Raw genomic sequence first — 105403 nt, 5'->3', positions numbered from 1 at the left:
AAACAGCGACATCTTTAAGAATTTCACCTGATTTATTAATCGCATGAATTCGACCCATCGCGTCTTTATAGCTAATTCCTGAATAAAGGTTTGGTTGATAATTGGGGGAATCAATATCTATAAAACTAATATTTTTATGCATATCTCTAGAGCGTAAAAATCTTACCTCTCTTAAGCAAAGAGGACAACCACCATCAAAAAGTAATGTGAGCTTCGCGTTAGTCAAAATAAAATCAGATGAGATTCTTCTATACAAGTTATCTAATTAGTGCGGTAAACGGTGGGCATGAAACTGGTGTAGAAACACTTTGGTCTTATCTATTTTATCTACTTGATTAATGGCAATAATAAGATGATTGTATTTCTCTAGAACTTATCGGTTTATTCGAAATATTAAGAGCTTATGAGTCACGGAGATCTTTGGTAAAGATCGAAAGCTCAAGTCATTAGAGGAGAGCTTGAGGTGGATTGGATCAAGTTAGTTTTACAATTGTCAACTATAAAAGTGCCATACTAGACATTCATAGGAATACAAGTTTCTGAATTATACTTTCTAGATTATCTAGTGAACGTCTATTGATATCGCATTGTGGTAAAAAATTGTTTTTTAAGATATTTATATAATATTGGCTACTAAATGATTATGGATTTAAAAAAATTTTATTCTTTGAACTTTCTTGGGCGATTGTTGATTAGTGCGATTTTTATAAATGCAATACCAGGAAAAATAACAAACTTTGCTGCTCAAGCAGACTATATAACAAACAGAGGTTTTCCCGAGCCAGTTTCACTGATAATGATGGTAGGTGCAATAGCTTTACTTCTTGGTGGTACTTTTCTTTTGATCTTCACAAAATGGATCAAACTCGCTTGTTCTCTACTTTTAATTTTCTTGGTGCCAGCCACAATAATTTTTCATTTGATACCATTTCAACTTGCAGCAGTCGCACGAAACCTATCTTTAATTGGAGGATTATTAGTTGCCATAGAAAAAAATCCAAATAACTGATATCAATTCACTATTCAAAATCTTATGGGCTGACTTGAGTCAGTGCTTTTTTTAATGAAAAAACTCCACTTAATTTTTCTATGTTTTTGGTTCTTTCAGTCCATCATCACTAAAGCTAAGCCTGTGAAAGGGATTAGCGACTTTGATGGAGGCTTCAAAAGTGTTGAGCGAATATCTTTTGAATGTCCCGTCAACAACCAAAGAAATATACAAAGAATTAATGACGAATTTGACGATCAACAACCAAAAGAAAAATGTTGGGTTGATTTTCACCCTACCTATTTGAATGTTACGAACAAGCAGGTGATAAATAAAAAAGATGTAATTAGTTTTTGGCAATCCCCGCCACAATCAGGAGAGTGTTGTGCAAGTTGGAATTTAATTTATAGGGATGTTGAAGGAAAGAATAAAATCTTATCCATGAGAAAAAAAGAATTTCCATTTCCACTCACAAAGAGAAAATTAAAAATACTTGGCACACCATCAAACATTATCAATCGTTGGCTAGCTCAATAATCTTATTCTAGAGGCAAAAATGTAAATAGGTTTATGAGGTGCATAGACACTAATCAGCCATATTCACACTTAATGTTTTATTTTTATCATTAAATATTACTTAATTTTTATTGATACAGCTTCAGATATATCATGAAAAATTCTTATGTAGAATCATACTCTTTTCCTATTAATCTGAAAATAGTGAATCAAATATTGAAATCAAACTAATTACAATAAAGAATAAAAATCCTACTAATTCATGTTTTGTTCATGGATCATCCAAAGGATATTTTTTGATGGATTGGAATCTCTTTTATTAAGATTAAAGTAAAACGTTATATATAGATTCGATCTATCGGAGACAGGTTTCCCAGCCTTCTTTTTTAATTCCAAGTTTTTGGTGTACTAAAAATGAACCCAAGTGTTACTTGGAAATACTGTAAATAAAGTGATTTAGCGGGTCTTGTCATAATGGGTTTATGAAACTTTTACTTCTAGCTCTTTCTATCTGCATATTCCCCGTAAATGCTTCGACCGAGATCAAGGAAAAATCTAGTGTTCAAAAAGCATATGAATTAGGATGGGAGATTGGTCATTCAATGGGAGCGATAAATGTCATATGTACGGATGTTCAATTTGATCGAGGCTCAACAAAAGGAAGTAAAATGTTGATAACAAGCGATTATGAGAAATTAGCTGAGTTAATAAGTCCTTCTGCACTTGAAAGATTTATAAAGCTCAAAATAAAGAATTTCCCAAAATGTGCAGAAATATTGCCTTATTATTATCAATAAATACCATTAGCTTTGACTATTATGTTAGGCCAAACTCCATCACTTGAGAGTAGTAGGACTCAATCCATAAATATCAGCGTAATAATTTTTACAGTAAGAATATGAGTTGAACTTGTTCAGCTAGCAAGATGGGAGTGAAAATAAATTAATTCGAAGATTTTTACTTTTCGTACTAACTGCTGGGATGTTATCTCCCATACATGCTTAGGCTCAACGAATCAATAAGTCAGTGAAACGAATAAGGTGCAAAATTAATTTCTAGTAAAATCTTCAAGATATATATCACTCGACAGAGATCTTATTTCGAGTGCCTCCTAGGTAAGTAAAAGGTCTATTCAGTTCTTTCTGGAATTAGATCTAGCTTTTTCCATTGCATCATAAATATTTGATCATTCAGACTATGTTCTTGGGCTACAAACAGTACATCCAAAGTCATATATTTGAACAGGATTAAAGATTTAATGAAGAAGAGAGGATATGACCCAGAGAACTTAATCTGCTAGGTATAAAAATAAGAAATCCAATTACTTAAGAATTAAATATGCGTAGACAGTAATGATCAGAAAGATTGGAATTGCTAAGTAGGTGATTACGATCCACTTAAAAGTATTGTTTTTTTCCATGCTGAATTAAATAAAGAGAATTGCAATAGATATGCCCATTACTAAGCCGATTGCCCAATTAAAGCAAAGCATTTGATAGTTGTTGAAATGTAATTTTTGCTGAATACGCTCTGTTAATGCTTATCAGCCTTAATCAATTTCATTAAGACCATTTCTCATAAAAGATTATTGCCATCATCATGCCGCTTTTACTTATTAATTACTATTGGAATGTAAAACTTCAATTACTTGTTGAGTTGATAGTTGGCAAGACCGACAACCACTTGCGCCTTCTGGTAGTTGTTCATAAAATGCATCTGCAATATCTCTAAGCACTTTAGCAATAAAAGTAGTGGGGCATTGAACTTATTCCCCGTAACTAGAGCATTGTTGAGCAATGTTTTTCATGTGGGAATAATTATGGTCTCAATTTGTTCTTCAGTTTTCCCCACCTTGCATGGCATGCTTCAGTCAACTGTTTGTTAATGCATTTACTCTTCCATCATGGCTGTCTTTGAAGGGGCTACACCCCGAGGAAATAAGGCTTGGTATGGAGTGTTTAAATAAAAGTCTCTTTGAATTGATCAGGTATAGGAAAATCTTCTCGTATTTGTTTTAAACGTTTTTTGTAAATAGTTTCGTAATTAGGATCACGGCTTTTATAGGCGTTGTAGTTTTGCCCTTCATAATCTTCTTCTTTTATTAAGTCCTCAACTTGTTTAATAAGGTCTCTATAAATATCTGCTCCAATAATCTGTTCCTGAGTAAGTTCGCTTTCATGAGAATCAGCGTATTGAATAATACCTTTGTAGGTATACAGCCATTGTCTCCTTGCTAGTGGATCTAGTGCTATAACTTCTTTAACAATAAAACTTATACAAAGTTTCAACTTTACTTGTAAATGAATAGCTTCAATCACAAAAAAAAAGAACAGGATGCTTATTTATTGATAATATTATCTAATGACTGTTAATAAAGGAAAAGTTCTGGTAACTGGTGCTTCAGGGTATATTGCTCTGCATTGCATTTTAGAATTATTAAATAATGGATATGAAGTAAAAGGATCGCTAAGAGATCTTAAGCGTGAGGATGAAGTAAGAAAATCATTAGGGACAGAATTTAGCAATAACAATCTTGAATTTTGTAAATTGAATTTACTTAATGATGAGGGCTGGGATGATGCGACCTCTGATTGTGATTATCTTTTTCATATTGCTTCTCCATGCTTTGTCGAAGAGCCAAAGGATGAAAATGAACTAATTACCCCTGCATTAGAAGGAACATTAAGGGCATTAAAAGCTGCGCATAAATCAAAAGTTAAAAAGGTAGTCTTAACTTCATCAATGGGTGCAATAGCTTACGGACATAACAAGAGCTCCTGCAATACTAATGATTGGACTGATACCTCAAAGGATGTAGGGGCATATATAAAAAGCAAAACAATAGCTGAAAAAGCAGCTTGGGATTTTGTTGACAACCAAACTGACGTGTCATTTTCAATGACTACTATTCATCCTGGAATGGTTTTTGGACCATTACTTAGCAATGATATAGAAGGTATATCAGCGAGTTTAATTACAAAAATGATTACGGGTAAATTCCCCGCTTTGCCAGATATTTATTTCACGGTGGTTGATGTAAGAGATGTCGCGAAGTTACATGTTCAGTCATTAACGAATCATCATAGTGATCATAAAAGAATAATTGCAACGTCTAAAAAAGGTATTCCATTCTTAGAAATTTCAGAAATTTTAAGAGAACTTGGATTTAATAAATCTCCAAAGAGTTTGGTCCCTACTCAAGTAATAAATTCTTTAGCAATGTTCAATAGAGATATGAAAAGCACTTCCTCTATGATTAAAAGAGGTCGATATGGAGCAGATATATCCGAAACCATTTCGATCTTCGATTGGGAGCCAACCCCTTTTAAAAAAACATTAGAAGATATGACTAGTTCTTTAAAGACAATTTTAAATCAAAACTTTTAATATTAAATTTTCTTTTAATGAATTAATTGTTTGTAAAATTTTTTTAGTCCTAACAGTTATATTCTTTATTAACTTAAGAAAATCGTCCTAATCGTCAGCCTATCTGTTATTGGTGATGTCCAAGAGGTCCAGGACCAGATCCAATCTTATAGGATTTTCTTAATGATTTTTCAATAAAGGACTTTGCTTTTTTGATTGACTCAATTAAGTTGAACCCTAAAGCAATATAACTACAAATAGCAGCACTTAATGTACATCCACTACCATGTGTATTTGAGGTATTAATAAATTTATTAATGAACCAATCTCTTTTACCTTCTCTATCAATATAAAAATCTTTACCTTTCAATGAATTTAATCCTCCTCCTTTTATTAATACAGCTTTAGGGCCAAGTTTTAAAATTTCTTGAGCAGAAAATTCTATATCTTCTTCATTTTTTATTTGAATATTTGATAGTAAATTAGCTTCATAAATATTTGGAGTTACTATTTCTGCCTGAGGTAGAAGTAATTTCTTATAGGCATTAATTGCACTATCTTCAATTAATTTTGTCCCAGTCCTTGAAACCATAACTGGATCAATGATTTTAGGGATAGCGAATCCCTTCAATTTTGTACCAGTATTTAAAATGATTCTTTCGTTTAAGAGCATTCCAGTCTTTAAACACTGTATTTCAAAATCCGAGAATAAAGCATCAATTTGATTGATTAATATATGACTTTCAACAGCTTGTACCCCAGTTACCCCTATACTATTTTGTGCCGTAATACATGTAATTGCAGTGCAACCATGGACTTTAATAGACATGAAAGTTCTTAGATCTGCTTGAATCCCTGCACCTCCACCCGAATCACTACCACCGATTGAGAGAACAATTTTAGAATACATAATTTCTTCTTATAAGGTAAATCTTTTCTAATTTAAGCGAAAGAAGAATAGGCATTGAAAAAATCTAGTTCCAACTCCATAGCTCTTTTATATAGAAAATCAACTTGATCAATATCATATGATTCATCATATTCATCTATTAGATTTTCAAGTGATTTTGCAAGATTATCAAAACTTTCATCAGAGTAAGTTAAGATCCATTTTTTATATGGATTATCGGAAATCATATTTAATAATTCTTTTCCCAGCCATGAATATAAACGCATACATGGTGTCATTGCACTCATTATTTCAATTAAACTTAGATTTAAGGAGACTTCTTCTAAAAAATCAGTATATTTTTTTGTGGCTGGTCCTATTAAATTTGTAGTTAAATCAATATCCCATTCTTTTGCATAAGTTTCATGCAGAATCAACTCCTCTGATACTCCTGATAACAGTACGCTTAAAGTTTTGATGCTTTTTTTATTTCTTGACTTGGAAACTGCTAAACCGTATGCCCGAGCGAAACTTTCTAAAAAAAAATAATCTTGAGCTAAATATTCTTGAAATTTTGTTTTAGGAAGATCTCCATTTTTTATTCCCTGGACGAATTTAGTATTAAGGCTTAGTGATGCAAGATTATAATTGCATTCCCATAATTTTTGTGTGATCAGCATTGATTAAGTAATTGTTTCGTAAACATATCATGCCTCTTTTAGTTATTGCTTCAACATTGATGTGGTTTGCTTTTTGCTACTCGATAATTCCCTTCCCTTTAAGAATTGGAGTGAAGGGGCAATTATCTCTACTTAGCAATTTAAGCGTTGATTCCATAGAGCTTCTAGATCCATCTCTTAAAACCTTCTCTAAGTAGTCACATTTTTCAAGAAGTTCAACTTCTCTAGGAGATTGTGGGTACATCTATCTGAAATCTTCAGTGAACTCAATAACATCTCAACTTATTCCTAGTCTCATCGCTTCTTCTTCCAATATTAAATGATTTTATTCGATATCTTTTCTAAATTCATAACCGCTTTACTTTCATTCCCTGAAGGAGTTATTCCATCAAGCACATCAAATAAAATACTTTTCCTTAGTTGTGAATTCATAAAAAAGAAACCTCTTTTTTATTTATGACTAAAAATTAGTTTTTGCGAAATAATTTTTCATATAATTCTATGTATCAATGGATATTCATCTCATTACTCATATACAAACCTATTCCAATTTCCATATAGGAAATATTATTAACTTCAAATTGTCTCTAATGTATTCTTAAGATACACCTATTTTTACTAAATTAGCGATTAGAATTTATCTTAAAAAATATGATTTAATGTAGATTTTAAAAGTTGTTTTTGCTTTAATATTAATGCTTTGGTCTTTAGTACGACACTCTCCAAAGTTTATTCAGAGCTACATTTAAGGCATGTAGCTTTTTTATTTTTTAAAATAGGTTTCATGTAATTGAAATAAATGTAAGGTTTAAATATATTTTCCTTATCTTTGGAAACATTTATTGATTACATTCTGACTTATGTTTAGAACTATATTAAAATTAATTATTGAAAATTTCTATGAGCTTTGCTGGAAATGAACTTCTATAGGCTGCAGAATTTTTAAACGTAAATTGCTTCACTGGACTATTTAGTCTTTTTATTTTAAGCTCTTTATTGGCTTTTTTCGTCCTTGCTTTTAGCTATGTATTTATATATACACTATTAACTTTGAAAGTTATTTCAAGAAGTTGAGTAGAACTAATAGAAGGAAACATTAATAATTAAATTTTTATTGTTTTAACCTCATTAGTTCGATCTAGGGTAATCCTTTTCATTTTATTTGTTAGTCATTCGATAAGTAACATAAAAGAATAATCCAAGTATTGCAAGATTTGCCAAAGCATAAGTGATTGCTATCTCCATGATTTATGTGTTAAGTATAGTTTAAGTGAAAGTTAAAGAAACGAATCATTTTTTATTCTTTTTAAATTTAAATATACCCATTAATTGCTTACCAAAAGAACTCCACAATATGACAACAAATGGGCTACATGCTATGACCCCAGTAATGAAACTAAAACTTTTACCAATTCCAAATACTATTACACAGAAGACCAAGCCTCCAACGATTAAGGCGCTTTTTCTTTTCTTAAATAAGTCTCGAAATCTTTTCTCTTGAGATGAATCCTTCATTTTATTAGTTCTTTCTATGATGGGTATTAGAAGATTCAGTAACCATTTTTTGAAAGCGTTTATGGGATTCATTCTTAATAGAGGGTTTCATACCTTTTCTAGCTGATTGACTTCAAATGTTTATTACAGTCCTGGCTATCAAATATCCAATAGACGCCTACCTTCTATTGCTGAGATGATAAAAGATATTAGAGAATCTCTCAATGCTCTGGAAGGAGGACGGTTTTTGACATTTAAATTGAGTAGATTGGTTAGTAAGAGAAAATGAAACGCTTATTTCTGCTTACCATAATAACCGCTGGGCTTCTTTCCCCTATCACTGCGAAGGCTGAAATAAGTGAAGAAATTCATAAATGCTGTCTCGATGCTAGAGATTATTCAGGTTGTGTAAGAACAAACCTGAGTAAAAGCATTAAGCTCAAAAAAGAAATTACTGGAATAGGCGTTACACTTTTCTTAAACACTGAAACTGCTGAAATAGCAATACAATCAATTATCAATGGAACTCCTGCCTCTAATGCAGATATTGAATCAGGTGACGCAATTCTCGCAGTAGATGGAACATCAATGAAAGGAATGGGTATAGAAGAAGCCATTGAATTAATTAAAGGACAAAAGATAAGCCAGTAAAATTAGTTCTTGGAAGAACAAACGGAAAAGGAAAAAGGAAAAAAATTAAACTTCTCTTAGTTAGAGATACTTTTGAAATTTCTAATAATGAATCTCTGAATCAAATAAAAATAAGAGAATGGTTTAATCGAGGTTGCCATCAGACTTAGACCTAATGTTGCAGCAAAATGGAAAGTCAATGAGATAACAAGCGATCATCATCTCCCTAGGTATGGGGATGAACTACAACAGTTACTTAAACAAGAACCCAAAAACGCTTAGCACCACAAGTAACGATATCTCCTTCATAAATCCTCTTGCCTTTTCCAAGTGTGCGATCATTTTTGGTCTTGCACTAAAGAGTGCTTCTTTTCCTAAGAGGTTTATTAAATTAAAATTTATATTTTTTCAATTGGTGCCATTGTTAATCCTTTGCTGAGAAGTTGCTGATGATATAGCTCTGCCTGTTCAAGGGGCCCTCTCCATACTTCCGCCGAACCTTCCTTGTCTATTTCGACGGCAAGTCCCCATGACCTTTTTTCACTCATCCCTGGGATGATTGTTACAAGACAATTTGCTACATGTTCAAACGAATTAAAATTGTCATCAAGAACTATTATCTTTGCTTCGGGATATTTTCTTTTTGTTGTTTTTGGACTTAAGACTGTAGTAATTGAATCAGTAATTTTATCCATAAGAATGTGGGGAATGCCCCAAGATTAATCCACTGTCAACCTAACTTTTACTTTAACTTTCAGACGGCGTGCAATGGCCTAGAAAGTTTATGGAGATTATTATCAGACTTTATTAAAATTTTTAGAGGCTCTTTTCTTGGAGTACATTCTTTTTGCTTGAAGTTTAAAAAGTTTCTCGTGTTGTTTCTCTAAGTTCATCCAACACTCTGATAAAAAAATAATTAGCAAACTAGCAGCTTTAATCACTAACCTAGGAAAACTGACTCGTTAGGTTAATTAATTTGTATCCTTTGTGATAAGCAACCTTTTTTAAAAAAGGAGTTATATAATTTTAATAGCTATTTGATACTCCGAATCAGAGTTTTATAGAGATTGGTAACTCTCGGCATATAGGAAATGAAGGGCTTAATCTAAGGTATTTATAAAGAAAATTGAGGACTACCTTTTATGGTTTGAGATCTAAGGGACAGGATTTACCAACTGATCATTCTTTGGGTGTAGCTCGAATGCATCGAATCGATACTCACCGCTAATATCTAAACAGAAGTTTTTTAAAACGGATGTTCGTTTAGGTAGTGCTTTCCTATTCCCGACAACTCTTTTGACTTGGGAGACCCTCAAACGAAAGAACATATAATTTCTAAAATTAAAATTAATGGAAGTAGATTTTAAACGTAGATCGTTTTAATTAAACCTTCATTTTCAGGATTTTTTCAAGCCACTCTTTTTGTTCTGTAAGAGAGACTTCTTTTTTTGTGATTTCTGTTCGCTTTGAATTAAGTTGATTATTTGAAACTTTATTTTCTTCTATATATTTTTTGGAAAACAATCTTCGAGATATCAGTATCTGATTGCCACAAAAATAAATTAGTTTGCTGAGTCCATGAAACAATTTTTCACTGATAATCAAAATCAATAAACCAACACCTGCGAATGATAAGAGAGCTCCTATCATCGCAATTGATGTAGACGTAGAAGCAAAATTAAAGGAAAATTCCATTTCTAAAACCTAGCAAAATCAATAAGACCAAAATGATTATTTTTACTTAATGATGAATCGTTTTAAACTCTAATTTGTAGACGTGCCCCTCTCTAATCATAATTGATTATTCATATGAGGTGGAATCTTTGGAACATCAAATCTGGTTAATAAGTTTGAGATTCTTTTTTTAATTACTTTAGAAATAAAAGCCATAAAAACTTTTCTGGTGTGGTTGATATGTCGCCCCAAGTACTTTGAGTTCTCAGATTTACTGTTGACTTGTATTAAGTGTGGGGGCGTGTGTCCTGTATTGACTTTTTAGCATTTGTATAAACCAATGACATCCATCAACTTCGTAAAAGCGAGGCTTTGTATCATAATATTGTTACTACTGATGTTCTTTGTCTGCGCATTAGATACAAAAAACAGGATTAACAGATAAGTGAGTTATGGCTGGAGTTTGAGATTGATGACATTGATTTGCTTTGCTCTATTGAATAATCCTTTTGTCTTATTCCATAACTATTTGGTCTAACGCTACATAAATTTTTGAGCTTTTTGGATGAACTACATGATCAGTCCCCTATAAAGAACCTATTAGTATGGATCTCTTAATATTCTTTTTTTGATCTTTTTATCTATTGCCTCCAATACTAGAAGTAAGAACTTGAATTGAATTTTTTTTAACACTTGCATAAACAATGGTAAAAAAAATGCATTGGCAAATAGGTTTTAGGGAAAAGTGGTAACAGTGGGGAAAGACCGAAATAAAAGAGAATAAAACCTTAAATAGAGAGGCTTTTGGTATCTAATAAATCCCTCATGCTTAATGCTCCAGTAAATCCAGTAAATCCAGTAACCTATTAAGCCAAAATCATTAGAGTAATAATCAGTTAATTCCAGCCAAAGCAAATCTTTTTCTTTCTTTCCATTCTCTCTTCAAGAGGTACTTCACTTCCAATACAAGTCTTAAAGCCTTTAAGTATTAATGAGTTCTTTTCTTCTTTAGTGAGTTTTCTATAACTGCATGTACTCCCAGCGGTACTTGGAAAGTATTTGTATTTTTCATTTGTAGCCTCTGGATAGATATAAATTATTGGCCATGAATATTGATCTTCGCCATGTCCTTCTAATTTCATTCCTCTACCACTCTTAGTAATTTCCACAAGGTGCTTAGGTTTTCCATCCTTGCAACGAACTTCTATCCCATCCTGATAATCGGTGTAAAAATAAATCCCTGCATTAACAGGTGAAATGGATCCAAAAATTAACGGGGCAAAAAGTAGCTGCTTCATTCTTTAGTCCTCAAGTTTCTGTTGGGGCTTTCTCTTCTGTATAGAAAGAACCTCTATCCATCTTTATTAATCAGGCATGTACTATTTGTACATGTCATAAATATTAGAATGACTATCGTAAAGCTGAAATAATTACTTTCAGGTGTCCTATCAAAAAATTTTAAACTTACTTAGAGAAAAGAATAGATTTAACGCAATAGTTCTCTTAGTATTTATTGCCTTAGTTATAGTTTTGTCTTTAAGTAATGGTTCTGTTGAATTAAGTAGTGATGAAATAATCAAAGCATTCTTGAGAGAAGGTGATTTAACTAATCAAATTATTTTTTGGCAACTTAGACTTCCTAGATTAATTGCCTCTTTACTTGTTGGATCAGCATTAGGTATGTCTGGGGCTCTCTTACAAGGAATGCTAAGGAATGGATTGGCAAGTCCTTACTTGCTAGGTATCTCTGCAGGCTCGGGCTTGGTAATTGTTTTGTTGGTAAGCATTGGTTTATGGCTCTCTTGGCTCCCGATTGCTGCATGGATAGGAGCAATTATTACGACCTTAATCGTTTATTGTTTAGCAAAATCGGGGACTTCCATATCAGTAGAAAGATTGATTCTTGCAGGGGTTGCCTTAAGTAGCCTTTTTGGGTCTATTCAGTCAATGCTTCTTCTACAAACAGAAGATGGAAGAGTTCAAGCTGCTTTGACTTGGTTGATAGGTAGTCTTAATTCTAGAGGATGGACAGAAATCAAGTTAGCTGGACCACCAATCATCTTTGCTTTAGTTGTGGGATTATTTCTCTCAAGACAATTGAATTTATTAGGTTTGGGAGATGAATTATCTGTAGGTTTAGGAAATTCTTTATTTCGTTCAAGATGCTTGATTGGTGCATCTGCAACTCTTTTGGCTGCAAGCTCAGTTAGCGTTGGTGGCTTGATAGGATTTGTAGGTTTGATTGTCCCCCATGCCGTACGATTTTTATTTGGGACAGACTATAAAGTTGTTCTTCCATTCTCTGCTTTATTAGGTGCTTTAACAGTTAGTTCAGCCGATTTGATTGCAAGATCAGGCACTATTGAATTGCCTGTTGGAATCATTACATCATTATTAGGCGCTCCAATTTTTATAGTCTTATTGTATAAAAGACAAAAAACCTTAACTAGTCTTCGATAGACGTAATGACACTAATAACAAAAGATTTCTCTACCGGTTATGAAGAAAATAAAATTATTAAATCGATAAGTCTCTCTTTGGAGAAATCTGAGTGGTTAGGAATTGTTGGAGCGAATGGATCAGGTAAATCAACTTTCTTAAAAGGTATCAGCCGCATACTTGATGCCTATACAGGTACTGCTTATTTAGATGGGTATGATATTCATCATGCATCAACAAAAGAAATCGCAAAGAAGGTTTCTATATTACCTCAACAAAATAGCTCAAATTTATCTTTAACAGTTTATGAATTGGTCTGCCTTGGACGTTCACCTCATAAACAATGGTGGGAATTAGATCTTGATGAAAAGGACCATTTTAAAGTTGAAAGATCTATTGAATTAACTGATATGACCTGTTTTAAAAATAAACCTGTATATGCCTTATCTGGTGGTCAACGTCAACGAGCTTTTCTTTCTCTTGCGCTTGCTCAAGATGCAAAAATCCTTTTATTAGATGAACCAACAACTTTTTTAGATCTTCGTTTTCAACTTCAATTTTTAGATTTACTAAAAAGACTTAATAATGAAGAGGAGCTGTCAATTATTACTGTTATTCATGACCTTAATTTGGCCGCAAGATATTGCGATCGAATAGCAGTAATAAAAGATGGTGAACTGTTAGCAATTGATAATCCTAGAGAAGTTTTTACTCATGAGCTTTTGAAAAAAGCCTTTCAAGTTGAGACATGCCAAATAGAAACACCTATTGGTCTTCAAATATGCACAATTAAATCTTCCTGAAATGGCAATATTCATTTATACATAGACATAGAGGTATAGCTTTATACCTGCAAGAGAAGCCAATAGCACATTTCGATTTATGTATTGCTTTGTCGAATCTTATGGCTTGCGAGTATGTATGGTTTGATACTTTTCGAGAAAGTCTTTAATCGCTTTTCCGTCTATAAATTGTGGGTATATATCTTGTTGTGTGAGGCAAGGGTGAAGCTTTTTTCTAAGCTGCTGGTTATTCCTGCGGCAATTTCTTTTGTAGGTTCTTCTTCAGCGTTTGAATTGCCAGTTGAATCAAATTCTTCTAAAGGATTTGGAGTTAAATCAAATAGAGATTCAACTTTAATTGCCCAAGCAGGGAATCAAGATACAGCTGGTAAAATTAAAATAACTGTTACTGGTACTAAAACACCAAGAGCAACATCTGAATACCCAGGAAGTGTAACTGTTATAGAAGGAGAGGAAATAAATTCAAATCAGTCTCCTACTCTTAGAAATTTATTAGAGGATGTACCTGGTGTTAGTACTAAGAAGTTTACCCAAAGTGGAGTAAGGGGAATCACAGGCCAAGAAGACGTCAATATAAGGGGCATGAATGGCGATAGAGTCTTAATGCAAGTAGATGGGGTAAGACTTCCTACTTATTCTTATGGTAGTTATTGGACTTTTGGTAGAGGTAGCTATACAGACTTTAATACGCTCAAATCAGTTGAAGTTCTAAAGGGTCCAGCTTCAACACTTTATGGTAGTGATGCTCTTGGTGGTGCAATTTCATTTAGACAGCTAGCACCATCCGATCTCTTAAAAGAAGACGGCACATATACTGTTGAGTTGCCAACCTATTACGATGGAGCAAATGAAGGGTTAGGAGGAGCGATAAAAATTGCGGCTCCATTGTCTGATAACCTTTCAGGACTTTTTATTGTTAGCGCGGAAAAAGGTGGTGATTTTGTAGCAAATGCTGATGATAAATACATAAACGGAGGAGAGAGTTCAGGTAAAACATTATTTTCTAATCTAGAGTTCAATATTGATGATTATTCAAAAGCAAATTTTATAGCTGAAAGTATAAATAAATCAACTGATGAAGATCCAGTCAAGCCAGACAACTTGCCAAGCGGTTATAGCTCTTTAGACTCTGAAAGTGAAACACAAACAAATAGATATTCAATATCATATGTTTATGAAAATCCATCTAACGGTAAGTCGGTACAGTACTCGAAAGTCAAAGCTTATTTTCAAGATATAGAAGCAGATCAAAAATTTAGTCGTAATGCGATTGTTTATGGCAGGCCATCAAATCAAAATAGAGATCAACCTTTTGAGCATTCATCTTATGGAGCAGAATTACTGTTGAGGAGTGATAAAAATGTGGGTAATGTTCTTCACCAGATTTCATATGGCTTTGATTTCTCAGAAAGTGAAAATGAGAGAGAAAGAAAGGAAACTAACAACTTAACTGGAGTAACAGTAAGCAAAAAAGAGACACCTGATTCAACAATCAAAAGAACTGGTGTTTACATACAAGATGAAATTGCTCTAAATGATAAGTTAGATATTATTGCTGGTATTAGATATGATAATTTTGATTTAGAGGTCGAATCTGATGCAGCATATTTAGGTAATGGTGTAGGTGTTTTAGAGCCAGTTGGCTATAATGAAAGTGCTATTAGCCCAAAATTGTCGGCAATATATAAGGTTAATCCTGAACTATCTTTGTATGGTCTATACGCAAGAGGTTTTAGAGCACCTAATTATGTTGATATGAATAGTAGTTTTACTAATGTCCAAAGGAGATATACAACTTATTCTAATCCCGATTTAAAACCTGAGACAAGTGATACATTTGAAGTTGGATTAAGAAAATTTACTGATAAATTTGATTGGAATATTTCAGGATTTTTTAGTAAATATGATGATTACATTGAACAACATAGTTATATAGGTAGATCAGCAAGTGGATTCACCGAATATAAGTCAATGAATAAAGATGAGATAGATATTTACGGAACAGAAATCGAGGCTGAATATAGATTTAATCCTGATTCAACTGGCATAAGCTTGATAGCATCCTTGGGCTACCAGCATGGAGAAAATACAAAAACAGATACAGCTCTAGAGTCAATAGAACCACTTAAAGCAATAGCTATTATTAGATATAAAACCTCTGATAATAAGATCACAGTTGATTTGAAAAACACTCATGTAGGAGGACCGAGAGTGGAAAGTGGAACGACTACATATGTACCTGATTCTTATAATAAGGTTGATTTGGTTGGTAGTCTAAAACAATCAGAAAGATTAGAAGTTGATTTAGGAGTTTATAATTTGTTTGATGAAAGATATTACTATTACTCCGATGTTAAAGGCTTGTCTAAGACAGCTGCAAATTTAGAGGGATATTCTCAACCCTCTAGGCACATTAAGGCTGGGTTTAATTTCAAATTTTAAAACAAACTATATATAAATATTAATTTAGACCGCAATGTTGACCCTTAATAAGTTTATTTTAAGCTTTTTTATTCTAATTAGTGCAAAAATATCGTTTGCAAATTCTATCTATGCTTCAGATGCTCATTCTGAAATAAAAATAGAAAAAAATATCATAAATAAAAAAATAGTTACACTAACTTCTTTGACTGCAGATATCGTATCTAAGTTAAATAATTCCTATCTTATAGGGATTCCGGGAAGTCGTTTGACACGTAAAAATAAAGATCTACTAAATAAACAAATAGTTAGTCAAGGAAGAACCCCCCCGAAATTGGAAAAAATAATTTCCTTAAACCCTGATTTAGTTATAGGTTCAGCTTCGTTTCATAAAAAACAACTTAAAAAGCTTTCATCATTTGGAATTCGATCAGAAGGAGTTGAAGTTAGAAACTGGTTTGATCTTATTGATTTAATAAATAAGCTATCTGCTCTAACCAATGGTGATAGTTCTTCCGTTTTAGGTTATCTGGATAATTGTAATTTAAAAAATAATAAAAATAATAATAAAGTATTGATATTAGCCAGTGCTAAGCCATTATTAGCACCAAATTCTGAAAGTTGGGCAGGTAGTTTATTAGATAGATTTGGTATAAACAACTCCACTAAAATGTTGGAGTCGAAAAGCCAATTTAAAGGATATGTAAATCTGTCTCCAGAATGGTTGATTTCCAACCAACCTGAAAAGATAATTGTTGTTAAAACTGGACCTAACTCTCTTCAATCGTTTATAGAATTACCATATTGGAGTAAATTAACTGCTGTAAAAGAAAACAATGTTCTTAATATGGATTATTATGGTTTGATAAATCCAGGAAGCTTAGATAGTATTAATAAAACTTGTTTGAATCTTTCAAAGATTAATAATTAAAATTTACTTGGTTTTTTATTCCATTTTAATTACTCAGTCTTCTCTCGATGAGTAACCCCGTTAATTTTCTAATTAAAGTACTAAATAGACATAATGAATTGAAAAGACGCTTTTTCCTCTTACAATTAAATTGATGTTCTACAAAGATCATAAATAATGAGTCTAGATATCACAGTGGAAGAGGCCAAGAAAGCTCAAAAAGATGCTGAATGGGCTTATAACAATGCAATGGAAAAGTTCTATTACTCAATGTTGGAAGTTGTTTTCCTAAGAATTAAAAGTCATTTAAGTGCAGAGGGTTTAAAAAAGGTTTTAGAAATGGACGAAAAAAGAAATCAAAACGAAAACTTGGGTGTTGAATTTAGTCAAAAGACTTGGCAAATATTAGCAGAATCTTGGGTAGGAGCAGAAGGCCTGGCTATGACAAAAATTGCTGATCTTTATGGACTTAGTATTTCTGACTTAGATATATCCAAGATTGAAAAATATACAAATAATCAAAGGACTCCAATATGTGACTCAACTAATTAAATATTTGGACTATGTGAATTAACGGGTGTGGAGTTTATTGGAAAAAATAATCACAAGACAAAATTGCCTACCGTTTCTATATCCTTTTTATTCGATATGTTCATAAAAGAACAATCCAAGTATTGCAGGACTTGCGAATGCATAAGTAATTGCATTTTACATTAGTTTCCACTTTTATAGTTTTTTTCATTTGGGTCTATTCCACTTTCACCGAAGCTATAAGAGGGAGAAGTATCTTGGTTCTTAATTTTTACACCAACAATTTTCTCTTTGGAGATCGATTTTAATTCATGACCGGAAAATTGATAACCAAATTCCGAGGCTATTTTTGCAATTTCATTTGCGGTAGCTGCAACACTTATGGCGTTTAGTAACTCTTGATTTTTTTGCAGCTCTGATAGAAAAGCTATTAGTTGATCTTTTGCCATGCACTCATTTTGGAAGAAGTTTGTTGGAGCCTTTAAGAAACTAGGCTGGAGTTTTTTAGCCATTTTGCAACTGATACACAAACAGAAAAATTCATAAGCATCATTCCAAGTGCTCCCAACATTTTATAGTTAGGGTTCTTATTCATCAGAGAAAAAATTTTGTATAAAAAACCTTCTTGTGTGTTTTTCGTTTCAAACCCAATGTTTTTTTCTGATTGAGTTACTACTTCAGAGTTGATTTCAGTCACGCTATAAACGAGAAATTTTGATTCGTAAAAGCATAAAGAGTAATTTGCTTTAATGGCTGATTATTTATACAAATCAGAGTAATGAGTGGATTTGCAAAAGATTATTCAAATTGTTGAAGTAAGTTCTAATACTTTTTAGTAGATAAAAAACTAAGGTTAGTGCAAATTTTTACTGGGTTGTGTGCGTTATTGGCTAACCCTTTTACATGTGCTTAGTTAGTATTTTTTTTTGATTTGTCCGGTTCTCATCGTGTTTCAACTGTCAAAACTTCAAATTATCGAGCAAATTATTGAAGAGTGGATTTATTGCTATCCAAGCAGAACCCTTTCAGAAGAAAAGATTGAAATCCTAAAAGAACAGCATTATCAAAACCTAAGAGATGATATGAGAGGCGTTGTAAGTGGAATAGTTTCTGCACCATCATGGATTTGTCGGGAGATTGACTTGGAAGAAGGGGCGAATTGGTTCTTAGTTGTAGCAACTTGCTTGGATTTAATCCACTCCAATAAAGATGGGAAAATAATCACTAAATATACTGATCATTTTTATAACAACCTTGGCTAATCAATAATTGTCTAGTTATTTAGTCCCTAACTAACTAAGGGCTGATATTAATAACAAGATTGATAGGTTTTTAACTTAACTTTTTACCTCCTATACCTATCGCTAACTTTTAGAAAACTGGGATATATGTATTTTTTGATTTTTTATACATCAACGGATCGTCCTTTTTAGCTATAAATGATTTTTATTTAAACCAATGTGGTCTAACATTCGCCTTTCTATTTATGGCATAACTGCACTAGCTGGATTGATTTGGCCTTTTTATTTCATAGCGAAATTTGTCGCTCAGGTTCAAAGTGGTTCTGTGGGAGGCTCAATTATTGAAATAGTTAATACTTTTATTGATGGAGCTTGGGCAACACCAACATCTGGTTTTGTTTCTGCAGACACAGCAGTTTTATTAATTGGAGTATTTGCTTTTTATGCAGCCGAGGGTAAAAGACTGCAAATGAAATTGTGGGGTATTTACTTCCCTCTTACTTTTCTCATTTCATTAGCTTTCTCATTTGGTGCTTTTATGTTTATGAGAGAAAGAACAATCAATGGAGAATAAAATAATAAGCAGTTAATCTTAAAAGGTTTTATATTTTAATAGTAAAATACTAATGGTTTATTCTTGTAGAAAAAAGACGTTTTGAGGCCTGAGAAGAATAGATAAAAACAATTGTCAATAATAGCCATATTCCTCCTGTTAAAAAGAAAATTGGAGCATCATTAAATATCCTTATTGAAAAAACATTTTTTGTTATTGGTATTAGACCTGTAGAGACAAAGACAAAACCTGAAAGATATGCAACTATAGATTTAGTCATGATTTAATCAGAAATATTTGTAGTAACTTCCCTTTCTTGTAGAGTAGCGTCACTTACCTTCATAATTCTTTCCGTAGATACATTATTTGATGTCGTTTCTAGATTCATAACCTCATTTTCTTTAGAAGAAGAAGTATCATTTGAATCTTTTTTTATATTTTTAATTCCAAAATCATCCTTTCCAATTGCAAAGAATGCTATACCTAAGATAAAAAATGCTGAGATAGCTATTAAAGGAAACATGTTATTTATAAGTTATAACTGTATATATATATTATTTTTTTGTTATTTTTGTTCTGAGGATTTAAATATTAATATTTATGTTCTTTTGAATAATATATTTGTTAATTTACATGCAATTTTAAGTTTAAACTATTCACAAAAAAGTATTAGATGATAAGAACTATTTGATTTTATAAGTATGTATCTTGTATAAATTTGACCTATGAGATTTTGCTGCAAATTGTTCGTCTTTTAGATTAAGGGAATGATTAGCTTTAATGTCATTACTTACGTACATGATTCTCTTCATAAGCAAGACCATTTTGTTTGGCATATCGATTTGCGAAACGCATAAATCTATTAAAATCTCTTTGTGATCTCCAGCAGTAAACAGCCTCTATAGCAGTATATTTCCCATTTTTTTTTGAAACAACGATATTTATTTCTCTAGTAGTTATTTTCCCTTCTTCGTCAATTAAATACAGTCCTTGTATTTCCTTGTAGCGATCTGATAATAATGCGTCAGGACTATTAAATCTGAAAAAAGCCTGTCCTGCTTCTCCATCTTTGCTTTTTGTAAGTCTTATCTCTGGAATAACTTTTTCGTCGACACCGTTAAAAAATTGTATTGCTACATCCTTCATCTAGTTTTTTGCATTTTTTTTACTTTAAATACCTTTTTAGAGACAACTTTCGAGTATGTCATTGCATACATCGATATGTAGTCGCTATTACTATCAGCAAATCTTCTAAGAGCTTTTATGAATTTAGTTAGTTGAATAAAATTAAGCATTTTAAAATTTCAATAAGATAATGATTACAATGTTTCTCAGGATAAATTCTATTGAGGTTCTGTACTAAATATGAATAAATATTTTGATCAGCCGGTTGTTATTCTTGGTGGTTTCTTGATTGATAGTAGTGCTTATAACGAAATGTCAGAATATATTAAAAGCAGAACAAATACCAAAGTAGTAATAGTTTCAGTAAATAAAATAGAGTGGCTTAGTACAAATTGGTCGTTTGGTTGGAAGATCATTCTTGATAAAGTTGATAAAATAGTGAATGAATTATCAGACGAATCGTCTACAAATAAAGTCACTTTGATAGGTCATAGTTCTGGAGGCATGATCCTAAGATTGTATTTATCAGATCTTATATTTAGTCGGAAGATATACAATGGTAAAGATTTTGCCAATTGCCTAATTACCCTAGGAAGTCCCAATCAAGCCAAAAGAGCCACTTATCTTCGTGATTTTGTAAGCTCCAAATTGCCAGGTAGTTTCTATAGTGCAGATGTTAGTTATATATCTGTTGCTGGTGAATTAGACTTGAACGGACCTATTGCGACAAGAACATCACTTAAATTAAGCAAGTCATCTTATAGAGCATTGAATGGGAATGGAGATGTTGTTGGAGATGGACTAGTTCCTAGAGATTCAGCATTACTAATTGGCTCAAAACAGATAGTAATGAAAGAAACAGCACATGGTAAAGCTTTTGGCAAAGATTGGTATGGATCTAAAAATAAAGTTGAAGAATGGTTGAATAAATCATCGAAATGAAATGGTAATAATTCTGAGAAATATAAATAGTTTGTTTGTAAAACTTGACTTAAGATAAATACTTGAAGATCATAAATACACTAGATGTGTAGCAATTAAGCAAACAAAGAGATAAAAGAAAAACTATATTAGTAATTTATTTTTTTGATATGGAATTAGATCCAATTACTAAATGGTTAGTAAGAATTTCTTCTTCAATCCTGATTTTTTTAGGATTAATACTTGTTGTTGTGGTACCACTTCTTGCCTTGAAGGCTAGCTCTGCAATTTCGTTAATACAAGAGACAATTCACAATGATTTTAAAGATATTCTTACTGGATTAATAGCGAAACTTTAAAATCTTAGATAAACAATGAAACAATAGATACATATCTGTACTTAATATCTTACTGTCAATACTTAAGAGAATAAGCTTATTGTTTGAACCTCTAAATTAGTTTTTGTAGTTTGTTAATAGGTGTTTTTAATTTAATGAGAAATAGAAAGAATATTGAAGATTTAATTAGCTGCTCTCTGACAGAGATTTTAACAAGATCATTAACCCTTGAGAGGAAAGACCAAATTGCAATTTCCCAAGAGTTTAAAGAATGGATTCATGGAGTAAGTAAAGAGGAAGATATTTGGGTTATAAATCATCCAATGAAATAATCCGTTGATTTAAATTTAATTATTTTATTTGATGTTTATTTGGTTGCTCTATTTTAATTGTGTATTTGATTTCTCATTATTTCCAATAAGTAAATAGATCATTGATTCCCACATAGTTTATAAGAAAATTTCAAGGAGTATATCTTATATTTCGACTTTAAATAAATTATTGGCTACAATTTATTCAGTGAAATTTTACCATAAGAGCATAAATTTATACTTTAAATTCTTTTTTTAGAATCATAAAGACCTACGACCCACCCCAGCATGTGATTTGTGGATTAATACCTGTAGTTAGTTTATCGGCCATACGTAATGCTAAAGCAATAATAGTTAGACCATGACCAATGCTTGGACAACTGGGAAAAATACTTGAATCAACAATATATAAATTTTCCATGTCATGACATTTTCCATTCAGATCTACAACTGAGGAATTTGGTGATATTCCCATTCGACAAGTACCACATGAATATCCAACAACACTAAGAGGTGCAGAACCTCTTGGATGAGTAGGAGTTCTTGTTACGACGGTTGTTCTTGAATCATTTTCGACTTTATTTAAAGTATCTAACCATCGATAAACAAGTCGATCATGTGCTTCAAGATTATTATGTATATAGTTAATTCTGATTTTATTGTCGTCAACCCAAACCCTATTCTCAGGGTCTGGCAATACTTCGGTCATCGCCCACCAAGAAATAGATCTAGAAGCTAGTCGCTTAAGGCCAAAATCTGGTATTACTTTTGTAATTAATGATAGGACCGGTGGGGATTCTGCAAACAAGGCATCTTTTAAAACTCCACCACCAGATTGAATATGACCTAGAGGAAAATTCACATTTTTATCTCCCCAATAATAGTCATTAATACCAAATGATCTATTAAAAAGGCCATCGTTTTGTTCATTAGCTCTTTGCAAAATACAAGTTAGCTGAAGATTCATCAAATTCCGGCCTACTTGACCTGAACTATTACTTAACCCATTGGGATGCTTTGCTGTTTTAGAGTTCATCATTATCACTGGTGTATTAATGGCACCAGCAGCCAAGACAACAATATCTGATGAAAACAACCAAATATCTTCTTCTAATTTTACCTCTACACCTTTTATTGCTCTACCACTTGGATTGACATGTAGTTTTAGGACATTGGCATTAGTTTTTACATCTAGTCGGTTCTTATCGGAAGCATATAAACCAAATAATTGAGCATCTCCTCTAGAGAAAAAAGAGCAATTTTCAAAATTATCATTGTCTTCTTTTATTGAGTCAGGCCAGCTTATTGGCAAGTCATAAGGTTGGCATCCATTTCTAATAAGTGACTCTCTAATTAACTCTAAAAAATTTTCTAATTTTCTTGGAGCATTGTTATATTTACTTTTACGAGGAGGGTCTGTAGGGTCTTTACCTCCTTGTCCATGAACATTAAACAGCTTCTCTGCATACTCGTAATATGGTTCAAGCTCCTCATAACGAAAAGGCCAAGAGGGAGATATTCCCTCTTGCAGAGGTGATGAAATAAAATCTTTTTCTCTCATTCGTTGCAAAACAGCACCCCAGATTTTTGTATTACCACCAAGTGCATAGGCTGTTTGAGGAGCGAAAGGATCTCCATCTGGACCAAACCACTTTTCTCCTGAAGGGTGATATTTTGTTTTTCTGAATAAATCAGTACCTTTTATATTTTGATCTTCAAGAGGTAATTGACCTCCACGTTCAAGTAGTAGTACCCATTTGCCTTGTCTACTCAACTCACTTGCAAGAGTAGAACCGCCTGCTCCACTTCCAACTATTATGCAGTCATAATGATGATCATCTATAAACATTATTTTCTATCTTTATTTGGAATGTCCATAATTAAATAAATACTATTGCCACACATAAATTAAGACAAATAAGATAATCCAAATCACATCTACAAAATGCCAAAAAAGACTTACTGATTCAACACCCATTTCACCACTGTCATAATTACCTGGTATAAATGAACGTATTAACATTAAACCCATTAGCAATATTCCACTTATTACATGTATGCCATGAAAACCAGTTAGTAAGTAAAATAAACTCCCAAAAACACCACTGCTTAAACTGAACGTTAATTGAGACCATTCAATATATTGACCATATACAAAATATGCTCCCATCAGCATTGTTAGGAGCCAAATAATTCTAAATCCCCAATAATTTTTTTTATGTAAAAATCTTTCAGCAAAATAAATAACAAAACTCGAACCAACTAAAATCACTGTGTTAATTAAAGGTTCCCTTACAGCTATACCAGTTACACCATCAGGATACCAAGTTGGAGCTGTTATTTTTAAGACACCGTATCCAACAAAAAAAGCAAAGAAAATAATACTTTCAGAACATAAAAAAATAATAAAACCTGTTAAATTGTGTCCGTCATGTTTTACATGACCAGGGGTATGAAGTAGTGCTTCCGATTCTGTTGAAGTCATTTAGTTTTCATCTGAGGCTTTTTTAACATAAAATTCTTCATCAACAACAAAGGGTTTGTTCAAGCCATAACAATAAGGCTCATTAAGAACAGTTGGAATATCTTCTTCAAAGTTTTCATGAGCAGGTGGTGATGGTAATAACCATTCGAGTCCAATGGCATTCCATGGATTTGGAGGTGATTTTTTCCCTCTAGACCATGAACTAACCATATTTAAAATAAAGGGAATAGATGCTACTCCAAGCATAAACGCTCCAATACTCGCTATGACATTCCAAATGGCAAACTCTGGATCATAAGAAGCAACCCTCCTTGGCATACCTAATAAGCCAGCCCAATGCAACGGCAACCAATTTAATGTTGCTCCTATAAAGGTTAAAGTAAAATGAACTTTACCTAATCCTTCATAAAACATACGACCGGTGAATTTTGGAAACCAATGATATATTCCCGCAAAAATCCCAAAAGCTATTGTATTGAAAATGATGTAATGAAAATGGGCAACAACAAAGTATGTGTTACCTACATGAATATCAATTGGGACTGTGGCAAGCATTACACCAGTAATGCCTCCAAAAATAAAATTAAAGAGTCCCCCGAGGCAAAACAACATAGGTGTATTCAATCTTAAATTTCCACCCCAAAGAGTTGCTATCCATGCAAAGACCTTAACTCCAGTGGGAACGGCAATTAACATTGTTGTAAACATAAAAAGATTTCTCATCCACATCGGTGTACCTGTGTAAAACATATGATGAACCCAAACGACTAGAGACAATATTGTTATGCCAAAGGAAGCAATGGCTACGAATTTATAGCCAAATAATGGTTTGCGAGAATAAACAGGGAATAATTCTGAAAATATTCCAAACACAGGCAAAACCATTACATACACTGCTGGATGTGAATAGAACCAAAAAAAGTGTTGAAATAAAACGGGATCCCCTCCTCTTTCAGGATTAAAAAAGCTTGTTCCAAAATTTAGATCAAAGAAGAGCATTATCGCTGCGCCTGTGAGTGCTGGTAGTCCGAGTAGTTGAAGAATTTGTGCAGCTAAAACAGTCCAAATAAAAATAGGCATTTTAAAAAATCCCATACCTGGAGCACGCATTTGAATTATCGTAGTTACGAAATTAATTGCCCCCATGATTGATGAGACACCTGATAGTCCAATAGCTACTATCCACAACATTTGCCCATTAAGAAAATGACCTAGTGGATTTTGAATACTTACAGGGGGATATGACCACCAACCAGAAGAAGCTGGTCCTCCTGGAACAAAAAAGCTTGCAAGTAATACAATTGAAAAGACTGGTACTAACCAAAAGGCAAGGGCATTTAATTTTGGGAATGCCATATCTGGTGCTCCAATCATTGGTGGAACAAGTAGATTAGTTAGTCCACTCAGTACTGGAAACAAGAACAGAAAGAGCATTACCGTTCCATGCATTGTGTAAAGACCGTTATAAACACTTGGATCAAAAAGATCTGATGGTGGTGTTATCAACTCACCTCTTATCAACATTCCAAGTAACCCACCCAATAACAAGAAGAAAAGAGCCGTTACTATGTATTGAATCCCTATAACCTTTGCATCAGTATTAAAACCAAAAAATCTTCTCCAATTGTTCGGAGCTCCAGGTACTGGATGGCTTGCTTTTAGAACACGTTCGTCGTAATTAGTTATTGTCATAAATCGAATCTATCCTTCATGTGGTTGCTGATAATCTCCAGGCTCATTAACCATTGGGGAGGATTTTGGAGGTACGGTTGCCCAGCCCCTATCACCTTTTTCTAATCGTTTTTTATAAAGAATGCCAGCTTGATTTAAACCGCTAACTGGTACTTTTTTTACAGTTTTGTTGATCCAATTCTGGTAAGAATCTTTTGATTCAACAATTACATTAGTTTGATTTTCAGAAAAATATGTTCCGCTGAACATCGAATCTCTAAGACGATAAACACCAGCTCTTGTTGGCGTAAGGCTATATTCGATAATACTTCCTGGAATAATATCCTGTTTTAAACGAAAAGCAGGAATATAGAAACCATGTAAGACATCCTTAGAAATCAATCTAAAGTTAATCTTATTATTGATTGGTAAATGTAACTCAGAACTAGAGAACCCTTCAGGATAGACAAACTCCCAGTTCCATTGTCTTGCTATTACATCAATTGGAGCATCAGAAATCTTTTCTCCAAGTTCGGAATTTTGAATTAAATCCTTTTGTGGATCATATTTATATTTTGATCCTAAATTCTTAAGAGTGCTATTAATATTTGTTGAATAAATCGCTATTGCAATGACAAGTAAAAGGGGGATTACAGTCCAAACAATTTCTAAATTTGTATTACCCTCTATTGGCTCTCCAAAACTTTCATCATACTTTGGTGCTCTATTAAATATTAATACCCATACAATTACACCTGAACAACCAAGAAAAATAAAAGTTCCAATGCCTGTTTCAAAAGCAAATAGATTATCAACATACGGGGCTGCTGCTGATGCCTGTACTGGAAGCCAAGAGTATGACCAACTAGCCATTAATTTACTAAGAAGTAAATCAATAAATATTGCTAACGATACACCTAATATAGAGATTAACTTTTGATTAATAATTCTTTTTAGATTTGATTTCATTATAAAATGCTTGCAAGATCACTTCCTTTAACTAAAAGTTGATCTGCTGTAATATGAACACCAAAATCACTTGCTAACCAAGCTCCTAGACTTCCATGTAATCCCATAATTAGTAGAATAATAGTACCTGAAAATAAATACGCCCATGATACTTGTCTACCAAAATCTTTTCTAAAAACAAATCTTTGATAACCTCTCCAAATTGTCATTGTAATTAAAATAAATAATATTAAAACTCCTCCTACACCATGCCAAAGCATTGTTGTTATGGCTCCTTGGCCAATAATACTTTTTACACCTCCTATTGGAACAGCTAAAAGCATTTCAAAGAAGCCTGTAGCAACTGTGAAAAATGTGATAAACGAGGCTGCAAGAATGTTATACCAACCAACATCATGAAATCCAACCCTGGTTACTGGAAAAGCTAAAAATCTAAGTATTCTCTTTTCAAAAGGATAAAGTGCTCCTGCAAAATCAAAAGCTATTGCGATAGCAAATAGTCCAATAGTCAAGTGAACGAGATTGGGGTGAATGGGTATGTTATAAGGAAGATCGTTGGGACCTAAATAGCTTTTAATTTCTGAAATCGGAGATGAGATATCAGATAAAATATAATAATAGTTATAAAGTATATTATCGAATAACATTATATTACCCCATCTCTAATTGCATTAACTACTGGAACAGTATGCAATCCATAAATCCAAACAAGTTTATCACCTAAATAAACTTGAGTAAATACAAGAAAAGCTAGCATTAAGTCAACAAATAAAAAACCTATAGATAGATTATTAGGATTATTTTGACGTGAGACATAACGCCAACCAGTTATTATTGAAAGAATCGCTGCTAATGACCAACCAATAGTACTGTGATAGTTTAAAATATCCCTTGAAGAGCCATAAGGATTAGCCAAGCCTGCTTCAATTTGACCGAAAATAATGGCAATAAAAATTGCAATAGTAGCAACTATTAAGTTAAGAAAACTAACCTCAAAAAGATTAGATCTTTTCGTGATAATACCAATAATATCAAATACTACTGCTATTAAAGTCATAGCAATGACAAAATGAACAACTATAGGATGTATAACATCGATCCAAGGAAGGTTTTTTTCATTAAGTGCTGGCAGTAGACTCATCACTACTAGACCTAGCTGTAGATACATATCATGTCAATGGATTAAAAAAGGTCAATGTCTTAAATAAGATCCGGCTGCTTTTATAGTAATAAAGATTACTTTGAATTTTCTTATTAAATTCTTAAATAAATAATTAGGATTGAGGGTAAAGTCTGGCTATTTTTTCTTTTTGCTCCTTTATCTTTTTATCTGTTGGTGCCAGAGATTTATTTGAATACATCTCTCGAATCGAGATATAGCCTACATAGAACATCATGAGGGAGAAAATGATACCTGTTAATATGATGAGGATGCCTAATACACTTTGCGGGGCTATAAATTCTAATCCCAAAGTTTCCGCTAAATACATCAAATAAATAGTAACCTATAAAAATATTATAAAAATAATCAGAAAAGAAAATAATAAAAGATTCACTTAGGTATTAAATTTAATACATAATACTTTCCTCTCCTTTGAATTAGGTGATTGCACTCTGTTAACAATTCCTTTAATGATGACAACATGAAGGATTGACTTTGTTGATTTATGAAAAAGAAAAAAATCAAAAATACCTCATCAAAGGTAAAAATAGAAGCTGATTTCCATGATATTGACAGACAGCTTCTAGTAGGGTTCGAATGCAACCAATATGATATTCATAATAAAAAATTTCTTTCAATGATAAGAGAGCAAACTACTTCAGCCTTCGATAATAAGAAATATTGGAATGCCAACTATTAAAGTAAAGAAGTTTTCAATTATTTATCAAAACATAACTATTCAGATACAAAACCTTATTGTATCGACCTTTTTTAATATTAGATGTGCTAATTAAACGAGAATAATTCTCTAGAAATATCAATACATGTATCAATTTTTGTTTGATTTTATATAAAAATATATAGACAAAAGTCTGATCAAGGTAATGATAGTAGAAATTCATCTTTAGATAAACAAGTGTATTTTGAAACTGATGATCTTGATCGCTTGCCATGTAATGGAACAGATTTTCAAACAAATCTAGAATATAGAAAATTTGTTATTAATCATTTAAATCAATCTTTTTTTATTTCTTCTCCTTTCGGCAGATTTGTTTCATATATAAAGGCATTTTTAAATAAATATGTAGAACTGAAGAATTAGAGTTTAATTTAAAGGCATGTATAAATATAACATCTTCGATGTATTAATTGTTCATGCAAGTTTTTCTAGTAAGGCATATAGTTTTATTAAAAAAAGAGCATGAATGAATTAATAGCTCCATTATTAATTGACAAATATATAAATATTGGTGAGTTTCGATTATTTTTTAAAGGTATTTGGACAGGGGTCTTGATTTCTTTGATTGTCTATTATTTGTCAAATCACTAATAATTTAAAATCAAATCTAATTTAGAATGGCTTTAGTACGCCTTTCCCTTCGTCATCTTTCTCATCTTCTCTTTTAGAATCAGTTGGTTCATATTCGAATTTCCCAAAAAAGCCTGACATAAGCCAAATAATTGAAGTTCCTACCGCAATTATTAAACTCCCAAGCCCTAATATGAATAGTCCTTTAAATAATAAAATCGTCCCTGTTGTTAAAAGTGCAAGCGTAAAATTAAATAAAATTTGTGGATTCATTAAACTTATTTTTTGGTATACACTGTAGTTTATAAACTTATTAAGCAATTCATATCTATTATTAGATTTATAGTATTTTATGTTGAATTGTTTTATTTAATTAGAATATACATATCAAATTTTACCTTTAGATTAACTAATCTAAATCTAGATTTGATAAACTAATGATTTGCCCCTTGAAGGATTAATTTATCTGAAATATATTTTTGTAATGAAGTCAAATCAAGATAGGTATTTTAATTGTTTGGAACATTGTCACAACCATGAGCAATTTGAGACTCCTAAAAGAATTTGTTTGGCAGCCTTAACAGATGATCCCTATGATAATCCAAAAGTAAGTATTGATCAGAACTGATTTTCTATGATTAATTGTATGACCTTTAATATTAAAAAATTAATAGAAGATTATTTTGGAGCAGAAAACTCTCCGAGAAAGAATTTGATTTACTTGAGAGAGAACATTTAAAACCATCACGATTATTAGCGAAACATCATTTCCGTCAATTGTATATTGGAATATATAGTGCTAGTTACTTGATAAGGGATATTTTTTTCTTGCTTTCAATGCCTCAATCCTTGATAGGATTGCACATGTTTAGACAGGTAAACCTATATCTTTCAAAATAGTTGATGCTTTCTATAAATATGTGCTTCATAGGCTAAAGCTCTAATAAGATGAATTCAATATACTTTCTTACGGTGACTATAAATACTTGAAAATCAGATAATAATTTTCAGTCATTTGGTTTTGATACCAGAAGTGTCATGTCTGATGATTTTAGCTTTGCCTTTGATTCCTCTAAAAAAAATTCATTTATTTCACTTTCTTCTTCTTTGCTGATAAGGCAGTTTTCTCTTATTTGATTGACTAATGACTTGTATATTTCATTCGAAAATAACTCTTCACTGTTAAAACCTATATATTTAAAGTATGAATATTTTAGAGTCTTCTCATTGTCTAATCCCTCAAAAAAATTATCGGCTTTAGCACTGCAAAATCTTTCCGCATATTTGTTAGCAATTTTTATTTGAGAGTCATTTAGTATGGATTCATTTTCAGAAGCATGAACTTTGAATGAATGTGCAATGAATATAAATAAAAATACTAAGGCACAACAAAACAAACTTTTCATACTTAACTTATGCCAATTTTGATGGGACATTGATTAGACTTTCATCGTTGACTAAAACCACTGTTTATTTATTTGGACGAGCTGTGATGATTTTGATTTAAGCAATAACACCTTTCTTAAAATTTTACCCAAATTTGTTGATCGTTGATTTAGCCAATTAATTAGAACTAGTTCGTTGGTTAAATACCGTACCCTATCATTTATATAAAGTTTTTTCCTCTACCTTTTATGGATAAATAAGAGAGTTGACTCAGCGGGATCTTATAAGTATTAACTTGCAGTTTTAGCTTTATTTCTTGTCAGACTCGCAGTTGTTTTTGTAGCACCTGCTCTTCTTCGTTTCTTCTTTGAGCTTCTATTTTTGCTATTTGCTTTGCTGGAGAATTATATTCAGTTACCTTAGTCATAAGATCGAGTGTGGTATGAGCGATGATCTCTGGGTAAATAGAAGGCGAATGTAGTGTACAGGTCATCCCTTCGAATGGTATTGCCCACTAAATATGGTGCTATTCATCCTTAATGGAAGCGGAATTTACACTTATTCGCAAAAGTTATAATTTAATTAAGTCATTTATCGAATATGTAGAAAATATATGGAAGATTTATTTCAGAGAAAACGGCTGATCTATGTGCCAAAAGCAATACGAATGCAGCATAAATAAAGATGAATCGATGATGAATAATGTCTATGATCTTTTTATTGATAAATTTCTAATGTCTTCTCCATTATTTGCAATCCCTCTCAATATGTCTATGGGTACATGGATTGTGACGATAATTGCGGGGGTAGGTTTTGTTTTAATGTTTGGTCTTGCCTCAGCAGGTGGAGACTATCAAGGTTTGATAAATACAACTCTAGAAAATGATGCGGTTGCCCGAGAAAAGAGAAAGAAAATAGCTGATTAAAATTTAGGGTCTGTGGATGTGAGACGATCATGAGGTGGTAATTACCCCGATTTTAACTCCCCCAAAGACAACTCTCGCAAAATTCCCGAAAGAGTTTTTCGATACTAAATTATTTAACTTGATTTAACGTATTTTGGAAAAACCAATTATGATATGACTAAAAATTTGTTCAAAGTGAAAAAGTTTGTTTCATTAGTTTTGGCTTTTTCAGTAATTGGAAGTCCATCTCTAGCTTGGGGTTGGGGAGGAGAAGGTGGTTGTTCCTATTCAAAAGATAAGGAAAAAAATGAAATTAAAACTGACCAAGTTAAAGAAACTGATGCATAAATTGGAGACAGGTAAATCAGCTATAACACAAAAGTCTAAAAAAAATAGTGAACATAATAGACATAAGTAATTAAAGAAATTTGTAAAGTTGTCCGAAATTGTTTCATTTTCATGAAATTTTTCGAAAAATTTGTGATTATGAAACTTATGAAGTAGCTACTTGGGTAGCAGCAAATTTTGCCACTAGTAATTAGAAGTATTAATGACTAATAAGAAGAAAACAAAAGAATTTTTTGCAGGTCGTGACAGACAAATAAAAAAGGATATGGGCTTTTGGATAAAGCATCGACCTTCCCGTTGGGGATATTTACTACCTGAAAGATTTGTAAAACCTTTAATGAAATTTATCAAGACAAAAGGTGCTATGAAATTTCTACTGATAGTTGCTTTTATTTTTAGCTTGATATTTGTTGGAGTTATTCCAACTTTAAGTTTTATATGGTCAAATATTTTCAGGTTATGGTTGATGTTCCTTGTTATTCCATTGTCTTATTGGATATTAGCTATTACTTCCGTCTATATTAGGGCTCTCTCTCAAGGAGTTTGTGAGCTTGTTAGGGCTGCCATGGTTTATTTGACTTGATTTGGGGTTTGTTATAAATTCAGTTCAGTAGAAAACAATGTCAAATATAGTCTTGTAAATGCATTTAAATAGTTGATCTATAAATTAATTACCTGTCTCTTTTTCTTATTTTAATAATACTGTAATGTTCGTATTTTTCCTTTGATGAGCTTGTGAAATGGGAATATAGTTGAATAAGCCCTCCTCTCTAATCCTTTTGTATAATTTACACATTTTCAAGAAGTAAGTAGTAAATGACCAATAAATCCAACTTCTGACAAAGCATTTGTATATTTACTTATCCTTTATGGTTTTAGTTTTGGCAAAATAAGTCAAATCGGGAAAGGGATAAAATTCTGTTCGATTTTTGTATTATTAATCCTATCAAGGAAAATATCACATAAAAAAGGTTTTTCTTTGATTGATTTAGTTGTTGTTATTGTTAGTATTTATTATCTCTAATTCGGAGCCTAAGCTGGCTTATTTAAACAGTCTTGCGAGACAAGCTATTGCAATTTCATAAGTTGAAGCCATATTAAAGCGGCATGATTTTTATGTAAAAATTTTAAGGCATTCAAATACTTGGGCTACAGATCGGATGTTTCTGGTTATTGAAAATTACTTTACTTAGGGTGGGTCTCCAATCAGATTTGGCTATGGGTAAAATTTGTAATTGGATGGAATTAGTTCTTGTGAATGGACAATATTTGTTAGGTTTTAACATTCATATATAAAATGAGAGCAAGTTCTTTTTGGGTTAATTATATTGGTACTACCTTTTCAATTCATTGCCTTGGGTTATGCAAAATTTCTAAGTCATACATTGACTTTGGCAGATAGTTTTTGTTAAGGTACATTTACGACTACCGACGAACAGACGTTGTCAATCCACTAACAAAATGTTTTTAGACGTAAGTATTTTCTGATGAGAGAAATGCTTGAATACTTAATTAGGATTAACTATCTTTTCGAGTTCTATTTTTAAGACCTATGAAATCCTTATTTAAAATCACTCACTTCAAAATCTTTTCGTATTTATTGTTGGTAATTTCGGACTTATTTGTTTAGGTCAAGTTTTTGTTTTCTGGAAGGATGAGGAGTGGCTTGCTGTTTTATTGAACTGCGGTTTAGCTTATTTCCTTTTTGATTCTTTTCTTAACTTCCCTCCCATAACAAACTTTTTAAATGAATCGGTTACTACTCTCCTTCCTTAGGCCATTATCTTAAATAAATCAAAATAATAATATAAGCTACTAGTCAAAATATGCGATATAGTCAGTTTGCTTGATTAATTATTTTGACTAAAAAGAATTTTTTAACTAGCGCTATTCTTACTGTTTTTCTTTCAATCTGTCCTTTAGAAAATAGATCGCAATCTGTGAAGGATGCGTTGATGAGTGAGCCAAAATTAGAACAATCTAAAATAGGTGAAGGACTTACAAAACAAACAGCACCACAAGATAAAATTATAAGTCAAGGTGATTTTCTAAAAAATAGGGGTTACATTAATTTAAAAGGACCAAAGATAACTTTAAAACTTAAAGACGCAAATTCAGTAGAAATCCTAAAAGAAATTTCCAAAATAGGTGGTTATGGTTTTGTATTTGTTGAGGATGAAGGAAAAAAAACATCAAAATCTAATAATACTAATGAAAGAAAAGTTACTTTAGATTTGGACAACGAAGATTACTCAGTTTCTATAAATAGTATTTTACTTGCTGCAAGATTACAGGCTAAAAGACAAAATAATTTACTGCTTGTTGGTCCAAGTGTTCTTGGATTAAGTTTTGATTCTAAGCTTTCTAAAGTTTATAGATTAAATCAAGCTTCAGCTGACTCTGCAGCTGATTATCTTGCGAGCTTGGGAGCTGCAATTAATAAGGTGGAAATAATAACAACAAGTACTAAGACTGGAGGTTCTTCTAATTTTAATTCCCAAACTTCAATAACACAATCATTATCAAATGTAGAAACTTATTCAGCTTCAACTGGACCCCTTAAAGGTTTAACTGGTACTACAGATTCAAGATTAAACCAAATTACTTTAATTGGAGAGCCTAGTCTAATAGAAGTAGCAGAGAAATATTTAAAACAACTAGATGTTAGGCAAAGACAAGTTGCTTTATCTGTAAAAATTATTGATGTAAAATTAAGTGAGGAGGAAGGGTTAGATAAGAGTTTTTCCCTGAGAACAGGCAATACATTTATTATTAACAATAATGGTTCACTAGCTGCTGTATTTGGTTCATTACTTCCAGCTGCAAACATTTCTTCCGCAAGCCCAATAGATAACCCTGGGAAAGAATATCCTGATGGTGGATTTTATAGTAACCTTATTTCTAATATAAAATCTAGAAGCTCAAATACTTTAGCTAGTCCAACTCTTATCCTAAACGAAAGTTCAGATACCCTCAGTGGAGTCGGACGTTCAGCTGCAAATGAATCTTTTATATCTGTTGGTAGTAATGTAATCACTAATTTTACTTATAAAAAAGGTGAAGAAGGAGAATCAGATAAATGTACAGCTGCCTTTGAAACAGCAGGTTTAGAATTAGCTGCGAAAGTACATAAAATAGATGATAATGGTTATGTTACATTTTCACTTAGCCCCAATTTAACAGCAGTTAGTGATACATATAATAACCCAATGTGTGGAAATTATTATATATTAAATAAGCGAAAATTAGATACTGGTACAGTGCGAGTGAAAGATGGTCAGACATTAATATTAACTGGTGTTTTGCAAACTTTGGCATCGGAAACAACTTCAAAGCTTCCAATCCTTGGAGACATACCTTTAATTGGAAGTGTATTTAAATCTGAAGGTAAAAGTAATGAAAATAGAGAATTGATAATTATGGTTACACCAAACATAATTAATGATTCAATAGATACTAACGATCAAGCATATAATTTATCTCCAAAAATAAAAAGACATTTACAAGGGGAATAATATAATGAATTTAGGAAATTGGAAGGAGTTAGATTTATTAGAACAAAGAAGAAAGGAAAATAACCTAATTAGATCATCAAGTGAAAATATACAATCCATAAGAAGAAAAGGAAAAACCATAGCATTTATTACAATTATAATATCCATAATTAGCTATCTTTTTATATGGAATTATTCAAGAGAAAAGCAATCTATTGAAAAATTACTATTAGCCCAATCTAGAGAATATGATGGATTAGTAGCAATTCACAGAAAACTTCTTTTAGATGTAAAAAATAAATATAATAATAATAAGAATAAAGCTAAGACTCTTTTATCAAAGAAATCAGCAACCGCTATTCTTGAAAATATTAGGTTTTTAATTCCTCAAGTAATAGAATTAGAGGGTATAAAAATTAAAGACGAAATGCTTGAGATCTCTGGATCTGCTCCAGAGGAAGAAGGACTTAGAAATATTAATTCCTTTATGCTGAAGCTAAAAAAATCATCATTCTTTGATGAAAAGAGCATTAAATTAAAAAGAATATGGATTTTCATGTCTGCAAATAGTCAATATCCTCAAACAAAATTTATAATTGAACTTAAATTTAATAATCTAAATGAGACTGAATTAGAAAAGTATTTAATTAGATACAAAGCTTATGGCTTTGCTAATAGAGTAAAATATATTAGAAGAGAAGGACTTATAAAATGAGTGATAATCTTCTAAAAAATCGGAAAGGATTTATAAATCCCGAGAATGCCTCAATATTTATTCCAATATTATCTGGATTCTCAATATCAACTCTAGTATTTATTTTGGGCATTATTCCAAGAATAGAAATAATTAAAGTATCAAATAGTAATATAGATGTATTAAAAGAAAAAGTATCGTTAATAAAACTAATTGAGTCTAGAGTTGAAAAACTAAAAAAAACAAAGAATTTAATACAAGATCAGGAAAAAAGAATAAATAAAATTATAGTTGGCAGGATCAATTCAGATACAATCTTATCTAAGATTGAAATGATTGCTAATAATTATAATATTTCAATTAAAGAAATAAAGCCAAAAGAAAAGATTATACAATCTAATGTTAAAAGCTCAAATGATTCAATAATACTTCCTGGACAATTTACACAGGAATTTGAAATATCAATGGAAGGTATTTATCCTGATCTTGCAAAATTTATAAGTGCTCTAGAAAATATAGACTCATTGATAATTATTCAAGAGATTGAGATGAAAGATAATATCAGGAGATCAGATGTATTAGACGAAAGTTCAGATAATATGTCTCCCATGAGAATAACAATAAATGTTCATGGCAATTCCAATTAACACATAAAATGATATTTATTTATTCATTACTTGGCACAGCAATGTTATCAATGTCATTTGCTATCTTCGAATTATCATTTGGCATAAGGAGAATTCAACCCTATTATTCAACAAAGATTTCAGATTCATTAAAAATTTCTATTAATAATTATAAATTAAGTGAGAGGACCTTTCTCAATATCTTAAAAAATCATTCTGATAAATTAGGGAATGCTCAAGAAGCATGTTTAAAAATTGTTAGTGGAATAACGAATGATCCTAATAACTTTCCCGGGAGCAATGCTGAACACCAGGATCTTTACAACATTTTAAAGGATTATGATGAATTAATTAATTATAGATTGCATAATACTCAACCAACTCAACAAAATACATGTGCCTTGTATTCAGGAAATCATAGATTGATATTATTAAATAATCCCAGCTCTGATACTCCAGTAACTTTTTATTCATGTATATTAAAAGGAACTGAAAAATGTTTATTCGAGTACAATCTATAATAATATGTTTCAATCATTAATTGGGAGTATAATTGCATTATTGGCTACCACCAGTTTATTACTTGCAATTCAAGTCACTGAAACCATTATTCAAGGATCTATAAGATTCCCATTAACAAAAGATGAATTGGAAGTTATAAAGGGATCTGGAAGGATACTTGAGGTTAATACTTTAAATAACAACATTAAACAACTTCCACAAAAGCTGTGAAATTAATAAATCTTAGATCAAAAATAGTATCAAATGATTCAGGAATGACAATTATCGAAATGATTGTATCTATTTATATGTTGGTGCTATTTTTTACTGTTAGCATACTAATAACTGAATTAAGTATGAGATATCTTGGAAATAATGATAGGAACAGTAGAGTAAGCGGAATACCAAGAAATGCAATTAATGACCAATATAATCTTTCATTATTTCTCGATAGATACGCGAATATTCTTTCTCAACCTGCAATAAGCTTATCAAAAATGGCAGTAATAGAGTCATATAAAGAAGCCAATTTGCCAAAGGGTTGTTCATATACTCCAAATTTGACATGGCAACTCCCAGTAAGTAGTACCATTACTTCATCTGGCAATTGGACTCCTGCAGGATCAGGATATGCAATTTGCCTTCGTTCCACACCGCTTAGAGAGAGCTCTTTGTCAGACCTGATTGAAAACAATTCAAAAGCAAAGCCAGGAATCTATTTTTTATTAGGTCTAAATGATGAAATATCAACTACTAAAATTCCAATACGAAAGCTTTTCTGCCGTCCAAGTTCATTTTGTAATCATTAACAAATCATGCAAGAAACAACAACAGAAAATTTATTTTTTGGTTTAGATATTTCTCCTATAAATCATTATTTTGAAAAAATAAGAAAACAAATCACGAGCAGCCAACTAATTTTCGAATTTAAGAAGTCCTCGCTATATTATGGATTAGCAAAATTACAATCAGAAGAAGTTAACTTTTCCTATTTAAATAATATTGATATTGATGATGATAGTGCCATTGATAGAGGTGCCCCTACAAACCCCCAATTAATGGCTGGATTGTTAAAGAATATTATTTCAAGTGAAAAGATATTTGCTCATAAGGCAAGAGTTATAATTCCTCCAGAGGCAGCCTATACTAAAACATTATTTCTTCCAGCAAGTGTTATCGAAGAAGAAGTCAGAGAATATATATTAGACCCAAAAACTGAATATAAAATACCTGTTCCAATACGCCAGACTGATTTTTCATTGATCCCGAATTATCAATTAAGGAAAATTAATGGTCAACTACATAATGGTTTTTTTCTATCAAGTATTCCCAAAAAGATAACCAATCAAATCATTAAAACATTAGAACTTGCAGACTTGGATTTATGTGATATTGAATTAGCTTTTACATGCCATTCAAGATTATATTTTTCTGAAATAAGAAATTTGTTAGAAGATGAATATCTAATTGTTTTAGATTTAAATAGCGATTGTACCCATTTAACAATATATTCAACATACACTCATATGGATATTTCAAAAATTGCAGCTATTAAAAATCAGAACGAAGAGCAAGGTTCCAAAGACGATAGTGAAATAGATGAAAATATAAGTCTTTCAAAAATAGATATTCAGGTTATGTGTAATGAATTAGAAGTTAAAATGAATGATTTTCTAAAAATAAATATCAATGGTAAATGGAAAAAAATAATTCTTTGTGGGCCAAATAGCTTACATCCTAATCTAGCTAATTTATTACAATCAGAATACAATATACCTGTTAATGTTTTAGTTTCAAATCTTGCAAATCATGTAGGTCAAGTAGCTTTGCAGTATGGTAATGATATCCATAACTATTCAAATATTATTGGCTCAGGTTTAGGTTTAATTGATATTAATATTAGAAATAAAGGTTTAGAGCGTGAAATAATTAAAAAATCATTGCCCGATACTAGTGAAAATTCTTATCTACTAGAGTATTCAGCTACAAAAAATATTAAAGAAACTGTCTTTAGTCCAGAAAAGCAAGAAACAAGAATAGAAAATAAGCCAGTATTACAATCTACAGTAATTAATTCTAAAGAAACAAATATAGAGTTTGCAATAAATGAAGAAATTAATGAATTGAAGGTAAAAGCGATAAATCCATATAATCATAAAGAAGAAGAGCTCTTTGAAAGTATTACTAATAATTCATTTTCTCAACATAAAAAAGATAAACTTAAAGTAAGAGGAACTAATATTCAATTAAGAAAGGACCAGATAAATTCTCTAGATGATGAAGATGATTGGCCAAGTATTAATCTATCAGATAAAGATGAAGATTCAAAGATCGAAGAATCTATATCGAAAAAAAAAGGAGCAGATAATAATAAATCAGAAGTTAAATCGAATAATAAGGATATAGATGAAAGCAAATCAACCAAATATGAAAATAATGATTCACCTGAATTTGAGATGCCTGATTTTTAGTTTAAGATTTACTTGACTACGGTTATTATTTCAAACATTGGTAAATAAAGTGATACAACTATTGTTCCGACTATTCCTGCTATAACTATTATTACAGCAGGTTCCATTGCTTTTGTTAAAGATGAAACTGTATTTTCAACCTCTCTTTTATAGAACTTAGATAAGTTATCCAGCATAAACCCTAACTCTCCACTTTCTTCTCCAATTCGAACCATAGAGGCTACTAATTTAGGTAAAATATTACTTTCTTTTAAAGATAAACTAAGATCATTTCCTTGAGTTACTTCTATCACTGATGTTGCAATAATATCTTTTATGGCTTGATTCCCACTTGCCAAACGACATCTTTCTAATCCTTCTACTATTGGTATTCCAGCATTCATTAATGTTGATAATGTATCACAGAATGATGCTATTTCACTTCTTAATATTAGATCTCCAAATAATGGAATCCTAAGAATAAAATTATCTACCAATCTTTTCCCTGTAGTTGATGAGTAATACTGCTTAAATATATATAGTAATATTAAAATAAAGATGGGTGCTCCTATTAAGAATAAATTTGAAACAACTATTCTGGATAAAGCAAGCATAAATTTTGTTAATCCTGGTAACTCAGCATTAAAACTTTTGAACATTAGTTCAAATTTAGGGACAATAAATATTAAAAGTCCCAAGCTGACAGATATTGCCAATACAAGAATAATTACTGGATAAATTAATGCGCCAGTAATCTGGCTTTTGATCTTTTCCTGTTCTTCTATAAGTATTGCAATCCTCTCAAGTACTTTATCGAGTATGCCTCCAGCTTCTCCTGCTTTAATAAGTCCAATTGTTATCGGGGCAAAACATTTTGGATAATCATTAAGACATAAGGATAATTCATCGCCTGATTTTAATCTATCTGAAACTTTTAAAAGAACGGCTGAGAATTTTTCTGATCTTGTGTTTTCTCCTAGTAATTCTATACCTTGAGCTAGAGGTACTCCACTTTGAAGAATTACAGCCAATTGTCTAAAAAATATAAGTAGATCAGCTTGCTTAACTTTTACTGAACTTGAATCCTTTATATTTATAATTTTTCTTGAATTGGATAAACCTTTTTCTTCAATTGATTGTGATATTAGATTTGATTTATAGGAATACTTTGCCATAATTAATTAATATTTATTGCTTTAGGGTTTGAGGCCTTTGAGATAGCCTCGGCAGGTGTAATAAGATTTTGGTCAAGCAAACTTTGCAAACATTGCTCTAAAGTATTCATCCCTTCATTATTTCCTGTTTGAAGTTGAGAGTAAATTTGACTAACTTTCTTTTCTCTAATTAAATTTGAAATCGCATTAGTATTAACTAAAATTTCATATGCTAATGATCTTTTGCCCTTAGTATTTTTACATAATGTTTGAGACATTATACCCGCCAATGAAGTCGAGACTTGCAATCTAGCTTGTTCTTGTTGATCTGCAGGGAAGACATCTACAATTCTTTCTACTGTTTTGGCAGCTGAGGAAGTGTGCAATGTTCCTAAGACCAAATGTCCAGTTTCAGCGGCAGTAATAGCTAATTGAATAGTTTCAAGATCTCGCATTTCTCCAATATAAATAACATCAGGATCTTCTCTTAATGCTGCTCTAAGAGCAGTCGCAAATGAATCGGTATCTCTTTTTACTTCCCTCTGGTGAATAATAGATTGATTTGTAGAAGAAAATTGAAACTCTATGGGATCTTCAATAGTAAGGATATGCCGTCTTTGGGTTTCTAAAATACAATTAATAAACGCTGCGAGACTGGTCGACTTTCCAGAACCAGTTGGACCTGTGCAGAGAACTAAACCTCTATGTTTTTTTGATAAGTTTATAAATGCTTCTGGCAAACCTAGGTCAGACCATTTAGGAAGATTGTTAGGAAGCAATCTTAGAGTTAAACATCTTCTCTCATTAGCAACATATGCATTTATTCTCAGTCTAGATAAACCTTCAAGTCCGATTGAGGTATCTAAATCATTATCTTTATTGAATTGAGATAATTTTTCTTCTCCTAAGATCTCGAGAAGAAGAGCATCCATATCATTTGATCCTAGGACTTTATCGATTATTTTTATATCTGAATTACTCCTAATCGCTATAGGCGAATTTTCTTCTAAATGAATATCAGAAGAATTATAATTAATTGCATATTCAACTATTTTTCTTGCTATTGTCATTAATCTGATTAATTAAAAAAATCATTCTTCACTATTACATATTTTTTTTAGTTCTGATATAGTTGTTTGTTGATCTTGAATTAAATTAACGCAATAATCTTTTAAGGTTATCATCCCTTCTTGTTCTGCTAAGTCTTGAATTTCGGCATTTGATTTACGTGCCTTAATTGCTTCAGCTATTTTGCGATTAAGAATCATTAATTCATATACTCCTATCCTTCCTTTATAACCTGTGCCAGAACATCTCGAGCATAAGGATCCTTCTGCTTTTCTTTTTTCTTTTTCCTCACTATTTAAGACCGTAGCTTGCCTAATTGTTTGTCCTCTTTTAATTCCAAAATTATTTTCATATTCGCCAGCTATCTTTTGAGTACTGCATTCAGGACAAACTCTCCTAATTAATCTTTGAGCTAATATTGCTTTCAAAGAAGAGGTTAATTTATATGGAGGCACCTCCATATCCAATAACCTTGTTAAGGATGTAGAAGCACTCCTTGCATGCAAAGTGGTAAAGACAAGATGTCCAGTCTCAGCCGCATCCATTGAAGATTCAGCAGTTTCGGGGTCTCTAGTCTCACCAATAAGAATTACATCTGGGTCCTGGCGAAGAAATGTTCTTAATAAAAAACCAAAATTTTGCCCTTTTGCTTTAATAACTGGAAACTGTTGAATATCACCACCTAAATCATATTCAATAGGATCTTCAGCGGTAACAATATTTAATTCGCCATTGTCTTTTTCTCTTAAAGCTGCTGCTAAAGTTGTTGATTTACCTGAACCAGTTGGTCCTGAAACAATAATAATTCCATCAGGTTGGTTGATTGCATTTCTAAACCTAGTTCTAATTGTTTCATTAGAAATGAGTGACTCTAAATCTAATATTTCATTACTGCTATTTAATATCCTTAAAACGGTTTTCTCTCCAAATTTTGCTGGAGCAGTAGAACACCTGAATTGCATGGGAGTCCCTTCAAAAACTCTTCGAATCTTTCCATCTTGTGATGCTCTTCTTTCTGCAATATCCATTCCAGCCATGTTTTTCAGACAGGCTGTTAATTTAAGTCCAGCACTTCTAGGCATAGATATATATTTTTGAAGAACACCATCACTTCTTAATCTGACTTGAAAATTAGAACTATGAGGTTCAATATGTATATCTGAAACACCTGATCTGCATGATTTAATTAGTATCTGTGCTGCTGCGCGTTGAATTTTACTACCAAGCATTTCTATAGATAAATCAGGTTCACTTTCATCTTCATTTTCCTCATCATCAAATTCAAAACTATATTGATCGTATTCATCTTGACTATTTGAAGCCTCTTTAAGAGAATCCAACAACTCATCATCTGAGAAAGAAAAACTTTCTAATCCCTCACTACTAAATATTCTCTCTTTTGCCGCTTGATCAAGTAGATGCTCAATTTGCGAAGTATCTTTCTCTACAAACATACATTTATAACCTGATCTTGATGCTTTATTTTTAATAAATTCTCCAATGGTCCCTAAAAACGTAATATTTCCTACAGCAATTAATAGAACAGGTTTTTCAGGAGGTAATGATGGTTCTACACTTAATGGAATAATTAAATTATTCCTACACCATTGAAGAGAAAAATGTTCATCTATTAGATCTCTAATCCTGTCTATTTTATACATAATTAATAACAATCAAACCTTGGGCAATATGGAGGATAACCACTGCAAACTGTATGGTTGTTAATGGTTCCATGCCCACCATCTCCACAGTAGCCTGGAACTGGATTTCTTCCACATCCTGCAGGACAGGTAGGAGGAGGAGGGGGAGGAGGCGGAGGACCTTGTTTACAGTCATTATTAGCTTCGTAATCAGCTAAAGATAGATGTTTTTTACCATTACATAACCAAATAGAATCAGCACATACTCCTGGACCTGGGGAATGTGGAGGATTCCAGGCTCCATCTGGATCTTGATTACTAATCTTTTGGTCAAGATCTTGTTGACAATCATTTGATTTTTTTAAATCCTCGCAAGCTTTAATATCTGACTGAGAAGCTTTTTGTACTCCGTCACAAAAATAAAATGTTGTCCCCCCGCATTTCTGGATGGGGAAGGCCCCTGTCTTTTTGTCGTTTATTAAATCTTGTTTCTCTTCTCGACATTCTTGGGCATACTTTAAATCTAATTCTCGGTTGTAAGCGTCTTCTGAATACACTTCTCTTCCCTCAAAAGCATATGTATTTCCTTCACAAGGACCATCGGGAGATATCCATTTTTTTGCATCGTCTGGATTTGGTCCACTTGGGTTAGTTGTCAACCATGCATTGAAGGCTGAATTGCAATCTGCTCTATCCTCTGCCAGCTTTTTTGCAGCATTAATTTGATCTAATAAAGCTTGGCTTGCTGAGCAGTTAATGCCAGCCCAATTTTCACAAGAGCTTAAACTTTTTGTTCCACTTGGAAAACCAAATCGTGTAGATTTAAATTCTCCAGTTGAGACATCTTCAACCAAAGTAAATCCTAATTCAAATAAAATCTGATCATCAGATTGAATCGGGCTTAAGAAAAAGCTTGAACAAGTTGTGTCTGTAGGTTTTATTTTATAACCAATAGAAGAAATTCTCTTATCAGAAATCACATTGCTTGATGGTGATAGTTCAGATATTTCCTCTCCAGTTCTAATTGATTGTAAACAATCAGCCAAACTATTATTCAAAATAGATTTAACTTCATCAATTCTCGATAATTTAATTGTGTCGAAAACAATTGGTATGGATATAGAGGCTAGAGCACTTAAGATTGCTAGAACTACAGAAAGTTCTAGTATTGTAAATCCTGAATGATTTGCTGATCTTTCATTTTTCATTTTTCTTTCATCACTAAAGAATTTACTGAAAAAAGGAAAAGGTTCTAATAATCAATTTTAACCCTAGCAGGTAATACAGTTACTAAAAAAAAGGAATAGGAATTTACTAGAAACTATATAATAATCTCATAATTTAATTATGGCATTTATCCCCCTACTTGTTAAATGTATTGATCCTGTTTTAATGTCAATGTCTTTAACTAACCATCCCTTGGGAAGTAAATCAGTTTCAGTACCACCTATATCTCCTAATCTTAAAAATCCTGCTTTATCGTAATACTCTACATAGGCTAATTTATAATTAATAGTTCCAATAATTCCTTTTAATTGAAATCCAATAGGGGCATCTAGACTTAAAGGAGAGGAGAAAGGGTCGTGTCGACCTGCGAGAACTCCTTTGTGTACTTCTTCTTTTGAAGGAAGTACATCAAGGTCTATTGGTTTATTTTTAGCTGGGACCTTTATTCTTTCCATGGCATTTGGAGGAGGTAAAACCGTCTTGGGGATACGGCTAGGAGGGCTGGAGCAGCCAGATAGGATAACAATGAATGCCAGTCCACTTCTTTTTATTACTCCAAGATTTATTTTGATCAATTCATTTGGAAACATAATTATTTTCTATTTTAGCTTGAATTAACTATTTCTACTATTTAATCTAGCCTGGTATATTATTTATAAATATCTCCACCATAGAAATCTATCTAAGATATCAAGAAAGAAATTATTGCCTAACAACCAAACTGCTCCGAAACTTAAGCATATAAAGCTCCCAAGAGGAATTACACTTCCTCTCTTGTAAATACCTGATAATAATCCAAGTGTGCAAAACAAACCACTAGTTAATATTGTTAGCATTAGTACCAATTCAAGCCCTTCAAGACCTAACCACGAAGCTACCATTGCTGATAGCTTCGCATCACCAAGACCAATGGCAGGCTTATTTAAAATATTTTCCAACAAAAAAGCAAACAAGGCAATAATATAATAAGCAGCTATTGCATATAATCCGCATATAAGTGGGATTATCAGTTTACGGTAATCAAGACTTAAAATGGATGGTAAAGTATTAATTAAAATCCCAAGAAATATCCCCGATAATGTTAAACTATTTGGTAACCAAAAAAACTTTATATCAAAAATACTCAATATTAGTAAAATAGAAAATAATATACATCCTGAAGTAATAAGTATAGGTTTATAATCAATAATTGCACTTGTTGGCTTTGAAACTATGGCTAATAAAAACAAAACTGATGTAATAATTTCTATGGATGGATAAGTTATACTAACCTTGGCTTTGCAATACCTACATTTTCCAATTTGAATTAGCCAACTAAAAACAGGAATCAAGTCTATTAATGACAATTTTGCTTTACAACTAGGACAAGCACTTCTAGGCTTTACTATAGACTCATTCCTTGGCATGCGATAAAGAATTACATTTAGGAAGCTTCCGAAGCACAAGCCAAATAGTCCAAAGAAAAATAATTTCATAAGAAAACCTACAACAAATTCTTATTTATGAGACAGCCATATCTATCAAAATAAGCAAAGAGTATATTGCTGAGTGAATATTATAGTTTTATAGTATAGTTTGTATATCTAGGTAAAATTTTTCGCAATGCTTGCTTTTCAGCTTTATCTCAATAGCACTCGGACTAAAAAAGTATTAAGTAAAAAGCCTGGTGAGGAAGGCTTTTCACTAATTGAATTAGTCGTAGTTGTAGCGGTTCTAGCTATTCTTGCTGCAATAGCTATTCCTTCTTTCACTAGTCTTAACGCAGAGGCAAGAGTAGCAGGAGCGAAAACCACTCTTGCTAATGTTGTAAAAGAGTGTGCGGTTAAAATTCTTGATTCAAATCCAAACAACCAAACATATGAAGCAATTAATTACCAACCAAATGGATACTTACCTGTTGCAAGTGCCTCTGGAGATACGGTTAATACAGGTACATGTGGAGATGCGAACATATACTCTTTAGTCCCTGTAAACAACTCATCAGGTCAAACTGATCTTCCTACCTTTTTCTACGCAGCTCAACCAGGAGCAGGCCAACCAGCAAAGACATGTGCAATGGGAACTAATACATCTTCTGCTAATAATGCTTTAGGCTGCAATCTTACTGAATTTACTGCTGATGAGATCGCTGATGGAGCAGAAGTTGGCTCTGGAACATGGTAATTAAAAATTAAATACAGTCAATCAAATACAATCAATTTAATTGTTGTTTAAAATGTAGCAATTAAATTGATTTTTTATTAGAGAGTAATGATAAAAAATTTCCCTCCTAAAAGTATATTTGGCTTCAAGATACTAAATACCTTTCAATCTATTATTTTTGCATATATATTTTTAATTTCTTATTTAATTCTTATACCATTTTTTCAAAATACAAATTATTATATTTGGTCTCAAAGCTTATTCATTTTAATTATTAACTTAACTATCTTAATATTAATAGTAAACTCATTTCTTCAAAATCAAAGAAGAATATCATTTTGTGTGTTTCTAAATTTACCAATGTTGTTTTTTATTCCTGTAAGTTTAAGAGATATCTACTACGCAATTAAAGATATTACTAATTGGATCATAATCATAAAATAATCCCTTTTTCTATTAACCTAATAAGTTATTTAATTTCACTTCAACTTAGTACTTGTCTGTTTATCTTTTTACGATGTTATGGTTTCGGACCTTCTTTTGAGAACAATTTGGCTGTTTAGGAATAAATATTTATAAGTATTAATCAGTCCCAAATTCCCCAGTCCTACATGAGGGAACCTTGTTAGTAGTGAGTTTGCTTTTATCTTTGGATCGCACCAGCGGAATCTTCTGTCCATTTGTGATTTATTGCATCATTAAAAAACCTCCTTTTAGTGGAGGATTTTTTATTTCTTAGACTTGAGCTGGCAGTTGCTAGATGGGCTATGTAGTCAATTTAATGGAATGATTATAGTCTATTTTTTCTCTTCGCTCTTTACTTTCTCAGCATGTTCTCTAGGGATCTTGTCAATTACATTTTTTTACCACACTGAACTCATCTTTTATCCTACCCACACAATCTAAAAAGATTCCCATAATGCCTCACATTCTTTTGTGTCTACTTTTTTAGAAATGCTTATTGAATAATTTTTTTATTAAACCCTTTAAATCTTTTTATTCAGAAGACCAACTCCGATTTATCTTTAGAGGATTACGTCCTCTTTTTTTATGGGAGAAGCTAAAAGAAGAAAAGAATTGGGACTCCCTCCAAGAGAAAAACCTGTTGAAATAAATTTGCCCGTACTTGATAAAGAAAATATTCAAAAAAAGGTTAGGTCTTTTTTGTATAAAAATCCAATTGTTCCATTTGTTTTTTATGGCCTTGTACTTGGAGCTTTTGGATGGGGGCTATATAACCTCGTGAAAGGCTATCAATTAATTCAGTCATAATCCCTAGAAAAAAATGTTGGGGTGTTTACCTGTCACGCAATAGAATTCTGTAAATTGGACAGAAGCACCATTAAAAGTGAAAGTTTCTGGCGAGCAGGAAAAGCTGGATTCCACCAGGCTGGGTAGCTTCCTCCAGTCCCACCTCCTGAAGTGAGGCATTCTGTAAGTAATACTTCCAGGGAAAAAAAGTATATAACGCAAGAGTTCGAAGCTCGTTGACATATATGAACACTCGTCTATCAAATAAGCTATTTTATAATAGTTTTTCGAATTATTCAGCTTTCTTTTTGTTCTACTTTAAAAAAATTTCTTTTTCGTATTAACCACTTGAATGTGTCTGACTTGTCGTTTTAACAAGGAAAATTTGAAAGTTTTTATGGTATTCATTTATCGTTTGATTAACAAAAGTATTTTAACTTAATAAGTAAATTTAAGGTTTCAACAAAGGTTGTTGAATATGTTCAAAACGACTACCCACGTCATGGCATGTGGGATCACCATAGGCTCTTACTTTAAGAAATTGCGATAGAGAGCAGAATCTTGTGTTGCTTAAATAGTTATGCAGGATTTCTCTGAGTAGCTACGACTGAACTGCTCTTTAATACATAAACATTTAACAGTAAAAGCAATATGAGGATTTATGAAATACTACTGGAATGATCCTTTAGTGGGTGATGTGTAGTGGCTTTTGTTTTTGGATGTTGGCTCTTGTCATTGAATTATTCCTGCAACATTCAATAAATTTCTTTCTTTTCTTAAATAGGTATGGATATCAACTATCACTCGCTTATTGATTTTGTTCTTGTATCAGGTGCATTATCTTTTTGATTTGATCGCAGAATTAATAAAAGAATGATTCCACTCCTCGCATCCTCTCCATAAGCTAACTTACTATTGATAATGATGGTGGTTTTTTTAATTTTAGAATGTTTTTTCTTGGATCGATTAGTATCGTACTTTTCTCCAAAAAAAGCATTAATCAGAAACGAAAAAAAGATGAATGAGCCTGAATTTCTAAGAGTTAAACCTGGAGATACTGTGCTTGTTGGAGAAGATGAGATTGCGAACTACACTCACAAGTTGGAAGAGCAAGAGCCCAGATGCCTCTACACTTTACCAGTCGCAAACATTGATTCAGGCGAAATTAAATTTGTTCATGGTGAGGAAGTGAAACAAATTCTGTCTAAGCGTGAAAAGCGGTTAAAAATAATGTTTAAGCACTTTTGACTAAATGCCCTTTAATAAGCCTATTCCAGATTCTGTGATTAATTACTGGAAAAATGTATTCAATAATTTTCGGTCGAAATTTAGTGATACCAAAAAAGCTAACTAGTCATGGATCCAATACAAGTCTTGGGCCTAAAGGATATTAGGATAGAAGTTCAAGTCAAAGCTGAAAATACGGCAGGTCAGTTGTTGGTTAAAAATACCCATGCAGGAGAACAGTATGTAAGAGGAATGTCTAAGACTGCTAAAAAACACTACATAAATAGGAAGGATTGTCCTGCCAAAAATCATTTTCTAGGTCTACCAAAGTGGAGCAGAGAGGATGCTGTAAAAGCTTTTGATACTTATCTATGGTCTCAACATCAAAAAGATAGAATAGAGAAACCCCTCAAGGATTGGTTTGATGCCAGAGTAAAAGAGCTAATGGCGGGACACAATATAGACCTTATTGATGACATTGATTGTGTAAATGGTAATGATGATTCTCATGGTTTTACTCTGAAAAATTATATTGAATATTTAGCTAAAGAAATCTAGTCCTAACCTCCGAAGATGAAAAATAATTGGAATGAGCTTAAAAGGATATTTCTATCTGAGCAGTTTTTGTAGTGACTTCTTTAATAGATTTTTATAGTTACGCCAAAGTCAAAGAGATTCTGTATTCATAAGTTTAACTAATTCACGAAAACCCCACCTTTAAACTGTCACGTGTCTGGGTATTTTTTCTTATTTTAATGATATCTTTCCACATTCACCTGCGAGTACAAGGTCAAATGGCTCAGCGAATTAACGTTGTATTAAATTCAATCCCATCTGGATGCAGAGATTTAGCTGAATTTGCTTTCTTCTGTTGCGTTGGTTTTACTTTTGGGAGCTTAGGACTCATATGATTTCATTGAATAGGCCATTATAGGATTAAAAAAACCAAAGAATATTCCATTAACCAAGTTGCAAACCTAGGTTTCTTGCTTGATTCCTCATTTTCATGCACTGGGCTAACACTTTTAGAGCTACAAGACTAATTTCTCTATCATTACTACCCGACCGACCTATTCAAGACACGTTTTTTGTCTTTGTATAATTTGAGTTATAAAACCTGTTTTTTTTTGGAAAAAATCATGAGTAATTAAATTGTTTTTAATTCTTTGCTTGAATAAATCGATTACACTGTTTTTCTAGTATGTGGATTTTTCAAATATTCAGTAGAATCAAAAAGTTTAGTAATCATAGAATAGATGGCTTGTATATCCTATTGATACAAAACCTATCAATGAATTAATTTCTTTGCTGATATTTTTCATTGGACTAGATATAGAGCTAAAGCTACCTATCAATCATTTTGCATTATATTTTTTGTGAAAACTTCAGTGCAATGGTTTTAATTTTAATGCTGTGAAATTTACTTAGGAATGTTTTTTTAGGGGTAACAGCAGTGGCAGCCATTTAGAAATTTATATAGTTAACCAGATATAAACCATAGATAAAACTTACTTAATGTTGAGAACCTCTTCGATAGATGTTAGTACCAATTCGTCTTTTCTTATTTGCATGTGGGACTAATACCACCAGATTTGGTTTAGATAAGAATTTTCAAGCATAAACGCTTTATGAAATGCAGATTATTGATCTGTTCACATTTTTTCTTGTTGTTCCCATCACTGCGGATTCTTTCGATGTGAATGAGGCAGAATAAGGATGTGATAGCAGGGGTAAGGAAGGAGGCACTTATCTCATTTGGAAAAAAGACTGAAAAAAATAGATGGTGGGTTGCCAAAGAAATGGAATAAAATTTTTTCTAAGAAGATTTTGTCAAACGTATCTATTCAGCAATCAATTTATTGGGTTGGAATAGCAAGTCAAAATTGTAAAAGTTCTTGCTAAAAACGAGATTATTGGGAAGAGATATCAATACATAATTAAAAGGACTTTTCTTTTTAAGCCATAGAACTTTTTTTACATATTAGATTAAAATCAATCAATATAATGGAAGAAGAGTTTCAACTAGATGACTGAACAAATTGAAGTGTTTGGACAATTTGATGTCAGGAGAGATGATGTGACTAGTAAAAGTGAAATGGGACTGACTGGAAAGATTTCAATTGATAAAGCTCGAATAACCAATACATTTGGCGGAGATCAATTAGATGCTGCTTTGGACGCAGTTAAGAATAAAAAAACATATGTCAGAGGTTATGAGAATCAATCTAAAAAATTTTATATTAGTAGAAAAGACTGCCCCGTAAGAAATTTTTGTGAGGAATTGGCAGGGCCCCATAAAAGAACAGAAGCGATACAAATGTTTGATGCATTGTTCTGGGGGTCTTGGATTGCTTGTAATCAGATGCCAGAGCAAGCAAAAGAATGGCTAGATGCGAGAGTTAGGGATTATAAAGATGGAATTAAGATGGATTTTATATGTGATTGTCGAAGATTTAGAGCTAATGATGCTGATAAGACTCAGGCAAGCGAGATGACTAGGGCAGAATATCCCTTTGATTGTCATGGCTATACAATCAAGAAATACATTGAAGAGCAGGCAAAGTAATTAACTAATATTTTTTAATTATTTAATTACTTTTTAAAAACCTGAATGATTAAATTTTAAATGTTTGTCGTGATTTGAAAGATTACCTAGATAGTTTTTTATCACTTTTGATTCAAGTCAAATATATTCCCCCATCACTCTTTTTTCTATAGATGACTTGAGCTAAGGTACTAATCTTTTCGCTACATCCTTTAGAGACATTTTTCAGTTTTGCTTTCAATTAAGCACCTTAAGAAAACCAAATTCCACCATTCTTGCTTGCTTCAAAGAAACACTCGTTTTGCTCCTTAGTATCCTCAATCAAATTTTTGGACTTGTTAATCTCTACTGGTTGATTATTGTGAGATTTTGCTTTCATAGGCCATAGCCTAAATAGCAATGATCTTGTTCTTGCTCTAGCAAATGAAACCATTGATCAAGAGTCCTATAGATTAGTGGTAGCTTATTAGCTTCCTATTTTTTTTATAGCCTTAAAAAAGAGATTACCTATTACATATGTTATGAGATAAAGATTAGTTTGGCTGGAGCTCCAACTGATGGTGTGAATTCTCTTTATTTGTTTTTACCCATATTATCCCTCTTTTGCCCTAGTTTTCTTAAAGTAACTTTGCTTAGAGCAAGCAGATGAGTTGAGCAAAATCAGCTAGAAAGAGTTAATGAAATTCTTTTTACCTATTTACCAAGATCTTAATGATTACTTTGCTGTAAGAACTAAGACTATGTCCCGTATAGCCATAGCTGACATTATGGATAATAGTATGCTCATAAGATGGTACGGCAAAATTTTTGATAGCTATTTACTTCTGAAAGACTTGAAAGGTTTTGGATATTTTGAATCTGATTACTCGCATGGATATGTACAAGCTTCCTTTCGATTTAACAAGCTTGCACTCCAAGTAATTCGCTTTCAATTAGACCTGCGTGGACTTGATAGAAAAAATACCAGAGAGATATCTATTATTGAACAAGTTTTGAAAGCCTGATTAAATTCCCTACCGCTAAACTCTAGGAATGAAGATGTGAAATATGTTGATGTTTTATATGCCTCTGATAGATTGACATTCGTACAGAAACCTAACAAAATTTCAACTTTAAACATTGTTTCTTCATTTTTTTATGAATACCCTAATTTTTCAACCTCTAGCTTTATTTTTGAAGAATTTGAAAAGAAAAATTTGAAGTTCTTTGGTTGCTTAGTTAAGGATTATGTGAGTGAAATTAGTTTGTAAAAATCAATGATTATAAAGCTCATATGTTACTTAATATCACCGATATGGATAGATTTGGATCATTCTTAGAAAGTGATGAAGCTAAAGAATTCTATAAAAGAAATAATTGTAAAGATACATTATATGTTCTTGATCTTATTGAATAATTTAATTCGCTGGAGGTTGAAGAGATCTTTTCAGCTAAAAATTTATGAAGATATTAAAATCTTTTTTTTTTCAATTTATTGCTGCCCTTATAGGATTCTTCTTGACATGTAATTCTGAGAAGCAGAAAAAAATGAATCATAATCACTCAACTGATAAACAAATCAAACATTTCTGTTTAGGGATTCAAACCGAAAAAGTGAATTTTAAAATAGCCATCTACAATTTATGGTGAGTTAACTTCTTTCTTTTATTGAGGCTAATCATTTAGAAGTAATGTTGGAACTTTGTACAATTTTTATAGTTAAAGATTTTATCTCATTAGATCTATTAGCAAGTAAGCGATAGCTTATTATTTATAAAGGGATTATTCAATTTGCAGATTACTTTATTCGTTAAGTTCAATCTTTTAACCAAATCACGACAGCACCTCCTTGCCCTCTGGCTGAAAGCAACGCGCCATTTTCTTCTAATGCAATGAGAGCAAAAAATGACCTCTCCTTTTTTTTTGATACTTGAAGAGATCTTCTCAACAAGATATTTGATCCAGATTTGACTTCAATTAGTTTCAAAAAGAATGGAAATATAGGTTGTTTTCCTTTTAAATAACCAAAACCAGAAAATTCCATGCTGAAAAGGCCAAATCGGATGGATGCGATAACAGAAAATTTTGATGAAGCCTCAGTTGATATGTCCTTTTTAAACTCAATGTTTGCAGAGAAGACTCTAAGCAATGAACTGAAAATAAGGTCTTCTTCGTTGATTTCTTTTTTCCATACAGAGACAAACTTCCAATTTCCTATAAGTGAATCAAATTCAATTCCACTCCCTTGATTCTTTGCCTGTTTTTCCAGTTCAAGAAGCTTTTTTTTATCAGGGAGTTTGATAGAAGTCTTTCTTATAAGTTTTTCTTTATTGGCACTTTTTAACAGGGGAGATTTATTTTTGCCACCTTGAAGCAAAAACAGAAGTGGTATTACTGCAATTGCTAATACTGCATCAATTAAGAGGAATGTAGTTATATTCATTTCTCGGAATTATGATGAAGATCAGTTGTATAAAGTCATTCCTTTATAAATTACCTTTTAGTTTTGCATAGAGTGAGAGCAATGCGACTTAACAGTTAAAGAGATTTCTAATGGTCTTTTCAGTTGCTCTTCTTTTTGTTTGATTAAATTTATAAAAAAACGCTCTCGTAAAGAAGGCTTTGAATCAATTCAAGTTAAAGGCTTAACCGATTCCTGGTGCTGAAAGACTACAGTAGACTGAGCAACTACTAGGTCAAGTGGAAAGTTTTGAGCATTACGCTCGTGTATTACTTCCATACCAATGTTTGCACTGTTAATTACGTCGCCCCATGTTGGGACAACCTTGCCTGAACTATCAACTACAGCGGTTGAGTTTGCTGCCTTTCAAGTTGAACGCCTAGTTACAGATGCCAAATGATGCCAACCAAACACATATCACTGGCCATGAAGCGAAGCCCAGAAGAACAGAAGGAAAGGCTGTTTTTGGTGTAGATCTAACAATAGGTCAAATCATTCTTAGTGTTGTGTCATGAACAAAGAAAAATAACTATTGGAAAACAGCAGAGAATTTAAATGGTCGTCTCGCAATTATGTCCTTCTTTGACGCAGTCATTAACTATGGAATAACAGGCTGGATCATTTCAGGAATTGTTTAATTCTGATTACCAAATCTAACCCATTGAAAAGCCTCTTCTCTGTCATTAAGGAGGTGGATGTTTATTACTTTAAAATTATTCTATTTATTTTTTTCAAATTTTTTATACAGTAGATAACCAATTAAGAATAGAACAATTAGTGAAATGTTCTGATTAAATATCGAAATGATTAGATAAGCAAATATTGGAATTAATAAAAATCTTTTTGCTGAGAGCTTTTCTTCGGGTGTTAAGTCTTTCCATTCAAGATATCTTCTCCATTGGAAAACTCTCTTCAACTCGCGGGTGTTCTCTCGGGTCTTTTGCTTAAGGAAAAAGCTGTTAAGTAAATTTCTTAGATAAGAGAATTGGTTCATAATAGAATCATGATAATTTCATATTAAGATAATTAATAAGCATTAAAGGTATCAATAAGAGTAATGAGGAAGAATTGAGCGGTTAGAGAGGAATATATGTTTACGAGTTTTTTCTTGATAATGCTCTAACCTATTAGTTGAATCAGGAGAACGCTCAGATTTAGCATTGTTAGAAATTAGGTGTTAAGACTCACTTGTTTATTCATTGCTAATGACGCATTAATTGAGTAATTCTTTTTGCTATCAATGCCATCACAAGTTCTGGATGATTTTATTGACGATTGTTTTCTCAGTGGGGATGATATCTGCAAATTTCAAATTTATCGATCAAGAAAATATGAGAATAGGGTGAATCCCATTGCCTCTCAATTAATTGCTTCTAAACAAGAGATCGATTTGTCACAACCAAATTAGATGCTTATCGAATTCAAAAGATTAAGAGTCTAATTACTAGTTATTATCACAATGGTTTTGCTAATTATTAGCATTAACTGGATTATCGCAAGAATTACATGTACACTTAAATATATGGTATGTAAATTTTAAAATGCCATTAAAGAAAAAGCCAGTAGTTGTTCCATGGGATTTAAACGTTGGAGACGATAATTATATAGGAGAGCCTTGGATCCTTAAGAAAGGTAAAGAGTTTATTACTATTGAGACAAATAACCATAATAAAGGAAATTTCTATCTTCAAAAAGACGATGAAAAACGTCTATCTTTAAGTGCTTTACAAGCTAAATTGACATATCATCAACTTATTGATTTTGGATATAAGCTTCAAAAACCAAAGAGAAAAAAGAAGAAAGATTAATTGGATTACTAATGAATCAATCTGATATCAGATTTTGCCATATTTAAGTAATAATGTCTTACTTTAAATTCATATTGATTAGAAATTAAAATGCTACTTGCTCTTAATGAACAATTATCAAAGTGTCCTTACTTCACTTGAAAATACCCATAGCTAGATTTTATTGAAGAAAATATCCTAGATTGATATGGATACTCAAAAAGTAATAATTACAAATCCAAAAACAATAGCTAAGCATTACTCTTTTGAAAATGAAGTTGGTTTATCTTCTTATGACTTGGCATTGATTTCAATTGATAAAATCGCCAAGAAGTCTAAATCCTATATAAAGGCCTCATCGAAAAGTACTTATCTAATATAAGTTCAGTATTTAAGCCGTATATCTCTTTTGGTATTATGGGAGCCCTTTTTCGTTTAGATAATTATTAATTTATAGTTTTAACACCTTTAATAACTCATGATTGTAGTTGTTAAACTAATTAATGAAAGTTTATTTATGACTTATTTAAATCGTTAAATTCAATTAAGGAAAAGATCATTAAATTTTTTTCTTCAATTTCAATTCATAGAAAGCAAAAAATGCCCCTTATAGTAACATGTTTGACATCATTTCAGCCTTGGGCATATGTAGTTACAGGTCAGATTATTTCTGGTGTTCTCTGGGCGTGCTAAATAAGAGCTATGAAAATTGAGGTGATAATACTCCCGCATTAAGACGGATTTACATTTTGTGGGTATTTACATTAGATCATTTATAGATCTAATGCTAACACTAGAACTATTAAAAGCTGGTGGGTGCTATCTAGGTTGCCGTCACAAATTCTCAAAGGTCTCAACCATGAGTAATAAAGCTTCATCTTCCCAAACTAATCAAGATGATGACTATGAAAAGAGGTCTCAAGAAGAGATGCAAAGAAGATTTGTCGATCTGCAATTTAAGAGAAGTGAATTGGAGGAGCAATTAAAAAGAGTTAATGAAATTCTTTTTACTTTGGGTAGAGAAATGGAGCAACATTTTTCATATAAGCAACTTTATAAGTAACTTTTACATCTTAGACAGACCTAACAATAAAAGTTGTTTATAAGTTATGTGTATTTATGATCATAGAAGTTTTTTATACGATCTAAGATTTTATTGAATTAATTCTGTAAGCAAGAAATCACTTTTCTAATCCATTGCTTAAGAAAAGATAATTTATGTATATTTACTGTAAGATTTAGATGACTTTTTATTATTCATTGGCTTTAGTAGCCATATGTATATAAATAGCTATAAATAATGATGAATTTAAGAAACTCTATAAAGCAAGGTATGATTTTTTGTTGTCTTTTTATGCTATTGATTTTCTCTAATCCCTTTGTGCTATTTGCTGAGGAGATTGAATGGCTTGAAGTATCTAAGACAAATAATGAATTATTATTTATAGATCCAAATTCAATAAAATATAACAACAACAATTTACTCTCAGTTATGACCAAATATGCTGAGTTTAACCCGGAAGATCAAAAAATTATTAATTCTGATACCTATTTAATGGCTATTGACTGCGAGAATAGGTTATTTAGTAAACTACCACCAAATTCTGAACTTAAGCAAGTTAAAAAATGGGAAAAGCCTATTGATGATAAGTTGATTAAAATTACTATTATTAATAGTTGTTCTTATTAATTTTTTTCTTTATAGATAAAACTTTTTATACTTCTAGAAACAATTTTTATACCTAAAGTTATTGAAAGAAAATATTTAATTGAATTCTTTCTGATTCTTAGCAAAATATTTATGTTGTTTAGCCTTGAGTCATGCAGCGTTATTTGATCACTTATGAATTTAATGACGGAGAAGATCAAGAAAGGGGTGGAGATATGTTGGTTAAATGGTATGAAACAGGAGGAGTAGAGAATAGACCAGAAACCTATGAGGTACATTCATGGGTTTTCATGATCCAAAATGGTATTGGACACTGTGTTGTTATGGCAGATGCCTTAGATACGATTTGGAAACTATGGCATCCTTGGAGGAAATTAATGGATATAACTATTCAACCTTGTTTAGATCTAGAAGAAACAATCTCATTAATTAAAAAAACTCGCTCATAGAATATACTTTGATAATTAAAATTTAATCGATACTAAATACTACCGAATCTCTTCAATTGCTATGGAGTGTATTTCTTATAAGCATTTTGAGTTTCTTTTTGAAATTGTTGCTACATATAATTCTATATAATTATTATTGTTAATTTTAGGATTATTGTTGTTGTTTCTTCATTCAAATAGGTATTTGTTTTATATTCATTATTTTGAGTAGAACAAGTGATTGCAATTCTGCTTGTAAATTTTTATTAGGCGATTTGGTTTTGTGTTTTTTACTTATTATTTATTGCCATCTTCAACACAAAATATTCATGTATTATTTTCGATTTCTCCCAAGGCTCTTCTATGGATTGTTCTAATAACAAATCCTGTTTTGTGTATCGAATGATTACTGACAGGTAATCATTAACAGTTGATGAAATGTATTCTTATGCGTTCCTTTTTCTGTAAACATACCCCTGGGACAAAAAGGTTACTAATAATTTTTACTAAGCAAAGAATCATTTAACACAATTGTCTTTTATGCTCTTTTTTAATTGATGAGAATTTATGCTAACTATATTATTAGCTTCTGCCTTTCCTTGGCTATGGCTTGCTGGAACAGATTTTGGCGTAAATCATTTCACTACAGACTTAATCTTAGTTGTTTCATTTGCAGTTTTGACAGCACTGCCAATGTCATTCCTAAGACCTACCATTAAAAAGTGGGAACAAGCTGGAGTAAAAAGCTCTCTATTTACAAAGTAGTTTTACATTTTCATATCACATTTATATGGGGGGGGAGATATCCCTTCCTTTTTTGGTAATTCTTACGGGTTGAATATTAATGATCTTTAGATTTAATAGGCACAAATTAAAAGATTTTATGTCCTTCATTCCGTTCTTGAAAAGAAATTTTTCTAAGATTTTGAACAGGTTTGATGTCCCAAAAGTTTCAATAATGATGAAGAAAGATCTAGAAACAAGAGTTTTTTTGAAAAAGATTTAAAACGAAAGAATAAAGGTATATCCCAAACTCATCAAGTAGAAAGTAAGGTGGATATAGCTAAGACTTCTGATATGACTGCTACTACTTTCCCCGCTGTAAAAGATAAGGAATTATCGTCAATTCGAATTGTGGAATCAACCAATGTAAATTCTGTTCCTGATTTCATTCCAACGAAATCAAATCGATCAGAAGAAATCGCTGAAAAGGGACATAATGGTTTTGTAAATACTTTTATTTGCCATTTAATTTTTTATGCGTTTTTTTGCATTTCCCTTGCTTTGCACATCCTTATTGATCTAGAGCTTGGTTCCTTTGTGAAAAATAAATTTATACAGTTGATTTCAATTGGAAAGGATACGTTTTTTGAGAAAAGTCCTGCTTTCGCTTAATTAAACGTTAAAGAAAAGATATTTTGCAAGACAGTTGATTCGAGGTGTGTTTTTTGTTTCTTGCTAACTATTGATGCTTAAAGAGGTTTGCTTCTTTTGATAAATTCATATATTCATTTCTACCTTTAGCCTTCTTCATTTCAAGAAAGGAACGCTATTCGATAGGTGAGTTTTATTTTTATAAAAATCTAGTTGTCATTAATAAGATGTATTAATGACTCCAAATCGATTGTATTTAAAGTGAAATGTGAACTTTTCCTTGGCAAAGCTAGTAATAGCTATCTATAAATTAATTGGAATCTTTTGATTCAGGAAACCTTTGTGTGCGTTTCGAGGGTAAATACGACAATTGTTTTTTTTATCTTTTAAAAATGAGTAATTTTTCAATATAGACGCCATGATTGTAGAAGCTTAAACTTTTATTAAATATGGGAGAAGCTAAAAGGAGAAAAGAGCAGGGTTTGCCTCCTAGGGCAAGAAAGAAAGAAAGGAATGATGATAGACCTAATATCATCCAAAAACTTCGTAGAAATCAGATATTGCCTGTTGTTCTAGCTATTGGCTTTGTGATATTTTTGATATTTGATTTGGTTAGGTATTACAACCAATAAAAAATTCAATTCAACTTATTTATTAAAGGATCTTGCTAATTAATGATAATGTTGAAATATATTTAATGGATGAATGATTTAATTAGATCTTCTAACAACTTGAATTCTCTTTTACTAAAATCAATTAATTGACTTAATTCTTATGGGAGATAAGAAGAAAAAGAAGAAGTGTAAAAAGAAGAAATGTTCTGCTTGGAAGGGTGGTAAATGTATTTGTCATGGTTAATAAAAAAGGTAAACGCCCTAATAGAGAGGCTCACTTTTCCACAAGTATAGTATGTATAAACGAATAATTATTCGTTTAGCTCTACCTCGACCTAACCACAGAGAGAGGAGAGTAGCTTTTATGTTTATCAAAACGGATCGCTAGAAAGTATAATATTGTTATGCGGATTTCTTCTCCCTAAAGTTCAACCAATAAAAAATAGCTTATCTAATATTCCTAAAACTTGGCTCGATCGAACAACACAAAGTTTTTAGTGACTATTTAATGATTTAGTTACAGCAAATTTGTTCACTTGACGATTTCATCCCTGTTATTTATTTTTGGTGGATTTCCTACTTACATTACAATTGACATATTACAAAAAAAATATTCTTAGTTGTTTTTCAACTTAGTGCTAAATGCATCACCTTCAACAAAAATCTTCTTTCTATTGATACCTGCTGGTAAAGCAAAAATTAGTACTACAGATAGGAAGATAATTAAATCTAATGGGAATCTCCCAATTCCCCATTCTGAAAAAGCTAGAGCTAATGTAGTAATTGGCATCTTAAATTGATTGTTCCACTAAATTTATATGAAATTATTAAATTTGTAATAATGGCTTAGCAAAAATTATTGAGATTTTTGAAAGTTGTTGCATTTAGTCTCTAATTAATAGCACTAACACAAATTATCATGAAAAGAAAATTGCAAAGACTTACATGGTTTTGTATGGATTCCTAGAATTGATCAATTCTTGTTGAAAAAACAGTTTGGGATCTAATACATTTATTACATAAGATTTTTATACATTGATGTTTATTATGTGTGTTAAGAGGCCGTAATCTTTTTGTGTTTTTTTCTTTAACGTGAGAGAAGTCACATTACACTTTTTATTGTGTCCTAAAATGAGAAAATAACTTTATTAGGTTTCCCTTATACTTCTCATCAATCCCTCCAGTTTATTAATTAGATTGAAAACACTACTTTGATATTGTTCTCAGTATTTGTTGGTCTAATGAATACCTTTCGATAACATTAAAAAGAATCTATAAAACATAGTGACATCGACTCACGTATAAAATGTCAAAACTGTTAATTACACCTTTACTAATATTTGGATTATTGACTCCAGCCGCTACAAAGGCAGACGTCTATAATGCTCTATGTGATTTAAGTCAATCCTCTTTTAGTGATGACTACGCGAGTATTGAGGTTTCTAATTGTCAAATAACTCTTACAGAGAAGGGTTTCTTAGGCCCAAATGATTTTATCTCTAAAGATAAGATTTCACAGTGGTATTCAGTACGACAAGAAGATAATCTTCTTCTTGGTGTTGCCGGTGCGGCTGGCGGTACTTATACAGGAGCTTTTGTAGGCATTGCAGTATGTGGTGCAAGTGCTGGGATTCTGTGTATTCCCGCTTTGCTTGGTGGAGTATATGGGGGAGGGCGCTTAGGTTCTCAAGTAGGCAAAGGAAAAAACTTCTTATTCTCAGTTATTGGTCAAAACTCTAAAGGAAGCACAGTTGCTCAAAGTTTTAGATTGGTTAATAGGAAAACATCAAACAAAATTAAAAAAGAACTATCTCAAATTAGTGGGCTAAAAATGGGTCAAGTCAAAATAATTAAAAACTAAAAGTATCTATCTTGCGCTATGAATGGGTTAAGAAATGGTTTGAAAATTGGCTAGGGCTATTAAATGTTTGTATTTATAAATAGGTTCATGACATTAACCAGTGAATTTCGAAACTAATGAGTAAGAAAATGAAGGCAAGAAAAACTAATCCTCTTAAAGTTCAAAAAATTCAAAAAGTTCTTGAACAACAACAACTCGAAAAAAGCAATACTCTTGTTTTTGGTGGAGTTTTGCTAGCAATGACTTCTATAGGACTTTTGATTTTTGTGCTTAGCTATAAGGTGTTTCACTTAAGTTGATCCCATAGCGTTTATTAATAATTACTCTCCGAAAACATTTTAATATTTTTTTTCACGTTATATTTTTTAGTCAATTTATAGCCCCGTCAGAGCTGAAGACCAAGTAGTTGGTGAATGAGGAGAATAAACCGAACCGTTTAAACCGAATGTCTATCACTCACGATTTCGTTTCCTTTGTTAGAACATAAAACTATTAATTATTTACGATGACTTATTTCAACATTATTTCTTTGGACGATAATTTTGATGAAGATATTTTCTTCAATAGTGAGCAATATTCAAATCTTTTAGAAGATTCTTGGTGGTTATGAAAACCACAGAATTACTCTTGATATTTTTTTCATTATCCTTTTCGTTTTTAGGTATCTCTTTACTTGTTTTTTATTAGATCTTTTTTTACCTACTGCTGATTTAATTGACTCAACTTGGATTAATTACTTATGTTCACTAGTTATAAAAATGCTTTTATAATGTTTGAGTATGCCCAATCTTAATTTTCGGAGTTTTACCTAATGGAAGATCAAATTAATGCTGCCGAAAAAGCGAAATCTATATCAGCCGAAATATGCCAATGGTCAGGAGCTGTATTTGGTATCTTGTTTGGGCTAGGTTTTCTGTTGGCTGAAGTTCAAAAGAATGATTTAAAATCCCTACCTTGGTGGAAGCCAATCTCTGCCCTTGTTGCTGGAGCTGCTATATCAGCGCATGGTAGTAATGTTATTAATAACAAACGTACAGCAGAATTAACTGCCTTATTAGTGAGATCAACTAATAGCGCGTCAGAGTTGCCAATGCCACAGTCATCGGAGTATTCAGATCTTTTGGAAGATTCTGACAACAAATGAATTTATTTAACTATTAACAGACCATAATGGCTGTCTGTTGTTCTTAAACTTTTTCATTCCTTTAAATAGCAAGAAAAGAGAAACCTAAAAACGTCATTGATAACGAAGAAAATATCAAAACTAGTTCAATCAATTTCATATGATTAATTTACTGAATTACTCTATGTGGTTGAGCTTGATAAGAGCAGATGCCAAACTGCAAGCACTCCATTTCTTCATCGTTTTTTAACGGGACCTTTGAAAGATTGAGTCTTTCAGAAAGTTGACTAAGAATAAGTCGAGCCGCATTCTCAGCAGCTTCAGTGGTTAATTGATGAAAGCGATTTCCGTAGGCCATAGGAGGTCGAAGATCCATAACTCGTTTCTACTCCTATTTGGGTAGTCAAACCTAGAGAGTAAACACTCAAGTATTTATACAGTCTCTCAATACCTAATTAGTAACTTTGATAATGGGTATACATAGATACTTAATACCAGTGCAATGCTGTTAGGCATTTTAAGTTAGTCAAATAACATTTTAGAGTTGTATGGATTGGCTTTTTAATATTGTTCGTTTAAATAGACTAGAAATTCAGTAGAACTTAGTTAATGAGTGGTGATAATCTGCTTTCTACTTTACCAATAAAATTTTATTCAGAAGAAATGACTGAAACAAAAAAGATAGTTTATTTAGAACGAAAATTCCGGGAATCAGATTAATTTATTAAAAAAATTCTTGAAACTACTTAGCGCAAGATTATTTTTATCTAAAAATAACTCTTATGGTCTAGCTGATTAGGTTTGTATTGAACAAATACCAAACTGTAAGCATTCCAGATCTTCATCGTTTCTATGATTCTTTATTGAAAAATTAGTAAGTAATAATTTTTGTATGTTTTGGATTGAAGATTTGAACCTATTAAAGGACATAATTAAGCCTTGCAAAGAGCATTACATATTTCTACCTAAAAGATTGGCAAACTCTAGAGAGTTAACCCCCAAGTATATATGCGCCTTTACAGGGTGTGAAGAGGCTGTTTTAAGTATGAATTGACCTGCCTAGATTTATAAATATCTGAGGTTGGAGAATGATCAAAACAATAATAAGAGCAATCTATTCTGCTTTTATTTCTATTGTCTTACTTTCGATTATTCTTGCTTGCTGGACTGGTTATGCTTTTATTTTCCAACCCACAAAATCTATTGAGATAATTAGTGTGGTACAAAGTATTTATGAAAATCAGAAAACAGTAATCATTGATGTTGTTGAGCTTTCAAAATTACTAATTAAAGATACAAGTAAAGAAAAAGCTATTGAAAAATATAATCTTTTACCAGAAGAAGAATTGTTGACAGATCTAAAAGACAAGTCTCAACTAGATGAGTCATCAGGTCTTGAAGACAATGGCGACAATCCTCTAGGAATCGTTATTCAACCATCTTTACCTGAAGTCAGCGATAATATATCACCTGAGATTAAAGAAGTACCATTTGTTGATGAACAGAGAGAGGATTCGATGAATGAAACGGAAAAAGGAATGGAAATGAGTTAATTCTGTTAAAAGATATTTCTTCAAAGGCTTAAATAATTAGGGCTTTCAATTTTTCTAATCAAAATATTCTGTCTGTAGTAATTGCCCTTTCTTTGGTGGATACTGTTTTAGTCTGGTGCAAATGTGGATGCCGTTTTCTAAGAATTACGTAGTAAATAAGAATATACTAATGAGCAAGTTGAAAACCCCGATTCTTTTGTAAGTAATTTTAGAAAATGATTAACTCATCGCTAATTCGAATTTTTTCTTTTTCTCTTAGTCTTCTTTTGATTGTTTATCCTTCTTCGCTTAGTGCACGTGATATTGATCCATCTCTTGAAGAATTAGAAGATCATAGTGAAATGTTTGAAGCTCCTAGACAAATGACAAAAAAGCAAATGAATGATCTTCTTGGTGAAGATCCCTATTTAGGGCAAACTTCATATCTTCAATCTCCTGATGGTTTTAGTCAAAGAGACAAATCAAAATAAAGGAAGTTTTGGATGCAATTTGTAGTCAGCTGTTGAATTATTCCAAACTTGTGTGCTTTCTCCATATTTGTGCGTTAATTATTTATTTGATCAATCTAGAAAAGAAAAGTTAAGAGTTAGATAAGTTTTTTCTGCATCAATGAAGTGATTCGATTCTCCATATCAATAAACTCTAATTAACATTTCCAAAATTGACGCTATGTATTCAATTAGTTCATTAAGCGTATAAATACCTGAGTGTTCATCCCCATAGATTTTTCAAACCATATTGAGTAGAAATCAAATAAGTTGTTATGAGGTTCAATTATGCCATTCTCAAAGAAATTATTTAAAAATTTTTCAGGAAATTCAATTCAAACGAATGAAATTTCTGATTTATTTTCCAATTACAAGCCAAAATATGATGATGACGTGATGGAGTGCTTGCAATTTGGTATATGTTCTACGCGTCCATCACCCCCAAAAGAAATACCCTATTTCCATTTTTAATTACACGTTGCATAAATAACTTTTCACTTTTTCTAATGGCTAATTATTAATTAGCCAATGAAAGAGATCGTAAAATTATTAAAATCAGAATTGTTGTTACTAAAGGGAAAGCTGGGTAACGTGTTTTGAAATTTGCAGGTGGCCAGGGGGACCAAGAAATAAGCCTTCCTTTGGGTTCTTTAATTAATTCCTTTTTCTCTGAAGGCTTTGACGTCTTAGGGCGAAATCCAAGTTTTTTCCTCTTCTTTCCTTCTCCCACAGTTATCGATACCAAATTATTACCTTAAAAGACCAAATTTGAGAGTGTGACTTAAAGAGGTGTTTTAGTCACTTTTTTTGTAATTTTTTAAGAAGCCACATACACAAACATACTCAAGTTTTTAATAACATCTTGACAGTTTTTGTACACTTTTCATTAAAGAAGCCTTAGCTTTAAGAATCTCTCGTGCAATCTTTAATGAGAGAAAATGTATTGAGAGTTTTAATGCTTCTCAATGCATTCGAAGTTATCTCGTTGACTTATCAATTAATGAGTTGGTTGAAATTGCGAAAGACTACGGAATTGAAGTTACTACGACTTCCTAGTGTAATACCCAAAACTGGAGGTTAACCCTACACGCAGTTGATAATATCCCTACTCAGAATATTTGAACGATAAATCATTAAACAAGATCTATTAATGAGTAGGCACAATGTTCGAGTAAGAGCGAAGTTTCCACATGGACTCATAAAGAATGTTCGGAAATGTAATTTAGATGATCGACCTGAAAAACTTCACATGTTTACTAAAGTAGTCATGGAAAAACAGGCTTTGAGAGAGAGGTACATTAAATTGATGGATGATGCTGAAAGAGCCGTTGGTAGGAAAGAAGCTCTCTACCTTCTCAGAGATGCTGAAATTATTTGGCAAAAGATTAATAGTTGAGGTGGTACGCTTTTTAGGTTCTATAAAATATAATGGTGATTAACTATATTAATCTCTAGGATTTAGATGATTCACTCAATCTTCTTTTACTTCTGACATTAAGTTTGTAAGTTCATCTATTATTTCGTCTTCGTCTCCTTCAATAATAGATTGAGTTCCCGAGTCAAACGTGGATGTCAAATCAGTAAGTAACTCTCTATCTTCCGCGTTGAGTGGTTTAATTTTATCGAAACAATTCATTTTTGATAAATATATGGGGCAAAATTGATTTCAAGTTGATATGTATTGTTGGCAATTTGATCTAGACCCACAACGCACCTTTGTTTGATGCCTCAACGATTGATTCGTAAAATTCATATTTGTATGATGACATGGATCTAAATGGATATCGGAGGAACACCAGCAGATAGTTGATGGAAATTAATCACCCCAAAAGAAATCATTGCGGGTATGAACCAACTAAATGGTAGAAAAATTCTAATTTTAGATTTTGTCTCTTCTGACATGGTAAATTTATACTATATTTATCATCTATGAATTCTTACATTATCGAGAGAATGAATAGTTCGGTTACCAATAAAAAAAAGCATTCAAAGATTCTTTTTATGTTTGTTTTATCTATTAAAGAAAACTAAGTGTCGTTTTAAAAGCGTTAGTACCGAATCCATGGATTTAAATTTTAATCTTTATTTATGATGAACAGCTGTAATGTGAAATCCCCCCAGCGCCAAAAAATTGCTTGGGCTTGAGTCTGTCATATTTTTTCTGTATTTCTAATGATTGCTCCTCGTAAGGGTTGTCTAAAACATTTTGTAGCTCCTTTATGAGGCCATAGTCGCCTTTTTCTGCTTTTTCGTATGCTGGTGTAATGAGCCATTCCCTCCATGTATATTTAGGATTAATACGTTTCATCTCTGCCGATATTTTACTTTGATTACCTGCGTTACTTATGTGCTCTCTCCATCGTTGTAGCCAACTGATCCATTTTGTCTCAATCTCTTCTGAGATTGGTAGATAAAAACTATCTTTTAAGTCCGTAAGTTCTCTTGGCATATTTGAAAGTTTTCGGAAAAAGATTGTGTAGTCAACCTTTGTTTGAACCATGAGTTCTAGTATTTCATTTACTATAGATGCGTCATACTTGTCTAGGCCTAGCTTCTTCGTCCACATGTTCTCCATTTTCTGATTCATGACTGTAGTGAATCCATCTCGGATGCTATCTAGCCTCTCCAGTGCATATGCATCGCCAGCAAGCAGAGGTCGAAGTGAATTCAAAAACATTTGATAATTAGCTTCGGCAGCAACTTGTTGGTTAAAGAATGCAAAATGTTCACCACCACCTGTCCAAGGTTGAAATCTAGGATCGAAGAGTTCGCAAAAACCAAATGGACCATAATCTAGGGTGAAACCACCTGCAGCGCAGTTATCACTGTTAAAATTACCTTGGCAGTAGCCAACCCGTATCCAATTGACTACCAATGATGTGAGTCGCTCTCGGAATGAATTTGCGAGCTCAACGATTTGATTGCTAAAGCTAAGAGTCGGATCAATTTCTTCCTTGTAATTTCTTACGATTAAGTGCTTCACAATCATCTCTAGCTCTTTCATTGCATCTTGATGCTCATTATTGCGTACTCGACGTGCAAAGAGTTCTATTTGACCAACACGTAAAAATGATGGTGCGACTCGTGTTGATATTGCGGCTGGGGTTTCTACCAGGATGTCTGGATCGATTGAATGGGAGTCTTTTGTATACCAAGGCCTCCGGATTGTTTCAGATCTAGAGACATATAGTGTGAGAGAGCGTGAACTTGGTACTCCGAGTGACTGCATATAATCTTGTGCTAAAAACTCACGAACACTAGAACGAAGTACTGCTCTTCCATCAGCTCCTCTGCAGTATGGTGTGGGACCTCCTCCTTTAAGTTGCATCTCCCATCTTTTACCATTAAAGAGACCTTCAAATACTGAAATAGCTCTCCCATCTCCATAGCCGTTCCCTGTCCCAAATGGACACTGTTGTGTATATTCAGTTCCATAGATCGATAGTGCGTAACCTGTAGCCCAACCAACTGGTCGCATCGGTGTTGTTGCAACACTTATGTCGCCTGAAAATAGACGACAAAAAAGTTCATCTAAAGCAAGTTCCTGACTCAGACCTAACTCGTTAAATAATATTTTACTGTGAGCGACATATTCTGGTTCTGGAATCGCTGTTGGAGTTACAGGTACATAGTGACCAGAAAAGACTTCTCTCGTTAGGTGGTCATCACCATCATCTGTTGCTTGTGGATCAGGTTCGAGATAATCCATGAATGAGTAGTCAGCTTTCATTGTAAACTCAGAGAAAGTTCTTGTTGTTGGCATAGCTTTAGTACTGATCATTTAGACCTATTTGTAGTTGCTTAAGTCTTAAATTTGATGATTATTTCATTTATATTACTATCATATATTCGTAGATTTAATGTTCATGAATTTTGTTTTGAAATGGCCGATAAGACAAAAAAGAGGACTGTAAAATATTTTGATTCAAATATATCGATTAGAGAGTTTCAAGACATAAGATAGGGCTAATTCAAATCATTATATATGTTAATTCGTATCAACTATATTTTTAAAAACTCACAATAAACAATTAAATCAGATTATTTTTTGTCTTGAGATTAGGCCTGAAATTTCTTTATTAGTATCATTCTGTAAGCATATCACTTTAGGCAAAGATCTCTTTGGCTTTTAGTCTCAGAGATGACATTTTGTTTTAAACTACTGTCTCTAGTATTATTGGTACAGCCACTCATAAATACAGTAAATACAATAAGCGAAGAATAGTCTTACATCTTTTAATTAATTTTGTAAGTAACTAATGACGAAATTGAATCATAAATGTGTCCAGCTTTCTCAATTAAATGTCTTACTTCATGATTAGAAAACATGGTGATTGATTTATCTTTTTCAGATTGCTCTATACGGCACTATGAGTACCAACTTTCTATACCCTTCTACAAGACAAACAATTTTTTCAGAAATCGTTTGTTTGCTTCACCGTCATCACAATTGATTTTCTATATGGCTTATTACCTAAAAAGACCTCTTTTTTTCTTTGGAGTCTTTGCCTGAAGCTTTTCTTCTACGAATAATATTGCTTTCTTATGAGCAATTTTAGCCTCAATCATTGTTGTGATTGAGATCAAAAATAAACCTCCTATTCCGATTAATTGGTCAGTTTTTGTTGGATCTGTATCAGCATTTAAAATGGCTCCTAAAACAAACCAAGCTGAAGCTACTCCTCCAGTTACAAAGTATGGTATCCAGCGACGTTGGTAGAGGTATCCAGCACCTAAGCCAGGAAGGAAATTTAATGTTGTAGCTACCCATCCACTGGACGCAGCAAGAATTTGTTCCTTAGAGAGATTATCCATGGAAACATTTAAAATCAGATTATGTCGATATCAATTGTCTTTTGTGGACTGAACTTGTGGTTGTGAGTTACACCACACAATTAGCATTTGGATAAGATTTTCTTTTAAGCGGATGACCAGACTCGAACTGGCGACATTCAGCTTGGGAAGCTGACGTTCTACCACTGAACTACATCCGCAGATCTTTAAGTTAGCGAAATTAATTGGCCTACCACTATCTTTATACACTTTCTGAAACGAGAGTCTAATCAGTTCTTTGAATGCCCATGTTTCTGATTTTTCTATCCTTTTCTATTTCTTTCTTGATAATTTCATAGAGGGCCAATTCTTCTGGATCTTCAGAACCAATTCCATAACCCATCGTTGCAGCAACATAAATTTTGTGTTGCCTGTGATAGCTAAGACTCATTAGCTTTTATACTCTAATCGACCTTACGGGATGAATTATATTCTCTAAGAAGATATCTGCAAATGTCATTTTAATAAATCATAGGGGTCTTGCAGTTGATCAATATGTTCTTAAGCAGAAATTATTTCTTTTTTTCTTGACCTCTTTAAAACTGAGTAAAAAGCTAAAACACTTATCGTTCCGGATGGACCTATAAATATATGCCATATTTGTTCGCCTGAATTTGAAAGTAGAATCCCAAAAAATGTAGTAAATATTACTCCGGTGATTGGATAAATAAAGAACACCCAGTCTTTAAATCGGCTCCACCATTGCGATATAAGTAGAACACTTATTAATACTTGAATTAAAAGAGTTGTTGACTTTCCTAGTAACCAATAAGATAAAATCGCGATAATTATTAATAAAATATTGCTAGTTATGATCGACTTGTTTTTAGCTACTGAAATAGTAAAAAACGATAATCCAATAGATAGAAATGAATAAAACAGCCAATTATATATTGATGAGTGATCCACATATATCCAGGCCGTAGTCGTATGATCGAACATCTCAAACATTGAGGCAAGACCTAGTGAGATAAAGGCAAAAGGCGGTAGTAGAGGAAATCTAATTTGCTTGAATCTGTTTATGGACTTAATTCCAAGAAGGATAGGGATTAGAACTGCTTGTAGATGTACTAATAACAATAGTGATCTGAAGGTCAATGAAAGTAATTCTCAGCTATTACGAAATTAGCAACTGTATGAAATATTCCTAATACAACAACTAATATTTTTTAAAGAAACTTACCTGAGAATTAAACCAATTTTGTTGTTTAACAGAAGACACCCGAGGACGAATTAGTCGAATATTTGGAAGTTGACCACACATTCAAAAAATAATTAAAATGAATATGTTTATTCAGGATAAAATTAAGATAAAAGTAACAAGTAAATCTGTAAGAAGAAATGTACTTGATTTATCCAAATCACTTTCAAGATTGTTGCTTGTAATGGCGGCGATAGTGGTAGAGATGATAAATTTTTTTGCGGTTTTAGGTCCTTTAATAAAAACCTTTATCCAAAAGACTCTTATTATGGGACCATTGAGTCTTGTGGGTCTCTTTTTGGTATTTAGGGATTGTGAAAAAGGTCATCCAGAACTTATTTTGGAAGTAATGAGATAAGAAAATGAACTCAACTTTGATTCAAATTATCCAGAAAACTTTTGGCTGAAGATATTTACTCTTCTCTTTATTGGGGCATTTATTTATTGGGTAATGATTTCTCAAAATGCTGATAAAGTTCATGATGAAGATTTTTTACCCAATTCTCAGAGTATTTACCAATAAAAATAACTGGGTATCGTTAATGATTAAAGACTTATTTCAAATGAAAGATCAAAATGGATTTTTGTGATTGGACTGGTTGCCATTGGTGCAGGATTAACAGCAAAGAATATGATCTCCTTTCCCACTGAAGTATAAGAGAAGAAGTTGTACATGACTTTTTTGCACCTGAGGGACTACAAGGAATTTCGCCATTTTCTAGTTTTTCTCCCTCAATAAGTCAAAAAAACCTCTACATTTGAAGAAAGAAATTTTAAAATGTTTTTCTTTAATCCTTTTTGGCCTTTAGCAGCTTTAAGAATCGCTTCGTTAAAAGCAACTTCAACATTACTTTTACTTCTTTTAGTTAAATCCAACCTTCTTCGTTTGAAAGGCGGCTTGATAGGTGGACTTGTTGCACTTACACTTATCTCTGGATTAATAGTCTCCACAACAGTTGCAGGCGGTGCTGCTTACTATATTTTTCAAAATAAGAAATCAAATGATGATGACTTAGACATTTCTGGCGATGATGTGATTAATACTGAAGCAGTTTCAGCTTGATATGGTTTAGCAGTTACCTGCTAAAGATTAATAATTACTCATTATTAACTGATTTAAGGCACCTTTTTAACAAATTCAATTTAAGAAATTATTTATGTGGATATTTGTCTGAGCAACTGAATAATGATAAGAATTAAAAAATTAGATTAATAATTATCTATTGGTTTATGAACAAAGTTAGAATTTCATCTCTTAAATTGTCCATTGATTTAATAATCAAATCGGCACCTGCTTTTCTCAACTCTGCCTCATACCTGAGACGTTTCTCTCGACTTGAAGCTACATGTAAATGTGGGGGGGCAATAGCGAGACTAATGAATTTCTGGTCAGGGATCTTAATCCGAGCATTTATAACTGTTTTAACATCTGCAACAGTATCTCCAATGTATGCAATTGGAGGATTGGAGAGGCCTAAATGTTTTTTTGAAAGTTTAGAAGAAAGTGAAATAAAACCTGTTGGATCCGGTTTTTCAGGCGCTTCACCCATTGCAATTAAGGGAGCAGAGGCTAAGCCGAGCCTCTGCTCTAAGACGAATTTCGCTGATGGCAATTCAGCTCCACTTACAAAACCCCAACCAATCTTTCGTTGAGTTAATTCCTCAAAAAGTGTATGTTTGACTAATAACGTCTCATCTTTAATGAAACCTGACCATTCACTAGAGTCATGGTTTGGATCTCCACCAAAATAAAAGTTGTCAAAGCATTCAATTAATATTTTTCTAGACGGGGCTGAAAAAGAAAGATTGTTTTTTTGTATATGTCTATTAATCATTTCTAAGCTCAAATCCCAATCATTGTTCCAGCACCCCTCACTTTTTATAAAATCAATATCTTCTATCGAGGGTCTCCATCCACTAAAAAGATTTACAGTTTCTTGGATAGCCAATCGATAGCTGTTGGTTACGTCACGAATAACCCCATCTATATCAAATAAAATTAGGCCAATATTATTCATCATTGAGTTTTACTTTTAATTAAAAATGTTCAATTGAATCTCTTTTTTAGTTGAAGTTTAAGCTCTAATTCACGATCTTTAAGTCCTTTTTCATTTTTAATAACTCGATTGCCGATCCAGGCAATTCCCATCCCAATTATCGCAGGTAAACTGATTGCTGAAAATCTTGTAATGTTTTTCATTTATTCTACTGGATAATGAAAAAGATTTTGTTTGAGTCTTCTTTGAAGTTATCAAGCAATTTTGAAAATTGAAATATTAAGTAAATTTCAATTCGTTTTGGTTCTTCTTAAATCTCTCCATAAACACGCCATCAAATAGAAATAACCAGCTAATGCAATTATGAAAAATGATGTCATCAGCTTTGCTCCGCAGTGGACATTTGAAAAATTGAAGCAGAAGTAATTACTAAAAGGATTGCAAATAAAATTAAGTGATATGGAGTAATCATGATTTGAACCGTAAGGGCAAGATGAATCTAACCAACAAACGTGTTCCATGTCGTAGTGCAATGCATATTTTTTTGGGGTGGTTACACCAATATTGAGAATATGATGTAAAACCATATTGAATAAACTGGAATGCAATGGTTAGTTTCCTTTTCTTAATACTTAAGCCAGTGCTGTTTTTGATGTTGAAAAAATTTTTCAAGAAACAAATGAAAGCTTTTATTATCAATGCAATTGAGTGGCTAGTTCTTCAAACAGACAATGACTTAGACGATAAAATTCTTGCCAAGGTAAAAAGTGGAATGAAATTAGGTGTCGTTTGATCAAATGCTTGAGCAATTGCTAAATGGATTTAATACATTGACTCCCTGTAAAATACATTTATGGTTTTGTTGTTACTTGACTGCAAACTTTGACTGAACAATGCGAAACCAAGTGGTCACCCACAGAAGAACAAATCGTTAACATTATTATTCCAGCAATGCAGGGAACTGCTCAGCAATACGCTAAGTATGCTAGTGAACTCCAATGTCCTCCTTCATTTATTGCATTAATGCTTCGAGATATTGCTGATACTTTTGAAGATAATGTAGTTACAGGCGGAAAAGGTTGTGATTGTTGTTAAACCACACTTCAATTCGTCTACTAATCAAAAATCAGCAAGTTAATTATGCAGTTGTAACAAAAAGGCATTTTGTTGTAAAGTTTTTAATTGCCAATTAAACACAAGTAACGAGGAATACCCCAGCTTTTAGTGTATTGCTTGCCTTGTTCCTCGCATTGCGACATGTTTTTTATTTTTTTTTCTATTCCTTAAGTGCTTTTTTGAAGGATCACCAAAAACCTTGGCTTGGCATTCATAGCTGTTAAAAATAAAGCCGATAGGAAAATAATAAATAGCGTTTCATAGATCTTCTTTATCCTGAATTAATTGACGTTTTGGGGGGATTTCCTTCTTTTTACTCGAACTAGTTTGCCCTTCCTAAACAAACCGACCTTTAGGGTATAGATAATTCCTGGTTATGTTATCGACTTGATTTATTTTTTAAGAACATTTAGCAAAGACAGTAATTAATAAAATTACTGATATTAAGCTTTTATTCTTAATTCTTTCCTTTTTCGATCCTAACAATAGGTGTTATTAATTATATTCTGCAATAATAGTTTAACTATTTTTTGGCTGATTATTTTTAGTAGTTATGGACAAATGGATTCCGTCCCAAAAGCAAAAGTCAGGTTTAATAAGTAGAACATTCGAATTCTTTATTGATGAATTAGATAAATTGCAGGATGAACTTGATTGCCCAGATGAATTCATATTTGATTTCCTTGAAGTTGTGAAAAATCGTTGGTCACAGGATAGTTGTCATTCTAAGGCACGGCAGCATAAAAGAGATAACCCAAGCTCCTACTGAAAATGCAAGATGAAGGATGGCTTGTAAAAAAAGATCGAGTCTGGGCAATGAGATTTTTTAAAGATAAACACCCTGATGAAAACGGAACTGTTTTTATTAGGGTTCACTACGCTAGCTGCAGGCTCAGATTCCTCCACGGTATTACTCCTCATGTTCAGTTACATGAAAGTGAGAAGTTAACTTATGAAAAAGCAAGATACCTATGGAGGTCGTCAGTGGAAACAGAATGGGAAGTTTCTAAGCAACCCTTATGGGAGACCTCTTAATGCTTAAAAATATTTAGCCGAATTATCTCTCAATGTGATATTGTCAAAAAATGATTTTGAGAATTGAGTATATACAACTAGATGGTTTTGTATCATGATGAACTACATACACCATTCATGCCTAAGATAATAGTTTTTGTAGCAAACGCTACAAAAACGTTCAACTTGCTACATGGCGAGCCGCATCTCGATTTAAGCCAAGGAACGGGGACTTAAATCAACATTCGGAGTATGGATGATGACAACTCTTCTTTATCGCGGACATAACTATGTTCAGCACAAAGAGCAAAAAGTACAAAAAGAATGTGTTGAGCTGACTTACAGGCGTAATCACTACAACACGTGCAGAAGCGATGCTAAGTCTGAGCTAAATACCCAATTGGCTTATCGCGGTAATTGCTATCGGCATTAGTTAATCACTTTTTTCTAAAGCCCTGCGAGGCAGGGCCATTTTTTTGCCTAGATTATTTTTTCATGGATTGAAAAGCCATTAATTCAATCAAGGTTGATTATTGTCAGCCCTCATAAATTTTGCATGTAGATGCTGTTGGATGGTTACTACATTCTTTGTTCCAAAACTCATCTCTAGTTTCACTTGGAACAGTGTAAGAGAAGTCATGCATTGTACGAATATCACTTAATGCATTTTTGATCATGTTGAAAGGAGTTCTTAGTCTCATAACCCTCCATATCGGTATATGTATTTTCTAATCGATCTTGCTTGATTTATACACCTCGGCTTTTACTCAAGTATAATTAGCTATTATTTGATAACGAATCAAAGAAAAGAATTATTGGAGTAAAGCCTATGTTTAGCCTTATTCAGTTAAGAAATATAGTTTGTGGTTCTTAGCATTCAAATAAACAATTGATTTGCTTATTTTCTAATTGATTTTGTAGTAATAAAAAATCTAGAAAATAAAGATAAAAAATGCTGTAAAATCTATTACCAAGCCAGACAGAAGTAATCCTCTTCTATGGGCTTTTCATAGCATTTACCCCTTCATTTTTTTCAGAAATATATTGATAGTTTGGCGAGGAAATATTGCCTCTAAAAATGAAAAAACGGTCTGTGCAGACTCAGACCGTTAGCAGATTACTTCTTTCTTATCTAAATACATAATTTAAGTTAGTGCGATAGTAAGGAATACCCAAATAATTTGATTAAGGAAAATCCTAGTCTAATTAATTGGAAAGAGGACTGATAAAGGAAGGTAGCTCAAATTGTTTTTGGAGTTTAAACAATGTATTCACTTTATTTTTTAAAAAGAAACCAAAACCAAGGTCAATAAAAATATATAGAAATAGGGAGTAGCAAAAAACCACATAAAAGATCAAATGACATATGAATGTGTCTATGAGATCAGATTCTTTTTCATTAGTCGTTTGTTCTCCCACATCTATCTTGGGTGACTTGAAATCACTTATTGAATTAGTTGCTATTGACTCAACCCACCCAAACTGAGCTAATTCTTGATCGATTATTTTTAGCGCTGAAGTCATAAAAAAGAAGAATTTTCAAATATTTACCTTTTTATCGTTTAAAAAATCAAGTTCTAGCCCAACGTTACATTTTTTGTTTTTTTATCTAATATTGCTTGAAGACGAACACATTATTATTCCAGTTAATTTCTTCCATTGCATCTTTGCACTGCAAGCATATTTGCATCCGAATGATTCTTTTCTGATTTCCAAATCTTATTTGAAGTTTGACCTATACAAACAACTTCTGCTGCATTTTTTATTCCTACTGGTACTTGAGTTAAAGCCAAGATTATCAAGGCCAAGCCTGTTCCAGGGGCATGAATATTTAACCTAAAGCTTTTGAGCCAATTTTTCTTAGGCATTGATCAATTCCTTTTTAATAATCCTTTATAGCTAATTTTGTTATGTATGCTTGATTTGAATTAAATGTCTCAAAAGCAAAAGACGAAAATTTAATTAAAAATGTTATTCCCAGAAATTGAACCTAAAGCACAAGGGATGTTAAAAGTGAGCCATCTTCACTCAATCTACTGGGAAAGAAGCGGCAATCCAGATGGATCAGCTGTCTTGATTCTTCATGGTGGCCCCGGGGGTGGGAGTAGTCCTTCCTATAGAAGATATTTTAACCCAAAGAAATTCAACATTATTCAATTTGATCAAAGAGGGTGCGGTAGATCTTCTCCTCATTCTGAGTTAAAAGAAAACGCGACACATTATTTAATTGAAGATATTGAAAAATTAAGACAATTCTTAAAAATTGAATCATGGCATGTCTTTGGGGGGTCATGGGGCTCAACATTAAGCTTGGTTTATGCCATTCAGCACACTGAAAAAATCTTAAGTCTTACTCTTAGGGGTATATTTTTGTGCAGAAAAACCGAATTAAGTTGGTTCTATCAAAAAGGTGCAAGTGAGATTTTCCCTGAAGAATTTGATCTTTATCAATCTGTTATTCCGCAAAATGAGAGAGGTGATTTGATTAATGCTTTCTATAAGAGATTAACCAGTCAAGATAGGTCTGAAAGATCCAAAGCGGCACATGCTTGGACGAGATGGGAAATGTCAACAAGCTTTCTCATGCCAAAAGAATTATCCATTAAAAAAGCTGCAAATGATAATTTTTCAGATTCTTTTGCCCGTATAGAATGTCATTATTTTGTTAATAACATTTTTTTAGAAGAAAATTATATTTTAAATAATGTTGCTAAGCTTAAAGATCTTCCTGTTTCGATTGTTCAGGGAAGATATGACGTTGTTTGTCCAATGAGAAGTGCATGGGATCTTAATAAATCATTGCCCTCTTCAAAACTTTATGTAATCGATAGTGCAGGACACTCAATGAAAGAAATTGGAATTTCTATGAAATTAATTGAGTTGACTAATGAGTTAGCTAATTCCTCCTCTAACCTCTAAGCATCAGTAGCTTTTACTTGAGCTAATGTTATTTAATTTTTACTACAGCTATTAGAATTACAAGAAAATCTTTTAAATCCTTTTGTTGATTTATTCTTGCTTGTTGTCTTTGTTTAAATCGCCAATAGCTTTTACTGGGAACTTCATACCCTGTCTCCATACAGCTGTAATTATTAAAGCAATGAAGGCAATAATGGGTATGAATCTAAGTACCTCCATCGTGGAAGGTTCGGCAACTAAAGATTTAAAAGGATCACTAAGAGATACGGGAACGACCTCGTATGAATTTGCTAGTTCATTTAGATCTACTTGCATTTTTCTTGATGGATTGTTTTTGAACCCTATAAAAAAAAACCGCGTATTTTCTTTCGACTCGTTTGTTTGTGATTTGTATGTAAAAAATACACCTAAATATGTAAACAAAGTTAATCCTTCGGGTGATTTAAGTTTTATTAATCCGCTTCTTTTGATTTATGGAGACTCAAATTAAATCTATATTTGAGGTCTATTTTTTTTTTGAAAATTTATTTGGTCAACTCTGAGAGGAGAAAGAATCAAGAAAAGATAATTTACTTAGATCAACTGTTAAAGATATTGCTATCATTAAGTATTTCCAACTTCTTCAGATTCTTGGTTAATATTTATTCTTTTTATTTCGCTTCTTTGTAAAAAAACTTCTGACTCACTTTCAGACTAAAGCTATTAGAGGAGAGGTGTAATTTCCTTTTCATTTAATAAAATGAATTTTTCTTTTGAAACGGCTTTGATTCTTCGCCTTTTAAGCTAAAGCCAGTTCATGGCTATTTCAGGTATTTTATTAGCAGTGAGATTATTTGCATTTGAACTGAGCAATTACTTGTTTAGTGAAGGTCTTCACGAGAAGAGTTATATGATTGGCTGTCAATGAGTTGGTTTTAAAAGTTCGATATCTAGATGCCAACTTCCATTAACATTTAAAAACTCTCAAACACAAGGCACCTTAAGCTTTCAAGTTTACTTTTATTAAGTTTGTATTTTTTGTACTTGATTCAATGTCAATGGATTAATTTACCGATTGATAAATCTTTTTCAGTAGCTAAAAAAGTTTAGTTGCATATCTATATGACAAGACCTCAATTTGCTGCACCTCCTTTACCGAAAGGCTCAACTGAGGTGAAAATTATTGAACGAAGCTGGGGCATTGAAAGGTGTTATGTAACACCAGACGGTGAGGAGGTTTGTACACCAGCTCCATTCCTAACAAATCATCGAAATCTAGATTGGACTTGCTTTGCTTAAAGTTTCTAGTCAAGGATAATTTAATAACTGGTCAAACCCAATTTTGATTTTTTCATAATCCGTTTTTTTCTTCTGACACCTTAAAAATTGATGAAGAACCTGTTATTAGCAAAATTCTGAACATGATTGCATGGTATGGATAGACATTTTAATTTCGCGTTTAAAGAAATTGGTTAGCCTATAAATCGTATGTTGTAGTGCAATGCGAATGTTTTAGGGTACTTTCACCCATGCATTGAACTTTTGGATGACTTAAAACATATATACGAAATTGATTTACTAACAACATGAAATTGTTTACTCCATTCAGCATTCCTAAGGCTGATATGACGGCTCTTCCTAAACGAAAAAATAAAGCCACACCCAAAAAGGCACACTAAAAATACCAATAACGTTCAATGGTACACTTGTTCTATTGCTGGGTGATCATATAAACAGGATGGTTGGATTAGGGAAGTAAATGGACAGTAGATATTGAGGTTTCGATATGATTGGGAGAGCTGGGATCAAAACCCTAAGGTTTGGATTGAGAGGGGCAGGCTTGTATCAAATGGACCCCCACTTAAAAAAATCGAAAGAGGATGAGAAGAGAGTTGGCGATAGGTCTATGGAGGGAATTATTGTCAACTGGATGGAGACGTGTTGCCCCACAGTAGGATTAATAATCAAAATGATGAAGTCCCAGATTTTCCAAGGTAAGTTAGTTTTTATATTTAATTTTTTTTACTTCAAACGAAAAAAATCAGTCCAAAGTTTGATTTCGCAGGCTACTTAATGTATAGATTTTGAACATCTCCTCACTATTTAAAAGTTTATTTCTTAGATTAGATTTTTAAATAAGCAAATAAGTATGACTTCGGACATTGAATACTATAAGCAACTATCTAAAAAAGTTAGTACAAAGCAAGATAAAATTAATTTCTTTGATCAAAATCAAAAGGCATTTTACGTAGATATTTATTCTGATAGTTGGTCAAAGATGATGGAGGAATATGCTAAAGTAGAGAATCTAAGTTCAGAGCAATTAAATAAAATTGAGGAAATGAAATGGATTGAGATGCCTGAAGTTTTAAAGCTTTTTGCTTATGATTTCTGTATTCTTAATGGATTTGTTTTTACTGGAGTAGGAAGTAAATAATACTGATTAATCTGGGATTAATAAATATTCAGGTGCTTATTCATGTGAATTATTTACCTCATTTCGTTTTAAGTAGATTGATTATTTTCATTGTGATTGGCTGTGGCAATACTTCAGATGCTTGCCGCCTCCGCGTTCATTGAGTTTTAAATGATATACGCACAAAGTTTTTGATTCTCTAGAAGATACAATTTATTATTTCTTTTTGCCCTTTTGCTTTTTGGTTCAAATCCGTCTTTAAAGTCTATACCGGATTTATTAAACGAGCCAAGAAGTGGGAAAAAGATGTTCCAATTAAAGCAGCAATAACAAATTGAGATATTTCATGATTAGCAAAAAATTTTCCTTCCAGTGGCTGAGTAATAGTAGCAAGTTCCATCAGCCCCGATATAGAACATACGGTTTTTATATTTTGACTTTGAAAATTGATCAAGTCTTCTTTCATGCATGTCGAAGTTTTTTGTATTTAACTCTGGATTCCGTTCTCTTTGTTCATTGGTTCCCTCTTCTACATTCCATGCCAATTTTCTTATGAGCCAAATTGCGCAAATAAAAAAAACAATAATTAATAAATTCATTGATTTCATAAGAGAAAAGTTGTTAGCAATAGTCCCTCAACTCTCTCCATTTATCTAGGCCTGCTTGAAGATTCTCCATTTCAGTTTTAGAACCATTTATTTTAAATGCTTTAATCAACGACTCCGTAGCTTCGATTCCATAGGTAGCAGCTTCTCTTTGCCTTGCACAAACTCTGTCTCTGGATCCATCTTTTAAATCTGTCTCAATTTCTTTTAGTATTTTGCTTGCTTTCTCTTGCTTTTGATAAAAATCAATTAAATACATCTCAAATTCCGTCTCAGCATTAACTGATATGACTGAAGATAATAAGAGAACCAAGGATATTAAGAATAGAGGAAATAAGCGTTTCATATTTTCATAATGGCGATCTTGCTAATCTTCACAACCTACTTATATGCAATGTCATATGTGGAACCCAAACACGCAGCACGTATCAAATATTAAAATGATATTTACAAGAAATCAGATTATTTCTACCTCTCTTTTTACTCGTAAACCATTGGAAATGAGTTTTTTTATTTATTTTGCTTCATAGTATGCTTCGCTAGTTGATAGATATTTAAATGAACTATATCAAAATCCCTTGTCAATGACATTTGCGTTTGTGGTTTATACTTTCAAGACTAATACTTTGGTTGGCAATTTAGTATGAAGATACCTTCGATAAGTTTAAAGGAACATTTGATGTGTCCATGAAAGACACTTTCCCAGGGATAAAAGAATTAGCTTAGAAAGAGAGTTAAGCATTAAGAGAGGAATACTAAGAATAGATAGTGCTAGTGAAAAGGTGAATAATCACTTTCATGTTCTATATGTGAATCAGATGAAATCCAAAAGTTAAAACTATCATTAAAAAGGGGCTTAAGTGGCCCCTTTTTAATCGTCTTACGATCAGATTTTACTAGTAGTGATTTGATCTCTCACGCAGCTAATAGTTCTTCCTCCTCTGGTGATATTTGAGTTATTGACTCATCCATTTCATCACTTCCCTGTATCTCTAAAGAAATAACGTTTCCTGATTCTGGGCTTGGCTCGATATTTTGCTCGGAAGCTATTTCTAGACTGGGTTCCATTTTTACTGATGAGCTAATCTCAGACAGAACCACTTGTGTTAGCTCAGCTTCTTTAACAACTTGAGACCATGGGTTAACTGTTGCTGCAATGAAGTCCCGATTTGCTTCTGTTTTGTCTCCACGGGTGATGAGTAAGAAAGGAAGGGCAACGGTAAACAGACAAAAAATGGCTAGGAAAAAGTTGGCAATGGCCATTTCTCTACCAGGTTCAAATGCTGCTAGAAGCATAAAAAGAAAAGCAATTTGTATAAAAATTCACTTACTTTTTCTCCTTAAGCCATACCTTCGCAAACAAACTTAATCGAAAAATTTATTATGTTCAAAATCAATGATTTTACAGGGGTATTTGAAATGGATTTTTTGTGTATCAGTTAGTGATGTCTCATTCTGTCATTAGACGATAAGCAAAATCATCAACCCTCTTCTGATTCACTCCATTATCTCCAACTCCTACTCTTGATTCTGATCTGACTTGAATAATACCTTTTTCTGGAATGGCTTTGAGCAGTAGATCATCGGTATATCTTCTCCATTTTGTCTTCGCTTCTGCATGAATAAATGAATCAGTTTTTTCGACTATTTTTGTTCTGGCTGTTTCAGAGACAATTTTGGTTGCTTTTTTAAAAGCATTTTCTAAATCATTTACTTTAAAGTCTTCTCTCACGCAGTGAGTTATGACAACACACTCTGGCAGATCAGTTGTTATTGCATTTGCTTTATGGGGGGTTATCAGAAGAACAACAAGAATTGAAAAGAAGAAAGTTAAAAATCGATTAATCATTGATCCAAAAGATCTAGTAGATAAATTTAAACCATACAAATTAATATATCTTAGGTAAAAATTAAATGTGATTTTACTCTAGGATTTTAGGGATTTTTGACTTGAAATTATATCTATCAAAGCTTGAAAAAGAATTAGGGATACTTAATGATAAAAAGAATTTTCTAAAACCATCTGTGTAATTTTTTAACTTGCTAATTCATTTCCCCATTCTTTGTGTTTTCTATCTAAATCTACTATTGAATTTTTTTGAGCATTAAGTATTAGTAAGCGATGAACTAGCTCGATTTTGGTTTCAGTTACCTCTTCTGAGTAAAACTTTAGAGGTTGTTCTCCAAGCAAATTGTCGCCGCTCATTAAATAAAATTTTAAATCATTGTTTTTTTAGGACGAAATCAAGTGTAAGCATTGGTTTTTAAGGTTTTTTTTCTTTTTGCGTTACATCACTCTTGCTGGTTGTCCCTACCTTTACCATCCATTTGTCAAGAGTAGAGGTGGTTATTATTTTGTTATTGTCTTTTGTGTTGAATCTCGTTACCTCAACAAGTTTTAGCCTTTTAAAACTGATGGTTTGTAACTCTCCAGTTCTTCTTTCCATCCTGGCAAGTTCATAACAGTTAGTTCTTTAGTTTCTGTTTGATTTAGTAATGCATCCTGTTTTTCATTCCGAATTTATTGGTCTTGATTGGCCCATCCTCTCAATTGGTCACATCATTATGTTCTGGTCTTTAACTGTAAGACTTGATTGGTCTTGGATTCCGTTAACGGATCATGAGAAATTATGTGGTTCTAAAGGTGACGCATACCGAGCTCAAGTGAATTTATTGGAGAAAACTTTTCAAAATAGCTAAATCAAAATGAAATTACTTCTTGTTTTACCTATATCCTTTTGCTTTTTATTTCCCTCAAAAATACAAGCATCAAGAACTGATCAAGTTAGTTCCGTTTGTGAAAGTTTTGCGGCCGGTAAAATCGATGCCGCAAAAACCTTAAAGGCTTTAAATCTAAATATTGATGATTTTTCAATAGGAATAAATAATACTGCAAAAATATTTTGTGCGTAGTTTTTGAGTTCTTTTTGTGATTTATAACTACTACATATAGATAATTCTTTATTTTTGACTATGAAATTGTGGATGAAAAAAAAGTTTATGTTCACCCATATGATATGGACTTAAGTACTTCTGGTTATATTATTTATTCTTCATTTATTAATACTACTTAAAAGAAGGGGTTCAAATATTGATTTAGGAACAGTATTTTCATCTGATTTGAAATTGATAGCACATAATTAAACAGACTTATACACTTGTGAAATAATATTTAAAATGCAATATACTGATGTAAAAATGCATACCCAAGTAAATGTAATTTCTAATTTTCCTTAATTCTCATTCTCACTAACCAGACATGAATATCGCTCAATCATCGCCTTTGTATGAATATTGGAATTCTGCTCAAGACGAGAATGATGAAAACAAGAGACTATTAAAGCTTAATTCAAAGGAACCTGCTTCTAACCTTTTTAGGAACGAACCTTATAAATGGGAGAATCTTTATCGAAGTGTTCTTAAAAACGTTATTAGTGGAGATGATTCATCAATAAAAGGATTAATGGTTTTGTTATCTACAATCAGTAAAAGGGAGAAAGATTTAGCCCTTAACTCTCTTGAGGCTTTGTTAGATAAGCGTATAATTAATAAATTGAGAAATGAAAAATATCAGGATATAAAATCTAGTAAAAATTTTTATACTGCCTTTAGAATATTGTTGACTATTTTTATCAATCCATATGATTTAGAACTTAAAAAAGAACCAAAACATCTTTATGAAAAAACAGGAATGTTTTTTTATAAATTAAGAAAGATAATTTTATCTAATAAGTGAGATTTAAATCTCTGGTAAAATTTTAATCTTAATGGATAACTATTGGAGAGAAAATTTTTCTATTAATTTTCTAAGTTGTTCTGTTCGAGAGTTTTTTTGTGGTCTGGCATCATCAAGTACTGCTGCACAACATAATTGCCATGATGAACCATCTTTTAATTTCAATTCTTTAGAAATATTTACTGGAGCAGAGGTTAAGGAAGTTATTTCATCTATATGCTCGAGGGTCTCCCACAGTTCACTCTCCAAGAAATCTAGTTCAACTTTTGATAGGAGGTTTGTTGCTATAAAATCTTTGATTAAATCTGTAAGCTCTAAAGACATTTTTCAATTTAGTGTAATCGACAAAACCATAAGTTTAATGAAAGAGCAGTTTGTAAAAAGTCATTTGATTTGAGGATAGCACTTATTTAAATTATTTTTTTACGAGTTGATTTTCAAATTTCATTCTTTAAGACTTAACTAAGATAACTATAATATAAGAAAGTACCACGTTCATTAAAGAAAAAATGAGTGTGGAGATTACAACTGAATCTGCAAAAAAGGCGCAAAAGGAAGCTGAATGGGCATATAAAAAGCAATGGAAAAGTCTTATTACTAAATATTGGAGGTTGTTTTCTTACGGATTAAAAGTCACCTGTCTACGGAGTGGCTAAAGAGAGTTGTGGAGATAGATAAAAAAAGAGCTAAAAACGATAATCTGGGAGTTGAATCCTTCAAAAAACCTGGTCGGTATTAGCAGAAGCATGGACAGGTGCAGAAGCTTTGGGGATGACTAAGATCTCTGAACTTTATGGGTTGGAGATATCTGATTTGGATATATCCAAAATTCAAAAGCTTGAAGCAAATGAAGTTCTCCAAAATGCACGCCATCAAAATAACTTTGATGTACATTGAATCTGCTGAATATCTTTACCGATCGATTTGAAGTTACAACAATTAAAAAGGTTCTTGAAAGAGAGAAAAAAGCTACTCAAAAAGAAATATCTTAAGGAACTTGTTGAAAAACAACCAAACTAGCTTTAACTTAAATGGGTGGTATTTATTCCTATGTCGTATTAGTCTAGGTATATGACATATTATACAAAGCCCAATTATATTCAATACGATGAGTGGTTTGATGACAACATTGATCCGTGCGAATTAGAGAATGAGAAGGAAAAAAAGTTTAGTGATTCTGTTCACGAGAAATTTTATAAAATGTCAAATCATAATTTAACTATCGGTGGTTCGGAGTCCGTTGCAGATTTAAATAAATCTGAAAGATGCTCAGGTGGTTTTTGCTCATTAACAGATGAAGAACTCAAGCAACTTTAATCAAATGTAAATTAAGAAAAATATGAATTTGAATGATCATTTTTTTATTTATTTAGAAGCGCTTAGTTTTTTTCTATTGTCGACAATGTTTCTCCTTTTGTATAAAAGCAATAAATGGTTCCAACGTTCTAGAGCTTTATCTAAAAAAGATGATTGAATTATTTATATGAAATATCTATTATTTTTTACTGTCTTTTTAGGCCTAAACACTCCTTCGGGAGCAGTTACAACCCGAATGTTTAAAGTTCTAGATACTTGTGCAAGATATAGGTTGAAAGAGAAAACTGCTTTACTCGCAATTAAAGACCTTAAACTCAAATATGAGGGTAAAGATGAAGTTGAGGCAGAGCTGTTTATCAAGTTGTATTGCTCGGTTTTCACGCCAAATGAAAATGTAGACTTTTAATTTATTTATGAGTCGTTTACTTGTTCTTCAGCATTTAGAACGCGAGCGGCCTGGATTGTTTGTCAAACTGGCTGAGGAAAGAGGATTTAGTGTTTGTACTTTTCGTTTGGATCTAGGAGACTCTCTTCCAGAACTTAGGAATGGAGATTTACTTTTGGTGTTGGGTGGACCTATGGGTATAAGAGACATTGGTACTTCAACTTATCCATGGCTAGTTGAAGAAATTGGTCTAATAAAAGAAGCCTTAAATCAAGGCGTTGGGTTGATAGGAGTATGCTTGGGTGCTCAACTTTTAGCTTATGCAGCTGGTGGTGATGTTGAAATGATTCAGGAGGAGGTATCCCATCAACCATTAGCTGAAATAGGGTGGGACAATATCTTTCCTCAATCAGTAGATGATAACTTTAAATTGACAAGACTTTTAAGACATCCTTTCCCTGTTTTGCATTGGCATGGAGATAGAATTTTATTGCCTAATTCTGCAGAGCTTATCGCTAGTAGTTGTAGATGTAAGGAGCAATTATTTAGTATTGGTCCATTAGCTTTTGGGATACAATTTCACGTTGAGATTGACGATGAGATGGTGAATACGTGGATTTCAGAAGATCATAAATTTATTTCTTCAGCATTAGGGGCAGACGGTCAATCCATTTTAAAACAACAACAAAAAGAATTTGGTCACAAAACATTAGATTCTAGATTGGAGTTTTTAAACATTTTATTTGACCTATTAAGCTAAAAAAAATTTTAGTTACTTTTGCCTTTACTTAAATGATAGATGACTTCACACTGGCGCAGTGCAGAAAAGATAGGGAAGTTCTTCAATTAAAAATAAAAAATCTTGAGCACGGTATCAACGAAGCAGAAAAAATGATTGCGGAGTCAAGTATGAATGATGAGGCATTAACCTTTTTAAGAAGAAAAGTCGCAGAATCTAATCAGGATTTAGCAATTCTATATTTAATCCATTAGTAATCTCAATTGGAATTGTTTTGTTGAAAATCGACTTTAAGATCTTCATGATGTGAGTAAGCCGTACCAGACCGTACTTCCCTTAAAAAAAAACATACTTTACATTTGTTCACATTGATACAACCCCAGTAATGACAAGTTCACCTTCTTCTCAAGTAATCACTGAGTACGGCAAGCAAAACATCTTTGGCCGTGAAACACAGCCTCAGCTTGTAGAGGACTACACCAGCTATCCAGAGGAAGCAGAAAAGACCAATGGCCGTTGGGCAATGATCGGCATGATTAGCCTTTTAGGTGCTTATTTCACAACAGGTCAAATCATCCCTGGAATTTTCTAAACCAATAACAACTACTAAAATGCAACCATCTAACAAAACAATTCTAGAAAGAAGCATCGGCAGACCCGCCATGATGGCATTCGTTCTATTAACAGGTATCTACCTAACAACCGGTCAACTTATCCCAGGTGTCGTTTAATGAAAAACCAAACCGCTAAAACTCCAAGAGTAGAAGAAGGTAAAGTAATTGCTGAAAGGCTCAATGGCTACGCTGCATTTGTTGGATGCTGGGCACTTATTGGCGCATATCTAACAACAGGGCAAATCATTCCTGGTGTTGTGTGATGAATAAAGAAACTAACTACTGGAAAACAGCAGAGCAAATGAATGGCCGTCTTGCAATGATGGGCTTCTTTGCAGCTGTGATTAACTACGGAATAACTGGCTGGATCATCCCAGGGATTGTATAGTCCTAAATTCAAATCTAATAAAAAGGCCTCTTCTCTGTCATTACGGAAGAGGCTTTTTTTATGGTTTTTTGTTTGATTAGCGCGTGATTAACACCATGCAATTAATTCAGTAATATTGATGATTATCAACTTGATGTAGTTATTTCTATTTGATTCTTGTATCTAGGATCAATGTATCTTCTACTTTGCAACTACCATTAAGCCATTCTCTAAACTCTTGAGCAATTGCTAGTCTTTCCCTTTTAGGGAGCTTTCGCGCTCTAATTAAGAGCAATGTCATTGAATCTACAATCAATTCTTCGACATTTGGCTTTTCTTGCATTTACGACTATCAACTGTTTCTCTCATAAATTATCTATCTTCTTGAATGATACCTTCAGACGTAAGGATATAAATAGAATTAACGAATACTTAACCATTAAGAACGAAAGATAAATTAGTCGTTCCACAAAGTCATATCTGACTGGCCTGAAGATCTTTGCATCCACGCTACTTTCCATTTCTCATCAATCTTTTTAAAGATCGAAGTCACTGTAGGGAGGTCATCATTTTGAGTCCCTTTATAAGTAAATTTTGAGCCTGGGTGAGACGCACATTGCAGCATTTGAACCAATAAGTTTTAATTTGTGCAACTTTGTGACTTCTGTGCTTTCTAATAAAAGATCTCCTGAGGTTCACATCTCTTGAAAACCTTTTGCGTCAATGCGATTCCCACCTGGTCTTATAAATAAAAAGTCAGGGGTTGCTTAGTCTAAAAAGAATTATCCCATTCTCTCTTGAGGCATATGCTTTTAGGATAGATAGTATTTCTTCTTTAGAAGACATTGATCAATTAAAAACAATAAACTATTGATTACAGATCTGCTCAATATTGGATGTTTTCTTTGCCATCTTTTCTTGTTGTGCTGACAATATGAACCAACGCTTTTTAGAGAGAAATACTACAATAATTGATTTTAACTAGAGAATTTAGGCAGCTTCTTTCGATAAATCATTTGCGAAAAGAGATATAAGCTCACCTTTTGGTGTTTTATAAACTCTCTCTACAATTTCACCTTCAGTAATGATTACTTTAGTATTCATTGAACCTGAGGGCAATGTCTTAATAGCTGATACAAGAGCTTCTTTTAAATCTGGGAACTGATCCAAATCCTTGAAGTCTTTAATTTTCTTCTTAGCAACCATTCCAATAAAAAAGTCGAAGTATTACTTACTTTTAACTAACTTTTTTCCACTCGTAAAGAGCTTGTATAGCTAATCAGCTCTTTATAGGACTAACGTGAAAATTTAGATATAGTTTTTGTATTAGGAATTTCTTTTATAAGCTTGTTTTCATTGTTTTCAAAAGGGTTGTACCTAATGTCTACAATCAATACCCTTGAAGTACTCAAAAGTAGTTGTACAAAAATTACTTGTTGTTGTGGAAATATTATTCTTCTTTCTTATTGAGTCGAAAAACAAACGCGAATGATCAATTGATTTTATCCATCAACAACGAGCGCTCAGTTGCACTAAGAATAATTTTTTCCCTTTAGTGTCTCTGTTAATTTCTACTTCTTTTTTTTATTATCAATTCTGTTTAAGAGATATTATATTAATTTATATTTTTACCTATAGATATGATTATGAACATTTTTCCAAAGAAAATAATGCTTTTAGGCAGCGGAGAATTAGGAAAAGAGGTGGCAATAGCAGCAAAAAGATTAGGTTGTTATGTTATTGCATGTGACAGATATAATGATGCACCAGCCATGCAGATAGCTGATCAATATGAAGTATTAAATATGAATAATCCTAGAGAATTAAAAGATGTGATCTATAAATGTAATCCTGATATAATTATTCCTGAAATTGAGGCTCTTGCAGTAGATGTATTAAAGGAAATTGAACAAAAAATAATAGTAATACCTAATGCTAGAGCCACAGCAATAACTATGAATAGAGATAAAATTAGAGATTTAGCTGCTAACGAATTAAATATAAGAACTGCAAAATTTAGTTATGCGATGAATCAATCCGAGCTTAATTTGCAAGCAGAGAGGATTGGTTATCCTTTATTAATTAAGCCAGTTATGAGTTCTTCAGGTAAAGGACAAAGTTTAGTTAATAATAAAAATGATTTAGTCCAGGCTTGGGATTTAGCTATTGAAAAATCAAGAGGTAAATCAAATAAAATTATATTAGAGGAATTTATTGATTTTGATTTAGAAATTACTTTATTAACTATTAGACAATTTAATGGTAAAACCTTATTTTGTGCACCAATAGGGCACGAGCAAAAGAATGGAGATTATCAATGTAGTTGGCAACCAGCTACATTAACGGAAAGTGTTTTAGATAAGGCTCAAAAGATAGCCAAATGTGTCACTGATAATCTTGGTGGAGTAGGTTTATTTGGCGTTGAATTTTTTATTAAGGGTGAGGAGGTGATTTTTTCTGAGCTGTCACCAAGACCACATGACACAGGCTTAGTAACTTTGATTAGCCAAAATTTAAATGAGTTTGAATTACATCTTAGAGCTGTTTTAGGTATCCCAATTCCAGAAATTGTTTGTCATGAAGCTTCTGCGAGCAGAGTGATTTTGGCTTCCCAGAAAACTTCAGATATAGCTTTTACGGGACTTGAAGATGCCTTAAGTCAATCGAATACAGGTATATTTATATTTGGCAAACCGAGCTCTACTCAAGGTCGTCGAATGGGAGTAGCTGTAGCAAAAGCTGAAACCCTCGATGAGGCAAAAATCAAAGCTGATAAAGCAGCTCAATCAGTCCAATTTATAAATGAATAATTTAAATTCAAATTGTTTATCTGATTTCGTTAAGTGCAAGTCGATCTGGTTTCTATTTTTGACTGAGTTAAATTGGAATCCAAGCGCAATTAACCCTCTTGAGTTGGTCCCTGAATCTTTTTGGCCTGAAGTTACGGATCTCTTAATTGAAGCTAGATATATTGGTCAAAGCAGGAATTATTACCTCAAAGAATCTGATAAATATATGGATTATTTAAGTAAAGGTGGTAGGCCTTTTAAAGCGGACTGAAAATCATACATATTCTATTAATTGCTTACCAACTTCATCTAGCACATAATTGTTAACACCTTTATAATTGAACTTGCCTAAAAAAAACTAAATTATATATAGATTTATGGGGATAGATGATCCAAAACTTCGTTTGTTTATGCTTCTTTTGATCAATTTAATAGTGATAGTAGTTTTTAGAAACTGGGTATTAAATAACGAGGCTTTTGTTTGGTTACTGAATGGTTTACCTTCTTGAAGTGTTATGGAAGGATTTGATTCAATTTTTCAAAATATTGCTTCATCCGGGTTTAGTCGTTAGTTACTTTGTGAATCTTCCCATTTTAGGATCCTTTTTTTGTTCTTGAATGATTTTTGTAAGAAGATGGTAAGGCGAAGGTTGGTTTGGTTTAAGAAAGAAAAAGAAGAGGATAAATAATTAACTTTCTTAGTGATTTAAGGGTCCTTTTTAGTAAGAAATGCAATTATTTCGGTTAACACAACTTAATTCACTGTTTTATGTATCACGAGGAACATCGTTTAAAGATAATTTCTGTTATTTTTATTAAACGTTCAGCTGAATTTAAAGCTGCAGTAAGACTTGAGACATGGAACGGGGTCTTGAGCACTACGAGAAAGAGCAATGACTGTTCTTACTTACAGAGGCAAAGAGTACCTTCAAAATAAAGAAGCTACTCCAAAAAAAGTTGTAGAACTTAGTTACAGAAGTAACGTCTACACATCTAGGCAGGCAGAAGCTAAAAAGCAGATGCAAACATCCTTAACTTACAGAGGTAATACATACCAAAAGTGATTTAAAGGTGATTTAAAGAGGCATAAATTGCCTCTTTTTTTTATGCTCATTTTCGTCACAAATATTTATCTGAGCAAACGTTTTGGTTCTATGTATTTTTGCCTGAGTTCTATTACTCTAGTTTTATGGGTGGTATCCGATGTAGAAATAATGATGACTCCGAAATAATCACAATGATTACTCAACAGTCATGGCCTAGTTGCAAGCTGCCTAAAACTCAAAAGGCACTTGAAGCTATTTATTCAATGCTCTGGAAAAGACCAAAGGTGTTTAGATGGTATTACAGGTCAAACTAATAGCTTTATTCAAGGGAAACCGAACACGCAAATAAACTAAAAGTTGTTGAGAATAATAATTGAATGCTTTATTAATTAATGCAAAGATTATTTAACCCTAACAGTAGTGTGTTGGCATTGCTAATGTTTCTACCTATTACACCAAGTATTGCAGCGATTACTGTTTTTACACAGTCAGTTTTAAATGACAGAAGTACAGAGGTAAAGTCTATTTCTCATCATGAACAGCGAGTGATTGATGCTACTAGATATTAATGACTATTTTGAATTTTGATCTACCAGTAAAACTTATTATGTGAATAATTTATTCATTGCTCATTAAAGCTTTATTTAAACTCTCATTAATTTTATCTATATCTTAGTTTAAATACTCTTTACGTCATGAGATCTGTAGGTTACAAGTCATAAGTAACACCTTTCTCAAAGTATGGTTTTAGCAAAAAAGTTTAAGGCCTTTGATGACGCAATCTTAGATCTGCATCCTGAGTTAAAAGATGTTCTTAAACCTAATGATCACTATCCAGAGCTAAAGATTCTTCTAAAAAAAAGATCTGTAAATCTACCTTCTGGGTCCTTGAATACGAAGGTAATTATCAATAATGGAGAAATTGTCGAACGCGTATTTAAGACACCCATGGGCCAAGTCGTCTCGTTATTTTCAAAACCATCAAAAGTAATTCTTGACAAAGTTGCTTAATAAGTGATTTTCAACTAAGCATTAAGCATGTTTTTTTAGATGTTAGATTCAGCTGGAGATGATTTAAACGCCTTTTATTTTTACAGATCTCTAAACTAACTTTTTGTAAATTTTTACTATGGCTAATAGTGTAGTTAATATCTTCAAGAAAAAATCATGGAAATAGGTGAAGCAATTAAAAAACGAAGGACCATTCATATCTTTACCAAAAAAAGTGTTCCTAGCGAAGTAATTCATAAATCAATAGTTGCAGCTAATCAGGCACCCTGCCACAGAAGGACTTTTCCATGGCGTTTTACCAACATTGGGATAAAGAAAAGGGAACTTCTATATCAATTACAGCTGACTCTGAAGTTTGGTGATAAGTCAATAGGTGAATCTAGTTTAAAAAAAATAAGGGAAAAAATGCTAAACCCTTCCCATTTGCTTATTGCCACTCAAGTATGTACTGATAATCAAGCTCAGAAACTCGAAGATTATGCTGCTTGTGCTTGCGCGATTCAAAACCTGTCGCTTTCACTTGTCGCCGATGATGTTGGTTGCAAGTGGTCAACAGGAAAAATCACTAAAGACCCTAATACTTATCAAATAGCACAAATAAATTCAAGTGAGGAGGAAATTATTGGTTTTATTTGGATCGGATATGGAAATGAGCCGCCTTTAATCAATAGACCTTTAATTAGTACTATCTATAGAGATAGGTATTAACCTGTTTTAATTCATAGAAGAGAGATAATGTAACTGATAAGGAAGTGTTGATGCCACACTGAAAACAATCATCATCATCATCCCTGTTTTATCTAATCGAAGGATAGTTTTTCCATGGGCATTTTAGGTGGGTAGAACTAGACATCACTTAGTAATACATTTCTGAAAAACAAGACCACAGGGGGGATAAACTTTTCTCATGATCAATATGTGAACTCATAGAAAATATGCTAGATCCAAAATCAGGTCTTAGTCCATGTTTAAATCCGCTAAATTGCGTTTTTTTTCAAAAAGAATTTGATGATGTTGACAAGACCTTTAAGCAACTTATTAGGATTGCCCAGAAAATTCCTAGAACCAAAGTTTTAGAGGCTAATGATAAATATTGGAAAGGGGTTTGTCGTAGTTTGATTTTCAGATTTCCAGACGACTTGGAGATTTTAAAAATCGATAAGAAGATTCAAATCAAATCGGCATCAAGATATGGTGGTGGCGATCTTGGAGTTAATGGAACTAGAGTGGGAAGATTATTAACTGCTTTAGAAAAATCAAATAGTTAGCCACCAAAACTTTCATAAAACAATCAATTTGTTGTCGTTGTGAAAAATGATAGTTATTTTTAAATAACTGTATAAATAAAATGAACAGAGCACAAAAATATTTTTTACATCTTCCAAAGGGGACTCATTTTGAAAAAATCATTGATACAGAGTATGGGAAAGAGAATATATTTGTAAGCCCAGACGGCAAAAAACATGCAATACCTATGATTTCAGCAAAATTTCTTGACAAACTTCAACACGTTAAAATTAGCAGTTAGGACAATTGTTTTTCCATCTTGTGATTTTGGTTTCTTCATAAATATGACCAGAGGCTTCAACAATAGGCTTTGTTTCCGGATTGATAAAAATGTTATATAAAACATTCTCTGGTCCTTCAAACATTACAGTTGCTCTTTTTGAGTCTCCTATACATTTGCCGATATAAAAAGTTAACTCCCATCTCTCTAAACATCTTCTGCTGCTCTGGCGTATTCATTTGAGTGCAATACTCTGAAAAAGTATTGCTAAGTTTGATGTTTAAAACAGTGATTGCAGTTGCCATGGAAAAGGTAAATGAATTTTAGAGGATATACATCCCTAGCATTTTGCTTGTCTCCCTAAAGACTTTGTTGTTTTGATTTCATCTCATGAGAATGATATTATTTTGATTTTTTATTTATGCCGTTAGCGTTTTCGATATCTTGTAAAAGCCCTTTTGTGGCTTGGTGAAATCCATTTTCACTAAAAACGTTTGAGCTTCATCAAATTTCTGTTGAATTTTTTTTATGTACGGAGTCATCTCATTTGGAGATAAAGACATCGTTTTTTAATACTCTTTTTAAAGTTTGCTTTTTATACAAAATGATAGGAAGTGGCAACTGCTACAAAAAAATAATATTAGTAATAACTACTCACTCAATTAATATAGAAGGCTAGTGGTTTTGCGTATTGCATCTACAGCTTCTAACGATATAACTAAATGAAGTTGCATTGTGACATTGTCTATCTTTAAGCGCCTAGGCAACAGGTTTTCAATGAAAAAGCTTGACAACAGCAAATGTTATTCAAGATGCGAAATGCAACCTTTACCTAATGAGATTTATCAAGACATTGTTGATTTTCAATCCGATGTGAATAGACCTATAGACATTGCTATTTATCGGGAATTTAAAAAAGAAGCTGCATGAGTTCCTGACTAGATTGTTTTGGTTCATATTTTCTTGGATTCCACTTATCTATTAATAGGGTGTAATTTTACCAACTTTACAATTTTGTTGAATAAGGCTGTTAATTTTTTTCCTTGAGTTATCGAATGACTGTAGAGTAGAAAGAAAGAAGTAATTAAATTTTTATTAATGGATAGCTTGAAAGCCAAGTCTTTAGCTAATGAATTAAATGAATTAGCATGTAAAGGATGCACGGAGGGATGGCTAGAGAAACACGATGGACTATCAGATCCAATTCAAGATATTAATGAGTGTGGATCTCTTGGATTTATTTCGCCTGAACGAAAAGAGCGATTAATTAATGAAGTTAAAGAGATTAAAGCCATAAATTAAATAATATGGATAAAAAAAAAGGAAGTAGCCCGAGTAAATTTTCTGTTCCTCCATTCGCTTCAGATGATGAGATATGGATAAAAATTCTTGAAGTTTTGACACCATCTGAACAACTAGAGGCTAGCCGTTCAAAATCAGAGTTCAATGATCCATATATGGGTGGTAAAGAGATTATTGTTAAACGCTCTGATCAGTCAGACATAGCTGTTGCGTTACTTTCTGAAGTCACTACTGATGGTGATGAATGGGCAATATATAGAGAACTTTGAAATGGATGCTTATTCATTAATTGCATTGGGGACCATTATATTATCTCTTTTTAGTTTGGTGTTGCTTTCTAAATTATTTAGAAATTTAATTAGAAAGCAAATAGATGATCAAATGAAAGATATGATACCGATAAAAGCTATTCGAGAAAGAATAGGAATAAGAATAAAATTGAGAAAATAGCATAAACATTATTTTAATTTTGAGTTAGTTGTTTACAGCTTTTCTTTTCTTACGCGATGTTTTTATATAACTAATAATATGAGCTATTAAAATGAGGATTAATCCCCCGTTTCACCATTACGTTTTAGTTAAAATATTATTCATATATCAGTTTTTCTTATGCGTATAAGTTAGTAAGTAATACCGATAGAAAAAAAGAAAAAGAAAGGATAGATTAATTCTAATTTCAGGAGACTTTTATGAATACGATTGATGCTAAGAAAATGTCTCAAGGCCAAGTTGATCCAATTGAAGATTATCTTGAGTGTGTAACATATTGTTCAATATCTAGCAGTGCAGAAGAGAATGATTGCCAAACTATATGTATGGAAAGGCATTTGAAAAGCTCATATTTTTAGACTTATTCACCAAAAATTAAAACTAGAGAAAATCACAGCTCTTTAATAATGTAATTAACTTTTGGAATCTCAATCTCAAATTAGAGACCTAAATATATACTCTTATCTAGCAAGCAATAATTGTCAAAAAATCTATGAATAATCCAGTGGGAAATAGGTATACATTCGCTTGATTTATATCAAATGTTTTAATGTTTAATAAATGACTTGAGCAGTTCTACCTATTCCTGCTTGACTGTTGATGTGGTGAAAGAACAATAGTCTTGAGTAATTATTTTTGAAAATCTAATTTTAATGTTGAGGTAATAACAAAAGGTTTAAATACTTATGAAAAAAACGGACATAATTGCCATCTTCAAATTAGATGATATTAAAAATTTTGGCTCATCCCATATCTTGGTATTGGCTTGTTGGCTTTTTTCTATGGATGGTTCACAACGTTTTGGTTCTTAATCGTAAAGTTAATATTGACAAAGAACGACAAATATCAAAGCGATTTAATGCAATCTCAAGGCTCTATCCAAAAGGTACGTACATTTCACATAGATAATAATCATTAGTTGATTTTAATTATCATCAGCCCTTTCTTGGTTGCCTTAATAATGGGGTGGCTTAGAAGTTTCTTCAGGGAAATATTCTTCATTTTCATTTTCATATGTGTCACCTTTCTTTTTAAAGTATTCCTCTGATGGATCGTAACCATCGTTGTCTGGATTGATTTTGCTTTTCATAGTTTAATATTTTTTCTTTGGCGAGATCAGTGGATCTGTCAAAGTTTGTTATCCAGCTATCCCATTACAAATAATTCCTGCTTTGGCCATTGAAATTAAGACAAAATGATGAAAGCTGGGAACGGCTTTGTCTAGTGCTATGAGAAATATAAGCAATGACATTGATGTCATTGAAAGATATTGCATCCAATGAATACCTGCTTTATCAAGTCCATTTTTATCAAAACTTGTACTAGTCATTTCATTAAAGCTTTGGTCGGTGACATTAACGCAAAAAATTGTTTTTTGCTAGTTATTTCTTTTTCTTGATTGATGCCTTTACAAAATTGATTAACTTCTCTGTTCAGAAATTTCAAAGTTTCTAATCACCTCTTCACCCTTTCTGAAGATTGTTTTAGCATATTCAGTCCATTTCCCCTGTCCCCAATAACGGAAACAGCTAGTTTCTAATAGCAAAAGGTACAGAAGCGCTTCTTGATAGTCATAGGTTTTTGTTAACGATGGATTTTGAACTAATAAATGGTCAAATGTTTCGTGAAAATAGGAACTAAGTTTTGAAATTGGTTCTAAAACATTTACATATCCATCTTCCCAACTCAAATCGTTAGTCCAGCTGGCTCCACTCAAAGAGAAATATTGATCTTCCTCTTTTAATTCATTAATTGCTTTTTTAACCAAAGTAGGAGTTATTGGCCCTGAGATTTTTTTCCATATTCTGTCTTGACCCACAGCTTGTATCAATGGATAATTATTTTCATCAACATTTAAAGTCTCTAGGAAGTCGAGGTATTCAGATCCGTTCATAGCAATTGTGGGGCTTCTGTCGGTTTTTGGACCAATTCTTTTATAAGCATGAATAAAAGCCTGAGGAAATTCGTTCATCATTACACCGCCATTTTCTCCATCAGCAATTTGGGAAACCAACGAGGGGATAATATGTTGGCCTAAATATTGTTTTTTTAGCCCTATTGCCTCGTAATAAGGTTGCATTTGTCCAACAAGCTTGGTGTCTGACCCTTGAGTTTTTATTAGTGAAAGAATAGAGATGCTCTCTCCATTACTTCCTTGTGCTTTGAGCATATTTGGAACATATTTCTGATCGTCTCTAAGACATGAGCCATCAAGATTTTGAACGCTATGCTCTTGAACCATTACCCAACGATATCCACATTCTTTGAGAGCTTTGATTAATTGAAAAAGAACATCAGGTTGGTTTGGAAGATGCATCTCGGGAAGAGAGAATCCTTTCACTCGATGCAATGCATCTTCACCGAATAATGATGAGAAGTGATGCTGCCAGGCTGTTATCTGTAATTTAAAGTCAGAAGGTGGAGTTGAAGAGGCTACAGCATGACTCCAAAAGGTTCCTAACCATTCAACATGTGGTTGAACTGTGCAATCACACGTTAGGATCTTTAACGATGCGAGAATATCCTCGCGACCCATTTGTTCGATTCCCCAAAGTAGATTACCGGAGTAATCAAGCATTATTTTGGGATCATATCCTTCATCTATAAGGCTTGGAATGATTTTAGCTAGACGTTTATAGCATTGAGCAAATGGTTCGGCATTGTGATTATCTCCTTCTGAACTGTGTTCAAACATATATTGCAAATGTGAAATGAGCTCTCCATTGTTACCTGCTGGAATTGTTGGTTGATGCATATGGAGGGCACATGCAAATCCTGAATTAACATTCTCAAACCTTGACTTTTTTTCGAATTGTCTACTATCTCTTTTCTTATTTACTAACTTATTAATTTCTAATTCAAAACCACATATCGGGGGTAAGTCTTTGTTATTCATTTTATTGAGGTTATATATTCAAAGCAGTCCCATTGAAAGGAAGTTTTCTGAATTAATTGGAGTATATACAATAAAAATGTTTTTCATAGATTTGATTTGTTTTTCGATTCAATCTTTGAGAAATACTCTTACTATTCGTTGTATTTTTATTCACTATGAAATCAGAACAATATAAATATATTTATTTTTCTAATTGTTCTAATAGACACTAATAGATTGTAATACAAAATTTATTTTTCCTGGCTTAAAGCCAGGATTCAATTCTCCTGGTTTACCAAATTTTGAATGTAGTAATTGAAATTGGGTAATAGATTTTGATTTGAATATAATTGGTAATGAAATTTTTTTTGCTAGAACAGTTGGTTCAAGGCTTTCAAAAGGTACTTTGATAGTTGTTGTCCCAAATCTTTTTGTTTTTAATTCTGCTACCCATCTGAGCCCACCAGGTGATTTGTCTAAGAAAAATTCTCTTAACCCAAAAATTCCATATTTACATGACACTCCAAACTTTAAAGTTCGACCTTTACCTTCAATTTTTAATTCAAAACCTTGATAATTGGATAAATTTAGAACAGGTGAAAATATTGGAGATTTGCAACTAACAAAACCTCCTTTTTCCTCAACTACAACACCTTCCAGGGAGAGGCCTTTTGAGGAAGATCTACAAACTGCCTTACTCGAACCTCCCATAACAGTGTCGTTCAAGGAAAACCAATCATCAAAGTCACTGGATGAAACGACTTTTGATAGCTCAGACATTTTTAACTACAATTTTTTTTTACTCTATAAAAATATTTTGTAAATCATGAGTTTAAAAATGTAGATTTCCACAGTTAAAGAAAAATACCTGGGTGTCTCATTTAGTGATTCTTATGGTCTAAAAGTTATTTTTTAAATACTAATAAGGCTATTAGAATACCTTTTGATCTAAGGTGATTTACTTCAGTTGGCTTAATGTTTTACCAATGGAAGGTCAATTATTAAAGAGAAGGCAAGCTGGTGATGATGGATTTATAGAGCATTCAGCATCCCAAAAACCTTCTTCTTCGATACCTTCCCAATGATTAATCATTGTTTCTAATTCCTTGATTCTTTCTTTAGCGACATCAATTTTTTCAAGGAGATTTGATGAAGTTTCTTTCTTCATGATTTTTCCTCTTTACTACTCTTATTTAACTACTAAATTGATATTAAATCTACCGATACAATTACTGATGTATTTATTCCTATGAGTCTTTGAAAAAATCAATTCCGAAGATTTTTTCTATTTTCTTTTTTATAATCTACCTTTGGTTGAAATAGAACGAATTACAAAAATTATCAACATTATTTGTCTCAGCTTTAAGACCTGTCTTCTTTGCAATCAAACTTATCTTTGCGTTTTTTTCTTTTAGTGAATAGTCATTCTGATTAAGGTACATTGTGTAATATTCCCTGCATAAATTTGATAGCTCTTTTTCTCTGGAAAATGGGATACGCCCTACAGCTATCAATACAAGAGCTAGAGCTATTGCTCCTGTAAAAGCTTTGTTGAGCGAGTTAGTCATAGTTATGATTTTTTATATTGTCTAGAATGCCGTCTGAAGTGAAAATCCTCGCTTTAAAAGGGAACGATTTCAACTGTAACGAATTTTATCTACTATTTTTATGGTGTTTTATAGTGCAGACTTGCCTTGACCAGATTTTAGGAGGAAAAATGTTGGCAATCCAAGTAAAACACCTACAGAGGTAATTAGTATAAGATTTATAGTGAATGAACTAACACCTAGTTCTGAAGAGGCTAAAGCAAAAGTCATTAAATTGAAGTTGAATTAGTTATTATTTTTAAGTATATTTTCAAAAAATCTCAAACTCTTAAAAGCTTGTAAGAATTGTTTTCACTTTATTCATAGAATTTCAGATTGGAGCTGAGTTTGTATTTGACTCAATTTTTTGCTGATTCATTTTCGCTTATAGATTTTTTCGACTTTTGTATATCTTTATTTAAGGCGGCCTTTTTTTCCTCAGCCTCCTTTTCTATTGCTTTTTTTGCGTCAGCTTCTTTTTCTGCGGCTATTTTTGCTGCTAATGCGACGGATTCTTCATGAGCTATTTTTGCATCAAGTCGACCAGTTCCCCTCATCCATTCATTAACACTTGCTTCCTTCCCAGCTGCTTCACATTCTTTTTTATACCTTAAAAATGGGAACCAATGATGGTTAGCTGTTTCAGGATTACTTGTATTAAAATTATTTTCGCTCATTTACTTGATTAGACTTTTAAGATTATCCAATAATCTCTGTACTAAGTGCCTTTTAAATTTACTAAAATTTAAGTTCTTTTTATTAATTACATTGTTGTGTAATGTTTTTTACTTGTTGATAGTCATATGTAAATAATAGGGATAAGAATTATTTCTCAGAGTTAAATTGATTTTGAAGTATGTATTATTTTGATTTTCCTGAATAAATATCTCAAATGGATTCTTCTTTGGCTTTAGCAATTATTTTGACATTTGTTGGGATAATTATTTTTATATTGATATCAAAAAATGATCTTGGAGTAACTTCTTTAAAGAAAGATCCTGAATCTCATACAACACTGATTGGTTCCGTTGCTAAGGGTATTCCAGGTTCTGATATTTTAAACCCAGATTCAGTCTCCAATGCAAAGGAGTCGACAGAAAATGCAATTCACAGCTAGCAATGATGCTGATGAAGATTTGATTTGGTCTTTGATTTTAAATAATCTGGGGTCTACTCTTTCAAAAGACGTCTCACCAGCTACTTCTGCTTTCTTCAAAACAGAGGACGGCATAGAATGTTCGGTTAGGAGAAGAAATGGAGATTTGATTGCACATTGTTATTCAGAGTCAGATCGAATGGGGCAAAGACGTTGGACTATTGATCTTAAATAATTGTCAAACGACAATAAGCGCTCTTATATTCCTAGTTCTTCAATTAAATTTTTTTGGAATTTGGAACCCAGTATTGTATTCGCGGCCAGAGCACCACTAGCTGCTACAGGTGGAATGCCGATCCCTGGGAATGTACTTGAACCGCACATTAAAAAATTTTTGATTGGAGTTTTATTCCCTGGGAAAAGTCCTTCTGCTGCCGACAAGGCTGGACCATAACTTCCATTCTTTGTATTTAAAAATCTTTGATGAGTAAGTGGTGTCCCTAGCATTTTTATTTCGATTCTTTCGTGAATATCAGGGATTATTTTTTTTATAGGTTGCCAGAATACTGAGCATCGCTCTTCTTTTGTTTTTTCATATTCTTTAGTACCTATTTTAAGATTTTCCCATATTTCCCATGGCTCATTAGCAGGTGTATATCCGTGAAGGATATGTTTGTTGTGAGGAGACATTGTTGGATCCAAGGCAGATGGAATAGAGAGAACAACTACATTTCTTTCGGCAGTAATACCTCGAGCCCAATCATCAACCCATATTGAATGGAGTGGAATATTTTCTAGTCCTTCTGCATTAAACCCAAGATGAAGATGAAGAAATGATTTGCATTTTGGAGTCATGGACATTTCTTCTCTCCATTTTTGAGATATATCTTTTGGTATTAAATCAAGGGTGTTCCAAATATCTGCATTGCTAACAATATGATCTGCAAAGATTTTCTCACCATTTTTTAACTCAATTCCAATTGCTTTATTCCTGTTTATAATTATCTGACTGACTTTTGAATTAAGTTGGAGCTTCCCTCCAAATGAGTAAATTCCATTTAATAGAGCTTTAACGATAGATTCACTTCCACCCTTTGGATATTCCAGGTAGGCATCTGGTTTAAACCAATCATCAAAAAGGGTTGCCATAGCAGCTGCATTCGTTTCGTCTTTCGATAAACCGCTTATTAGAAAGGAAAGTAAATCAACCCAATTTCGCAAAAATGGATCTTTAAGATGTTCATCAACTAAATTTCCAAAAGCACCTCCTAGGTATTTAAAAGATTTCAAGTGAGAGAGGAGCGTTTTACTACGTCTTAAGAGCTGAAAAATAGTTTCCTTGTTTTGATTTAGCGCTATTAGGGGAATTGCATTAGCTGCTGCACCAATCGGTTTAATCACTTGAATAAATTGTTCCCATTCTTTAATGGCATCATTTCCGCTAATTGAATTGATCTGATCAAGGAATCTTCTATCTCCAACTCCAATCGTGTAGTTGCCTTCAGGAATTTGAACATTCCAATCCTGATATTTAATTAATTCAACTTTTTGGTTAAGAGCTTTTAGGACTTGACCTAAAGGATTTGTCGTAGGCCAAGTACCTATTCCACTCCAAAGAGATGGTCCAGATTCAAATGTATATCCATTTTTCTGAAAGCCATGAGCGGCTCCTCCAGGTTTTGAGTGAGCCTCAAGAATTAAGACTTTTTTGCCAGCTTTTGCTAGCAAGCCTCCGCAACATAATCCTCCTATGCCACTTCCAATTACAATTACTTCTGGATTTTTCATTTATTTTTTTTAAAGAAATTTTTTTTCTTTAGAATTTCTACTACAAATTCTTCAGAACTGCTTCAATGAAGTAAGTTTTAAGAAGGGAATTTACTTAATTTTTGGTTGTCAAGAAGAGGAATAGATGGACGTATATAAATAAATAATGCTCCGTGCATATCTTTAATGATTCTTAAATCTTCGTCAACATAGATCACTCTAATCTCACAATTTGGATTTTCTTTGTTCCATGGAAGAAGTTTCCATACGGTTTTAACTGGATACCACCTTTCCATGAGAATACTGTCTAAAAATGGAATTTTTCCCAGTCCATCCACCTCTGATACTTTAGTCTTCTCTAACTCCATTGAGAGAATGTTGTCTTTTAGTTGAAGCCTTTTAGCCAGCGTTATGACTCGACCACCAAAGGTAGGTAAAAGCTTGAACCATCCAAGGATTGGGATGGTTGTAAGTCCAAAGATAGTGGTATCAAATGAGGAGATCATTTCTCCTTTATTAAAATTGAGATATTGACCGACTCTTCCTACTGTTGATATACCAAATGATCCAACTTGTAAAAGATGAAGCTTAAAAAATAAATCGCTTTTTGATTTGTCGTTTAGAGCCTTTTCTATGGCTAAAAAAAATGGAGAGCTCCTAAATAATTCAACTGATGAGTAAATAAGCTCCCATTCACCTTCAATAGAATCCTGAGATATTTCATCTGATAGGGGTAGGAGATTGTCAACAAGTTTATTCATCTCTACTAATTTATTTTGGTACATAGGAGCAATCATCGCGTTCATCCTTTGACCTCTATCTGTTGCTGCGGCTACCTGGTAAATAAGGGCTTTGAGATCCTTCCTGTCCTGCATTTTATTGAATTGGTTAATTCGTACTTAACACCTTGACCTTAACTAAAATTTTCTAAAGACCTTCAGTTTATATACATATAGCTTTACCAAGTAATATTTAAGCGTTTCTCATCGATTTGGCTTATAACATTTATATGATTGAAACTAAAACCTTACTACTGACAATATTTGTTCCCTTGGCGTGTCTTAAACTTTTTGGCTTCTATAAAAAAATTCTCAAGGTCTCAGAACCGTCTTTAAAGCAAATAAAAGCAAAATTAGAAAGAACATTTTCAATAGATAGCTAATTTGTTGCCCAAATTTTTGTTTTTTGTGTTTTTATAGCGATTTTTGCTTACTTTTTAGAAAATCAATTAATTTTAATTCCTTCTTGATAGTTATTTTCTCCTTAAGTGAGACTT

Annotated in this window: 148 protein-coding genes, 1 tRNA gene and 4 pseudogenes (1 of these 153 running past the window's edge); 84 read left to right on the top strand and 69 right to left on the bottom strand. The window is 32.4% G+C overall.

Annotation, left to right across the window (positions count from 1 at the left end; genetic code table 11):
• Nucleotides 1-229, bottom strand: partial view of a thiol-disulfide oxidoreductase DCC family protein gene (locus tag AC6EIZ_RS03380; protein WP_498513168.1) — the 5' portion only. Its footprint begins 179 nt before the window's first position; the window shows 229 of its 408 coding nt (coding positions 1-229); its start codon is at nucleotides 227-229; its stop codon lies beyond the left edge, outside the window.
• 414 nt (nucleotides 230-643) lie between these two features.
• Between AC6EIZ_RS03380 and AC6EIZ_RS03375 the strand changes: the two genes are divergently transcribed.
• The 3 genes from AC6EIZ_RS03375 to AC6EIZ_RS03365 all read left to right on the top strand — a co-directional run bounded on the left by AC6EIZ_RS03375 (nucleotide 644) and on the right by AC6EIZ_RS03365 (nucleotide 2301).
• Nucleotides 644-1009, top strand: coding sequence for a DoxX family protein (locus AC6EIZ_RS03375; RefSeq protein WP_498512378.1), 366 nt, complete (start codon nucleotides 644-646; stop codon nucleotides 1007-1009).
• 123 nt (nucleotides 1010-1132) lie between these two features.
• Nucleotides 1133-1525, top strand: coding sequence for a hypothetical protein (locus tag AC6EIZ_RS03370; RefSeq protein ID WP_498512376.1), 393 nt, complete (start codon nucleotides 1133-1135; stop codon nucleotides 1523-1525).
• A gap of 461 nt (nucleotides 1526-1986) precedes the next feature.
• A complete protein-coding gene (locus AC6EIZ_RS03365; RefSeq protein WP_498512374.1) occupies nucleotides 1987-2301 on the top strand; it encodes a hypothetical protein in 315 nt (104 codons plus the stop codon).
• 1161 nt (nucleotides 2302-3462) lie between these two features.
• Here AC6EIZ_RS03365 and AC6EIZ_RS03360 read toward each other — a convergent pair.
• On the bottom strand, nucleotides 3463-3822 hold the full coding sequence (locus AC6EIZ_RS03360) for a hypothetical protein (protein ID WP_498512372.1): 360 nt from the start codon (nucleotides 3820-3822) through the stop codon (nucleotides 3463-3465).
• Nucleotides 3823-3865: 43 nt separating this feature from the next.
• On the opposite strand from AC6EIZ_RS03360, the gene AC6EIZ_RS03355 reads away from it, so the two are divergent.
• Entirely contained in the window at nucleotides 3866-4891 is a 1026-nt protein-coding gene (locus AC6EIZ_RS03355; RefSeq protein WP_498512370.1) for an SDR family oxidoreductase, read from the top strand.
• A gap of 106 nt (nucleotides 4892-4997) precedes the next feature.
• Here AC6EIZ_RS03355 and thiD read toward each other — a convergent pair whose 3' ends face one another.
• The 4 genes from thiD to AC6EIZ_RS03335 form a co-directional block, all read right to left on the bottom strand.
• Nucleotides 4998-5780: a bifunctional hydroxymethylpyrimidine kinase/phosphomethylpyrimidine kinase gene (gene thiD, locus AC6EIZ_RS03350; protein WP_498512368.1), complete on the bottom strand. Its 783-nt coding sequence runs from the start codon at nucleotides 5778-5780 to the stop codon at nucleotides 4998-5000.
• Nucleotides 5781-5812: 32 nt separating this feature from the next.
• On the bottom strand, nucleotides 5813-6439 hold the full coding sequence (locus AC6EIZ_RS03345) for a TenA family protein (protein ID WP_498512366.1): 627 nt from the start codon (nucleotides 6437-6439) through the stop codon (nucleotides 5813-5815).
• Between the two features lie 76 nt (nucleotides 6440-6515).
• Nucleotides 6516-6683, bottom strand: coding sequence for a hypothetical protein (locus AC6EIZ_RS03340; protein ID WP_498512364.1), 168 nt, complete (start codon nucleotides 6681-6683; stop codon nucleotides 6516-6518).
• Between the two features lie 1046 nt (nucleotides 6684-7729).
• Complete coding sequence (locus AC6EIZ_RS03335) at nucleotides 7730-8026, bottom strand: hypothetical protein (RefSeq protein ID WP_498512363.1); 297 nt, start codon at nucleotides 8024-8026, stop codon at nucleotides 7730-7732.
• A gap of 192 nt (nucleotides 8027-8218) precedes the next feature.
• On the opposite strand from AC6EIZ_RS03335, the gene AC6EIZ_RS03330 reads away from it, so the two are divergent.
• Entirely contained in the window at nucleotides 8219-8584 is a 366-nt protein-coding gene (locus tag AC6EIZ_RS03330) for a PDZ domain-containing protein (RefSeq protein WP_498512361.1), read from the top strand.
• 377 nt (nucleotides 8585-8961) lie between these two features.
• On the opposite strand, the gene clpS is transcribed toward AC6EIZ_RS03330, so the two are convergent.
• The 3 genes from clpS to AC6EIZ_RS03315 form a co-directional block, all read right to left on the bottom strand.
• On the bottom strand, nucleotides 8962-9258 hold the full coding sequence (gene clpS, locus AC6EIZ_RS03325; protein WP_498512359.1) for an ATP-dependent Clp protease adapter ClpS: 297 nt from the start codon (nucleotides 9256-9258) through the stop codon (nucleotides 8962-8964).
• A gap of 688 nt (nucleotides 9259-9946) precedes the next feature.
• Entirely contained in the window at nucleotides 9947-10258 is a 312-nt protein-coding gene (locus AC6EIZ_RS03320) for a hypothetical protein (RefSeq protein ID WP_498512357.1), read from the bottom strand.
• Nucleotides 10259-11133: 875 nt separating this feature from the next.
• Nucleotides 11134-11535, bottom strand: coding sequence for a hypothetical protein (locus AC6EIZ_RS03315; RefSeq protein WP_498512355.1), 402 nt, complete (start codon nucleotides 11533-11535; stop codon nucleotides 11134-11136).
• Between the two features lie 142 nt (nucleotides 11536-11677).
• On the opposite strand from AC6EIZ_RS03315, the gene AC6EIZ_RS03310 reads away from it, so the two are divergent.
• The 5 genes from AC6EIZ_RS03310 to AC6EIZ_RS03290 all read left to right on the top strand — a co-directional run bounded on the left by AC6EIZ_RS03310 (nucleotide 11678) and on the right by AC6EIZ_RS03290 (nucleotide 17362).
• Complete coding sequence (locus AC6EIZ_RS03310; protein WP_498512353.1) at nucleotides 11678-12697, top strand: FecCD family ABC transporter permease; 1020 nt, start codon at nucleotides 11678-11680, stop codon at nucleotides 12695-12697.
• A 5-nt stretch (nucleotides 12698-12702) separates the two neighbouring features.
• Complete coding sequence (locus AC6EIZ_RS03305) at nucleotides 12703-13479, top strand: ABC transporter ATP-binding protein (protein ID WP_498512351.1); 777 nt, start codon at nucleotides 12703-12705, stop codon at nucleotides 13477-13479.
• Nucleotides 13480-13680: 201 nt separating this feature from the next.
• Nucleotides 13681-15921, top strand: coding sequence for a TonB-dependent hemoglobin/transferrin/lactoferrin family receptor (locus tag AC6EIZ_RS03300; protein WP_498512349.1), 2241 nt, complete (start codon nucleotides 13681-13683; stop codon nucleotides 15919-15921).
• A 34-nt stretch (nucleotides 15922-15955) separates the two neighbouring features.
• Entirely contained in the window at nucleotides 15956-16831 is an 876-nt protein-coding gene (locus AC6EIZ_RS03295; RefSeq protein WP_498512347.1) for an ABC transporter substrate-binding protein, read from the top strand.
• 156 nt (nucleotides 16832-16987) lie between these two features.
• Nucleotides 16988-17362 (top strand): hypothetical protein, encoded by a 375-nt coding sequence (locus AC6EIZ_RS03290; RefSeq protein WP_498512345.1) that lies wholly within the window; start codon nucleotides 16988-16990, stop codon nucleotides 17360-17362.
• A gap of 161 nt (nucleotides 17363-17523) precedes the next feature.
• Here the strand turns inward: AC6EIZ_RS03290 and AC6EIZ_RS03285 are convergent, their stop codons facing one another.
• Both AC6EIZ_RS03285 and AC6EIZ_RS03280 read right to left on the bottom strand, forming a co-directional pair.
• Complete coding sequence (locus AC6EIZ_RS03285) at nucleotides 17524-17853, bottom strand: Nif11-like leader peptide family natural product precursor (RefSeq protein ID WP_498512343.1); 330 nt, start codon at nucleotides 17851-17853, stop codon at nucleotides 17524-17526.
• Nucleotides 17823-18038 carry a hypothetical protein gene (locus tag AC6EIZ_RS03280; protein ID WP_498512341.1) on the bottom strand — a complete coding sequence of 72 codons (216 nt, stop codon included), beginning with the start codon at nucleotides 18036-18038 and terminating at the stop codon, nucleotides 17823-17825. Before AC6EIZ_RS03280 ends, AC6EIZ_RS03285 begins: the two co-directional genes overlap by 31 nt.
• 250 nt (nucleotides 18039-18288) lie before the next feature.
• Between AC6EIZ_RS03280 and AC6EIZ_RS03275 the strand changes: the two genes are divergently transcribed.
• Entirely contained in the window at nucleotides 18289-18603 is a 315-nt protein-coding gene (locus AC6EIZ_RS03275; protein WP_498512339.1) for a hypothetical protein, read from the top strand.
• Between the two features lie 196 nt (nucleotides 18604-18799).
• Entirely contained in the window at nucleotides 18800-19156 is a 357-nt protein-coding gene (locus AC6EIZ_RS03270) for a DUF2834 domain-containing protein (RefSeq protein ID WP_498512337.1), read from the top strand.
• 49 nt (nucleotides 19157-19205) lie between these two features.
• Here the strand turns inward: AC6EIZ_RS03270 and AC6EIZ_RS03265 are convergent, their stop codons facing one another.
• The 3 genes from AC6EIZ_RS03265 to psb28 all read right to left on the bottom strand — a co-directional run bounded on the left by AC6EIZ_RS03265 (nucleotide 19206) and on the right by psb28 (nucleotide 20281).
• Nucleotides 19206-19415: a hypothetical protein gene (locus tag AC6EIZ_RS03265; RefSeq protein ID WP_498512336.1), complete on the bottom strand. Its 210-nt coding sequence runs from the start codon at nucleotides 19413-19415 to the stop codon at nucleotides 19206-19208.
• A 3-nt stretch (nucleotides 19416-19418) separates the two neighbouring features.
• Nucleotides 19419-19658 carry a hypothetical protein gene (locus AC6EIZ_RS03260; RefSeq protein ID WP_498512334.1) on the bottom strand — a complete coding sequence of 80 codons (240 nt, stop codon included), beginning with the start codon at nucleotides 19656-19658 and terminating at the stop codon, nucleotides 19419-19421.
• A 263-nt stretch (nucleotides 19659-19921) separates the two neighbouring features.
• Entirely contained in the window at nucleotides 19922-20281 is a 360-nt protein-coding gene (gene psb28 / locus AC6EIZ_RS03255; protein WP_498512333.1) for a photosystem II reaction center protein Psb28, read from the bottom strand.
• 219 nt (nucleotides 20282-20500) lie between these two features.
• Between psb28 and AC6EIZ_RS03250 the strand changes: the two genes are divergently transcribed.
• The 3 genes from AC6EIZ_RS03250 (at nucleotide 20501) to AC6EIZ_RS03240 (ending at nucleotide 21851) form a co-directional block, all read left to right on the top strand.
• On the top strand, nucleotides 20501-21202 hold the full coding sequence (locus AC6EIZ_RS03250) for an esterase/lipase family protein (protein WP_498512331.1): 702 nt from the start codon (nucleotides 20501-20503) through the stop codon (nucleotides 21200-21202).
• A 149-nt stretch (nucleotides 21203-21351) separates the two neighbouring features.
• Entirely contained in the window at nucleotides 21352-21540 is a 189-nt protein-coding gene (locus AC6EIZ_RS03245; RefSeq protein ID WP_498512329.1) for a hypothetical protein, read from the top strand.
• A gap of 134 nt (nucleotides 21541-21674) precedes the next feature.
• Nucleotides 21675-21851 (top strand): hypothetical protein, encoded by a 177-nt coding sequence (locus tag AC6EIZ_RS03240; protein WP_498512327.1) that lies wholly within the window; start codon nucleotides 21675-21677, stop codon nucleotides 21849-21851.
• Nucleotides 21852-22101: 250 nt separating this feature from the next.
• Here AC6EIZ_RS03240 and AC6EIZ_RS03235 read toward each other — a convergent pair whose 3' ends face one another.
• From AC6EIZ_RS03235 to AC6EIZ_RS03210, 6 genes are read right to left on the bottom strand one after another with little or no spacing between them, the layout of a single operon-like run.
• Nucleotides 22102-23679: a GMC oxidoreductase gene (locus AC6EIZ_RS03235; RefSeq protein WP_498512325.1), complete on the bottom strand. Its 1578-nt coding sequence runs from the start codon at nucleotides 23677-23679 to the stop codon at nucleotides 22102-22104.
• A 42-nt stretch (nucleotides 23680-23721) separates the two neighbouring features.
• The gene (locus AC6EIZ_RS03230) at nucleotides 23722-24315 is read right to left on the bottom strand and encodes a cytochrome c oxidase subunit 3 (RefSeq protein ID WP_498512323.1); all 594 of its coding nucleotides are present in this window, start codon (nucleotides 24313-24315) and stop codon (nucleotides 23722-23724) included.
• Nucleotides 24316-26007 carry a cytochrome c oxidase subunit I gene (locus AC6EIZ_RS03225; RefSeq protein WP_498512321.1) on the bottom strand — a complete coding sequence of 564 codons (1692 nt, stop codon included), beginning with the start codon at nucleotides 26005-26007 and terminating at the stop codon, nucleotides 24316-24318.
• A 9-nt stretch (nucleotides 26008-26016) separates the two neighbouring features.
• On the bottom strand, nucleotides 26017-26955 hold the full coding sequence (locus AC6EIZ_RS03220; RefSeq protein ID WP_498512320.1) for a cytochrome c oxidase subunit II: 939 nt from the start codon (nucleotides 26953-26955) through the stop codon (nucleotides 26017-26019).
• Nucleotides 26955-27602: a DUF2231 domain-containing protein gene (locus tag AC6EIZ_RS03215; RefSeq protein WP_498512318.1), complete on the bottom strand. Its 648-nt coding sequence runs from the start codon at nucleotides 27600-27602 to the stop codon at nucleotides 26955-26957. Before AC6EIZ_RS03215 ends, AC6EIZ_RS03220 begins: the two co-directional genes overlap by 1 nt.
• Nucleotides 27602-28096 carry a DUF2231 domain-containing protein gene (locus AC6EIZ_RS03210; RefSeq protein WP_498512317.1) on the bottom strand — a complete coding sequence of 165 codons (495 nt, stop codon included), beginning with the start codon at nucleotides 28094-28096 and terminating at the stop codon, nucleotides 27602-27604. The genes AC6EIZ_RS03215 and AC6EIZ_RS03210 overlap by 1 nt, the downstream gene beginning before the upstream one ends.
• A gap of 937 nt (nucleotides 28097-29033) precedes the next feature.
• On the opposite strand from AC6EIZ_RS03210, the gene AC6EIZ_RS03205 reads away from it, so the two are divergent.
• Nucleotides 29034-29219, top strand: a complete 186-nt coding sequence (locus AC6EIZ_RS03205) for a hypothetical protein (RefSeq protein ID WP_498512315.1) — start codon at nucleotides 29034-29036, stop codon at nucleotides 29217-29219.
• 249 nt (nucleotides 29220-29468) lie between these two features.
• Here AC6EIZ_RS03205 and AC6EIZ_RS03200 read toward each other — a convergent pair whose 3' ends face one another.
• Nucleotides 29469-29699, bottom strand: coding sequence for a hypothetical protein (locus AC6EIZ_RS03200; RefSeq protein ID WP_498512313.1), 231 nt, complete (start codon nucleotides 29697-29699; stop codon nucleotides 29469-29471).
• A 211-nt stretch (nucleotides 29700-29910) separates the two neighbouring features.
• Here AC6EIZ_RS03200 and AC6EIZ_RS03195 point away from each other — a divergent pair, with 211 nt between their 5' ends.
• Nucleotides 29911-30054, top strand: coding sequence for a hypothetical protein (locus AC6EIZ_RS03195; protein ID WP_498512311.1), 144 nt, complete (start codon nucleotides 29911-29913; stop codon nucleotides 30052-30054).
• A gap of 379 nt (nucleotides 30055-30433) precedes the next feature.
• Here the strand turns inward: AC6EIZ_RS03195 and AC6EIZ_RS03190 are convergent, their stop codons facing one another.
• Together AC6EIZ_RS03190 and AC6EIZ_RS03185 are read right to left on the bottom strand one after the other, a co-directional pair.
• Nucleotides 30434-30832 (bottom strand): hypothetical protein, encoded by a 399-nt coding sequence (locus tag AC6EIZ_RS03190; RefSeq protein ID WP_498512310.1) that lies wholly within the window; start codon nucleotides 30830-30832, stop codon nucleotides 30434-30436.
• A gap of 299 nt (nucleotides 30833-31131) precedes the next feature.
• Nucleotides 31132-31305, bottom strand: coding sequence for a hypothetical protein (locus tag AC6EIZ_RS03185; protein WP_498512308.1), 174 nt, complete (start codon nucleotides 31303-31305; stop codon nucleotides 31132-31134).
• A 154-nt stretch (nucleotides 31306-31459) separates the two neighbouring features.
• Between AC6EIZ_RS03185 and AC6EIZ_RS03180 the strand changes: the two genes are divergently transcribed.
• From AC6EIZ_RS03180 to AC6EIZ_RS03135, 10 genes are all read left to right on the top strand, one after another.
• Nucleotides 31460-31738 (top strand): hypothetical protein, encoded by a 279-nt coding sequence (locus tag AC6EIZ_RS03180; protein ID WP_498512307.1) that lies wholly within the window; start codon nucleotides 31460-31462, stop codon nucleotides 31736-31738.
• 174 nt (nucleotides 31739-31912) lie between these two features.
• The gene (locus tag AC6EIZ_RS03175; RefSeq protein ID WP_498512305.1) at nucleotides 31913-32065 is read left to right on the top strand and encodes a hypothetical protein; all 153 of its coding nucleotides are present in this window, start codon (nucleotides 31913-31915) and stop codon (nucleotides 32063-32065) included.
• Between the two features lie 202 nt (nucleotides 32066-32267).
• Complete coding sequence (locus tag AC6EIZ_RS03170; protein WP_498512304.1) at nucleotides 32268-32648, top strand: hypothetical protein; 381 nt, start codon at nucleotides 32268-32270, stop codon at nucleotides 32646-32648.
• Nucleotides 32649-34020: 1372 nt separating this feature from the next.
• Complete coding sequence (locus AC6EIZ_RS03165; RefSeq protein WP_498512302.1) at nucleotides 34021-35580, top strand: type II secretion system protein GspD; 1560 nt, start codon at nucleotides 34021-34023, stop codon at nucleotides 35578-35580.
• 4 nt (nucleotides 35581-35584) lie between these two features.
• Nucleotides 35585-36274 carry a hypothetical protein gene (locus tag AC6EIZ_RS03160; protein WP_498512300.1) on the top strand — a complete coding sequence of 230 codons (690 nt, stop codon included), beginning with the start codon at nucleotides 35585-35587 and terminating at the stop codon, nucleotides 36272-36274.
• On the top strand, nucleotides 36271-36900 hold the full coding sequence (locus tag AC6EIZ_RS03155; RefSeq protein WP_498512298.1) for a hypothetical protein: 630 nt from the start codon (nucleotides 36271-36273) through the stop codon (nucleotides 36898-36900). The genes AC6EIZ_RS03160 and AC6EIZ_RS03155 overlap by 4 nt, the downstream gene beginning before the upstream one ends.
• Before the next feature lie 8 nt (nucleotides 36901-36908).
• On the top strand, nucleotides 36909-37400 hold the full coding sequence (locus tag AC6EIZ_RS03150) for a hypothetical protein (RefSeq protein ID WP_498512297.1): 492 nt from the start codon (nucleotides 36909-36911) through the stop codon (nucleotides 37398-37400).
• Nucleotides 37401-37404: 4 nt separating this feature from the next.
• Entirely contained in the window at nucleotides 37405-37611 is a 207-nt protein-coding gene (locus tag AC6EIZ_RS03145; RefSeq protein WP_498512295.1) for a hypothetical protein, read from the top strand.
• Entirely contained in the window at nucleotides 37608-38189 is a 582-nt protein-coding gene (locus tag AC6EIZ_RS03140; protein WP_498512293.1) for a hypothetical protein, read from the top strand. Before AC6EIZ_RS03145 ends, AC6EIZ_RS03140 begins: the two co-directional genes overlap by 4 nt.
• 6 nt (nucleotides 38190-38195) lie before the next feature.
• Nucleotides 38196-39851, top strand: coding sequence for a hypothetical protein (locus tag AC6EIZ_RS03135; RefSeq protein ID WP_498512291.1), 1656 nt, complete (start codon nucleotides 38196-38198; stop codon nucleotides 39849-39851).
• Between the two features lie 8 nt (nucleotides 39852-39859).
• Here the strand turns inward: AC6EIZ_RS03135 and AC6EIZ_RS03130 are convergent, their stop codons facing one another.
• The 6 genes from AC6EIZ_RS03130 to AC6EIZ_RS03105 all read right to left on the bottom strand — a co-directional run bounded on the left by AC6EIZ_RS03130 (nucleotide 39860) and on the right by AC6EIZ_RS03105 (nucleotide 46325).
• The gene (locus AC6EIZ_RS03130) at nucleotides 39860-41005 is read right to left on the bottom strand and encodes a type II secretion system F family protein (protein ID WP_498512289.1); all 1146 of its coding nucleotides are present in this window, start codon (nucleotides 41003-41005) and stop codon (nucleotides 39860-39862) included.
• Between the two features lie 2 nt (nucleotides 41006-41007).
• On the bottom strand, nucleotides 41008-42054 hold the full coding sequence (locus AC6EIZ_RS03125) for a type IV pilus twitching motility protein PilT (protein WP_498512287.1): 1047 nt from the start codon (nucleotides 42052-42054) through the stop codon (nucleotides 41008-41010).
• A gap of 21 nt (nucleotides 42055-42075) precedes the next feature.
• Nucleotides 42076-43713 carry a GspE/PulE family protein gene (locus AC6EIZ_RS03120; protein WP_498512285.1) on the bottom strand — a complete coding sequence of 546 codons (1638 nt, stop codon included), beginning with the start codon at nucleotides 43711-43713 and terminating at the stop codon, nucleotides 42076-42078.
• 2 nt (nucleotides 43714-43715) lie between these two features.
• On the bottom strand, nucleotides 43716-44900 hold the full coding sequence (locus AC6EIZ_RS03115; protein ID WP_498512283.1) for a type IV pilin protein: 1185 nt from the start codon (nucleotides 44898-44900) through the stop codon (nucleotides 43716-43718).
• Between the two features lie 126 nt (nucleotides 44901-45026).
• The gene (locus AC6EIZ_RS03110) at nucleotides 45027-45509 is read right to left on the bottom strand and encodes a hypothetical protein (protein ID WP_498512281.1); all 483 of its coding nucleotides are present in this window, start codon (nucleotides 45507-45509) and stop codon (nucleotides 45027-45029) included.
• A 63-nt stretch (nucleotides 45510-45572) separates the two neighbouring features.
• A complete protein-coding gene (locus tag AC6EIZ_RS03105; RefSeq protein WP_498512279.1) occupies nucleotides 45573-46325 on the bottom strand; it encodes a prepilin peptidase in 753 nt (250 codons plus the stop codon).
• 196 nt (nucleotides 46326-46521) lie between these two features.
• Between AC6EIZ_RS03105 and AC6EIZ_RS03100 the strand changes: the two genes are divergently transcribed.
• The 5 genes from AC6EIZ_RS03100 (at nucleotide 46522) to AC6EIZ_RS03080 (ending at nucleotide 52105) form a co-directional block, all read left to right on the top strand.
• Nucleotides 46522-47082, top strand: a complete 561-nt coding sequence (locus tag AC6EIZ_RS03100) for a prepilin-type N-terminal cleavage/methylation domain-containing protein (RefSeq protein WP_498512277.1) — start codon at nucleotides 46522-46524, stop codon at nucleotides 47080-47082.
• Nucleotides 47083-48111: 1029 nt separating this feature from the next.
• The gene (locus AC6EIZ_RS03095) at nucleotides 48112-48333 is read left to right on the top strand and encodes a DUF2839 family protein (protein ID WP_498512275.1); all 222 of its coding nucleotides are present in this window, start codon (nucleotides 48112-48114) and stop codon (nucleotides 48331-48333) included.
• A gap of 996 nt (nucleotides 48334-49329) precedes the next feature.
• Entirely contained in the window at nucleotides 49330-49560 is a 231-nt protein-coding gene (locus AC6EIZ_RS03090) for a DUF3104 domain-containing protein (protein WP_498512273.1), read from the top strand.
• 108 nt (nucleotides 49561-49668) lie between these two features.
• Nucleotides 49669-50097 (top strand): hypothetical protein, encoded by a 429-nt coding sequence (locus AC6EIZ_RS03085; protein ID WP_498512271.1) that lies wholly within the window; start codon nucleotides 49669-49671, stop codon nucleotides 50095-50097.
• A gap of 1468 nt (nucleotides 50098-51565) precedes the next feature.
• A complete protein-coding gene (locus tag AC6EIZ_RS03080) occupies nucleotides 51566-52105 on the top strand; it encodes a hypothetical protein (RefSeq protein WP_498512269.1) in 540 nt (179 codons plus the stop codon).
• A 229-nt stretch (nucleotides 52106-52334) separates the two neighbouring features.
• Here AC6EIZ_RS03080 and AC6EIZ_RS03075 read toward each other — a convergent pair whose 3' ends face one another.
• Nucleotides 52335-52517, bottom strand: coding sequence for a hypothetical protein (locus AC6EIZ_RS03075; RefSeq protein WP_498512268.1), 183 nt, complete (start codon nucleotides 52515-52517; stop codon nucleotides 52335-52337).
• A gap of 244 nt (nucleotides 52518-52761) precedes the next feature.
• Here AC6EIZ_RS03075 and AC6EIZ_RS03070 point away from each other — a divergent pair, with 244 nt between their 5' ends.
• Nucleotides 52762-53088 (top strand): hypothetical protein, encoded by a 327-nt coding sequence (locus AC6EIZ_RS03070; protein WP_498512267.1) that lies wholly within the window; start codon nucleotides 52762-52764, stop codon nucleotides 53086-53088.
• A 791-nt stretch (nucleotides 53089-53879) separates the two neighbouring features.
• Here the strand turns inward: AC6EIZ_RS03070 and AC6EIZ_RS03065 are convergent.
• Together AC6EIZ_RS03065 and AC6EIZ_RS03060 are read right to left on the bottom strand one after the other, a co-directional pair.
• Nucleotides 53880-54506 carry a hypothetical protein gene (locus AC6EIZ_RS03065; protein ID WP_498512266.1) on the bottom strand — a complete coding sequence of 209 codons (627 nt, stop codon included), beginning with the start codon at nucleotides 54504-54506 and terminating at the stop codon, nucleotides 53880-53882.
• 189 nt (nucleotides 54507-54695) lie between these two features.
• Nucleotides 54696-54957, bottom strand: a pseudogene (locus AC6EIZ_RS03060) (hypothetical protein); the annotation flags it as partial.
• Between AC6EIZ_RS03060 and AC6EIZ_RS03055 the strand changes: the two are divergent.
• From AC6EIZ_RS03055 to AC6EIZ_RS03015, 9 genes are all read left to right on the top strand, one after another.
• Nucleotides 54914-55039, top strand: coding sequence for a hypothetical protein (locus AC6EIZ_RS03055; RefSeq protein WP_498512264.1), 126 nt, complete (start codon nucleotides 54914-54916; stop codon nucleotides 55037-55039). The pseudogene AC6EIZ_RS03060 and the gene AC6EIZ_RS03055 sit on opposite strands and share 44 nt — an antisense overlap.
• 1026 nt (nucleotides 55040-56065) lie before the next feature.
• The gene (locus AC6EIZ_RS03050; protein WP_498512263.1) at nucleotides 56066-56332 is read left to right on the top strand and encodes a cytochrome oxidase; all 267 of its coding nucleotides are present in this window, start codon (nucleotides 56066-56068) and stop codon (nucleotides 56330-56332) included.
• Between the two features lie 187 nt (nucleotides 56333-56519).
• Nucleotides 56520-56693: a hypothetical protein gene (locus AC6EIZ_RS03045; protein ID WP_498512261.1), complete on the top strand. Its 174-nt coding sequence runs from the start codon at nucleotides 56520-56522 to the stop codon at nucleotides 56691-56693.
• 402 nt (nucleotides 56694-57095) lie between these two features.
• The gene (locus AC6EIZ_RS03040; RefSeq protein ID WP_498512260.1) at nucleotides 57096-57374 is read left to right on the top strand and encodes a hypothetical protein; all 279 of its coding nucleotides are present in this window, start codon (nucleotides 57096-57098) and stop codon (nucleotides 57372-57374) included.
• Nucleotides 57375-57671: 297 nt separating this feature from the next.
• Nucleotides 57672-58001 (top strand): hypothetical protein, encoded by a 330-nt coding sequence (locus AC6EIZ_RS03035; protein WP_498512258.1) that lies wholly within the window; start codon nucleotides 57672-57674, stop codon nucleotides 57999-58001.
• Between the two features lie 131 nt (nucleotides 58002-58132).
• The gene (locus tag AC6EIZ_RS03030) at nucleotides 58133-58429 is read left to right on the top strand and encodes a DUF3303 domain-containing protein (RefSeq protein ID WP_498512256.1); all 297 of its coding nucleotides are present in this window, start codon (nucleotides 58133-58135) and stop codon (nucleotides 58427-58429) included.
• Nucleotides 58430-58975: 546 nt separating this feature from the next.
• Entirely contained in the window at nucleotides 58976-59173 is a 198-nt protein-coding gene (locus AC6EIZ_RS03025; protein WP_498512254.1) for a hypothetical protein, read from the top strand.
• A 288-nt stretch (nucleotides 59174-59461) separates the two neighbouring features.
• On the top strand, nucleotides 59462-59803 hold the full coding sequence (locus AC6EIZ_RS03020; RefSeq protein ID WP_498512252.1) for a hypothetical protein: 342 nt from the start codon (nucleotides 59462-59464) through the stop codon (nucleotides 59801-59803).
• A 428-nt stretch (nucleotides 59804-60231) separates the two neighbouring features.
• Complete coding sequence (locus AC6EIZ_RS03015) at nucleotides 60232-60414, top strand: hypothetical protein (RefSeq protein ID WP_498512251.1); 183 nt, start codon at nucleotides 60232-60234, stop codon at nucleotides 60412-60414.
• A gap of 598 nt (nucleotides 60415-61012) precedes the next feature.
• Here the strand turns inward: AC6EIZ_RS03015 and AC6EIZ_RS03010 are convergent.
• Nucleotides 61013-61186, bottom strand: coding sequence for a hypothetical protein (locus AC6EIZ_RS03010; protein WP_498512249.1), 174 nt, complete (start codon nucleotides 61184-61186; stop codon nucleotides 61013-61015).
• A gap of 516 nt (nucleotides 61187-61702) precedes the next feature.
• Between AC6EIZ_RS03010 and AC6EIZ_RS03005 the strand changes: the two genes are divergently transcribed.
• The 3 genes from AC6EIZ_RS03005 (at nucleotide 61703) to AC6EIZ_RS02995 (ending at nucleotide 63401) form a co-directional block, all read left to right on the top strand.
• Nucleotides 61703-62257 carry a hypothetical protein gene (locus AC6EIZ_RS03005; RefSeq protein WP_498512247.1) on the top strand — a complete coding sequence of 185 codons (555 nt, stop codon included), beginning with the start codon at nucleotides 61703-61705 and terminating at the stop codon, nucleotides 62255-62257.
• A 116-nt stretch (nucleotides 62258-62373) separates the two neighbouring features.
• On the top strand, nucleotides 62374-62556 hold the full coding sequence (locus tag AC6EIZ_RS03000; RefSeq protein WP_498512245.1) for a hypothetical protein: 183 nt from the start codon (nucleotides 62374-62376) through the stop codon (nucleotides 62554-62556).
• 512 nt (nucleotides 62557-63068) lie between these two features.
• Nucleotides 63069-63401, top strand: coding sequence for a hypothetical protein (locus AC6EIZ_RS02995; RefSeq protein ID WP_498512243.1), 333 nt, complete (start codon nucleotides 63069-63071; stop codon nucleotides 63399-63401).
• Nucleotides 63402-63549: 148 nt separating this feature from the next.
• Here the strand turns inward: AC6EIZ_RS02995 and AC6EIZ_RS02990 are convergent, their stop codons facing one another.
• Complete coding sequence (locus tag AC6EIZ_RS02990) at nucleotides 63550-63756, bottom strand: hypothetical protein (RefSeq protein WP_498512241.1); 207 nt, start codon at nucleotides 63754-63756, stop codon at nucleotides 63550-63552.
• A 712-nt stretch (nucleotides 63757-64468) separates the two neighbouring features.
• Here AC6EIZ_RS02990 and AC6EIZ_RS02985 point away from each other — a divergent pair.
• Entirely contained in the window at nucleotides 64469-64933 is a 465-nt protein-coding gene (locus AC6EIZ_RS02985; protein WP_498512239.1) for a hypothetical protein, read from the top strand.
• A gap of 215 nt (nucleotides 64934-65148) precedes the next feature.
• The gene (locus AC6EIZ_RS02980) at nucleotides 65149-65403 is read left to right on the top strand and encodes a hypothetical protein (RefSeq protein ID WP_498512238.1); all 255 of its coding nucleotides are present in this window, start codon (nucleotides 65149-65151) and stop codon (nucleotides 65401-65403) included.
• A 535-nt stretch (nucleotides 65404-65938) separates the two neighbouring features.
• Here the strand turns inward: AC6EIZ_RS02980 and AC6EIZ_RS02975 are convergent.
• The gene (locus AC6EIZ_RS02975) at nucleotides 65939-66151 is read right to left on the bottom strand and encodes a hypothetical protein (protein WP_498512236.1); all 213 of its coding nucleotides are present in this window, start codon (nucleotides 66149-66151) and stop codon (nucleotides 65939-65941) included.
• A 420-nt stretch (nucleotides 66152-66571) separates the two neighbouring features.
• Between AC6EIZ_RS02975 and AC6EIZ_RS02970 the strand changes: the two genes are divergently transcribed.
• Entirely contained in the window at nucleotides 66572-66817 is a 246-nt protein-coding gene (locus tag AC6EIZ_RS02970) for a hypothetical protein (protein WP_498512234.1), read from the top strand.
• Nucleotides 66818-66892: 75 nt separating this feature from the next.
• On the opposite strand, the gene AC6EIZ_RS02965 is transcribed toward AC6EIZ_RS02970, so the two are convergent.
• The 6 genes from AC6EIZ_RS02965 to AC6EIZ_RS02940 all read right to left on the bottom strand — a co-directional run bounded on the left by AC6EIZ_RS02965 (nucleotide 66893) and on the right by AC6EIZ_RS02940 (nucleotide 71352).
• Nucleotides 66893-67057: a hypothetical protein gene (locus AC6EIZ_RS02965; protein WP_498512233.1), complete on the bottom strand. Its 165-nt coding sequence runs from the start codon at nucleotides 67055-67057 to the stop codon at nucleotides 66893-66895.
• A gap of 450 nt (nucleotides 67058-67507) precedes the next feature.
• A complete protein-coding gene (locus tag AC6EIZ_RS02960) occupies nucleotides 67508-69202 on the bottom strand; it encodes a protein adenylyltransferase SelO family protein (RefSeq protein ID WP_498512231.1) in 1695 nt (564 codons plus the stop codon).
• A gap of 689 nt (nucleotides 69203-69891) precedes the next feature.
• On the bottom strand, nucleotides 69892-70236 hold the full coding sequence (locus AC6EIZ_RS02955) for a DUF8646 family protein (RefSeq protein WP_498512229.1): 345 nt from the start codon (nucleotides 70234-70236) through the stop codon (nucleotides 69892-69894).
• Between the two features lie 107 nt (nucleotides 70237-70343).
• Nucleotides 70344-70415, bottom strand: a tRNA-Gly gene (locus AC6EIZ_RS02950).
• Between the two features lie 65 nt (nucleotides 70416-70480).
• The gene (locus AC6EIZ_RS02945; protein WP_498512227.1) at nucleotides 70481-70645 is read right to left on the bottom strand and encodes a hypothetical protein; all 165 of its coding nucleotides are present in this window, start codon (nucleotides 70643-70645) and stop codon (nucleotides 70481-70483) included.
• Nucleotides 70646-70755: 110 nt separating this feature from the next.
• Nucleotides 70756-71352 (bottom strand): hypothetical protein, encoded by a 597-nt coding sequence (locus tag AC6EIZ_RS02940; protein WP_498512225.1) that lies wholly within the window; start codon nucleotides 71350-71352, stop codon nucleotides 70756-70758.
• A 182-nt stretch (nucleotides 71353-71534) separates the two neighbouring features.
• Between AC6EIZ_RS02940 and AC6EIZ_RS02935 the strand changes: the two genes are divergently transcribed.
• Together AC6EIZ_RS02935 and AC6EIZ_RS02930 are read left to right on the top strand one after the other, a co-directional pair.
• Nucleotides 71535-71813: a hypothetical protein gene (locus tag AC6EIZ_RS02935; RefSeq protein ID WP_498512223.1), complete on the top strand. Its 279-nt coding sequence runs from the start codon at nucleotides 71535-71537 to the stop codon at nucleotides 71811-71813.
• 420 nt (nucleotides 71814-72233) lie between these two features.
• Entirely contained in the window at nucleotides 72234-72518 is a 285-nt protein-coding gene (locus AC6EIZ_RS02930; protein ID WP_498512221.1) for a hypothetical protein, read from the top strand.
• 157 nt (nucleotides 72519-72675) lie between these two features.
• Here AC6EIZ_RS02930 and AC6EIZ_RS02925 read toward each other — a convergent pair whose 3' ends face one another.
• Together AC6EIZ_RS02925 and AC6EIZ_RS02920 are read right to left on the bottom strand one after the other, a co-directional pair.
• On the bottom strand, nucleotides 72676-73476 hold the full coding sequence (locus AC6EIZ_RS02925; protein ID WP_498512219.1) for a TIGR01548 family HAD-type hydrolase: 801 nt from the start codon (nucleotides 73474-73476) through the stop codon (nucleotides 72676-72678).
• Between the two features lie 26 nt (nucleotides 73477-73502).
• Nucleotides 73503-73655 carry a hypothetical protein gene (locus AC6EIZ_RS02920; RefSeq protein ID WP_498512218.1) on the bottom strand — a complete coding sequence of 51 codons (153 nt, stop codon included), beginning with the start codon at nucleotides 73653-73655 and terminating at the stop codon, nucleotides 73503-73505.
• 679 nt (nucleotides 73656-74334) lie between these two features.
• Here AC6EIZ_RS02920 and AC6EIZ_RS02915 point away from each other — a divergent pair.
• The 4 genes from AC6EIZ_RS02915 to AC6EIZ_RS02900 all read left to right on the top strand — a co-directional run bounded on the left by AC6EIZ_RS02915 (nucleotide 74335) and on the right by AC6EIZ_RS02900 (nucleotide 76015).
• A complete protein-coding gene (locus AC6EIZ_RS02915) occupies nucleotides 74335-74547 on the top strand; it encodes a hypothetical protein (protein WP_498512217.1) in 213 nt (70 codons plus the stop codon).
• A gap of 574 nt (nucleotides 74548-75121) precedes the next feature.
• Nucleotides 75122-75337 carry a hypothetical protein gene (locus AC6EIZ_RS02910; protein ID WP_498512215.1) on the top strand — a complete coding sequence of 72 codons (216 nt, stop codon included), beginning with the start codon at nucleotides 75122-75124 and terminating at the stop codon, nucleotides 75335-75337.
• Nucleotides 75338-75339: 2 nt separating this feature from the next.
• A complete protein-coding gene (locus AC6EIZ_RS02905) occupies nucleotides 75340-75603 on the top strand; it encodes a DUF1651 domain-containing protein (protein WP_498512213.1) in 264 nt (87 codons plus the stop codon).
• Between the two features lie 235 nt (nucleotides 75604-75838).
• On the top strand, nucleotides 75839-76015 hold the full coding sequence (locus AC6EIZ_RS02900; protein ID WP_498512211.1) for a DUF4278 domain-containing protein: 177 nt from the start codon (nucleotides 75839-75841) through the stop codon (nucleotides 76013-76015).
• Between the two features lie 103 nt (nucleotides 76016-76118).
• Here AC6EIZ_RS02900 and AC6EIZ_RS02895 read toward each other — a convergent pair whose 3' ends face one another.
• The 3 genes from AC6EIZ_RS02895 to AC6EIZ_RS02885 form a co-directional block, all read right to left on the bottom strand.
• Nucleotides 76119-76259, bottom strand: a complete 141-nt coding sequence (locus AC6EIZ_RS02895; RefSeq protein ID WP_498512209.1) for a hypothetical protein — start codon at nucleotides 76257-76259, stop codon at nucleotides 76119-76121.
• 529 nt (nucleotides 76260-76788) lie between these two features.
• Nucleotides 76789-77106, bottom strand: coding sequence for a hypothetical protein (locus AC6EIZ_RS02890; RefSeq protein WP_498512208.1), 318 nt, complete (start codon nucleotides 77104-77106; stop codon nucleotides 76789-76791).
• Nucleotides 77107-77228: 122 nt separating this feature from the next.
• Nucleotides 77229-77450 carry a hypothetical protein gene (locus tag AC6EIZ_RS02885; protein ID WP_498512206.1) on the bottom strand — a complete coding sequence of 74 codons (222 nt, stop codon included), beginning with the start codon at nucleotides 77448-77450 and terminating at the stop codon, nucleotides 77229-77231.
• A gap of 100 nt (nucleotides 77451-77550) precedes the next feature.
• Here AC6EIZ_RS02885 and pip point away from each other — a divergent pair, with 100 nt between their 5' ends.
• Entirely contained in the window at nucleotides 77551-78501 is a 951-nt protein-coding gene (pip, locus tag AC6EIZ_RS02880) for a prolyl aminopeptidase (protein ID WP_498512204.1), read from the top strand.
• A 90-nt stretch (nucleotides 78502-78591) separates the two neighbouring features.
• Here pip and AC6EIZ_RS02875 read toward each other — a convergent pair whose 3' ends face one another.
• Nucleotides 78592-78816, bottom strand: coding sequence for a hypothetical protein (locus AC6EIZ_RS02875; RefSeq protein WP_498512202.1), 225 nt, complete (start codon nucleotides 78814-78816; stop codon nucleotides 78592-78594).
• Between the two features lie 786 nt (nucleotides 78817-79602).
• Between AC6EIZ_RS02875 and AC6EIZ_RS02870 the strand changes: the two genes are divergently transcribed.
• Complete coding sequence (locus AC6EIZ_RS02870; protein ID WP_498512201.1) at nucleotides 79603-79779, top strand: hypothetical protein; 177 nt, start codon at nucleotides 79603-79605, stop codon at nucleotides 79777-79779.
• A 178-nt stretch (nucleotides 79780-79957) separates the two neighbouring features.
• Here AC6EIZ_RS02870 and AC6EIZ_RS02865 read toward each other — a convergent pair whose 3' ends face one another.
• Nucleotides 79958-80140, bottom strand: a complete 183-nt coding sequence (locus tag AC6EIZ_RS02865; RefSeq protein WP_498512199.1) for a hypothetical protein — start codon at nucleotides 80138-80140, stop codon at nucleotides 79958-79960.
• Nucleotides 80141-80253: 113 nt separating this feature from the next.
• Between AC6EIZ_RS02865 and AC6EIZ_RS02860 the strand changes: the two are divergent.
• A pseudogene (locus AC6EIZ_RS02860) lies at nucleotides 80254-80435 on the top strand (DUF1651 domain-containing protein).
• 194 nt (nucleotides 80436-80629) lie between these two features.
• Nucleotides 80630-80917, top strand: a complete 288-nt coding sequence (locus tag AC6EIZ_RS02855; RefSeq protein WP_498512197.1) for a hypothetical protein — start codon at nucleotides 80630-80632, stop codon at nucleotides 80915-80917.
• Between the two features lie 329 nt (nucleotides 80918-81246).
• Here the strand turns inward: AC6EIZ_RS02855 and AC6EIZ_RS02850 are convergent, their stop codons facing one another.
• The 6 genes from AC6EIZ_RS02850 to AC6EIZ_RS02825 form a co-directional block, all read right to left on the bottom strand.
• Nucleotides 81247-81504 (bottom strand): hypothetical protein, encoded by a 258-nt coding sequence (locus tag AC6EIZ_RS02850; RefSeq protein ID WP_498512196.1) that lies wholly within the window; start codon nucleotides 81502-81504, stop codon nucleotides 81247-81249.
• A 13-nt stretch (nucleotides 81505-81517) separates the two neighbouring features.
• The gene (locus AC6EIZ_RS02845; RefSeq protein WP_498512194.1) at nucleotides 81518-81814 is read right to left on the bottom strand and encodes a hypothetical protein; all 297 of its coding nucleotides are present in this window, start codon (nucleotides 81812-81814) and stop codon (nucleotides 81518-81520) included.
• Between the two features lie 602 nt (nucleotides 81815-82416).
• Nucleotides 82417-82797: a hypothetical protein gene (locus tag AC6EIZ_RS02840; protein WP_498512192.1), complete on the bottom strand. Its 381-nt coding sequence runs from the start codon at nucleotides 82795-82797 to the stop codon at nucleotides 82417-82419.
• A 154-nt stretch (nucleotides 82798-82951) separates the two neighbouring features.
• On the bottom strand, nucleotides 82952-83350 hold the full coding sequence (locus AC6EIZ_RS02835; RefSeq protein ID WP_498512191.1) for a DUF1499 domain-containing protein: 399 nt from the start codon (nucleotides 83348-83350) through the stop codon (nucleotides 82952-82954).
• Nucleotides 83351-83536: 186 nt separating this feature from the next.
• Nucleotides 83537-83707: a hypothetical protein gene (locus AC6EIZ_RS02830; RefSeq protein WP_269605936.1), complete on the bottom strand. Its 171-nt coding sequence runs from the start codon at nucleotides 83705-83707 to the stop codon at nucleotides 83537-83539.
• A 58-nt stretch (nucleotides 83708-83765) separates the two neighbouring features.
• Entirely contained in the window at nucleotides 83766-83948 is a 183-nt protein-coding gene (locus AC6EIZ_RS02825) for a hypothetical protein (protein ID WP_498512189.1), read from the bottom strand.
• A gap of 49 nt (nucleotides 83949-83997) precedes the next feature.
• On the opposite strand from AC6EIZ_RS02825, the gene AC6EIZ_RS02820 reads away from it, so the two are divergent.
• The 3 genes from AC6EIZ_RS02820 (at nucleotide 83998) to AC6EIZ_RS02810 (ending at nucleotide 85237) form a co-directional block, all read left to right on the top strand.
• Nucleotides 83998-84201: a hypothetical protein gene (locus AC6EIZ_RS02820; RefSeq protein ID WP_498512188.1), complete on the top strand. Its 204-nt coding sequence runs from the start codon at nucleotides 83998-84000 to the stop codon at nucleotides 84199-84201.
• Nucleotides 84202-84207: 6 nt separating this feature from the next.
• On the top strand, nucleotides 84208-84414 hold the full coding sequence (locus AC6EIZ_RS02815; protein ID WP_498512186.1) for a hypothetical protein: 207 nt from the start codon (nucleotides 84208-84210) through the stop codon (nucleotides 84412-84414).
• A gap of 346 nt (nucleotides 84415-84760) precedes the next feature.
• Nucleotides 84761-85237, top strand: a complete 477-nt coding sequence (locus AC6EIZ_RS02810) for a hypothetical protein (RefSeq protein WP_498512184.1) — start codon at nucleotides 84761-84763, stop codon at nucleotides 85235-85237.
• 39 nt (nucleotides 85238-85276) lie between these two features.
• On the opposite strand, the gene AC6EIZ_RS02805 is transcribed toward AC6EIZ_RS02810, so the two are convergent.
• Nucleotides 85277-85561 carry an inward rectifier potassium channel gene (locus AC6EIZ_RS02805; RefSeq protein ID WP_219045883.1) on the bottom strand — a complete coding sequence of 95 codons (285 nt, stop codon included), beginning with the start codon at nucleotides 85559-85561 and terminating at the stop codon, nucleotides 85277-85279.
• Between the two features lie 185 nt (nucleotides 85562-85746).
• Here AC6EIZ_RS02805 and AC6EIZ_RS02800 point away from each other — a divergent pair, with 185 nt between their 5' ends.
• The 9 genes from AC6EIZ_RS02800 (at nucleotide 85747) to AC6EIZ_RS02760 (ending at nucleotide 88680) form a co-directional block, all read left to right on the top strand.
• A complete protein-coding gene (locus AC6EIZ_RS02800) occupies nucleotides 85747-85893 on the top strand; it encodes a hypothetical protein (RefSeq protein WP_498512182.1) in 147 nt (48 codons plus the stop codon).
• Nucleotides 85894-86308: 415 nt separating this feature from the next.
• The gene (locus AC6EIZ_RS02795; protein ID WP_498512181.1) at nucleotides 86309-86554 is read left to right on the top strand and encodes a hypothetical protein; all 246 of its coding nucleotides are present in this window, start codon (nucleotides 86309-86311) and stop codon (nucleotides 86552-86554) included.
• Nucleotides 86555-86789: 235 nt separating this feature from the next.
• Entirely contained in the window at nucleotides 86790-86960 is a 171-nt protein-coding gene (locus AC6EIZ_RS02790) for a non-structural protein (NS2)-like protein (protein WP_498512180.1), read from the top strand.
• Between the two features lie 7 nt (nucleotides 86961-86967).
• The gene (locus tag AC6EIZ_RS02785; RefSeq protein WP_498512178.1) at nucleotides 86968-87699 is read left to right on the top strand and encodes a type 1 glutamine amidotransferase; all 732 of its coding nucleotides are present in this window, start codon (nucleotides 86968-86970) and stop codon (nucleotides 87697-87699) included.
• Between the two features lie 32 nt (nucleotides 87700-87731).
• Nucleotides 87732-87932: a hypothetical protein gene (locus tag AC6EIZ_RS02780; protein WP_498512176.1), complete on the top strand. Its 201-nt coding sequence runs from the start codon at nucleotides 87732-87734 to the stop codon at nucleotides 87930-87932.
• A 131-nt stretch (nucleotides 87933-88063) separates the two neighbouring features.
• Nucleotides 88064-88270 carry a high light inducible protein gene (locus AC6EIZ_RS02775; protein WP_498512174.1) on the top strand — a complete coding sequence of 69 codons (207 nt, stop codon included), beginning with the start codon at nucleotides 88064-88066 and terminating at the stop codon, nucleotides 88268-88270.
• Between the two features lie 19 nt (nucleotides 88271-88289).
• Entirely contained in the window at nucleotides 88290-88409 is a 120-nt protein-coding gene (locus tag AC6EIZ_RS02770; RefSeq protein WP_011294968.1) for a high light inducible protein, read from the top strand.
• A complete protein-coding gene (locus AC6EIZ_RS02765; RefSeq protein WP_498512172.1) occupies nucleotides 88409-88555 on the top strand; it encodes a high light inducible protein in 147 nt (48 codons plus the stop codon). Before AC6EIZ_RS02770 ends, AC6EIZ_RS02765 begins: the two co-directional genes overlap by 1 nt.
• Nucleotides 88555-88680, top strand: coding sequence for a chlorophyll a/b-binding protein (locus AC6EIZ_RS02760; protein ID WP_011294605.1), 126 nt, complete (start codon nucleotides 88555-88557; stop codon nucleotides 88678-88680). Before AC6EIZ_RS02765 ends, AC6EIZ_RS02760 begins: the two co-directional genes overlap by 1 nt.
• A gap of 145 nt (nucleotides 88681-88825) precedes the next feature.
• On the opposite strand, the gene AC6EIZ_RS02755 is transcribed toward AC6EIZ_RS02760, so the two are convergent.
• The 3 genes and pseudogenes from AC6EIZ_RS02755 to AC6EIZ_RS02745 all read right to left on the bottom strand — a co-directional run bounded on the left by AC6EIZ_RS02755 (nucleotide 88826) and on the right by AC6EIZ_RS02745 (nucleotide 89865).
• Nucleotides 88826-89002, bottom strand: coding sequence for a hypothetical protein (locus AC6EIZ_RS02755; RefSeq protein WP_498512170.1), 177 nt, complete (start codon nucleotides 89000-89002; stop codon nucleotides 88826-88828).
• Between the two features lie 114 nt (nucleotides 89003-89116).
• A pseudogene (locus tag AC6EIZ_RS02750) lies at nucleotides 89117-89384 on the bottom strand (DUF3804 family protein).
• A 265-nt stretch (nucleotides 89385-89649) separates the two neighbouring features.
• Nucleotides 89650-89865, bottom strand: coding sequence for a hypothetical protein (locus AC6EIZ_RS02745; RefSeq protein WP_498512169.1), 216 nt, complete (start codon nucleotides 89863-89865; stop codon nucleotides 89650-89652).
• Nucleotides 89866-90305: 440 nt separating this feature from the next.
• Here AC6EIZ_RS02745 and purT point away from each other — a divergent pair, with 440 nt between their 5' ends.
• From purT to AC6EIZ_RS02705, 8 genes are all read left to right on the top strand, one after another.
• Nucleotides 90306-91469, top strand: a complete 1164-nt coding sequence (gene purT, locus AC6EIZ_RS02740; protein WP_498512167.1) for a formate-dependent phosphoribosylglycinamide formyltransferase — start codon at nucleotides 90306-90308, stop codon at nucleotides 91467-91469.
• Between the two features lie 58 nt (nucleotides 91470-91527).
• On the top strand, nucleotides 91528-91719 hold the full coding sequence (locus AC6EIZ_RS02735) for a hypothetical protein (protein WP_413677984.1): 192 nt from the start codon (nucleotides 91528-91530) through the stop codon (nucleotides 91717-91719).
• A 622-nt stretch (nucleotides 91720-92341) separates the two neighbouring features.
• A complete protein-coding gene (locus AC6EIZ_RS02730; protein WP_498512166.1) occupies nucleotides 92342-92512 on the top strand; it encodes a DUF4278 domain-containing protein in 171 nt (56 codons plus the stop codon).
• Nucleotides 92513-92931: 419 nt separating this feature from the next.
• The gene (locus tag AC6EIZ_RS02725; RefSeq protein ID WP_498512165.1) at nucleotides 92932-93063 is read left to right on the top strand and encodes a hypothetical protein; all 132 of its coding nucleotides are present in this window, start codon (nucleotides 92932-92934) and stop codon (nucleotides 93061-93063) included.
• A 172-nt stretch (nucleotides 93064-93235) separates the two neighbouring features.
• Nucleotides 93236-93505: a hypothetical protein gene (locus AC6EIZ_RS02720; protein WP_498512163.1), complete on the top strand. Its 270-nt coding sequence runs from the start codon at nucleotides 93236-93238 to the stop codon at nucleotides 93503-93505.
• 156 nt (nucleotides 93506-93661) lie between these two features.
• Nucleotides 93662-94213, top strand: coding sequence for a nitroreductase family protein (locus tag AC6EIZ_RS02715; RefSeq protein ID WP_498512161.1), 552 nt, complete (start codon nucleotides 93662-93664; stop codon nucleotides 94211-94213).
• 227 nt (nucleotides 94214-94440) lie between these two features.
• Nucleotides 94441-94773 carry a DUF1499 domain-containing protein gene (locus tag AC6EIZ_RS02710; RefSeq protein ID WP_498512159.1) on the top strand — a complete coding sequence of 111 codons (333 nt, stop codon included), beginning with the start codon at nucleotides 94441-94443 and terminating at the stop codon, nucleotides 94771-94773.
• 80 nt (nucleotides 94774-94853) lie between these two features.
• Entirely contained in the window at nucleotides 94854-95033 is a 180-nt protein-coding gene (locus AC6EIZ_RS02705) for a hypothetical protein (protein WP_498512157.1), read from the top strand.
• On the opposite strand, the pseudogene AC6EIZ_RS02700 reads toward AC6EIZ_RS02705, so the two are convergent.
• A pseudogene (locus tag AC6EIZ_RS02700) lies at nucleotides 95023-95317 on the bottom strand (DUF3764 family protein). The gene AC6EIZ_RS02705 and the pseudogene AC6EIZ_RS02700 overlap by 11 nt on opposite strands.
• 472 nt (nucleotides 95318-95789) lie before the next feature.
• Between AC6EIZ_RS02700 and AC6EIZ_RS02695 the strand changes: the two are divergent.
• From AC6EIZ_RS02695 to AC6EIZ_RS02680, 4 genes are all read left to right on the top strand, one after another.
• Complete coding sequence (locus AC6EIZ_RS02695; protein WP_498512155.1) at nucleotides 95790-95942, top strand: hypothetical protein; 153 nt, start codon at nucleotides 95790-95792, stop codon at nucleotides 95940-95942.
• A 168-nt stretch (nucleotides 95943-96110) separates the two neighbouring features.
• The gene (locus AC6EIZ_RS02690; protein ID WP_498512153.1) at nucleotides 96111-96314 is read left to right on the top strand and encodes a hypothetical protein; all 204 of its coding nucleotides are present in this window, start codon (nucleotides 96111-96113) and stop codon (nucleotides 96312-96314) included.
• Between the two features lie 5 nt (nucleotides 96315-96319).
• Nucleotides 96320-96583 (top strand): hypothetical protein, encoded by a 264-nt coding sequence (locus AC6EIZ_RS02685; RefSeq protein ID WP_498512151.1) that lies wholly within the window; start codon nucleotides 96320-96322, stop codon nucleotides 96581-96583.
• Between the two features lie 420 nt (nucleotides 96584-97003).
• Entirely contained in the window at nucleotides 97004-97162 is a 159-nt protein-coding gene (locus AC6EIZ_RS02680) for a DUF8642 family protein (RefSeq protein WP_498512150.1), read from the top strand.
• 596 nt (nucleotides 97163-97758) lie between these two features.
• Here the strand turns inward: AC6EIZ_RS02680 and AC6EIZ_RS02675 are convergent.
• The 8 genes from AC6EIZ_RS02675 to AC6EIZ_RS02640 all read right to left on the bottom strand — a co-directional run bounded on the left by AC6EIZ_RS02675 (nucleotide 97759) and on the right by AC6EIZ_RS02640 (nucleotide 101941).
• The gene (locus tag AC6EIZ_RS02675) at nucleotides 97759-97893 is read right to left on the bottom strand and encodes a hypothetical protein (protein WP_498512148.1); all 135 of its coding nucleotides are present in this window, start codon (nucleotides 97891-97893) and stop codon (nucleotides 97759-97761) included.
• 48 nt (nucleotides 97894-97941) lie between these two features.
• The gene (locus AC6EIZ_RS02670) at nucleotides 97942-98133 is read right to left on the bottom strand and encodes a hypothetical protein (protein ID WP_413677972.1); all 192 of its coding nucleotides are present in this window, start codon (nucleotides 98131-98133) and stop codon (nucleotides 97942-97944) included.
• A 90-nt stretch (nucleotides 98134-98223) separates the two neighbouring features.
• Entirely contained in the window at nucleotides 98224-99699 is a 1476-nt protein-coding gene (locus tag AC6EIZ_RS02665) for a polysaccharide deacetylase family protein (protein ID WP_498512146.1), read from the bottom strand.
• A 198-nt stretch (nucleotides 99700-99897) separates the two neighbouring features.
• Nucleotides 99898-100458: a CIA30 family protein gene (locus AC6EIZ_RS02660; RefSeq protein ID WP_498512144.1), complete on the bottom strand. Its 561-nt coding sequence runs from the start codon at nucleotides 100456-100458 to the stop codon at nucleotides 99898-99900.
• Nucleotides 100459-100672: 214 nt separating this feature from the next.
• Nucleotides 100673-100846 (bottom strand): hypothetical protein, encoded by a 174-nt coding sequence (locus AC6EIZ_RS02655; RefSeq protein WP_498512142.1) that lies wholly within the window; start codon nucleotides 100844-100846, stop codon nucleotides 100673-100675.
• 136 nt (nucleotides 100847-100982) lie between these two features.
• Complete coding sequence (locus AC6EIZ_RS02650; RefSeq protein WP_498512140.1) at nucleotides 100983-101246, bottom strand: hypothetical protein; 264 nt, start codon at nucleotides 101244-101246, stop codon at nucleotides 100983-100985.
• Nucleotides 101247-101354: 108 nt separating this feature from the next.
• Nucleotides 101355-101495 (bottom strand): hypothetical protein, encoded by a 141-nt coding sequence (locus AC6EIZ_RS02645; RefSeq protein ID WP_498512138.1) that lies wholly within the window; start codon nucleotides 101493-101495, stop codon nucleotides 101355-101357.
• Between the two features lie 128 nt (nucleotides 101496-101623).
• Nucleotides 101624-101941: a hypothetical protein gene (locus AC6EIZ_RS02640; RefSeq protein ID WP_498512136.1), complete on the bottom strand. Its 318-nt coding sequence runs from the start codon at nucleotides 101939-101941 to the stop codon at nucleotides 101624-101626.
• A gap of 215 nt (nucleotides 101942-102156) precedes the next feature.
• Here AC6EIZ_RS02640 and AC6EIZ_RS02635 point away from each other — a divergent pair, with 215 nt between their 5' ends.
• Nucleotides 102157-102381: a hypothetical protein gene (locus AC6EIZ_RS02635; RefSeq protein WP_498512134.1), complete on the top strand. Its 225-nt coding sequence runs from the start codon at nucleotides 102157-102159 to the stop codon at nucleotides 102379-102381.
• Nucleotides 102365-102595, top strand: a complete 231-nt coding sequence (locus AC6EIZ_RS02630; protein WP_498512132.1) for a hypothetical protein — start codon at nucleotides 102365-102367, stop codon at nucleotides 102593-102595. The genes AC6EIZ_RS02635 and AC6EIZ_RS02630 overlap by 17 nt, the downstream gene beginning before the upstream one ends.
• Before the next feature lie 23 nt (nucleotides 102596-102618).
• Here AC6EIZ_RS02630 and AC6EIZ_RS02625 read toward each other — a convergent pair whose 3' ends face one another.
• Nucleotides 102619-104148, bottom strand: a complete 1530-nt coding sequence (locus AC6EIZ_RS02625; RefSeq protein ID WP_498512130.1) for a phytoene desaturase family protein — start codon at nucleotides 104146-104148, stop codon at nucleotides 102619-102621.
• 77 nt (nucleotides 104149-104225) lie between these two features.
• Entirely contained in the window at nucleotides 104226-105002 is a 777-nt protein-coding gene (locus tag AC6EIZ_RS02620) for a PAP/fibrillin family protein (RefSeq protein WP_498512128.1), read from the bottom strand.
• Between the last annotated feature and the right edge of the window lie 401 nt (nucleotides 105003-105403).

The sequence above is a fragment of the Prochlorococcus sp. G4PB16 genome (assembly GCF_059772465.1).
Note: the sequence above shows the minus strand (reverse complement) of the source record. Positions and strands in the feature narration are given on the sequence as shown.

Coding starts and splice junctions, on each gene's coding strand:
- AC6EIZ_RS03375 (WP_498512378.1), top strand. CDS start 644: ATGGATTTAAAAAAATTTTATTCTTTGAACTTTCTTGGGCGATTGTTG.
- AC6EIZ_RS03365 (WP_498512374.1), top strand. CDS start 1,987: ATGAAACTTTTACTTCTAGCTCTTTCTATCTGCATATTCCCCGTAAAT.
- AC6EIZ_RS03355 (WP_498512370.1), top strand. CDS start 3,866: ATGACTGTTAATAAAGGAAAAGTTCTGGTAACTGGTGCTTCAGGGTAT.
- thiD (WP_498512368.1), bottom strand. CDS start 5,780: ATGTATTCTAAAATTGTTCTCTCAATCGGTGGTAGTGATTCGGGTGGA.
- AC6EIZ_RS03345 (WP_498512366.1), bottom strand. CDS start 6,439: ATGCTGATCACACAAAAATTATGGGAATGCAATTATAATCTTGCATCA.
- AC6EIZ_RS03340 (WP_498512364.1), bottom strand. CDS start 6,683: ATGTACCCACAATCTCCTAGAGAAGTTGAACTTCTTGAAAAATGTGAC.
- AC6EIZ_RS03335 (WP_498512363.1), bottom strand. CDS start 8,026: ATGAATCCCATAAACGCTTTCAAAAAATGGTTACTGAATCTTCTAATA.
- AC6EIZ_RS03330 (WP_498512361.1), top strand. CDS start 8,219: ATGAAACGCTTATTTCTGCTTACCATAATAACCGCTGGGCTTCTTTCC.
- clpS (WP_498512359.1), bottom strand. CDS start 9,258: ATGGATAAAATTACTGATTCAATTACTACAGTCTTAAGTCCAAAAACA.
- AC6EIZ_RS03320 (WP_498512357.1), bottom strand. CDS start 10,258: ATGGAATTTTCCTTTAATTTTGCTTCTACGTCTACATCAATTGCGATG.
- AC6EIZ_RS03315 (WP_498512355.1), bottom strand. CDS start 11,535: ATGAAGCAGCTACTTTTTGCCCCGTTAATTTTTGGATCCATTTCACCT.
- AC6EIZ_RS03305 (WP_498512351.1), top strand. CDS start 12,703: ATGACACTAATAACAAAAGATTTCTCTACCGGTTATGAAGAAAATAAA.
- AC6EIZ_RS03295 (WP_498512347.1), top strand. CDS start 15,956: ATGTTGACCCTTAATAAGTTTATTTTAAGCTTTTTTATTCTAATTAGT.
- AC6EIZ_RS03290 (WP_498512345.1), top strand. CDS start 16,988: ATGAGTCTAGATATCACAGTGGAAGAGGCCAAGAAAGCTCAAAAAGAT.
- AC6EIZ_RS03285 (WP_498512343.1), bottom strand. CDS start 17,853: ATGGCTAAAAAACTCCAGCCTAGTTTCTTAAAGGCTCCAACAAACTTC.
- AC6EIZ_RS03270 (WP_498512337.1), top strand. CDS start 18,800: ATGTGGTCTAACATTCGCCTTTCTATTTATGGCATAACTGCACTAGCT.
- AC6EIZ_RS03265 (WP_498512336.1), bottom strand. CDS start 19,415: ATGACTAAATCTATAGTTGCATATCTTTCAGGTTTTGTCTTTGTCTCT.
- AC6EIZ_RS03260 (WP_498512334.1), bottom strand. CDS start 19,658: ATGTTTCCTTTAATAGCTATCTCAGCATTTTTTATCTTAGGTATAGCA.
- psb28 (WP_498512333.1), bottom strand. CDS start 20,281: ATGAAGGATGTAGCAATACAATTTTTTAACGGTGTCGACGAAAAAGTT.
- AC6EIZ_RS03250 (WP_498512331.1), top strand. CDS start 20,501: ATGAATAAATATTTTGATCAGCCGGTTGTTATTCTTGGTGGTTTCTTG.
- AC6EIZ_RS03245 (WP_498512329.1), top strand. CDS start 21,352: ATGGAATTAGATCCAATTACTAAATGGTTAGTAAGAATTTCTTCTTCA.
- AC6EIZ_RS03240 (WP_498512327.1), top strand. CDS start 21,675: ATGAGAAATAGAAAGAATATTGAAGATTTAATTAGCTGCTCTCTGACA.
- AC6EIZ_RS03235 (WP_498512325.1), bottom strand. CDS start 23,679: ATGTTTATAGATGATCATCATTATGACTGCATAATAGTTGGAAGTGGA.
- AC6EIZ_RS03230 (WP_498512323.1), bottom strand. CDS start 24,315: ATGACTTCAACAGAATCGGAAGCACTACTTCATACCCCTGGTCATGTA.
- AC6EIZ_RS03225 (WP_498512321.1), bottom strand. CDS start 26,007: ATGACAATAACTAATTACGACGAACGTGTTCTAAAAGCAAGCCATCCA.
- AC6EIZ_RS03220 (WP_498512320.1), bottom strand. CDS start 26,955: ATGAAATCAAATCTAAAAAGAATTATTAATCAAAAGTTAATCTCTATA.
- AC6EIZ_RS03215 (WP_498512318.1), bottom strand. CDS start 27,602: ATGTTATTCGATAATATACTTTATAACTATTATTATATTTTATCTGAT.
- AC6EIZ_RS03210 (WP_498512317.1), bottom strand. CDS start 28,096: ATGAGTCTACTGCCAGCACTTAATGAAAAAAACCTTCCTTGGATCGAT.
- AC6EIZ_RS03200 (WP_498512313.1), bottom strand. CDS start 29,699: ATGAATCCACAAATTTTATTTAATTTTACGCTTGCACTTTTAACAACA.
- AC6EIZ_RS03195 (WP_498512311.1), top strand. CDS start 29,911: ATGAAGTCAAATCAAGATAGGTATTTTAATTGTTTGGAACATTGTCAC.
- AC6EIZ_RS03190 (WP_498512310.1), bottom strand. CDS start 30,832: ATGAAAAGTTTGTTTTGTTGTGCCTTAGTATTTTTATTTATATTCATT.
- AC6EIZ_RS03185 (WP_498512308.1), bottom strand. CDS start 31,305: ATGACCTGTACACTACATTCGCCTTCTATTTACCCAGAGATCATCGCT.
- AC6EIZ_RS03180 (WP_498512307.1), top strand. CDS start 31,460: ATGTGCCAAAAGCAATACGAATGCAGCATAAATAAAGATGAATCGATG.
- AC6EIZ_RS03170 (WP_498512304.1), top strand. CDS start 32,268: ATGACTAATAAGAAGAAAACAAAAGAATTTTTTGCAGGTCGTGACAGA.
- AC6EIZ_RS03165 (WP_498512302.1), top strand. CDS start 34,021: ATGAGTGAGCCAAAATTAGAACAATCTAAAATAGGTGAAGGACTTACA.
- AC6EIZ_RS03160 (WP_498512300.1), top strand. CDS start 35,585: ATGAATTTAGGAAATTGGAAGGAGTTAGATTTATTAGAACAAAGAAGA.
- AC6EIZ_RS03155 (WP_498512298.1), top strand. CDS start 36,271: ATGAGTGATAATCTTCTAAAAAATCGGAAAGGATTTATAAATCCCGAG.
- AC6EIZ_RS03150 (WP_498512297.1), top strand. CDS start 36,909: ATGATATTTATTTATTCATTACTTGGCACAGCAATGTTATCAATGTCA.
- AC6EIZ_RS03145 (WP_498512295.1), top strand. CDS start 37,405: ATGTTTCAATCATTAATTGGGAGTATAATTGCATTATTGGCTACCACC.
- AC6EIZ_RS03135 (WP_498512291.1), top strand. CDS start 38,196: ATGCAAGAAACAACAACAGAAAATTTATTTTTTGGTTTAGATATTTCT.
- AC6EIZ_RS03130 (WP_498512289.1), bottom strand. CDS start 41,005: ATGGCAAAGTATTCCTATAAATCAAATCTAATATCACAATCAATTGAA.
- AC6EIZ_RS03125 (WP_498512287.1), bottom strand. CDS start 42,054: ATGACAATAGCAAGAAAAATAGTTGAATATGCAATTAATTATAATTCT.
- AC6EIZ_RS03120 (WP_498512285.1), bottom strand. CDS start 43,713: ATGTATAAAATAGACAGGATTAGAGATCTAATAGATGAACATTTTTCT.
- AC6EIZ_RS03115 (WP_498512283.1), bottom strand. CDS start 44,900: ATGAAAAATGAAAGATCAGCAAATCATTCAGGATTTACAATACTAGAA.
- AC6EIZ_RS03110 (WP_498512281.1), bottom strand. CDS start 45,509: ATGTTTCCAAATGAATTGATCAAAATAAATCTTGGAGTAATAAAAAGA.
- AC6EIZ_RS03105 (WP_498512279.1), bottom strand. CDS start 46,325: ATGCCAAGGAATGAGTCTATAGTAAAGCCTAGAAGTGCTTGTCCTAGT.
- AC6EIZ_RS03100 (WP_498512277.1), top strand. CDS start 46,522: ATGCTTGCTTTTCAGCTTTATCTCAATAGCACTCGGACTAAAAAAGTA.
- AC6EIZ_RS03095 (WP_498512275.1), top strand. CDS start 48,112: ATGGGAGAAGCTAAAAGAAGAAAAGAATTGGGACTCCCTCCAAGAGAA.
- AC6EIZ_RS03090 (WP_498512273.1), top strand. CDS start 49,330: ATGAATGAGCCTGAATTTCTAAGAGTTAAACCTGGAGATACTGTGCTT.
- AC6EIZ_RS03085 (WP_498512271.1), top strand. CDS start 49,669: ATGGATCCAATACAAGTCTTGGGCCTAAAGGATATTAGGATAGAAGTT.
- AC6EIZ_RS03080 (WP_498512269.1), top strand. CDS start 51,566: ATGACTGAACAAATTGAAGTGTTTGGACAATTTGATGTCAGGAGAGAT.
- AC6EIZ_RS03075 (WP_498512268.1), bottom strand. CDS start 52,517: ATGGTTTCATTTGCTAGAGCAAGAACAAGATCATTGCTATTTAGGCTA.
- AC6EIZ_RS03070 (WP_498512267.1), top strand. CDS start 52,762: ATGAAATTCTTTTTACCTATTTACCAAGATCTTAATGATTACTTTGCT.
- AC6EIZ_RS03065 (WP_498512266.1), bottom strand. CDS start 54,506: ATGAATATAACTACATTCCTCTTAATTGATGCAGTATTAGCAATTGCA.
- AC6EIZ_RS03055 (WP_498512264.1), top strand. CDS start 54,914: ATGCCAAATGATGCCAACCAAACACATATCACTGGCCATGAAGCGAAG.
- AC6EIZ_RS03050 (WP_498512263.1), top strand. CDS start 56,066: ATGCCATTAAAGAAAAAGCCAGTAGTTGTTCCATGGGATTTAAACGTT.
- AC6EIZ_RS03045 (WP_498512261.1), top strand. CDS start 56,520: ATGGATACTCAAAAAGTAATAATTACAAATCCAAAAACAATAGCTAAG.
- AC6EIZ_RS03040 (WP_498512260.1), top strand. CDS start 57,096: ATGCTAACACTAGAACTATTAAAAGCTGGTGGGTGCTATCTAGGTTGC.
- AC6EIZ_RS03030 (WP_498512256.1), top strand. CDS start 58,133: ATGCAGCGTTATTTGATCACTTATGAATTTAATGACGGAGAAGATCAA.
- AC6EIZ_RS03025 (WP_498512254.1), top strand. CDS start 58,976: ATGCTAACTATATTATTAGCTTCTGCCTTTCCTTGGCTATGGCTTGCT.
- AC6EIZ_RS03015 (WP_498512251.1), top strand. CDS start 60,232: ATGGGAGAAGCTAAAAGGAGAAAAGAGCAGGGTTTGCCTCCTAGGGCA.
- AC6EIZ_RS03010 (WP_498512249.1), bottom strand. CDS start 61,186: ATGCCAATTACTACATTAGCTCTAGCTTTTTCAGAATGGGGAATTGGG.
- AC6EIZ_RS03005 (WP_498512247.1), top strand. CDS start 61,703: ATGTCAAAACTGTTAATTACACCTTTACTAATATTTGGATTATTGACT.
- AC6EIZ_RS03000 (WP_498512245.1), top strand. CDS start 62,374: ATGAGTAAGAAAATGAAGGCAAGAAAAACTAATCCTCTTAAAGTTCAA.
- AC6EIZ_RS02995 (WP_498512243.1), top strand. CDS start 63,069: ATGGAAGATCAAATTAATGCTGCCGAAAAAGCGAAATCTATATCAGCC.
- AC6EIZ_RS02990 (WP_498512241.1), bottom strand. CDS start 63,756: ATGGATCTTCGACCTCCTATGGCCTACGGAAATCGCTTTCATCAATTA.
- AC6EIZ_RS02985 (WP_498512239.1), top strand. CDS start 64,469: ATGATCAAAACAATAATAAGAGCAATCTATTCTGCTTTTATTTCTATT.
- AC6EIZ_RS02980 (WP_498512238.1), top strand. CDS start 65,149: ATGATTAACTCATCGCTAATTCGAATTTTTTCTTTTTCTCTTAGTCTT.
- AC6EIZ_RS02970 (WP_498512234.1), top strand. CDS start 66,572: ATGAGTAGGCACAATGTTCGAGTAAGAGCGAAGTTTCCACATGGACTC.
- AC6EIZ_RS02965 (WP_498512233.1), bottom strand. CDS start 67,057: ATGAATTGTTTCGATAAAATTAAACCACTCAACGCGGAAGATAGAGAG.
- AC6EIZ_RS02960 (WP_498512231.1), bottom strand. CDS start 69,202: ATGATCAGTACTAAAGCTATGCCAACAACAAGAACTTTCTCTGAGTTT.
- AC6EIZ_RS02955 (WP_498512229.1), bottom strand. CDS start 70,236: ATGGATAATCTCTCTAAGGAACAAATTCTTGCTGCGTCCAGTGGATGG.
- AC6EIZ_RS02945 (WP_498512227.1), bottom strand. CDS start 70,645: ATGAGTCTTAGCTATCACAGGCAACACAAAATTTATGTTGCTGCAACG.
- AC6EIZ_RS02935 (WP_498512223.1), top strand. CDS start 71,535: ATGAATATGTTTATTCAGGATAAAATTAAGATAAAAGTAACAAGTAAA.
- AC6EIZ_RS02930 (WP_498512221.1), top strand. CDS start 72,234: ATGTTTTTCTTTAATCCTTTTTGGCCTTTAGCAGCTTTAAGAATCGCT.
- AC6EIZ_RS02925 (WP_498512219.1), bottom strand. CDS start 73,476: ATGATGAATAATATTGGCCTAATTTTATTTGATATAGATGGGGTTATT.
- AC6EIZ_RS02920 (WP_498512218.1), bottom strand. CDS start 73,655: ATGAAAAACATTACAAGATTTTCAGCAATCAGTTTACCTGCGATAATT.
- AC6EIZ_RS02910 (WP_498512215.1), top strand. CDS start 75,122: ATGGACAAATGGATTCCGTCCCAAAAGCAAAAGTCAGGTTTAATAAGT.
- AC6EIZ_RS02905 (WP_498512213.1), top strand. CDS start 75,340: ATGCAAGATGAAGGATGGCTTGTAAAAAAAGATCGAGTCTGGGCAATG.
- AC6EIZ_RS02900 (WP_498512211.1), top strand. CDS start 75,839: ATGATGACAACTCTTCTTTATCGCGGACATAACTATGTTCAGCACAAA.
- AC6EIZ_RS02895 (WP_498512209.1), bottom strand. CDS start 76,259: ATGATCAAAAATGCATTAAGTGATATTCGTACAATGCATGACTTCTCT.
- AC6EIZ_RS02890 (WP_498512208.1), bottom strand. CDS start 77,106: ATGACTTCAGCGCTAAAAATAATCGATCAAGAATTAGCTCAGTTTGGG.
- AC6EIZ_RS02885 (WP_498512206.1), bottom strand. CDS start 77,450: ATGCCTAAGAAAAATTGGCTCAAAAGCTTTAGGTTAAATATTCATGCC.
- pip (WP_498512204.1), top strand. CDS start 77,551: ATGTTATTCCCAGAAATTGAACCTAAAGCACAAGGGATGTTAAAAGTG.
- AC6EIZ_RS02875 (WP_498512202.1), bottom strand. CDS start 78,816: ATGCAAGTAGATCTAAATGAACTAGCAAATTCATACGAGGTCGTTCCC.
- AC6EIZ_RS02870 (WP_498512201.1), top strand. CDS start 79,603: ATGACAAGACCTCAATTTGCTGCACCTCCTTTACCGAAAGGCTCAACT.
- AC6EIZ_RS02855 (WP_498512197.1), top strand. CDS start 80,630: ATGACTTCGGACATTGAATACTATAAGCAACTATCTAAAAAAGTTAGT.
- AC6EIZ_RS02850 (WP_498512196.1), bottom strand. CDS start 81,504: ATGAAATCAATGAATTTATTAATTATTGTTTTTTTTATTTGCGCAATT.
- AC6EIZ_RS02840 (WP_498512192.1), bottom strand. CDS start 82,797: ATGCTTCTAGCAGCATTTGAACCTGGTAGAGAAATGGCCATTGCCAAC.
- AC6EIZ_RS02835 (WP_498512191.1), bottom strand. CDS start 83,350: ATGATTAATCGATTTTTAACTTTCTTCTTTTCAATTCTTGTTGTTCTT.
- AC6EIZ_RS02830 (WP_269605936.1), bottom strand. CDS start 83,707: ATGAGCGGCGACAATTTGCTTGGAGAACAACCTCTAAAGTTTTACTCA.
- AC6EIZ_RS02825 (WP_498512189.1), bottom strand. CDS start 83,948: ATGGAAAGAAGAACTGGAGAGTTACAAACCATCAGTTTTAAAAGGCTA.
- AC6EIZ_RS02820 (WP_498512188.1), top strand. CDS start 83,998: ATGCATCCTGTTTTTCATTCCGAATTTATTGGTCTTGATTGGCCCATC.
- AC6EIZ_RS02815 (WP_498512186.1), top strand. CDS start 84,208: ATGAAATTACTTCTTGTTTTACCTATATCCTTTTGCTTTTTATTTCCC.
- AC6EIZ_RS02810 (WP_498512184.1), top strand. CDS start 84,761: ATGAATATCGCTCAATCATCGCCTTTGTATGAATATTGGAATTCTGCT.
- AC6EIZ_RS02805 (WP_219045883.1), bottom strand. CDS start 85,561: ATGTCTTTAGAGCTTACAGATTTAATCAAAGATTTTATAGCAACAAAC.
- AC6EIZ_RS02800 (WP_498512182.1), top strand. CDS start 85,747: ATGAGTGTGGAGATTACAACTGAATCTGCAAAAAAGGCGCAAAAGGAA.
- AC6EIZ_RS02795 (WP_498512181.1), top strand. CDS start 86,309: ATGACATATTATACAAAGCCCAATTATATTCAATACGATGAGTGGTTT.
- AC6EIZ_RS02790 (WP_498512180.1), top strand. CDS start 86,790: ATGTTTAAAGTTCTAGATACTTGTGCAAGATATAGGTTGAAAGAGAAA.
- AC6EIZ_RS02785 (WP_498512178.1), top strand. CDS start 86,968: ATGAGTCGTTTACTTGTTCTTCAGCATTTAGAACGCGAGCGGCCTGGA.
- AC6EIZ_RS02780 (WP_498512176.1), top strand. CDS start 87,732: ATGATAGATGACTTCACACTGGCGCAGTGCAGAAAAGATAGGGAAGTT.
- AC6EIZ_RS02775 (WP_498512174.1), top strand. CDS start 88,064: ATGACAAGTTCACCTTCTTCTCAAGTAATCACTGAGTACGGCAAGCAA.
- AC6EIZ_RS02770 (WP_011294968.1), top strand. CDS start 88,290: ATGCAACCATCTAACAAAACAATTCTAGAAAGAAGCATCGGCAGACCC.
- AC6EIZ_RS02765 (WP_498512172.1), top strand. CDS start 88,409: ATGAAAAACCAAACCGCTAAAACTCCAAGAGTAGAAGAAGGTAAAGTA.
- AC6EIZ_RS02760 (WP_011294605.1), top strand. CDS start 88,555: ATGAATAAAGAAACTAACTACTGGAAAACAGCAGAGCAAATGAATGGC.
- AC6EIZ_RS02755 (WP_498512170.1), bottom strand. CDS start 89,002: ATGCAAGAAAAGCCAAATGTCGAAGAATTGATTGTAGATTCAATGACA.
- AC6EIZ_RS02745 (WP_498512169.1), bottom strand. CDS start 89,865: ATGGTTGCTAAGAAGAAAATTAAAGACTTCAAGGATTTGGATCAGTTC.
- purT (WP_498512167.1), top strand. CDS start 90,306: ATGAACATTTTTCCAAAGAAAATAATGCTTTTAGGCAGCGGAGAATTA.
- AC6EIZ_RS02730 (WP_498512166.1), top strand. CDS start 92,342: ATGACTGTTCTTACTTACAGAGGCAAAGAGTACCTTCAAAATAAAGAA.
- AC6EIZ_RS02725 (WP_498512165.1), top strand. CDS start 92,932: ATGTTTCTACCTATTACACCAAGTATTGCAGCGATTACTGTTTTTACA.
- AC6EIZ_RS02720 (WP_498512163.1), top strand. CDS start 93,236: ATGGTTTTAGCAAAAAAGTTTAAGGCCTTTGATGACGCAATCTTAGAT.
- AC6EIZ_RS02715 (WP_498512161.1), top strand. CDS start 93,662: ATGGAAATAGGTGAAGCAATTAAAAAACGAAGGACCATTCATATCTTT.
- AC6EIZ_RS02710 (WP_498512159.1), top strand. CDS start 94,441: ATGCTAGATCCAAAATCAGGTCTTAGTCCATGTTTAAATCCGCTAAAT.
- AC6EIZ_RS02705 (WP_498512157.1), top strand. CDS start 94,854: ATGAACAGAGCACAAAAATATTTTTTACATCTTCCAAAGGGGACTCAT.
- AC6EIZ_RS02695 (WP_498512155.1), top strand. CDS start 95,790: ATGAAAAAGCTTGACAACAGCAAATGTTATTCAAGATGCGAAATGCAA.
- AC6EIZ_RS02690 (WP_498512153.1), top strand. CDS start 96,111: ATGGATAGCTTGAAAGCCAAGTCTTTAGCTAATGAATTAAATGAATTA.
- AC6EIZ_RS02685 (WP_498512151.1), top strand. CDS start 96,320: ATGGATAAAAAAAAAGGAAGTAGCCCGAGTAAATTTTCTGTTCCTCCA.
- AC6EIZ_RS02680 (WP_498512150.1), top strand. CDS start 97,004: ATGAATACGATTGATGCTAAGAAAATGTCTCAAGGCCAAGTTGATCCA.
- AC6EIZ_RS02675 (WP_498512148.1), bottom strand. CDS start 97,893: ATGAAAAGCAAAATCAATCCAGACAACGATGGTTACGATCCATCAGAG.
- AC6EIZ_RS02670 (WP_413677972.1), bottom strand. CDS start 98,133: ATGACTAGTACAAGTTTTGATAAAAATGGACTTGATAAAGCAGGTATT.
- AC6EIZ_RS02665 (WP_498512146.1), bottom strand. CDS start 99,699: ATGAATAACAAAGACTTACCCCCGATATGTGGTTTTGAATTAGAAATT.
- AC6EIZ_RS02660 (WP_498512144.1), bottom strand. CDS start 100,458: ATGTCTGAGCTATCAAAAGTCGTTTCATCCAGTGACTTTGATGATTGG.
- AC6EIZ_RS02655 (WP_498512142.1), bottom strand. CDS start 100,846: ATGAAGAAAGAAACTTCATCAAATCTCCTTGAAAAAATTGATGTCGCT.
- AC6EIZ_RS02650 (WP_498512140.1), bottom strand. CDS start 101,246: ATGACTAACTCGCTCAACAAAGCTTTTACAGGAGCAATAGCTCTAGCT.
- AC6EIZ_RS02645 (WP_498512138.1), bottom strand. CDS start 101,495: ATGACTTTTGCTTTAGCCTCTTCAGAACTAGGTGTTAGTTCATTCACT.
- AC6EIZ_RS02640 (WP_498512136.1), bottom strand. CDS start 101,941: ATGAGCGAAAATAATTTTAATACAAGTAATCCTGAAACAGCTAACCAT.
- AC6EIZ_RS02635 (WP_498512134.1), top strand. CDS start 102,157: ATGGATTCTTCTTTGGCTTTAGCAATTATTTTGACATTTGTTGGGATA.
- AC6EIZ_RS02630 (WP_498512132.1), top strand. CDS start 102,365: ATGCAATTCACAGCTAGCAATGATGCTGATGAAGATTTGATTTGGTCT.
- AC6EIZ_RS02625 (WP_498512130.1), bottom strand. CDS start 104,148: ATGAAAAATCCAGAAGTAATTGTAATTGGAAGTGGCATAGGAGGATTA.
- AC6EIZ_RS02620 (WP_498512128.1), bottom strand. CDS start 105,002: ATGCAGGACAGGAAGGATCTCAAAGCCCTTATTTACCAGGTAGCCGCA.